114 protein-coding genes, 1 tRNA gene and 1 pseudogene (2 of these 116 running past the window's edge) are annotated in these 111,260 nt (G+C 72.1%); 67 read left to right on the top strand and 49 right to left on the bottom strand.

Translation table 11 applies throughout. The features are described 5' to 3' along the window. On the bottom strand, positions 1-28 hold the 5' end (the start) of the coding sequence (locus tag PSED_RS22190; protein WP_013676482.1) for an FMN-dependent NADH-azoreductase. It extends 599 nt beyond the left edge of the window; 28 of the gene's 627 nt are visible here — the first part of the coding sequence; its start codon is at positions 26-28; the stop codon falls past the left edge of the window. Positions 29-121: 93 nt separating this feature from the next. On the opposite strand from PSED_RS22190, the gene PSED_RS22185 reads away from it, so the two are divergent. Continuing rightward, positions 122-583 (top strand): MarR family winged helix-turn-helix transcriptional regulator, encoded by a 462-nt coding sequence (locus PSED_RS22185; protein WP_202946304.1) that lies wholly within the window; start codon positions 122-124, stop codon positions 581-583. Between the two features lie 148 nt (positions 584-731). Here PSED_RS22185 and icmF read toward each other — a convergent pair whose 3' ends face one another. After that, a complete protein-coding gene (gene icmF, locus PSED_RS22180; RefSeq protein ID WP_013676480.1) occupies positions 732-3,977 on the bottom strand; it encodes a fused isobutyryl-CoA mutase/GTPase IcmF in 3,246 nt (1,081 codons plus the stop codon). A 111-nt stretch (positions 3,978-4,088) separates the two neighbouring features. After that, positions 4,089-4,367, bottom strand: a complete 279-nt coding sequence (locus tag PSED_RS22175; RefSeq protein WP_013676479.1) for a hypothetical protein — start codon at positions 4,365-4,367, stop codon at positions 4,089-4,091. A 146-nt stretch (positions 4,368-4,513) separates the two neighbouring features. Here PSED_RS22175 and PSED_RS22170 point away from each other — a divergent pair, with 146 nt between their 5' ends. Then, positions 4,514-5,299: a maleylpyruvate isomerase family mycothiol-dependent enzyme gene (locus PSED_RS22170; protein WP_013676478.1), complete on the top strand. Its 786-nt coding sequence runs from the start codon at positions 4,514-4,516 to the stop codon at positions 5,297-5,299. Between the two features lie 21 nt (positions 5,300-5,320). Here the strand turns inward: PSED_RS22170 and PSED_RS22165 are convergent, their stop codons facing one another. Then, positions 5,321-6,757, bottom strand: a complete 1,437-nt coding sequence (locus tag PSED_RS22165) for an MFS transporter (RefSeq protein WP_013676477.1) — start codon at positions 6,755-6,757, stop codon at positions 5,321-5,323. Positions 6,758-6,867: 110 nt separating this feature from the next. Here PSED_RS22165 and PSED_RS22160 point away from each other — a divergent pair, with 110 nt between their 5' ends. Further along, a complete protein-coding gene (locus PSED_RS22160; RefSeq protein ID WP_013676476.1) occupies positions 6,868-7,581 on the top strand; it encodes a TetR/AcrR family transcriptional regulator in 714 nt (237 codons plus the stop codon). Between the two features lie 49 nt (positions 7,582-7,630). On the opposite strand, the gene PSED_RS22155 is transcribed toward PSED_RS22160, so the two are convergent. The 3 genes from PSED_RS22155 to PSED_RS22145 are packed head-to-tail and all read right to left on the bottom strand — an operon-like array spanning position 7,631 to position 11,016. Beyond that, a complete protein-coding gene (locus PSED_RS22155) occupies positions 7,631-8,203 on the bottom strand; it encodes a GNAT family N-acetyltransferase (protein ID WP_013676475.1) in 573 nt (190 codons plus the stop codon). Beyond that, positions 8,200-9,978 (bottom strand): alkaline phosphatase D family protein, encoded by a 1,779-nt coding sequence (locus PSED_RS22150; protein ID WP_013676474.1) that lies wholly within the window; start codon positions 9,976-9,978, stop codon positions 8,200-8,202. The genes PSED_RS22155 and PSED_RS22150 overlap by 4 nt, the downstream gene beginning before the upstream one ends. Positions 9,979-9,987: 9 nt before the next feature. After that, entirely contained in the window at positions 9,988-11,016 is a 1,029-nt protein-coding gene (locus PSED_RS22145) for an ROK family protein (protein ID WP_013676473.1), read from the bottom strand. Positions 11,017-11,099: 83 nt separating this feature from the next. Between PSED_RS22145 and PSED_RS35710 the strand changes: the two are divergent. The 12 genes and pseudogenes from PSED_RS35710 to PSED_RS22085 all read left to right on the top strand — a co-directional run. Continuing rightward, a pseudogene (locus PSED_RS35710) lies at positions 11,100-11,540 on the top strand (hypothetical protein); the annotation flags it as partial. Between the two features lie 996 nt (positions 11,541-12,536). Next, positions 12,537-12,911, top strand: coding sequence for a hypothetical protein (locus tag PSED_RS22135; protein WP_013676471.1), 375 nt, complete (start codon positions 12,537-12,539; stop codon positions 12,909-12,911). Positions 12,912-12,950: 39 nt separating this feature from the next. Continuing rightward, a complete protein-coding gene (locus PSED_RS22130) occupies positions 12,951-14,138 on the top strand; it encodes a Tm-1-like ATP-binding domain-containing protein (RefSeq protein WP_013676470.1) in 1,188 nt (395 codons plus the stop codon). Then, on the top strand, positions 14,135-15,007 hold the full coding sequence (locus PSED_RS22125) for a phosphoenolpyruvate hydrolase family protein (protein WP_013676469.1): 873 nt from the start codon (positions 14,135-14,137) through the stop codon (positions 15,005-15,007). The genes PSED_RS22130 and PSED_RS22125 overlap by 4 nt, the downstream gene beginning before the upstream one ends. Then, positions 15,008-15,448 carry an SRPBCC family protein gene (locus PSED_RS22120; protein ID WP_013676468.1) on the top strand — a complete coding sequence of 147 codons (441 nt, stop codon included), beginning with the start codon at positions 15,008-15,010 and terminating at the stop codon, positions 15,446-15,448. It begins immediately after the preceding gene. 20 nt (positions 15,449-15,468) lie between these two features. After that, a complete protein-coding gene (locus PSED_RS22115; protein WP_013676467.1) occupies positions 15,469-15,909 on the top strand; it encodes a DUF5709 domain-containing protein in 441 nt (146 codons plus the stop codon). Further along, positions 15,909-16,295, top strand: coding sequence for an MmcQ/YjbR family DNA-binding protein (locus PSED_RS22110; RefSeq protein WP_013676466.1), 387 nt, complete (start codon positions 15,909-15,911; stop codon positions 16,293-16,295). The genes PSED_RS22115 and PSED_RS22110 overlap by 1 nt, the downstream gene beginning before the upstream one ends. Further along, the gene (locus PSED_RS22105; RefSeq protein WP_013676465.1) at positions 16,292-16,996 is read left to right on the top strand and encodes an alpha/beta hydrolase; all 705 of its coding nucleotides are present in this window, start codon (positions 16,292-16,294) and stop codon (positions 16,994-16,996) included. The genes PSED_RS22110 and PSED_RS22105 overlap by 4 nt, the downstream gene beginning before the upstream one ends. 13 nt (positions 16,997-17,009) lie before the next feature. Further along, positions 17,010-17,084, top strand: a tRNA-Ile gene (locus tag PSED_RS22100). A 91-nt stretch (positions 17,085-17,175) separates the two neighbouring features. Then, entirely contained in the window at positions 17,176-18,951 is a 1,776-nt protein-coding gene (locus PSED_RS22095; RefSeq protein WP_013676464.1) for a tyrosine-type recombinase/integrase, read from the top strand. 51 nt (positions 18,952-19,002) lie between these two features. Then, positions 19,003-19,506, top strand: a complete 504-nt coding sequence (locus PSED_RS22090; RefSeq protein ID WP_086002779.1) for a GntR family transcriptional regulator — start codon at positions 19,003-19,005, stop codon at positions 19,504-19,506. A gap of 37 nt (positions 19,507-19,543) precedes the next feature. Further along, positions 19,544-20,119 (top strand): NUDIX hydrolase, encoded by a 576-nt coding sequence (locus tag PSED_RS22085; RefSeq protein WP_013676462.1) that lies wholly within the window; start codon positions 19,544-19,546, stop codon positions 20,117-20,119. On the opposite strand, the gene PSED_RS22080 is transcribed toward PSED_RS22085, so the two are convergent. Further along, on the bottom strand, positions 20,105-21,220 hold the full coding sequence (locus PSED_RS22080; protein WP_013676461.1) for an NsdA family TPR-like regulatory protein: 1,116 nt from the start codon (positions 21,218-21,220) through the stop codon (positions 20,105-20,107). The genes PSED_RS22085 and PSED_RS22080 overlap by 15 nt on opposite strands. 221 nt (positions 21,221-21,441) lie before the next feature. On the opposite strand from PSED_RS22080, the gene PSED_RS22075 reads away from it, so the two are divergent. The 10 genes from PSED_RS22075 to mobF all read left to right on the top strand — a co-directional run bounded on the left by PSED_RS22075 (position 21,442) and on the right by mobF (position 31,837). After that, positions 21,442-21,705, top strand: coding sequence for a helix-turn-helix domain-containing protein (locus tag PSED_RS22075; protein ID WP_013676460.1), 264 nt, complete (start codon positions 21,442-21,444; stop codon positions 21,703-21,705). After that, complete coding sequence (locus PSED_RS22070) at positions 21,702-21,938, top strand: hypothetical protein (protein WP_013676459.1); 237 nt, start codon at positions 21,702-21,704, stop codon at positions 21,936-21,938. The genes PSED_RS22075 and PSED_RS22070 overlap by 4 nt, the downstream gene beginning before the upstream one ends. Next, entirely contained in the window at positions 21,935-22,477 is a 543-nt protein-coding gene (locus tag PSED_RS35705) for a WhiB family transcriptional regulator (RefSeq protein ID WP_083845255.1), read from the top strand. Before PSED_RS22070 ends, PSED_RS35705 begins: the two co-directional genes overlap by 4 nt. Then, on the top strand, positions 22,478-22,906 hold the full coding sequence (locus PSED_RS22060) for a hypothetical protein (RefSeq protein WP_013676458.1): 429 nt from the start codon (positions 22,478-22,480) through the stop codon (positions 22,904-22,906). After that, positions 22,903-23,265, top strand: a complete 363-nt coding sequence (locus PSED_RS22055) for a hypothetical protein (RefSeq protein WP_013676457.1) — start codon at positions 22,903-22,905, stop codon at positions 23,263-23,265. Before PSED_RS22060 ends, PSED_RS22055 begins: the two co-directional genes overlap by 4 nt. Next, positions 23,262-25,136, top strand: a complete 1,875-nt coding sequence (locus tag PSED_RS22050) for a type IV secretory system conjugative DNA transfer family protein (protein ID WP_013676456.1) — start codon at positions 23,262-23,264, stop codon at positions 25,134-25,136. Before PSED_RS22055 ends, PSED_RS22050 begins: the two co-directional genes overlap by 4 nt. A 105-nt stretch (positions 25,137-25,241) precedes the next feature. Next, positions 25,242-25,910 carry a hypothetical protein gene (locus PSED_RS22045; protein ID WP_013676455.1) on the top strand — a complete coding sequence of 223 codons (669 nt, stop codon included), beginning with the start codon at positions 25,242-25,244 and terminating at the stop codon, positions 25,908-25,910. Continuing rightward, positions 25,907-26,305 (top strand): hypothetical protein, encoded by a 399-nt coding sequence (locus tag PSED_RS22040; RefSeq protein ID WP_013676454.1) that lies wholly within the window; start codon positions 25,907-25,909, stop codon positions 26,303-26,305. Before PSED_RS22045 ends, PSED_RS22040 begins: the two co-directional genes overlap by 4 nt. Next, positions 26,302-27,222: a hypothetical protein gene (locus PSED_RS22035; RefSeq protein WP_013676453.1), complete on the top strand. Its 921-nt coding sequence runs from the start codon at positions 26,302-26,304 to the stop codon at positions 27,220-27,222. The genes PSED_RS22040 and PSED_RS22035 overlap by 4 nt, the downstream gene beginning before the upstream one ends. A 211-nt stretch (positions 27,223-27,433) precedes the next feature. Further along, complete coding sequence (mobF, locus tag PSED_RS22030) at positions 27,434-31,837, top strand: MobF family relaxase (RefSeq protein ID WP_233899106.1); 4,404 nt, start codon at positions 27,434-27,436, stop codon at positions 31,835-31,837. 11 nt (positions 31,838-31,848) lie between these two features. On the opposite strand, the gene PSED_RS22025 is transcribed toward mobF, so the two are convergent. Both PSED_RS22025 and PSED_RS22020 read right to left on the bottom strand, forming a co-directional pair. Then, the gene (locus PSED_RS22025; RefSeq protein WP_013676451.1) at positions 31,849-32,370 is read right to left on the bottom strand and encodes a hypothetical protein; all 522 of its coding nucleotides are present in this window, start codon (positions 32,368-32,370) and stop codon (positions 31,849-31,851) included. Positions 32,371-32,436: 66 nt separating this feature from the next. Then, positions 32,437-33,372 carry a cation diffusion facilitator family transporter gene (locus tag PSED_RS22020; protein WP_013676450.1) on the bottom strand — a complete coding sequence of 312 codons (936 nt, stop codon included), beginning with the start codon at positions 33,370-33,372 and terminating at the stop codon, positions 32,437-32,439. A 121-nt stretch (positions 33,373-33,493) separates the two neighbouring features. On the opposite strand from PSED_RS22020, the gene PSED_RS22015 reads away from it, so the two are divergent. The 3 genes from PSED_RS22015 to PSED_RS22005 are packed head-to-tail and all read left to right on the top strand — an operon-like array spanning position 33,494 to position 37,359. After that, a complete protein-coding gene (locus PSED_RS22015; protein ID WP_013676449.1) occupies positions 33,494-33,874 on the top strand; it encodes an ArsR/SmtB family transcription factor in 381 nt (126 codons plus the stop codon). After that, complete coding sequence (locus PSED_RS22010) at positions 33,867-36,077, top strand: heavy metal translocating P-type ATPase (RefSeq protein WP_013676448.1); 2,211 nt, start codon at positions 33,867-33,869, stop codon at positions 36,075-36,077. The genes PSED_RS22015 and PSED_RS22010 overlap by 8 nt, the downstream gene beginning before the upstream one ends. After that, complete coding sequence (locus PSED_RS22005) at positions 36,070-37,359, top strand: Nramp family divalent metal transporter (protein ID WP_013676447.1); 1,290 nt, start codon at positions 36,070-36,072, stop codon at positions 37,357-37,359. Before PSED_RS22010 ends, PSED_RS22005 begins: the two co-directional genes overlap by 8 nt. A 167-nt stretch (positions 37,360-37,526) precedes the next feature. On the opposite strand, the gene PSED_RS22000 is transcribed toward PSED_RS22005, so the two are convergent. Further along, a complete protein-coding gene (locus tag PSED_RS22000) occupies positions 37,527-37,832 on the bottom strand; it encodes a hypothetical protein (protein WP_013676446.1) in 306 nt (101 codons plus the stop codon). 232 nt (positions 37,833-38,064) lie between these two features. On the opposite strand from PSED_RS22000, the gene PSED_RS21995 reads away from it, so the two are divergent. The 3 genes from PSED_RS21995 to PSED_RS21985 all read left to right on the top strand — a co-directional run bounded on the left by PSED_RS21995 (position 38,065) and on the right by PSED_RS21985 (position 40,248). Then, positions 38,065-38,658: a hypothetical protein gene (locus PSED_RS21995; protein ID WP_013676445.1), complete on the top strand. Its 594-nt coding sequence runs from the start codon at positions 38,065-38,067 to the stop codon at positions 38,656-38,658. 172 nt (positions 38,659-38,830) lie between these two features. Beyond that, the gene (locus tag PSED_RS21990; RefSeq protein WP_233899104.1) at positions 38,831-39,865 is read left to right on the top strand and encodes a class I SAM-dependent methyltransferase; all 1,035 of its coding nucleotides are present in this window, start codon (positions 38,831-38,833) and stop codon (positions 39,863-39,865) included. Continuing rightward, positions 39,865-40,248, top strand: a complete 384-nt coding sequence (locus PSED_RS21985) for a histone-like nucleoid-structuring protein Lsr2 (RefSeq protein ID WP_013676443.1) — start codon at positions 39,865-39,867, stop codon at positions 40,246-40,248. Before PSED_RS21990 ends, PSED_RS21985 begins: the two co-directional genes overlap by 1 nt. Here the strand turns inward: PSED_RS21985 and PSED_RS21980 are convergent. The 5 genes from PSED_RS21980 to PSED_RS21960 form a co-directional block, all read right to left on the bottom strand. Continuing rightward, the gene (locus PSED_RS21980; RefSeq protein ID WP_013676442.1) at positions 40,226-40,792 is read right to left on the bottom strand and encodes a copper resistance CopC family protein; all 567 of its coding nucleotides are present in this window, start codon (positions 40,790-40,792) and stop codon (positions 40,226-40,228) included. The genes PSED_RS21985 and PSED_RS21980 overlap by 23 nt on opposite strands. Then, complete coding sequence (locus tag PSED_RS21975) at positions 40,789-41,763, bottom strand: cytochrome c oxidase assembly protein (RefSeq protein WP_013676441.1); 975 nt, start codon at positions 41,761-41,763, stop codon at positions 40,789-40,791. Before PSED_RS21975 ends, PSED_RS21980 begins: the two co-directional genes overlap by 4 nt. After that, positions 41,760-41,981, bottom strand: a complete 222-nt coding sequence (locus PSED_RS21970; RefSeq protein WP_013676440.1) for a hypothetical protein — start codon at positions 41,979-41,981, stop codon at positions 41,760-41,762. The genes PSED_RS21975 and PSED_RS21970 overlap by 4 nt, the downstream gene beginning before the upstream one ends. Positions 41,982-42,116: 135 nt before the next feature. Then, positions 42,117-42,476, bottom strand: a complete 360-nt coding sequence (locus PSED_RS21965) for a hypothetical protein (protein ID WP_013676439.1) — start codon at positions 42,474-42,476, stop codon at positions 42,117-42,119. Between the two features lie 84 nt (positions 42,477-42,560). Next, positions 42,561-43,331 (bottom strand): M23 family metallopeptidase, encoded by a 771-nt coding sequence (locus tag PSED_RS21960; protein WP_013676438.1) that lies wholly within the window; start codon positions 43,329-43,331, stop codon positions 42,561-42,563. Positions 43,332-43,532: 201 nt separating this feature from the next. Here PSED_RS21960 and PSED_RS21955 point away from each other — a divergent pair, with 201 nt between their 5' ends. The 8 genes from PSED_RS21955 (at position 43,533) to PSED_RS21920 (ending at position 49,475) form a co-directional block, all read left to right on the top strand. Then, on the top strand, positions 43,533-43,970 hold the full coding sequence (locus tag PSED_RS21955) for a hypothetical protein (RefSeq protein ID WP_013676437.1): 438 nt from the start codon (positions 43,533-43,535) through the stop codon (positions 43,968-43,970). Between the two features lie 147 nt (positions 43,971-44,117). Beyond that, a complete protein-coding gene (locus PSED_RS21950; protein ID WP_013676436.1) occupies positions 44,118-44,648 on the top strand; it encodes a L,D-transpeptidase in 531 nt (176 codons plus the stop codon). Then, on the top strand, positions 44,645-45,349 hold the full coding sequence (locus tag PSED_RS21945) for a DsbA family protein (RefSeq protein WP_013676435.1): 705 nt from the start codon (positions 44,645-44,647) through the stop codon (positions 45,347-45,349). Before PSED_RS21950 ends, PSED_RS21945 begins: the two co-directional genes overlap by 4 nt. Next, complete coding sequence (locus tag PSED_RS21940) at positions 45,349-45,972, top strand: vitamin K epoxide reductase family protein (protein WP_013676434.1); 624 nt, start codon at positions 45,349-45,351, stop codon at positions 45,970-45,972. The genes PSED_RS21945 and PSED_RS21940 overlap by 1 nt, the downstream gene beginning before the upstream one ends. A gap of 8 nt (positions 45,973-45,980) precedes the next feature. Further along, positions 45,981-46,586 carry a TlpA disulfide reductase family protein gene (locus PSED_RS21935; protein ID WP_013676433.1) on the top strand — a complete coding sequence of 202 codons (606 nt, stop codon included), beginning with the start codon at positions 45,981-45,983 and terminating at the stop codon, positions 46,584-46,586. Then, positions 46,586-48,871 (top strand): heavy metal translocating P-type ATPase, encoded by a 2,286-nt coding sequence (locus PSED_RS21930; protein WP_013676432.1) that lies wholly within the window; start codon positions 46,586-46,588, stop codon positions 48,869-48,871. Before PSED_RS21935 ends, PSED_RS21930 begins: the two co-directional genes overlap by 1 nt. After that, entirely contained in the window at positions 48,868-49,065 is a 198-nt protein-coding gene (locus tag PSED_RS21925; protein ID WP_013676431.1) for a hypothetical protein, read from the top strand. The genes PSED_RS21930 and PSED_RS21925 overlap by 4 nt, the downstream gene beginning before the upstream one ends. Beyond that, positions 49,062-49,475, top strand: coding sequence for a hypothetical protein (locus tag PSED_RS21920; RefSeq protein ID WP_013676430.1), 414 nt, complete (start codon positions 49,062-49,064; stop codon positions 49,473-49,475). The genes PSED_RS21925 and PSED_RS21920 overlap by 4 nt, the downstream gene beginning before the upstream one ends. A gap of 167 nt (positions 49,476-49,642) precedes the next feature. Here PSED_RS21920 and PSED_RS21915 read toward each other — a convergent pair whose 3' ends face one another. After that, the gene (locus PSED_RS21915) at positions 49,643-49,954 is read right to left on the bottom strand and encodes a hypothetical protein (protein WP_013676429.1); all 312 of its coding nucleotides are present in this window, start codon (positions 49,952-49,954) and stop codon (positions 49,643-49,645) included. Between the two features lie 335 nt (positions 49,955-50,289). Between PSED_RS21915 and PSED_RS21910 the strand changes: the two genes are divergently transcribed. Then, positions 50,290-51,618 (top strand): MFS transporter, encoded by a 1,329-nt coding sequence (locus tag PSED_RS21910; RefSeq protein ID WP_013676428.1) that lies wholly within the window; start codon positions 50,290-50,292, stop codon positions 51,616-51,618. 78 nt (positions 51,619-51,696) lie between these two features. After that, positions 51,697-52,359 (top strand): class I SAM-dependent methyltransferase, encoded by a 663-nt coding sequence (locus PSED_RS21905; RefSeq protein WP_013676427.1) that lies wholly within the window; start codon positions 51,697-51,699, stop codon positions 52,357-52,359. A 6-nt stretch (positions 52,360-52,365) separates the two neighbouring features. Here the strand turns inward: PSED_RS21905 and PSED_RS21900 are convergent, their stop codons facing one another. Continuing rightward, a complete protein-coding gene (locus PSED_RS21900) occupies positions 52,366-53,031 on the bottom strand; it encodes an ArsR/SmtB family transcription factor (protein WP_013676426.1) in 666 nt (221 codons plus the stop codon). Between the two features lie 73 nt (positions 53,032-53,104). Here PSED_RS21900 and PSED_RS21895 point away from each other — a divergent pair, with 73 nt between their 5' ends. The 3 genes from PSED_RS21895 to PSED_RS21885 are packed head-to-tail and all read left to right on the top strand — an operon-like array spanning position 53,105 to position 56,609. After that, a complete protein-coding gene (locus PSED_RS21895) occupies positions 53,105-54,502 on the top strand; it encodes an MBL fold metallo-hydrolase (RefSeq protein ID WP_013676425.1) in 1,398 nt (465 codons plus the stop codon). Then, positions 54,499-55,797 (top strand): MFS transporter, encoded by a 1,299-nt coding sequence (locus PSED_RS21890; protein ID WP_013676424.1) that lies wholly within the window; start codon positions 54,499-54,501, stop codon positions 55,795-55,797. The genes PSED_RS21895 and PSED_RS21890 overlap by 4 nt, the downstream gene beginning before the upstream one ends. An 8-nt stretch (positions 55,798-55,805) precedes the next feature. Further along, positions 55,806-56,609 (top strand): phosphorylase family protein, encoded by an 804-nt coding sequence (locus PSED_RS21885; RefSeq protein WP_013676423.1) that lies wholly within the window; start codon positions 55,806-55,808, stop codon positions 56,607-56,609. 9 nt (positions 56,610-56,618) lie between these two features. On the opposite strand, the gene PSED_RS21880 is transcribed toward PSED_RS21885, so the two are convergent. After that, entirely contained in the window at positions 56,619-57,656 is a 1,038-nt protein-coding gene (locus PSED_RS21880; protein WP_041759951.1) for a phosphotransferase, read from the bottom strand. A 40-nt stretch (positions 57,657-57,696) separates the two neighbouring features. Between PSED_RS21880 and PSED_RS21875 the strand changes: the two genes are divergently transcribed. Continuing rightward, positions 57,697-58,434, top strand: coding sequence for a MerR family transcriptional regulator (locus tag PSED_RS21875; protein ID WP_049803472.1), 738 nt, complete (start codon positions 57,697-57,699; stop codon positions 58,432-58,434). Positions 58,435-58,438: 4 nt separating this feature from the next. Here PSED_RS21875 and PSED_RS21870 read toward each other — a convergent pair whose 3' ends face one another. The 4 genes from PSED_RS21870 to PSED_RS21855 all read right to left on the bottom strand — a co-directional run bounded on the left by PSED_RS21870 (position 58,439) and on the right by PSED_RS21855 (position 60,581). Next, the gene (locus tag PSED_RS21870) at positions 58,439-58,969 is read right to left on the bottom strand and encodes a DoxX family protein (RefSeq protein WP_049803471.1); all 531 of its coding nucleotides are present in this window, start codon (positions 58,967-58,969) and stop codon (positions 58,439-58,441) included. A 147-nt stretch (positions 58,970-59,116) separates the two neighbouring features. Beyond that, the gene (locus tag PSED_RS21865) at positions 59,117-59,743 is read right to left on the bottom strand and encodes a maleylpyruvate isomerase family mycothiol-dependent enzyme (RefSeq protein WP_013676420.1); all 627 of its coding nucleotides are present in this window, start codon (positions 59,741-59,743) and stop codon (positions 59,117-59,119) included. Beyond that, on the bottom strand, positions 59,740-60,222 hold the full coding sequence (locus PSED_RS21860) for an SRPBCC family protein (RefSeq protein ID WP_013676419.1): 483 nt from the start codon (positions 60,220-60,222) through the stop codon (positions 59,740-59,742). Before PSED_RS21860 ends, PSED_RS21865 begins: the two co-directional genes overlap by 4 nt. Beyond that, positions 60,219-60,581 carry an ArsR/SmtB family transcription factor gene (locus PSED_RS21855; protein WP_013676418.1) on the bottom strand — a complete coding sequence of 121 codons (363 nt, stop codon included), beginning with the start codon at positions 60,579-60,581 and terminating at the stop codon, positions 60,219-60,221. Before PSED_RS21855 ends, PSED_RS21860 begins: the two co-directional genes overlap by 4 nt. Before the next feature lie 430 nt (positions 60,582-61,011). Here PSED_RS21855 and PSED_RS21850 point away from each other — a divergent pair, with 430 nt between their 5' ends. Further along, entirely contained in the window at positions 61,012-61,965 is a 954-nt protein-coding gene (locus PSED_RS21850) for an arsenic resistance protein (RefSeq protein ID WP_041761994.1), read from the top strand. A gap of 12 nt (positions 61,966-61,977) precedes the next feature. Here the strand turns inward: PSED_RS21850 and PSED_RS21845 are convergent, their stop codons facing one another. Beyond that, a complete protein-coding gene (locus tag PSED_RS21845; RefSeq protein ID WP_013676416.1) occupies positions 61,978-62,400 on the bottom strand; it encodes a TOBE domain-containing protein in 423 nt (140 codons plus the stop codon). Between the two features lie 115 nt (positions 62,401-62,515). On the opposite strand from PSED_RS21845, the gene PSED_RS21840 reads away from it, so the two are divergent. The 3 genes from PSED_RS21840 (at position 62,516) to PSED_RS21830 (ending at position 64,821) form a co-directional block, all read left to right on the top strand. Next, positions 62,516-63,301: a TSUP family transporter gene (locus tag PSED_RS21840; protein WP_233899102.1), complete on the top strand. Its 786-nt coding sequence runs from the start codon at positions 62,516-62,518 to the stop codon at positions 63,299-63,301. A 476-nt stretch (positions 63,302-63,777) separates the two neighbouring features. Next, positions 63,778-64,383, top strand: a complete 606-nt coding sequence (locus tag PSED_RS21835) for a hypothetical protein (RefSeq protein ID WP_013676414.1) — start codon at positions 63,778-63,780, stop codon at positions 64,381-64,383. A gap of 90 nt (positions 64,384-64,473) precedes the next feature. Next, positions 64,474-64,821 (top strand): hypothetical protein, encoded by a 348-nt coding sequence (locus PSED_RS21830; protein WP_013676413.1) that lies wholly within the window; start codon positions 64,474-64,476, stop codon positions 64,819-64,821. Between the two features lie 143 nt (positions 64,822-64,964). Here the strand turns inward: PSED_RS21830 and PSED_RS21825 are convergent, their stop codons facing one another. The 4 genes from PSED_RS21825 to PSED_RS21810 form a co-directional block, all read right to left on the bottom strand. After that, positions 64,965-65,144, bottom strand: a complete 180-nt coding sequence (locus PSED_RS21825) for a hypothetical protein (RefSeq protein WP_013676412.1) — start codon at positions 65,142-65,144, stop codon at positions 64,965-64,967. Further along, complete coding sequence (locus tag PSED_RS21820) at positions 65,141-65,446, bottom strand: hypothetical protein (RefSeq protein ID WP_013676411.1); 306 nt, start codon at positions 65,444-65,446, stop codon at positions 65,141-65,143. Before PSED_RS21820 ends, PSED_RS21825 begins: the two co-directional genes overlap by 4 nt. Positions 65,447-65,871: 425 nt before the next feature. Beyond that, positions 65,872-66,768, bottom strand: coding sequence for an arginase family protein (locus PSED_RS21815; RefSeq protein WP_013676410.1), 897 nt, complete (start codon positions 66,766-66,768; stop codon positions 65,872-65,874). Positions 66,769-66,909: 141 nt separating this feature from the next. Continuing rightward, positions 66,910-68,181 (bottom strand): IS110 family RNA-guided transposase, encoded by a 1,272-nt coding sequence (locus tag PSED_RS21810; protein WP_233899100.1) that lies wholly within the window; start codon positions 68,179-68,181, stop codon positions 66,910-66,912. Positions 68,182-68,599: 418 nt separating this feature from the next. Between PSED_RS21810 and PSED_RS21805 the strand changes: the two genes are divergently transcribed. From PSED_RS21805 to PSED_RS21795, 3 genes are all read left to right on the top strand, one after another. After that, positions 68,600-69,082 (top strand): ParB/RepB/Spo0J family partition protein, encoded by a 483-nt coding sequence (locus PSED_RS21805; protein ID WP_041759947.1) that lies wholly within the window; start codon positions 68,600-68,602, stop codon positions 69,080-69,082. Positions 69,083-69,137: 55 nt separating this feature from the next. After that, entirely contained in the window at positions 69,138-69,437 is a 300-nt protein-coding gene (locus PSED_RS21800) for a hypothetical protein (protein WP_143770566.1), read from the top strand. Between the two features lie 102 nt (positions 69,438-69,539). Then, a complete protein-coding gene (locus PSED_RS21795) occupies positions 69,540-70,034 on the top strand; it encodes a hypothetical protein (RefSeq protein WP_041759945.1) in 495 nt (164 codons plus the stop codon). 1,127 nt (positions 70,035-71,161) lie between these two features. Here PSED_RS21795 and PSED_RS21790 read toward each other — a convergent pair. From PSED_RS21790 to PSED_RS21765, 6 genes are all read right to left on the bottom strand, one after another. Next, positions 71,162-71,545 (bottom strand): ubiquitination-like system serine protease family protein, encoded by a 384-nt coding sequence (locus tag PSED_RS21790; protein WP_013676408.1) that lies wholly within the window; start codon positions 71,543-71,545, stop codon positions 71,162-71,164. A gap of 1 nt (position 71,546) precedes the next feature. Continuing rightward, positions 71,547-72,854, bottom strand: coding sequence for a ThiF family adenylyltransferase (locus tag PSED_RS21785; protein ID WP_013676407.1), 1,308 nt, complete (start codon positions 72,852-72,854; stop codon positions 71,547-71,549). Continuing rightward, positions 72,829-73,125 (bottom strand): multiubiquitin domain-containing protein, encoded by a 297-nt coding sequence (locus PSED_RS21780; RefSeq protein WP_013676406.1) that lies wholly within the window; start codon positions 73,123-73,125, stop codon positions 72,829-72,831. Before PSED_RS21780 ends, PSED_RS21785 begins: the two co-directional genes overlap by 26 nt. A gap of 106 nt (positions 73,126-73,231) precedes the next feature. Continuing rightward, a complete protein-coding gene (locus PSED_RS21775; protein ID WP_013676405.1) occupies positions 73,232-74,224 on the bottom strand; it encodes an ImmA/IrrE family metallo-endopeptidase in 993 nt (330 codons plus the stop codon). Between the two features lie 53 nt (positions 74,225-74,277). Then, positions 74,278-75,168, bottom strand: coding sequence for a hypothetical protein (locus PSED_RS21770; RefSeq protein WP_013676404.1), 891 nt, complete (start codon positions 75,166-75,168; stop codon positions 74,278-74,280). Then, on the bottom strand, positions 75,165-76,169 hold the full coding sequence (locus tag PSED_RS21765) for a hypothetical protein (protein WP_013676403.1): 1,005 nt from the start codon (positions 76,167-76,169) through the stop codon (positions 75,165-75,167). Before PSED_RS21765 ends, PSED_RS21770 begins: the two co-directional genes overlap by 4 nt. Positions 76,170-76,795: 626 nt before the next feature. On the opposite strand from PSED_RS21765, the gene PSED_RS21760 reads away from it, so the two are divergent. Continuing rightward, positions 76,796-78,364 (top strand): HD domain-containing phosphohydrolase, encoded by a 1,569-nt coding sequence (locus PSED_RS21760; RefSeq protein WP_013676402.1) that lies wholly within the window; start codon positions 76,796-76,798, stop codon positions 78,362-78,364. Positions 78,365-78,434: 70 nt separating this feature from the next. Next, complete coding sequence (locus PSED_RS21755) at positions 78,435-79,295, top strand: alpha/beta fold hydrolase (protein WP_013676401.1); 861 nt, start codon at positions 78,435-78,437, stop codon at positions 79,293-79,295. 50 nt (positions 79,296-79,345) lie between these two features. On the opposite strand, the gene PSED_RS21750 is transcribed toward PSED_RS21755, so the two are convergent. The 3 genes from PSED_RS21750 to PSED_RS21740 form a co-directional block, all read right to left on the bottom strand. After that, a complete protein-coding gene (locus PSED_RS21750; protein ID WP_013676400.1) occupies positions 79,346-79,618 on the bottom strand; it encodes a GlsB/YeaQ/YmgE family stress response membrane protein in 273 nt (90 codons plus the stop codon). Between the two features lie 179 nt (positions 79,619-79,797). Further along, entirely contained in the window at positions 79,798-81,513 is a 1,716-nt protein-coding gene (locus PSED_RS21745; RefSeq protein ID WP_041759943.1) for an MOSC domain-containing protein, read from the bottom strand. Beyond that, positions 81,498-81,725 (bottom strand): hypothetical protein, encoded by a 228-nt coding sequence (locus PSED_RS21740; protein WP_013676398.1) that lies wholly within the window; start codon positions 81,723-81,725, stop codon positions 81,498-81,500. The genes PSED_RS21745 and PSED_RS21740 overlap by 16 nt, the downstream gene beginning before the upstream one ends. Before the next feature lie 194 nt (positions 81,726-81,919). Between PSED_RS21740 and PSED_RS21735 the strand changes: the two genes are divergently transcribed. The 5 genes from PSED_RS21735 (at position 81,920) to PSED_RS21715 (ending at position 87,998) form a co-directional block, all read left to right on the top strand. After that, complete coding sequence (locus PSED_RS21735; RefSeq protein WP_165965784.1) at positions 81,920-82,366, top strand: VOC family protein; 447 nt, start codon at positions 81,920-81,922, stop codon at positions 82,364-82,366. Next, entirely contained in the window at positions 82,366-82,563 is a 198-nt protein-coding gene (locus PSED_RS21730; protein WP_041759941.1) for a hypothetical protein, read from the top strand. Before PSED_RS21735 ends, PSED_RS21730 begins: the two co-directional genes overlap by 1 nt. Further along, positions 82,560-83,942, top strand: coding sequence for a dihydrolipoyl dehydrogenase family protein (locus tag PSED_RS21725; protein WP_013676397.1), 1,383 nt, complete (start codon positions 82,560-82,562; stop codon positions 83,940-83,942). The genes PSED_RS21730 and PSED_RS21725 overlap by 4 nt, the downstream gene beginning before the upstream one ends. Positions 83,943-84,289: 347 nt before the next feature. After that, positions 84,290-85,045, top strand: a complete 756-nt coding sequence (locus PSED_RS21720; protein ID WP_013676395.1) for an SDR family oxidoreductase — start codon at positions 84,290-84,292, stop codon at positions 85,043-85,045. Between the two features lie 136 nt (positions 85,046-85,181). After that, positions 85,182-87,998 (top strand): ATP-binding protein, encoded by a 2,817-nt coding sequence (locus tag PSED_RS21715; RefSeq protein ID WP_013676394.1) that lies wholly within the window; start codon positions 85,182-85,184, stop codon positions 87,996-87,998. A 186-nt stretch (positions 87,999-88,184) separates the two neighbouring features. Here PSED_RS21715 and PSED_RS21710 read toward each other — a convergent pair whose 3' ends face one another. The 4 genes from PSED_RS21710 to PSED_RS21695 all read right to left on the bottom strand — a co-directional run bounded on the left by PSED_RS21710 (position 88,185) and on the right by PSED_RS21695 (position 93,581). Continuing rightward, positions 88,185-88,733, bottom strand: coding sequence for a DUF6790 family protein (locus PSED_RS21710; RefSeq protein ID WP_013676393.1), 549 nt, complete (start codon positions 88,731-88,733; stop codon positions 88,185-88,187). A gap of 27 nt (positions 88,734-88,760) precedes the next feature. After that, complete coding sequence (locus tag PSED_RS21705; RefSeq protein ID WP_013676392.1) at positions 88,761-90,215, bottom strand: carotenoid oxygenase family protein; 1,455 nt, start codon at positions 90,213-90,215, stop codon at positions 88,761-88,763. Further along, entirely contained in the window at positions 90,212-90,814 is a 603-nt protein-coding gene (locus PSED_RS21700; RefSeq protein WP_013676391.1) for a DUF3159 domain-containing protein, read from the bottom strand. Before PSED_RS21700 ends, PSED_RS21705 begins: the two co-directional genes overlap by 4 nt. 100 nt (positions 90,815-90,914) lie before the next feature. Beyond that, positions 90,915-93,581 carry a helix-turn-helix transcriptional regulator gene (locus PSED_RS21695; RefSeq protein ID WP_013676390.1) on the bottom strand — a complete coding sequence of 889 codons (2,667 nt, stop codon included), beginning with the start codon at positions 93,579-93,581 and terminating at the stop codon, positions 90,915-90,917. 495 nt (positions 93,582-94,076) lie between these two features. Between PSED_RS21695 and PSED_RS21690 the strand changes: the two genes are divergently transcribed. Next, positions 94,077-94,532: an ATP-binding protein gene (locus PSED_RS21690; protein WP_013676389.1), complete on the top strand. Its 456-nt coding sequence runs from the start codon at positions 94,077-94,079 to the stop codon at positions 94,530-94,532. A 45-nt stretch (positions 94,533-94,577) separates the two neighbouring features. Here PSED_RS21690 and PSED_RS21685 read toward each other — a convergent pair whose 3' ends face one another. After that, complete coding sequence (locus PSED_RS21685) at positions 94,578-94,913, bottom strand: hypothetical protein (protein ID WP_041759940.1); 336 nt, start codon at positions 94,911-94,913, stop codon at positions 94,578-94,580. A 246-nt stretch (positions 94,914-95,159) separates the two neighbouring features. Further along, positions 95,160-95,768, bottom strand: coding sequence for a TetR/AcrR family transcriptional regulator (locus PSED_RS21680; protein WP_013676388.1), 609 nt, complete (start codon positions 95,766-95,768; stop codon positions 95,160-95,162). Between the two features lie 106 nt (positions 95,769-95,874). Between PSED_RS21680 and PSED_RS21675 the strand changes: the two genes are divergently transcribed. The 4 genes from PSED_RS21675 to PSED_RS21660 are packed head-to-tail and all read left to right on the top strand — an operon-like array spanning position 95,875 to position 99,277. Further along, a complete protein-coding gene (locus PSED_RS21675) occupies positions 95,875-96,807 on the top strand; it encodes a ketopantoate reductase family protein (RefSeq protein ID WP_013676387.1) in 933 nt (310 codons plus the stop codon). Positions 96,808-96,812: 5 nt separating this feature from the next. Continuing rightward, positions 96,813-97,919, top strand: a complete 1,107-nt coding sequence (locus PSED_RS21670; RefSeq protein ID WP_041761976.1) for an enolase C-terminal domain-like protein — start codon at positions 96,813-96,815, stop codon at positions 97,917-97,919. 16 nt (positions 97,920-97,935) lie between these two features. Then, the gene (locus PSED_RS21665) at positions 97,936-98,877 is read left to right on the top strand and encodes an alpha/beta fold hydrolase (protein WP_013676385.1); all 942 of its coding nucleotides are present in this window, start codon (positions 97,936-97,938) and stop codon (positions 98,875-98,877) included. Between the two features lies 1 nt (position 98,878). After that, positions 98,879-99,277: a hypothetical protein gene (locus tag PSED_RS21660; RefSeq protein ID WP_013676384.1), complete on the top strand. Its 399-nt coding sequence runs from the start codon at positions 98,879-98,881 to the stop codon at positions 99,275-99,277. Positions 99,278-99,497: 220 nt separating this feature from the next. Here the strand turns inward: PSED_RS21660 and PSED_RS21655 are convergent, their stop codons facing one another. Further along, on the bottom strand, positions 99,498-101,339 hold the full coding sequence (locus tag PSED_RS21655; protein ID WP_013676383.1) for a phospholipase C: 1,842 nt from the start codon (positions 101,337-101,339) through the stop codon (positions 99,498-99,500). A gap of 195 nt (positions 101,340-101,534) precedes the next feature. Then, positions 101,535-101,837 (bottom strand): hypothetical protein, encoded by a 303-nt coding sequence (locus PSED_RS21650; RefSeq protein ID WP_013676382.1) that lies wholly within the window; start codon positions 101,835-101,837, stop codon positions 101,535-101,537. Positions 101,838-102,055: 218 nt separating this feature from the next. Here PSED_RS21650 and PSED_RS21645 point away from each other — a divergent pair, with 218 nt between their 5' ends. Both PSED_RS21645 and PSED_RS21640 read left to right on the top strand, forming a co-directional pair. Further along, a complete protein-coding gene (locus PSED_RS21645; protein WP_202946303.1) occupies positions 102,056-102,304 on the top strand; it encodes a hypothetical protein in 249 nt (82 codons plus the stop codon). 457 nt (positions 102,305-102,761) lie between these two features. Continuing rightward, on the top strand, positions 102,762-103,655 hold the full coding sequence (locus PSED_RS21640) for an IS982 family transposase (protein WP_013676380.1): 894 nt from the start codon (positions 102,762-102,764) through the stop codon (positions 103,653-103,655). A 20-nt stretch (positions 103,656-103,675) separates the two neighbouring features. On the opposite strand, the gene narI is transcribed toward PSED_RS21640, so the two are convergent. The 4 genes from narI to PSED_RS21620 are packed head-to-tail and all read right to left on the bottom strand — an operon-like array spanning position 103,676 to position 110,497. Beyond that, positions 103,676-104,410: a respiratory nitrate reductase subunit gamma gene (narI, locus tag PSED_RS21635; protein ID WP_013676379.1), complete on the bottom strand. Its 735-nt coding sequence runs from the start codon at positions 104,408-104,410 to the stop codon at positions 103,676-103,678. Further along, a complete protein-coding gene (gene narJ / locus PSED_RS21630) occupies positions 104,407-105,051 on the bottom strand; it encodes a nitrate reductase molybdenum cofactor assembly chaperone (RefSeq protein WP_013676378.1) in 645 nt (214 codons plus the stop codon). Before narJ ends, narI begins: the two co-directional genes overlap by 4 nt. Continuing rightward, positions 105,048-106,790, bottom strand: coding sequence for a nitrate reductase subunit beta (gene narH / locus PSED_RS21625; RefSeq protein WP_013676377.1), 1,743 nt, complete (start codon positions 106,788-106,790; stop codon positions 105,048-105,050). Before narH ends, narJ begins: the two co-directional genes overlap by 4 nt. 2 nt (positions 106,791-106,792) lie before the next feature. Beyond that, complete coding sequence (locus PSED_RS21620; RefSeq protein ID WP_013676376.1) at positions 106,793-110,497, bottom strand: nitrate reductase subunit alpha; 3,705 nt, start codon at positions 110,495-110,497, stop codon at positions 106,793-106,795. Positions 110,498-110,697: 200 nt separating this feature from the next. Here PSED_RS21620 and PSED_RS21615 point away from each other — a divergent pair, with 200 nt between their 5' ends. Beyond that, on the top strand, positions 110,698-111,260 hold the start of the coding sequence (locus PSED_RS21615; RefSeq protein WP_013676375.1) for an MFS transporter. The gene runs 664 nt beyond the window's last position; the window shows 563 of its 1,227 coding nt (coding positions 1-563); it begins with the start codon at positions 110,698-110,700; its stop codon lies off the right edge, out of view.

The following is a 111,260-nucleotide window of genomic DNA, read 5'->3' as shown; positions in this document are numbered from 1 at the left end:
AGGCGGAGACGTGCAGCAGGCGGGTCATGGGGACTCCTCGGTTAGTGGCGTGCAGTAGTAGTGCGTGCGCACGCACATATAACCATGGTGCGTGCGCACGCACAAGGTCTATGCTCACGGCGTGACCGAGGACTCCGGGGTGGCCGCCTGGGCCGCGCTGCTGCGCACCCACGCCGCCGTCGTGCGTGCACTGGAGCACGAGCTGGAACAGACCCAGAACATGCCGCTGGCCTGGTACGACGTGCTGCTGGAACTCAACTCCGCGCCCGACCGGCGGCTGCGGATGGCCGAGCTGGGGGAGCGGGCGGTGTTGTCGCGGTCGCGGGTCAGCCGCATCGTCGACGAGCTGGCCCGGGCCGGGCTGGCCGCCCGCGAGCCCGATCCGAACGACCGGCGCGGCAGCTGGGCCGTCATCACCGACGCCGGGCGCGCCCGGCTGCGGGCCGCGGCCCCGGGTTACCTCGACGGGATCGCCCGCCACTTCGCCGACCACCTGACCGCGCAGGAGCGCGCCGCCATCACGACGGGCCTCACCCGCGTCCTCGATGCCGCCGCGGGGAGCGATGCGGCAGCGCGACGCTGACCGCCCGAGCGCACCCCCACGGTCCTGGCTCGGCGCGCTGGCAGCGGTGAGGTTGCGCGCAACGCACCGCGCGCAACCTCACGGTCGCCTCAGTGGCGCGGGACGACGGTGAGGTTTCGCCCGGTCGGTGGGCCGAGGCGCGGACGGCTCACATGTTGCGCCGGTACTGCCCGCCGACCTCGAAGAACGCCTCGGTGAGCTGGCCGAGCGAGCAGACCCGGGCGGCCTTCATCAGCTCGTCGAAGACGTTGCCCTCACCGGTCGCGACGTCCTGCAGCGCCCGCAGCGCGGCGGGGGCGCTGCCGGCGTGCCGGGACTGGAAGTCGGCGAGCCGGTCGAGCTGGCTCTGCTTCTCCGCCTCCGTGCCGCGGGCCAGCTCGATCTCGGTGGGCGGCTCGTCGGACTCGGGCTTGAGGAAGGTGTTCACGCCGATGATCGGCAGCGTGCCGTCGTGCTTGCGGTGCTCGTAGAGCATCGACTCGTCCTGGATCTTGCCGCGCTGGTAGCCGGTCTCCATGGCGCCGAGCACCCCGCCGCGGGCGGCGATGGCGTCGAACTCCCGCAGGACGGCCTCCTCGACGAGGTCGGTCAGCTCGTCGACGATGAACGACCCCTGCAGGGGGTTCTCGTTCATCGACAGGCCCCACTCGCGGTTGATGATCAGCTGGATCGCCATCGCGCGGCGCACCGACTCCTCCGTCGGCGTCGTCACGGCCTCGTCGTAGGCGTTGGTGTGCAACGAGTTCGCGTTGTCGTAGAGCGCGCACAGGGCCTGCAGCGTCGTGCGGATGTCGTTGAAGTTCATCTCCTGGGCGTGCAGGGACCGGCCCGAGGTCTGCACGTGGTACTTGAGCTTCTGTGAGCGCTCGTTGGCGCCGTAGCGCTCGCGCATCGCGACCGCCCAGATGCGCCGCGCCACCCGGCCGATCACCGTGTACTCGGCGTCCATCCCGTTGGAGAAGAAGAACGACAGGTTGGGCGCGAAGTCGTCGATGTCCATGCCGCGCGCCAGGTAGCTCTCGACGAACGTGAAGCCGTTGGCGAGGGTGAACGCGAGCTGGCTGATGGGGTTCGCCCCGGCCTCGGCGATGTGGTAGCCGGAGATCGAGACGGAGTAGAAGTTCCGGACCTTGTGCCGGATGAACCACTCCTGGATGTCGGCCATCATCCGCAGCGAGAACTCGGTGGAGAAGATGCAGGTGTTCTGGCCCTGGTCCTCCTTGAGGATGTCGGCCTGCACCGTGCCGCGGACGTTGGCGTAGGCGAACGCGGCGAGCTGCTCGCGCTCCGCCTCGTCGGGCTCGCGGCCCTCCTCCTCGCGGAACTTCTCGATCTGCTGGTCGACGGCGGTGTTGAGGAAGAACGCCAGGATCGTCGGCGCGGGGCCGTTGATCGTCATCGACACCGAGGTCGTCGGCGAGCAGAGGTCGAAGCCGTCGTAGAGGACCTTCATGTCCTCGAGCGTCGCGATCGAGACGCCCGACGTGCCGACCTTGCCGTAGATGTCGGGCCGGGTCGCGGGGTCGCGCCCGTAGAGGGTCACCGAGTCGAACGCCGTCGACAGCCGCTTGGCCTCGGAGTCCTGCGACAGGTACTTGAACCGGCGGTTGGTGCGGAACGCGTCGCCCTCGCCCGCGAACATCCGCGCCGGGTCCTCGCCCTCGCGCTTGAACGCGAACACGCCGGCGGTGAACGGGAACCGGCCGGGCAGGTTCTCCTTGCGCAGGAACCGCAGCCGCTCGCCCGCGTCGGTGTAGGGCGGCAGCGCGACGCGCCGGACCTTGTTGCCCGACAGGGTCTCGCGGGTCAGCTGGGTGCGCAGCTCGCGGTCGCGGACCTTCACGACGAGCTCGTCGCCCGAGTAGTCCTCGATCATCTGGTCCCAGCCCGCGAGCAGCTCCGCGGACTCGGCGGACACCGTCTTGCCGACGGTCTCGAGCAGGCCGTCGATGGCGGCGACGTCGGCGTCGGCGCTCTCCAGCTCGGCGCGGGCGGCCTTCAGGTGCTCGTGACGGCGGACCGCGGCGGTCTGCTCCCCGGTCTCGTCGTGGTAGCCGCGGACGGTGTCGGCGATGTCGGCGAGGTAGCGCACCTTGTCGGGCGGGATGACCGCGGCGTGCAGCTGCGAGACCTTCCCCTCGACGGCGGGCAGCCTGCCTTCGCCGACGGTCAGCCCGTCGCCGCGCAGCAGCTCGACGAGGTGCCGGTAGAGCGCGGTGACCCCGGTGTCGTTGAACGTCGCGGCGCTGGTGCCGTAGACCGGCATGTCCTCCCAGCTCGCGCCGAACTCCTCGCGGTTGCGCACGAGCTGGCGGCCCACGTCGCGGCGCGCGTCCTCCGCGCCCTGCCGCTCGAACTTGTTGATGGCCACGACGTCGGCGAAGTCGAGCATGTCGATCTTCTCCAGCTGTGACGCGGCGCCGAACTCCGGCGTCATCACGTACAGCGAGCGGTCGACGAACGGCACGATCCCCGCGTCGCCCTGCCCGATGCCCGGGGTCTCGACGATCACGAGGTCGAACCCGGCGGCCTTCAGCACGGCGATGACGTCGTCGAGGCGCTCGGGCAGGTTGCCGTCGCCGGCGCTGGAACCACCCCGCGTGGCGAGCGAGCGGAAGAACACCTGCTCGCCGGTGAGGCTGTTCATCCGGATGCGGTCACCGAGCAGCGCGCCGCCACCCTTGCGCCGCGTCGGGTCGACGGCCAGCACCGCGATGCGGAGCTTGTCCTCCTGGTCGACGCGGAAGCGGCGGACGAGCTCGTCGGTCAGGCTCGACTTGCCGGAGCCGCCGGTGCCGGTGATGCCCAGGACCGGGACCGGCCGGTCGGTGGCACGCACCCGGTCGAGCACGTCGGCGGGCAGGGCCCCGCTCTCCGCGAGGGTCAGCGCGCGGGCGAGCGTGGCGTGCTCACCGGCGAAGACGCCGTCGTAGGAGGTCGGTGGCGTCGCGGTCAGGTCGACGTCGCACTCGCGGATCATCAGGTTGATCATCCCGGGCAGGCCCATCCGCTGGCCGTCCTCGGGGGAGAAGATGCGCGAGACGCCGCGCGAGTGCAGCAGCTCGATCTCGTCGTGGACGATGACGCCGCCCCCGCCGCCGTAGACCTTGACGTGGCCGGCGCCGCGCTCGCGCAGCAGCTCGACGAGGTAGCTGAAGTACTCGACGTGTCCGCCCTGGTACGAGCTGATGGCGACGCCCTGCACGTCCTCCTGGATCGCGGCGGCGACGACCTCGTCGACGGACCTGTTGTGTCCGAGGTGGATCACCTCCGCACCCTGCCGCTGCAGGATGCGCCGCATGATGTTGATGGCCGCGTCGTGGCCGTCGAACAGGCTCGCGGCCGTCACGAAGCGGACCGGGTTGGTGGGGACGTGGAGAGCGTCCGACGTCATTGAAGGTCCTCCCGATGCCTGTCACCGACCGATTTAGTTTGACATCCTAGTATCGGACGTACAACAGAGCGGGAGCGACGTCACGCCGCCCCCGCGGGACGCGGTCGGCGCTCAGGCGGCGCGGCGCTCGGGAACGGGGAGGACGTCGACGGGCTCCGGGGCCGGCCGGTCGATCGGCTCCGCGGCGGTGACGGACTCGCTCCGGTGCACCAGCTTCGGCAGCGTCGCCGCCGCGATGTCGACCAGGGCGAGGGTCAGACCGGAGCCGATGATCGGGACGAGGCCCGCCCCGGGGAAAGCGGCGGCCAGCAGGAAGGCCACCGGGGGCCACCACAGTAGGGCCCGGAACACGCCGGGCGGCGTCCAGTCCTGAGCCCTGCGGTCAGCCATGGCTTCGATCTACCCCGGACGACGGGCGATCATGCACGCCCTGACCGGTTCGGGTCGAGCGGTCGTCCGCGTCGCGGTGGGCATCTCGCGCCGACTCCGTCGCAATGGCGCGATTCCGGCGCCCCGAGCCGCTAGCGTCGCGACCCATGACCGGTATCGACGCCCTCGGTGTCACGCCTGCTGAGATCGTCCCCGTTCTCTTCGCCGAGAACGTGCTCTTCGCCGACCTCGTGCGCGACGCAGATCCCGAGCTGCCCGTGCCCACGTGCCCGGGCTGGACGATGCGCACCCTCGGCACCCACGTCGCCCGCGGTGACCGGTGGGCGGCCGCGATCGTCGCGACGCGCGCGACCGAACCCGTCGACCCGCGCACCGTCGCCGACGGCCGGGCGCCCAAGCCCGTCGACGAGTTCGGTGCGTGGATGCGCGGCGGGGTCGCCGCACTCGCCGAGGCGGTCGACAGCGTCGGCCCCGACACCCCGGTCTGGACGTTCACCGGGCCGAAGCCGGCGGCGTGGTGGTTGCGCCGCCGGCTGCACGAGCAGACCGTCCACCGGGCCGACGCCGCGCTGGCCACGGGCGGGAGCTTCGACATCGACCCCGCGATCGCCGCCGACGGCCTGTCGGAGTGGCTCGACCTGCTCGTCGCCCGCACCCAGCGGGAGGAGCCGGTGCTCGGCGAGGGCCGGACGATCCACCTGCACTCCCACGACGCCGACGGTCTCGGGTCGGCCGGCGAGTGGGTGATCCGGCCGCACGGCACCGCGATCTCCTGGGAGCACGGGCACGAGAAGGCGACCGTCGCGGTGCGGGGTTCTGTCGCCGACCTGTTCATCGCGATGCTGGGCCGTATCGACCCCTCCGATCCGCGGCTCGAGGTGCTCGGCGAGCGGACGGTGTTCGAGTCGTTCCTGGCGGCGACCCCGTTCTGAGCCCGCGGCGGGCGCCGACCGCTATGCCGGCTGTTCCTCGCGGGCCCGTCTCGGCAGGAGGGCGGCGAGCGCGGCGACCGCGAGGACCATCCCGGCGGTCACCCAGAGCACGACGTCGAACGCCGTCGCCATGCCCTGGGCGCCTGTTCCCGAGAAGAACACCGTGCCCAGGACGGCGACGCCGATCGCCGAGCCCAGCTGCTGGTCGGCGTTGAGCACGCCCGAGGCCGAGCCGACCATCGGCAGCGTCACGCCTGCCAGGACGATGTCGAAGAACGGCGCGATGAACAGGCCCATCCCGACGCCGCTCACGAGCAGTGCCGGGGCGAGCTCCCAGCCCGCCGTCCGCGGCGCGACGTGCGAGGTCAGCACGATCCCGGCGATGCCGAGCGCCATGACGACGGCGCCCGCCTGCAGGACCGGTCGACCGTAGCGGCGGCCCAGCCACGCGCCGGAGAGCGTCGCGCCGACCGCGACGCCCAGCGCCCACGGTGCCAGCGTGAGGCCGGCACGCAGCGGGCTGAACCCGAGCCCGAGCTGTAGGTGCAGGCCCAGTACCAGGAAGAGCCCCGCCATCCCGCCGAAGAACACCAGGCCGACCAGCATGCCGCCGGAGAACGCGCGGGAGGCGAACAGCGCGGGTTCGACGAGCGGTGACCGGCCGGCTCGCGCGCGGCGGACCTGGTGCCACGCGAAGACGCCGAGCACCGGGACGGCCGCGGCCATCATCGCGAACGTCCAGCCCGGCCAGCCCAGCTCGCGGCCCTGGACCAGCGGGAAGACCAGGAGGAGCAGCCCGGTCGTCACCAGGATGGTGCCGACGGGGTCCGGCCTGGCGGTGCGTTCGCCGCGCGACTCCGGCAGCACCCGCAGTGCGAGGGCGAGGCAGGCCAGCCCGATCGGCACGTTGACCAGGAAGACGGTGCGCCAGCCCGCCCCGCCCGGGTCCCACGCGATCAGCGCGCCGGCGAGGATCGGGCCGCCGACCGCCGACAGGCCCATCGCCGGGCCGAAGGCGCCGAACGCGGCACCGAGCTCCCGTGGCGGGAAGGCGGACTTGATGATGCCGAAGCCCTGCGGGATGAGGATCGCGCCGGACAGGCCCTGCAGGACCCGGCAGGTGATCAGGATCCCGGGCGTCGGGGCGAGCCCGCACAGCGCCGAGAACAGGACGAAGCCGACGAGTCCGACGAGGAAGATCCGCCTGCGGCCGTAGAGGTCGCCGAGCCGGCCGCCGGTGACGAGCCCGACGGCGTAGGCGAGCGTGTAGCCCGCGGCGATCCACTGGATGGTCGTGTCGTCGCCGCCGAGCTCGTGCTGGATCGACGGGGCCGCGATACCGACGACCGTCGCGTCGAGCAGGTCCATGATCTCGGCGACCAGGACGGCCACGAGAGCGAGCCGGCGGAGCGGATGTCCCGTCGTGACGGGCGGCGGCGACGTGGTCGGGATGGTCATGGAGGCCTCGCTTCGAACGGTGTTCGTTGACGAACAGCGTTTTACTCGCGAACACTGTTCGAGTCAAGAACACTGTTCGTCGATCCGCGTGGGCGGCTACGCTGCCCGCCATGAGCACGGCCCCCGTAGTGCCCGAGCCGCCCTGGCGCACCCCGCGCAAGGACCCCGCGGTCCGCCGGTCCCTCAGCCGGGAGGCGATCGTCCGGGCCGCGCTGACGGTGCTGAAGACCGAGGGCATCGACGCGGTGAGCATGCGGCGTGTCGCCACCGAGCTCGGGACGGGCGCGGCGTCGCTCTACGCGCACGTCGCGAACAAGGACGAGCTGCTCGCGCTGGTGTTCGACGAGGTCGCGGGCGAGGTCACGCTTCCGGAGCCGGACGGCGCACGGTGGCAGGAGCAGGTCACCGAGCTGTGGACGGAGTCGCGCGCCGTGATGGCCCGCAACGGCGACATCGCCCGCGTGGCGATCGGTGCCGTGCCGCTCGGGCCGAACTCGCTGCGGCTGGCCGAGACGACGACGGCGATCCTGCGGGCCGGCGGGGTGCCGCCGCGCCCGGCGGCGTGGGCGGTCGACGTGATCGGGATGTTCGTCGCGGCGTCGGCCATCGAGTCCGCGCAGCACGAACGGGCCGGGGTCGACCAGGAGGCGTACTACAGCCAGGTCGCGTCGTACTTCCGGAGCCTGCCCGCCGAGCTGTTCCCCGTGCTCGCGTCCCTCGCGCGCGAGCTGACCAGCGGCGACGCCGACGAGCGCTTCGCGTTCGGGCTGCGGCTGCTGGTCGGCGGTCTCGCAGCCGAGGCGGACGCCGCGACGCGGTCGTGAGTGGCGTAGCGCCCGGAGGCACAGCACCGGCCAGGGCCGGTGACGCCACTCAGAGGCTCAGGAAGTCCTCGCGGAGCAGGTCCATCAGCAGGCCGTCGTGCCAGGTGCCGTCGGCGCCGCGCTCGTACCGGCGCATGATCCCGACCCGCCGGAACCCGACGCGCTCGTAGCTGCGGATCGCCCGCTCGTTCGTCGCGGCGGGGTCGATGACGATGCGGTGGTGGTCGCGGCGGGTGAACAGGTGGCGGACGAGCGTGCGCAGGGCGTCGGCGCCCAGGCCCTTGCCGTGGGCGTCGGGGTGCAGCGCGATGTCGACGCCCGCGTGCCGGTAGTCGGGGTCGTCCTCCTCGTGGAAGATCACCAGCCCGATGACCTCGCCCGCCAGCTCGACGGCGTAGCCGTGCGGCCCGAGCAGCTCACGGCGCACGCGTTCCAGGTCGTAGCCGCCCCACCAGCGGGCGACCTCGGGGTGCTGGAGGATCTCGATGAACGCGGCCACGTGCCGGGCGCTGGTCGGGCGCAGGACGACGACCTGGCCGGCCAGTGCGTCGGTGCCAGCCACGTCGGGGGCGGGCGCACCCCGCAGCGGGGCGGCGGTGCTGGGAGAGTGTCCTGCCGTCATCGGGTGCGAGCTCCTCGGCCTGGGTCCGTCGGATCTGGGTCCGCCGGGTCTGGGTGTGTCGGGTCTGGGCGTGCCGGGTCCACCTGTGTCGGAGCCGGGCGTGTCGGCTCGGAGTGTCCCTGTTCGGGCTCGGCGGACCGCGGCGCGGTGAGGGTGTGCCGGGCCGCCTCGCGCAGCGAGGCCGCGCCGGTCGGCTGCTCGAAGACGACGTCGGCGCGGCGGCCGTCGACGTCCAGCCAGGCGATGGTGTTGCCGAAGTAGGGTCCGCCGAGCTTGTCCCAGGTCACCGGCGGCGGCGGGGTGCCCTTGCGGGTCGCCCACGCGCGTGCGGCCCGGGTGGCGGCGCCGCTCCAGCCGAGCCGGAAGCCCGCGCGGACGTAGGGCGGGACGTGGTTGTGCACCGGGGAACAGGTCAGCTGGTGCACGGCCGTGCCCTCCTCGGCGTCCTCGACCTGCGCGCGGGCGGCGTAGCTGTGGTGCACGTCGCCGGAGAGCACGGAGATCGACACGGGCGCGGCGTCGCCGGCCCGTGGGCGCGTCGCGGCCGCGACCAGCCGTGCCAGGCGGTCGAACGAGTCCCGGAACGCCTGCCAGTGCTCGAGGTCCGCGGCCTGCCGGATCCGCTCGCCGAGCCGGCCGCGCAGCCCCGGACGGGCGGCGGCGGCCTCGTTGACCGACTCCAGGTCGCCGATCGCCGGCGGCAGCAGCCACGGGACGGACGTCGCCAGCAGCAGATGGTCGACCTCGCCCGGGTCGAGCGTGCGCTCCTCGACCCAGCCGAACTCACGGTCGCCGAGCATGAGGTGCCTGCCGTCGTCGAGCACCCTGCCGTTGCGGGAGTCGAGGACGACCAGGCGCGTGCGCCCCAGCTGCCAGCGGTAGGAGAACCGCAGGCCCTTGGAGCCGTCGACCTCCCGGTCGGCGCGGTCGGCGAGGTCGGCCAGCAGCGGCCAGGTGTCGCCGTCGTGCCCGCTGACCGCCGCCCAGTCGGGGTCCGCGGCGAGCTCGTCCGGGGAGAGGTTGCCGAGATGCTGGTAGACCCAGTACGACGACAACGCCGCCCGGATCCGCTCGGCCCACCACGGCTTCTCGGCCATCTGGGCGCGCCAGGCGGCGGAGGTGTTCCAGTCGTCGCGGACGTCGTGGTCGTCGAAGATCATCGCGGTGGGGACCGTCGACATGATCCAGCGGATCTCGGGGTCGGCCCAGGAGTCGCGGTAGAGCCCGACGTACTCGGAGAAGTCGACGATCTCGTCGTCGGGCCAGTCGGGGTGCTCCGCGCGACGGCCGGCGATCCGGCGCACGGTCTGCGGGGTCAGCTCGTCGGCGTAGACCTGGTCGCCGAGCAGCAGCAGGGCGTCGGGCCACTGGGACGACGGGAGCCGTGCCATCCGCGCGGCGTAGGCGTCGAGCGCGTCGATGCCGTAGGTGGCGGCGTCCCGCGGGTCGGCGAGCTTCACGTACCGGCAGGAGCCGAACAGGATGCGGTGCCGCCCGGCCGATCGCGGTCCGCGGGTCGCGATGCTGCTCGGCGGGAAGGGCGAGGACGCGGGCGGCCAGACGTGCTCGCCGTCGAGCAGCACGTCGTACTCGGTGCGGGTGTCCGGCGGGAGCCCGGTGACGACGACCAGCGCGTAGTGGTGCCCCGCCACCTCGAACGTGCGTGCGGTGCTGCCCAGGACCTCGACCTGCGCGGGGACGTCGGTCTGGACCCACACCGTCGCGGAGGACTCGTCGACGTGGCGCAGCACGGGACCCAGGACCAGTGACGGCACGACGTCAACCTAACGGGTGGCGCGCTCCGGCGGGACGGCGTGGACCCTGCGGTCCTCCGCGTGCTCGAGCCCGAGCAGCCCCGCGCCGACGACGCCGGCGTCGGTGCCGAAGGTGCCCACCCGCACCGGGACGACGGGCCGCGCCTCCGTGGCGTAGGCGTGCTCGCGGTAGGCGGCGCGGGCGGGGTCGAGCAGCAGGTCGCCGGTCGCGACCAGGCCGCCGCCGATGACGACGGCCTCGATCTCGAAGATGTTGGCCAGCGACGCGATCCCGATCCCGAGCCAGCGCCCCAGCCGGGTGAACAGGTCCAGCGCGGTCGGGTCACCCAGCTCCGTGGCGCGTGTGACGGTGTGCCCGGTGACGACGCCGTCCTCCTCCTCGCGGCCGAGCCGGGCGATCACGCCGGCCGGCTCGGCCGCCGCGGCCTCGCGACCCATCCGGGTCAGCGCCGTGCCCGACGCGACGGCCTCCAGGCAGCCGCGGTTGCCGCAGCCGCAGCGGGGACCGTCGGGTGCGACGATGATGTGCCCCAGCTCGCCGCCGCGCCCGGACGGTCCGCGGTAGATGACCCCGCCCAGGACGAGCCCACCTCCGACGCCGGTGCCGACGGTCAGGAACACCATCTCGGAGTAGCGGTCCCGGCCGAGGCGGGCCTCGGCGAGCGCGGCGACGTTGGCGTCGTTGTCGACGGTCGCGGGCAGCCCGGTGGCCTCCTCCAGCTCGGCCCGGACCTGCCAGTCGCGGTAGGAGTTGTTGGGCGCCCACCGGATCAGCCCGGCCGGCCACTCGACGATCCCGGCCGCTCCCACCCCGACGGCGACGACCTCCGGGTGCTGCGCGTGCAGCTGCTGGGTGATGCCGAGCAGGATCTTCGTCATCGTCGTGCCGTCGGACGTCTCGGGGGTGCGTTCGGAGACCTCGGCGAGCAGGGTCCCGTCGTCGGCGACGACGGCGCCGCGGATGTTGGTCCCCCCGATGTCGAGGCCGATCGCGCGGCGCCCGGACGGAGCGCGGTGTCCACTCGTCACACCGCGCATCATCGCCTACTTCGGATGTGTTTGCGTCCGCGGCGGGTGGGGAAGGTGCGGGCATGCCGGTCCTGCGACGTGTAGCCCGACCCATGCTCGCCGCCGTGTTCATCAACGGTGGCATCGCCGCACTGCGCGCGCCCGAGGGCCACGCGCAGGCGGCACAACCCGTTCTCGATGCGGCCGCCCCCGCCCTCGACCCGGTGCTGGACAAGGCCGTCGAGGTCACGCCGATCGACCGCCGGCCCGACGCCGAGATGCTCGTGAAGGTGGATGCGGTCGTGAAGATCGCCGCCGGATCGCTGCTCGCGCTCGGCAAGGCGCCACGCCTCGCGTCGGCGGCGCTCGCCGCGAGCGTGGTCCCGACGACGCTCGCCGCACACCGCTTCTGGGAGGTCGAGGACCCGCAGGAGCGCCAGGCGCAGCAGATCCACTTCCTCAAGAACGTCGGCCTGCTCGGCGGACTGCTCATCGCGGCCGCCGACACCCACGGCAAGCCGTCGGTCGCGTGGCGGGGCAGGCGGGCGGCCCACCTCGCCGCGACCGCCGCCGGGGAGCGGGTCGACGCCGTCACCGGTGTGGCGCACGACGTCTCCGACCGTGTCTCCGGCGTCGCGCACGACGCGGGCGGCGCCGTCGCGAGCGTCGCCGCCGGGCTGGCAGGTCTCGTGCCGAGCGCCGCGTCGGCCCGGTCGGGCCACCCGTCGGCCCACCCGTCGGCCCAGTTGTCGGCACGGACGTCGGCGCTGGCGGAGAAGGCCGCGGAGGCCGGTGCGGCGCTGGCCGAGAGGGCCACGGCCGTGAGCGCGGTCGTCGCCGATCGGGCGCCGGAGGTCGGCGCCGCCGTCGCCGAGCGGGCGACCAAGGCGGGTGCCGTGCTCGCGGAACGGGCACCCGAGGTCGGGGCGGTGCTGGCCGAGCGGGCCACGAAGGTCGGCGCCACGCTGGCCGACCGCGCCCCCGACGTCCGCGACACCGTCCTGGCCCGCGCCGCCGAGCTCAGTGACGACCTCGCCAGGCACTCCGCCGAGGCGAGCAGGCGGGCCGCCCGGTTGCAGCGCCGTGCCGACAAGCACGGTGCGCGGCTGCAGGAGCTCGTCGACAAGCGGGGGGCGAAGTGGCAGCAGCTGCTCGCCGAGCGCGGTGACGAGCTGGGCAAGCGTGGCAAGAAGTGGCGCAAGGCAGCCGAGAAGCGCCGGGCGGCGTGGGAGAAGGAGGCACTGAAGGCGGCGGCCAAGGCGCGCAAGAAGGCCCCCGGCTACGTCGACCAGCTCGCGGTCCTCGCCACGGAGGCCGCCGAGCAGGCGTCGAAGCTGCGCGGCGACCTCGCCTCGCGCGCGGCCGAACTCGGGGCCGCGGCCGCGAAGGCCGCCGACGGCGCCGCCGAGGACACCCGCAAGCGGCTGGCCAAGGTCGGCTGACCCGGGACGACGCACGGGGCCCGGACACCCCACGGTGTCCGGGCCCCTCCGTGCCCGCCCCTGGGGGCGTCGACCATGGTGTACGCCGATGGACGATGATGTACGTCCATGAGCGGCGAGACCTGGACCAGCGACCAGTGTGCGCAGGCGTGGGGCGTGAAGACCTCGACCTGGCTGGCCTACGTCTCCCGGGGCCAGGCACCGCGGCCGCTCGACACGGACGGCCGGCGCAAGTTGTGGGACGCCGACGAGGTCCGCTCGTGGCCTCGGCCGGGGGTGGGCCGCAGCCGGGCCGGTGCCGGCCCGGAGGCCGAGGCCCTGCTCGCGGAGATGGCCGAGGTCGCCGACGCCATCGACGAGCTGCGCGCCCGGCAGCGCGAGCTGCTCTGCGCCGGCCGCCGGCAGGGCCTGGAGATCCGGTCGATGGCCCGGGCGTCGCGCATCTCGCCGCAGACCGCCTACGGCTGGCTCGACGGCTGTTAGCACTCGCAAGATCGCGGGCCGTCGGCTAGAACGGACGGTGTGAGCCGCGCCTACGTCGTCGGGACGTACGACACCAAGGCAGCCGAGCTGTCCTACGTGGCCGCGTCGTTGCGCGCCGCCGGTGTGCGGACGCGGACCGTCGACGTGTCCACGTCGGGAACGGGCGGAGGCGGCGCCGATGTCGGCCCCGCCGACGTCGCCGCGCACCACCCCGACGGCGCGGGGGCCGTGTTCACCGGCGATCGGGGCACCGCGGTCGGCGCCATGTCCGTTGCGCTGCAGGCGTTCCTGACCTCGCGCGACGACCTCGGCGGGGTGCTCGGGCTCGGCGGCTCGGGCGGGACCGCCCTGATCACCCCGGCCATGCGGGCGCTGCCCGTCGGCGTCCCGAAGGTGATGGTCTCGACCGTGGCCTCCGGGGACGTCGCGCCCTACGTCGGTGCTGCCGACATCGCGATGCTGCACTCGGTCACCGACGTCGCCGGCCTCAACCGGATCTCCCGGCAGGTCCTCGGCAACGCCGCCCACATGCTCGCCGGCGCGCTGCTCAACGACGTGCCCGCGGCGGCGGACCGCCCGGCCGTCGGCATCACGATGTTCGGCGTCACGACGCCCTGCGTCACGCAGGTGCTCGACCGGCTCGGCGACGACGTCGACCCGCTCGTCTTCCACGCCACCGGCACCGGCGGGAAGGCGATGGAGAAGCTCGTCGACGACCGGCTCATCGGCTCGGTCCTCGACCTCACGACCACCGAGATCGCCGACCTGCTCGTCGGCGGCGTCATGGCGGCGGGCCACGACCGGCTCGACGCGATCGCCCGGACCGGGGTGCCCTACGTCGGCTCCTGCGGCGCGCTCGACATGGTCAACTTCGGCGCGCCCGAGACGGTTCCGCAGTCCTTCGCCGGCCGGACCTTCTACGAGCACAACGCCCAGGTCACGCTCATGCGCACGACCCCGGAGGAGAACCGGGGGTTCGGCTCCTTCCTCGCCCGCAAGCTCGACGCGCTCACCGGGCCGGCGGTCTTCCTGATCCCCGAGGGCGGGGTCTCCGCGCTCGACGCGCCGGGCCAGGCGTTCCACGACCCGGTCGCGGACGCCGCGCTGTTCGAGACGATCGAGTCGTCGGTGGCGCGGTCCGGCGTCGTGCGCAGGGTGTCGCACCACGTCAACGACCCCGAGTTCGCCGACGCGGTGATCGCCGCGTGGCAGGAGGTCTCCGGATGAAGCGGCATCGTCGCCAGGACCTCGTCGAGCGGTTCCAGGACATGGCGCGGCGCGGTGAGCCCATCGTCGGCGGGGGAGCGGGCACCGGGCTGTCGGCCAAGTGCGAGGAGGCCGGCGGGATCGACCTCATCGTCATCTACAACTCCGGCCGCTACCGGATGGCCGGCCGCGGCTCGCTGGCCGGGCTGCTCGCCTACGGCAACGCCAACGACATCGTCGTCGAGATGGCCGCCGAGGTGCTGCCCGTCGTCAAGGAGACGCCGGTGCTCGCGGGCGTCAACGGCACCGACCCGTTCATGATCACCGACCGGTTCCTCCGCGAGCTCGACGACCTCGGCTTCGCCGGCATCCAGAACTTCCCGACGGTCGGGCTCATCGACGGGACCTTCCGCGCCAACCTCGAGGAGACCGGTATGGGCTACGGTCTCGAGGTCGACCTCGTCGCCGCCGCCCGCAACGCCGACATGCTCACCACGCCCTACGTCTTCTCCGCCGCCGACGCCCGCGCCATGACCCGCGCCGGCGCCGACATCGTGGTGTGCCACATGGGGTTGACCACCGGAGGCGCCATCGGCGCCGAGACCGCCAAGACCCTCGACGACTGCGTCGCCCTGATCGACGAATGGTCCGCCGCCGCCCTCGACGAGCGTGACGACGTGCTCGTCCTGTGCCACGGCGGCCCCATCTCGATGCCCGACGACGCCGCGTACGTCCTGTCGCGCACCGCGGCGTGCCACGGGTTCTACGGCGCCTCGTCGATGGAGCGGCTGCCGACCGAGCAGGCCCTCACCGAACAGACCCGCAGGTTCAAGGCCGTTCTCGAGTCAGCACCCGACCCAGCACCCAACCCAGCATCCAAGGAGAGTTAGATGCCGCGTCCCTACGCCAGTGGAGTCGTCCCCGCCTCGGCCGACGAGGTCTGGAGCCTCATCCGCGACTTCAACGGCATCGCCGACTGGCACCCGGGGATCCAGAGCAGCGAGCTGACCGCCGGCTCGTCGGGCGCGGAGGTCGGGGCCGTCCGCAAGCTCGGGCTCGGTGGCGACGCGCAGGTCTCCGAGCGGCTCCTCACGCTGGACGACGCCGACCGGAGCTACACCTACGAGTTCACCGACCCGGGCCCGTTCGCGGTGCGCCGCTACGTCTCCACGATCCGGGTCGCGCCGGTCACCGACACCGGGCACGCGTTCGTCGAATGGTGGGCCGACTTCGACGCCGACGCCGCCGACGAGGCCGAGCTCGGCAAGACCTACGCCCGCGGCGTGTACGGCGGCGGAATCTCGGCACTGCAGGAGCGCTTCCGCGGCTGAGTTCTGCCAGGCTGTCCGCCATGGGTGACCAGGACGACGACCTCGACCAGTACGCGCAGCTGGATCCGGAGGACACGCTCGAGGACCGCGGCGTCGCCGACCCGCTCGACGAGGGCTACTCGCCGCCCGAGCGGCCCTGGGCCGTCGACGACTTCGGCACCACCGCCCAGGAGGAGGCCGAGGGCGAGGACCTCGACCACCGCCTGGCCCGCGAGCTGCCCGACCCCGCGTTCCTCGACGACGGGTCCGACGACGGCGACGGCCTCGGCGACACGTCCGACACCGACGGCGAGCTGCTCGCCACCGACGAGGTCGGCCGCCGCCGGGCCGGCCGGCTCGTCGAGCGCGACGAGGACCCGCTGGTGACCGACGACGAGAGCTGGGCCGTCGACGCCGGGATCGACGGGGCCGCCGCGTCCGCCGAGGAGGCGGCCGTCCACGTCATCGACGACGACCGCTGATGGCCACCTGGGACGACGTCCGGCGCGTCGCGACGGCGCTGCCGGAGGTCACCGAGGACGCGGGGGAGAAGCTGTCGTGGCTGGTCCGGAAGAAGGCGTTCGCGTGGGAGCGACCGCTGCGGCGCGGCGACCTCGAGGCGCTCGGTGACGCCGCCCCCACCGGCCCGGTGCTGTGTGCCCGCACCGCGGACGTCGGCGTCAAGGAGGCCCTGGTCGCCGACGACCCGGCCGTCTACTTCACCACCCCGCACTTCAACGGCTACCCCGCCGTCCTCGTCCGGCTCGACCTGATCGCCCTCGACGAGCTCGCGGAGCTCCTCGAGGAGGCCTGGCTCGCCCAGGCACCCAAGCGCGTCGCCGCCGCCTACCTGGAGTCCCGCCCATGAGTGCCACCCTCGTCCTCGTCCACGGCGCCTGGCACGGCCCCTGGGCCTGGGACGTCCTGCGCACCGAGCTGCCCGACGTCGAGACGATCGCCGTCGACCTGCCCTCCTCGGGCCCCGACCCGAAGTCGCTGGGGACCCTCGACGACGACGTCGCGGTGGTCCGCGCCGCGGTGGCGGCCGCCGGCGGCCCGGTCGTCGTGGTCGGGCACTCCTACGGCGGAGTCCCGATCACCGAGGGTCTCGACGGAGCCGACGGCGTCGCGCGGCTGGTCTACCTCACCGCGATGATGATGGACGTCGGGCACACGGTCGTCGGGAGCCTGCGTGGGCAGTGGCCGCACTGGTGGGACGTCCACGAGGACGAGGGCTACCTCGACGCGCGCCACCCCGAGGAGTTCCTCTACGGCGACGTCGACCCCGCCATCGCCGAGGCGGCCGTCGCCAAGCTGGGGCACCAGTCGCTCGCGGCCTACACCGCAACCCTCACGGCCGCCGCGTGGCGCACGCTGCCCAGCACCTACGTCGTGTGCGACAACGACGCCGCTCTCGCGCCCCGGGCGCAGGAGAGAATGGCCGAGCGGGCGCAGCGCGTCGTCCATCTGCCCGCCGCGCACTCCCCGTTCCTCTCCCACGCCGAGGACCTCGCGGCGCTGCTGCGCGAGGAACTGGCCGCGGCGTCGGGGCGAGCGGTGGGCCGCTAACCTGAGCTCCTGCGGGGCGGTAGCTCAGTTGGTCAGAGCAGCGGACTCATAATCCGTCAGGTCGTGGGTTCGAGCCCCACCTGCCCCACTAGTTTGACCAGGCGAAACGCGCCGGCTGCCACACGGCGGCCGACGCTCGTGGAGTCAAACGTGGAGTGAGTCGTTGTTAGCGTCCTCCCATGGCACCCACGGGACGACGCAGGCGGAAGCGCGCGAAGGGTGGCATCGAGCAGCTCCCGAGCGGGTCGTTCCGGGTCTACGTGTACGCAGGCTGGGACCCGGTCACGAAGCGCCGGCACTACCTCAAGGAGGTCGTGCCGGCCGGGCCCAGCGCAGCGGCCGAGGCTGAGCGGGTCCTTCGGCGGCTCGGCAACCAGGTCGACGAGCGGCGGCATCCGCGGACCGCGGCCACTGTCGACGAGCTGCTCGAGAAGCACTTCGATCGCGCCGTGCTCGAGCGCTCGACGTTGGACACCTACCGCGGCTATGCGGAAAAGCACATCAGCCCGCTCATTGGCCAGGTCCAGGTCGGCGCGCTGGACGGTGACGTCTTCGACGCGTTCTACCGCGAGCTTCGTCGGTGCCGTGAGCACTGCCGAACGAAGTTCATCGAGCACCGAACCGCCAAGGTGCACGAATGTGACGACCGATGCCGACCGCACTCCTGCAGCCCTCTCGGCGTGTCGACGATCCGCCAGATTCATTTCATTCTCAGCGGGGCCTTGAAGCGCGCCGTCCGCTGGCGCTGGATAGCGGTCAACCCGATCGGGCAGGCAGAGCCACCGCCCGCTCCGGTACCTGCACCGAAGCCGCCAACCGCTCAGGAAGCGGCACGAATTCTGATAGCCGCGTGGGGGGACGCTGAGTGGGGGACGCTCGTCTGGCTTGTGATGGTGACAGGAGTCCGTCGCGGCGAGCTTTGCGGACTTCGTTGGCGCAACCTCGATCTCGATGCCGGCGTGCTCGTCCTCGACCGAAGTATCGGTCAGCGGGGGAGCGACATGTGGGAGAAGGACACCAAGACTCACCAGCAACGCCGGATCGCGCTCGATCCCGAAACCGTCGACGTGATGCGGGTTCATCGCGAGCGTTGTGAGAGTCGAGCCGGCGAGTTCGGGCTTCGGCTCGGCCGTGACGCATTCGTGTTCTCTCTGGCGCCTGACGGTAGTCGGCACTACCAGCCGAACTCCGTGAGCCAGCGGTACGCGAAGCTCGTCAAACGGCTCGAGATCCACACATCGATCCACAAGCTGCGTCACTTCTCCGCGACCGAGCTCATCGCGGCCGGCGTCGATATCAGGACGGTCGCGGGCCGCCTCGGACACAGTGGTGGCGGGACGACGACGCTGCGGACCTATGCGGCATTCGTGTCCGAAAGCGATCAGCGCGCTGCGACGAGCCTGTCTGCACGGCTCCCGATGCGACCGGCCGACGTCGTGCTGCCCCCGTTGTCCGGAGACGAGTCGGATGCTCCCTATCGGCGGGTGGCGGAGGCAATCCGGTCTGCAGTCAAGGGCGATGGTTTGACGGATGGCCAGTTCCTTCCGAGTGTGAAGGCCATCGCTGCGAGATACGTCGTGTCGGTGGGCACGGCCCACAGGGCGCTCGATCTGCTGCGTGGAGAGGGGCTTCTCCGTTCAGGCGGCCGCGGATTTCAGGTGGCCGGGACCCCCGTTCCAGCGCCGGCAGTCGGCCCCGTCCCGGAACCTACGTCTGCGCACGCTCCCCAGATGCACGAGGTCGAGCTCCGCCGGAAGGGCCGAGGTGTCGCCCGCTTCAGCACCGAGGTCGATCCGGGGGACTCACAGGACCTCTTGGACCTCCTGATCGATGCCGTCTGCCGCTCAGGTGGAGAAGAATCGGACTATCTCGAGTACGACATCGTCGTACATCTGCCGGGCCGGCCCGACGAGGCCGTCACCTACGTCCCGCGGCGCCGGCGGAGGGCCAGCTGAACAGTGCGGTCGTTGCGCCTTTGACACGTCGGTGGCGGATGAACCGCTTGGGTGAGAGTGGGAAGTAGGCTGCTGCCGTTCCCCCGCTCGGCACCCGAGGAGGCCGCGCTCTTGGCTCCCCGTGGCGCCTTCCGGCAGATCGCCGACGAGCTGCGTCGTCTGATCGAGAGCGGCGAGCTGGCCCCCGGCGCCATGGTCCCCTCCGAGAACGTCCTCGCAGAGCGGTTCGGCGTCGCCCGCGGGACCGTTCGGTCGGCGCTCGCGGTGCTGCTCGACGATGGGCTTCTCGAGGTCCTCCCGGGCCAAGGCCGTCGTGTCGTCGGCGCTGGAGCCGGGCCATCGTCAGTGACCGCATATGGGCGTATCGCGGCCGAGCTGCTGCGTCGGATCGAGTCCGGCGAGTTCGCGACGAGCGACGCCCTCCCGAGCGAAGCTGCGCTGATGGCCGAGTTCGACGTCTCACGAAACACAGTGCGGCGTGCGATCCAGGTCCTCGTCGACGAGGGCGCGGTCGTTGTGCGCCAAGGGGCTGGCGCATTCGTGGCAGCCCGCTGAGCCGAGGCCGCTGCCGCGTCCAGATACGGTTCACCGCATGACAAGGCCGGAAGACGATGCGCAGCGCTGGACCGTTCACAGCGAGCGGCCTGTCTACGAGAACGAGTGGGTGACGGTCGGGCTCGCGGACATCTCAATGCCGTCCGGGGAACGGTTCGAGCACCACACCGTGATGCTGCCGCCGGCAGCCATGACGGTCGTGCTCGACGACGCCGCTGAGCACGTGCTGCTCGCGTGGCGCCATCGATTCGTTCCCGACGTGTGGAACTGGGAGCTGCCCGGCGGTCTACTTGAGGAGAACGAGTCGCCGGCGGAGACCGCCGCGCGCGAGGTGGAAGAGGAGACCGGCTACCGCACCAGGTCGATCGAGCACCTGGTGACGTTCGAGCCCATGATCGGCATGGTGCGCAACGCCCACCACGTCTTCCTGTCCCGGGGCGCGGAGCGAGTGGGGGAAGCCGTCGAGGTCAACGAGGGCCGGTTCGAATGGGTCCCCCTGGCGCAGGTCCCGGAGCTGATTGCCAAGGGGCGCATCGTGAACTCCGGATCTCTCGTCGGGTTGCTGCACGTTCTGGCCCTCGACGGGCGCGACTCCGGCTCACAGACCGAGTAGCCCCGCGATCCGCCTCCGCTGGCGCGCGGAACCGGTCTGTCCCGCGAGCTCGGAAGCGAGCTGTGCTTGCTTCCGAGCCTCTGCGATGTCCGATCGCGCTGTGAACGCGAGCGCGAGATCGACGCGCAAGCTCACCTCGGCGCGTCCGTAGTTCCCCTCGCCCATCTTCGCGAGGGCCGCGCTCAGCTCAGCGATCGCCGACTCCTCGCCCAGTCGCGCGAGGCAGTGCCCGCGCCATCGCGCCAGGTGCCCGTCATCAAGCATCAGGTACGGCAGCGAGGCGTCGACCTGATCGGGGAGGAGCGCGTCGGCAGCGTCGAGTGCACGTATCGCAGCGTCGCGATCGCCCAGCGCAGCAGAAGCTTCGCCTTCCGCCGCATAGAGCCAGGCGCGCAAGCTCGGCGGAATCGGTGCGTGGGATCGGCCGGCCGACGCGATCAGTGCTTGGGCGTCCGCAGGTCGGTCACCGTCGAGAAGGACATAGGCCTGCTGCGCACGGGCATACGCGAGCGCCGAACCGTCGCCGCTCTCGCGTGCAGCGGACACCGCGGTCTCATGGAGGCGCCACGCCTCATCGAGGTTTCCCATGTCGAGGGCCTGCCAGCCGGCGAGTGCGGCGGCCTGGCTGAGTTCCGCGGCCGCTTCGTCGCGAATATCTCCCGGCAATGCGTATCGAACAATCTGCTCGACGTTGTCGACATGTGCACGCGCCTGCCGGAAGATCGCGGCGCCGCCGAGGCGTCGATCGAGGAGCCGGATGTTCTGGGTCTGCCCCCGCAACAGGCCGACGAGTGAGGCGTCGAGCCTGCTGAAGTGCGGCATCGTTCCTTCATCGGGAACGACAGGGTCGGGCGACCGGGGGAGGACCGGTTCTGTGAGCCCGAGCTCGATCGCGGATCGTCCGTACACCTCGCAGAGCAGGTCACTATAGAAGCCGCCGACCGCGCCTCCCTGGTTCTCCCAGATGGCCACCCGGCGGCCGAGGCTCTCGTCCTTCGGGAGCGTCTCGCCCCGCCGCCCGGCCGCTGCGCGGAGCTCATGCAGCAGCCGTGCCTTCTTCCATCCTCGGTCGGCGCGGGCCTGCGCCAGTCGGCTCAGCATGCATCCCCCGTTCGCCGTAATGATCACGATGGCGTCTTGAGCTGCGGGAATCAACCCTGACCTGGATCTCGCGTCATCTCGCGTCACCCCGCGTCATCTGCCGTGGACTCCCACCTCGCCAGCACTCTTGAGGAACGCGAGATCACGGGCGTTGACAGAGCCCGCACTCGTACCTACCTTGTTCAGTACATGTACCAAACATGTATAGAAATGGAGTGACGATGTCAGACTCGATGGGAGCGAGCCGCGACGCTGCCGGTCCGCCGACGTTCTACAGCGTCGGACAGGTCGCGCGGATGCTCGGCATGTCGGCCATGACCGTCTACCGAGCGATCAACGCGGGCGACTTCCCGGCAGTTCGGATCAGGGGGCGGCTCATCGTTCCCGCGCGGGCGGTCGACGAGATGGTGGACGCCGCGATCGCAACGCAGAGCGTCGTCGACGCTGCCGGTTGGGTTCCGGACCCTCAGGCGGTGCAGCGATGAGCAGCGTCGGAGTGCTGATCCTCTTCGCGATCGTCGGGGCCGTCATCTGCGCGAAGTGCCGGGTACCCGCCGGAGCGGTCGTGTTCGCACTGGTCGCACTGGTTCTCTTCGTTGCCACCCCCGCCGGTCAGGGCCTTCCTGGAGCGGTCTCCTCATTCCTCTCCACCGTGGATCAGTCCACGACGCCCGCGCTGAGGCACAGCGCACCGACCAGCTCGGAGGCCGTCGGATGAGCGCTCGACGACACGATTTCAACGACTGGCGACTGGTAGCCGCCTGTCGCGAGGTCGACCCGGACCTGTTCTTCCCCGCTGTGGACAGCGGCCTGCTGTTCGAGGAGCAGGCTGTCGTGGCAAAGGAAGTCTGCAGGGTCTGTCCGGTCCGGAAGCGGTGCCTGGAGTTCGCGTTGCAGGCACTCCCCGAGGGCATCGCCGGCGGCACCACTCCAGACGAACGCGTTGCGCTGCGTCGGAGCCGAGGCATCGACCTGGATGTCGACAGGATCGAGTCGATTCCTCCGGCTGGGTTGCGGGAGCGAGCCGCCGCCGGCCGCCGTGCCGCTGCCGGCGGGGCGACCGCGACCGAGCTGATGCATCGGTTCGGAGTCGTACGCGGAACCGCTCATCGCTGGCACGCCGAAGCGCACCGTCCCGCCGTCGCTGAGGCGGTTACGGGGGAGGGGAGTCCGGCTGCAACCGGAGCTCCCCTCCGAATCTCCACAGCATGCGAGGCCCTGGCAGGCAACACAACACCGGAAGGACACCGATCCTAGATGCGAACCAACGACATCCACCACGACACCGACACCCGCCCGGAGGCGGTGCGCGAGGCGACTGCGGGAGCGAAGGCGTGGCGCGCTGCGGTCCACGCGCAGCGCTCGGCCGAGCCGAACCACGCTGACTTCTACGCGATGGCCGCCGACGTCGTCGACACCCTCGCCGCGCTGGGCGGGCTGGCCGAGGTGCTGGCCTGGCAGGTCGCGCACTACGGCGACACGCGCCCGGTCTACGACGACTCGAGGGCGTTCGACCCGCGCGAGCGCCTCGACCTCGCCGCGCTGGACCTGTGCGAGCTCGCCGCCCGGATGCGCGAGGCCGACCGGGTCGTCAACACGTTCTGGTCGAGGATCGGGCACATCGGCGTTGACTCGCCCGTCGACGAACGGGGCACGTCGAGCGAGGTTGTCGAGGTGTCGCGATGAGCGCGCCGACGTCGGGAAGTGCTGCGGTCGACGGCCTGCGGCGGTGGGCGAGGGGGCCGGGCCCGCATGTGGCCGCGGCCGTGAGTCTGCTGATCGGGCACGGCACGTGGCCGGCGCGGGCGGAGTTCCGTGACGCGTGCATCGAGCGCGACATCGACGGGTTGTGCTGGATCGACTGGACCAAGGCCCGGGCGGCGTTCGTCGCGGGTGTCTTCGCGAAGGCGTCGACGAGCGAGATCGCGGTGCTCGACCTCGTGATCGCGTTGGGGGAGGACCGGTTCCGGTTCTCACGCATGGGTCCGGCCAATGCTCGTGCGATCGCCGAGGCTGTTGCGGCTGCGCTGCTGGTGATTCGATGAACCTCTGGACGGTCCTTCTCCCGCTCGCCGCCGTCGGCGGGTCGGTGCTGGCGGCGAGGCGGGGGGCGAAGGTCCTCAGCGCCGGCCTCGGCCTCATCGCGCTGCTCCCGCTCACCGCCCTTGTGGCGGTCGTCGGGCTGCCACTGTTGCTGATCGTCGCCGCCGCGGGCGGCGTGTGGGTGTGGCATCGGTGGACCCGCTCGTCGGCGACGGTGAACCGGTGGGGCTCCCGCTCGCGGCGGAAGTCCGGGGTCGCGTCGAGCTTCGACATCCTTCGGTTCGCCGGGTCGGCGGCGATGCGCCGCCGTGCCGGCGGGGTGCGCCCGTCGCTGGCGGGGATGGATCGTCGGGATCGGTGGCGGCTGCCGGTGCCGGAGGTGGCGGTGCGGTTGTGCCGCAGCGGGTTGTTGTGGGTGTGGTCCTCGGTCGAGGACGTCACGCTGATCTTCGGCGGCCCCCGGACCGGGAAGTCGGGGTGGTTGGCCGCGCAGATCCTCGACGCCCCCGGCGCCGCTCTCGTCGCCTCCACCCGCGGGGACCTCTTCGAGCTCACCGCCGGCCAGCGCGCGGGGCGGGGGCCGGTGTGGGTGTTCAACGCCGTCGGCCTCGCCGGTCTCCCGTCCACGGTGACCTTCGACCCGGTCTCCGGGTGCGCGGATCCGGTGACGGTGGGGGAGCGCGCGACGGACATGCTCGCCGCCACCACCCGCGCCGGCGCGTCGGGTGATCGGGAGTTCTGGGACGCCCAAGGCCGCCGCGTCCTCGCAGCGCTGCTGCACGCCGCGGCACTCGGTGGCCGGTCGATGCGCGACGTCCTCGGCTGGCTGGCCGATCCGGGAGCGGCGTCGCGGGAGCTGACGGTGTTGCTGCGTCGCAGCCCGGAGCCGGCGTTCGAGCTCGACCTGGGCCAGTTCCTGGGCACGAACGACCGCACCCGGTCCTCGATCACCTCGACGATCATGCCCGCGCTCGGCTGGCTCACCTCGCCTGCTGCGAGCGCGGCGGCCGGGCTCGGTGAGCAGAAGCCGTGGGCCCGTCCGCTCGACGTCGACGAGCTCCTGGCCACCAACGGCACCGTCTACCTCCTGGGTGGGGAGGAAGCTCAGGTCGCCCCGCTGGTCTGCGCCCTCACCGGACACATCGCCCGCCAGGCCCGCCGCACCGCCGCCACCCGCCCAGGCGGACGGCTCGACCCGCCACTCAGGCTGGCGCTCGACGAGGCCGCTCTGATCTGCCCGGTCCCTCTCGAGTCCTGGACCGCTGACATGGGCGGGCGCGGGGTCAACATCATCTGCGCGTTCCAGTCCCGCGCCCAGCTCCTGGCCCGCTACGGCCAGCATGACGCGGCGACGATCCTGAACAACGCGGGTGCGGTGATGGTGTTCGGCGGCACCCGCGACCGCGACGACCTGCAGTTCTGGTCCACCCTGACCGGAGACCGGGACGAGCCCGCCGACACCGTCGACCCGGCCCGCCACACCACCGCCCACGGCACCCGGAAGACCGCGGTGCTCTCCCCGGCGCAGATCGCGAACCTTCCGGCGGGGCGGGTGTTGGTGATCCGTCGGGGGATCGCGCCGGTGATCGGGCGGGCGCAGATGATCTGGCAGCGCCCCGAGCAGCGCTGGGCGCAGTTCTCCGATGACCACCCCGACCTCGCCGAGCGCCTCGCCCGCTGGGCTGGGTGGTGGCAGGGGATGCCGGACCGGATCGGGCGACGTCTGCGGCGCCGCCGCCTCCCGGCGCGCCCGGTCCGCGGCGTGCTCACCGTCGGCCCGGCCGAGTCGACGCCGCAGCGCCCCCGGCTGGTGGTCCTCGACGCCCTGCCCGTCGAGCCCGACGAGGACGGCGACCAGCGCCCCACCGGCTGACCCGCCGACCGCACTCGCATTTCTGTTCGCGCGCCGCCGGCCGGACTCGCCCTGCGCTGGGGCGGGTCTGGCCCGGCGCGCCACCACGCCTCTCTGGAGCATCCGATGACCCCGAATCCGCCGCCGATCCCCAGCCCGAGCTCGGGTGAGGAGGGCTGGTCGGGCCCGGTCGCCGGGCTGGCTCGCCTCGTCGACGGCCTGCGCCGCGACGTCGACCCCCTCACCTCACTCCCTACACGGGTGGAGGAGTTGGCTGAGGTCTTGGCCCGGCTTTCCGGGACCGTCGCCTCGATCGCCAACCGCCGCAACGCCGGCCCTGCCCCGTCCTGGCTGCTCGCCCCCGAGGACCCCGAGAACACCACGACTCTGCTCGACCAACTCGGCGGCTGGTTGCAGGCGATCTATCTCCGCTACCCCGACGGTGCTGCGGCGTTGTCGGACTGCTGGCTGTGGCATCCCGACGTCGTCGAAGAACTGGTCTGGCTGATGCACGCCTGGTCGGCCGCCTACCAAGGCCCCGCCGCCTCGGTCGCCCTCGCGGGGGACTGGCACGACCGGCAACGCCCCGGTGTGGTGCGCCGTATCCGTCAAGCCGTCGGGTCCTGCTCACGCGATCGGCACCGCGACAGGCCCGGTCGCCCGCCACTGCACGCCGGGTGCCCCGACCTGCCCGGGGCCGATCAACTCGCCGACATCGCGGGCTGGTGGGCCACCGCCCGCGACACGACCCCGCCCGAACCCGCACACACCGCCGCGGAAGGAGCCTGGACATGACCACCACCAACGCCACCCGCGCCGCGGCCTCCGCGCCGAGCTGGTTGTGCGAGCGCGACGTCGAGGTCGTGGCCGAATTCCTGGACCCGTGGATCGTCGCCGCGAGCGCCGAGGGCGTCGAGGTGCCGCTGCTCGGGACCGCGGAATGGGCCGACGCCGATACCGAGGCCAAGCTCGCCGCTGTCGCGGTGTTCGTGATCGGCTGCCTGGTCGAGCGCGACCCGCTCGTCATCGCCGGCCGTCTCGCCGCCGAAGTCGCCGTCCTCCGCACCTCACGGATGGCCGCGGCTCGGCAGGCCTCGCATGCGATCTCCGCGGCGGGGGACTGGTCCGCTGTTGCTCGGCGGCTGATCCAGCGCGGCGACACCAGCCGGGAACGGCAGCCGCCCCGATGACCGACAACAGGGGGAGCCGGTGGGTGTTGTGGCTGCCCGGGCTCATCGTCGCCCTGGGCGCCGCCGCGGCGACGGCGCACGGTCTCTACGAGGTCGCCGTCGCAGCGCGAGTGCCGACGTCGATCGCCTGGATCTACCCGCTCATCACCGACGGTCTCGCTGTGGTCGCCTACACAGCCACCGCCCGCCTGGAGGGTTCGGCGCGCGGCTACGCCTGGTCGGTTGTCGTGTTGTCGGCCGGGTTGTCAGGGCTGGCGCAGGCGGTATTCCTGGCCAGCGACGTCAACCCCAGCGCGGTTGCGGGGTTGGCGGTGCCGAGCGCGTTGCGGTTCGGGATCGGGGCGTGGCCGGCCATCGCCGCGGCGCTCGCCGCGCACCTGCTGCACCTGCTCGCCGCCGACCATCCCACCGACAACGGAGGCCGTTCAACGGGGGAGCGTTCAGCTGTTCACGCCGACGCCCACCGTTCAGACTCGAGCGTTCAGTCCGTTCAATCCGAGGCGTTCAGCCGTTCAGAGCGTTCAACTGGGCGTTCAATCGAGCGTTCAGAGCCCCTCACCGCGCCCCTCCCGATCGTCGCCGACGCCCCGTCGACGGCCGAATCGTTCAACGGCGCCGACGGGGTGGTCACCCCGTTCGTCGGCCGGACCGGACGCCTTGAACGTGGCCCCGCCAGGGGGCCGGAAGCACCCGCCCGCGACCGCGCTCTCGCGGCCGCAGCGCGCCTCGCGGCCCGCTCCGGAGAGCTCCCGACCGTCTCCGAGGTCGAGGCCGAAGCCGGTGTCTCCCGCGGCACCGCTGCCACCGCGCTCAAGACGCTCCGCGAGGACCAGCAGGCCGCCCACGCGCGGCCTGCGGCCGCCCCGGACGCCACCGGCACCCCGCTCCCCGACAGCCACGAGGACACCCAGCCATGACCACCAACGCCAACCAGCACCCATCAGCAGCTCAGCTCACGACCACGACCAGCACGACCCAGCAGCACACCAGCAAGACCGACAAAGCCACCGAAACAGACTCAACCCCTACAAGATCAAAGCCATCACACCTTTGCATCACGATCCGACGGGGAGGGCCGGCCTCCGGCCGACCCGACGGGGCGCTCCGCGCTGCCGCATCGGCCCATGCGTGGATCGGCTGGTCGTGGGGGTGGTGCGGGTGCTGAGGATCAACAACGGCTACAGCCCCGACTACCTGCTCAAGCAGGTTGCCGCAGGGCGGGAGAACTACTACACCGGCGCCGTCACCGAGGGAGAGCCTCCGGGCCGTTGGTGGGGGGCCGGGGCGGAGAAGCTGGGTCTGCGGGGGCTGGTCGAGGCCCAGGACATGAAGGCGGTCTACGAGCGGTTCCTCGACCCCCGCCACGAGGCGTTCAACGACCCCTCTCGGTGGGACGAGGTGAGCACGCTCGGGCACACGGGACGGCGCTACCAGTCAGAGGACGAGTTGTACGCCGCGGCGGTTGAACGCGAGCCGAACGCGTCGGCTGAACGCCGCGTTGAACTCCGTACAGAAGCGGGCAAGGCGGCGCGGCGGAACGTGGCGTTCTACGACATGACGTTCAGCGTCGCCAAGTCCATCACGCTGGTCCACACCGCGTTCGAGGCAAAGGAGACCGCCGCCCGCGCAGCGGGGGACGAGACCGCAGCGGAGGCGTGGGGGCAGTTCCGGTCGGCGGTGGAGGACGCGATCTGGGCCGGGAACAACGCCGGCCTGGCCTATATGGCGGAGAAGGCCGGCTACACCCGCCTCGGGCATCACGGGGGTGCGGCGGGCCGGCACGCGGATGCGCATGACTGGGTGGTGGCGTCGTTCTTTCAGCATGACTCGCGGGATCACGACCCGCAGCTGCACATTCACAACACGATCCTCAACCGCGTCGAAGGCCCCGACGGAGCGTGGCGGACCGTCGACGGGCGCAGCCTGCACCGTTGGCGCCCCGCCGGGGCCGCGGTTGCCGAACGCACCACCGAGGAACGCCTCACGAGCGCTCTCGGTCTGCTCATCGCCACGCGCCCCGACGGGAAAGCCCGTGAGGTCGTCGGTGTCTCGCAGGAGGCGATGGCTCTCGTCTCCTCCCGGCGTCGCGCGGTCACGGCCAAGGCCGCGGATCTGATCGCGGGCTTCGAGGCGAGGCACGGGCGGGCGCCGACGAGCTACGAGAGGGAGCGGATCGCCCAGCACGCGACCCTCATCACCCGGCGGGCCAAATCCCACACGGGGGAGACCCGCGACCAGCTCCTGGACCGGATCGACGCCCGGATCCGCGGCGAGGTCACGGGCGGGCTCGTCGGGGTCGCCGAATCAGCCCTGGGCGCGCGCGCCGACGGCGGTCCGGCGGTGGAGGCGTGGTCGCCGGCGGCGGTCGTCGAGCTGGCGCTGGCGGACGTGCAGTCCCGCAAGGCCGCGTGGACCCGGGCGGACCTCACGGCAGCGATCAACGCAGCGCTACCCGACCATCTCGGCGTGACCGCGGGCGCTGACATCGGCCGACTGCTCGACGAGCTCACGGCGGCGGCACTGTCCGCTGCGACACCGCTGGACACTGCACGGGCCGCGGACGACGCGTTACCTGCGCAGCTGCGGCTGGCCAACGGCGAGTCGGCCTACCAGCAGCCCGGGGCGCAGCTCTACGCCACGCCCGACCACGTCCGCACCGAGCGGTTCCTCGTCGCCGCCACGGCCGACACCTCGGCTGCGGTCGTGTCTCGCGCACATGCCCGGGCCTTTCTGGTTGGTCTCGCCGAGTCCGGAATCGCCCTGGGCCCCGACCAGGTCGCCGCGGTCGAGGGCGTGCTGACCTCGGGCGCACGGATCGAGTCGCTGGTTGGTCCGGCCGGGACCGGGAAGAGCTTCGTCGTGGGTGCGATCGCGCGAGCCTGGGAGTCCGCACCCACCGCCGCCGAGACCCCGGCGCGGCGGGTGTTCGGCTTGGCGACCAGCCAGGTCGCCACCGACGTCCTCGCCGGCGAGGGCCTGACCGCGCGCAATGTCACCCGCTGGCTTGCATGCCAGGACCGGCTCGCCACGCCACCGGCCGAGGGCACGGTCCGCGACGACGACCGCGGCTGGGCCCTGCACGCGGGGGACCTGGTGGTCGTCGACGAGTCCGCGATGACCGACACCGCCTCCCTGGCAGCCATCCACGACCACGTAGATCGGGCCGGTGGGAAGCTGCTGCTGGTCGGTGACCACAAGCAGCTTGCCGCGGTCGGCGCCGGCGGCGGCATGGACCTGCTCGCGAACTCCGGTGCTCGCTACGAGCTCGCCGATGCCCGCCGCTTCACCGACGACTGGGAACGGGCCGCGTCCCTGCAACTGCGTGCCGGCGACGAGCGCGTGCTCCGCACGTACTTCGAACACGGCCGCCTACTGGATTCCGGCACTCTCGAACAGGCCGAGACCTCGGCGACCCGCGCCTGGCTGGCCGACACCCTCGCCGGGCGCCGCAGCCTGCTCATCGTCGACACCAACGAGCAGGCCGGGGGCCTGTCCGCGCAGCTGCGCGCCGAGCTCGTCCGGCTCGGAAAGGTCACCGAAGACGGGGTGCCGCTCGGCCTGCAGGGCGTCCAGGCCGGGGTCGGAGACCTCGTTGAGGCCCGCCGCAACGGCTGGCACCTCGCCGGCCTCGAGGGCAACCGGCGCGGCCCCATCAACCGCGAGACCTACCGCGTCACCGCAACCCGATCCGACGGTAGCCTCGAGGTGGCCGTGATCACCGGGCACGGACCCGACGGCGAACAGCACGGCGACCGCATCGTCCTGCCCGCCGCCTATGTGCAGCAGCACCTGGCGCTCGGCTACGCCTCGACCGTGCACGCAGCCCAAGGCGCGACGGTCGACACCAGCCACACCGTCGTCACCACCCGCACCGGCCCGGCCGCGCTCTACGTCGGCATGTCCCGAGGCCGCCACACCAACACCGCCCACATCGCCACCACAACCACGATCGACGACCCCGCCCAGGGCCGACCCGACCAGAACCTGCACCGCCACCCCGTGGCGATGCTCGCAGGCCTGCTCGACCCCGACGACCAGCACACCAGCCGCTCGGCGCTCACCACCGCCGCGGACTCCGCAGCCGACAACGGAAGTCTGCGTGCCGCGGTCGAGTTGCTCGCCGACGCCTCGCAGCTCGCCGCGACCGACCGCACCGCTCGGTGGCTCGATCAACTCGCCGCCGACGGCGCCCTGACCGGGTCTCAGCGGCTGCAGATCGCTGCCGAGGACGGGGCCGCGACCCTGACCCGCATCCTGCGGCGCGTCGAGCTTGCCGGCCACGACCCGCGCATAGTCCTCGCTGCAGCGATCGAGGACCGACCACTGGCCGGGGCGCGGAACCTGTCCAACGTCATCCACACCCGCATCACCGACCGCGGCCTTCGGCTCGACCCCGTCGGGGAAACCTGGACCTCCCGAGTCCCGAGACTCGACGATCAGGCGTGGCAGACCTACCTCGACCGTCTCGCGTCGACGGCCGACGACCGCTCTGACGCGCTCGGGATGGCCATCGTCGCCGATCCGCCCGCCTGGGCTGTCGAGGCTTTCGGGCCGCTACCGTCAGAACCCACGCGGCAGGATGCCTGGCGGCAGGCAGCGACCGCGGTGGCGGCGCATCGCGACCTCACCGACCCAGCTGGTGCGCTGGACGTTCTTGGACGGGCGCCACGCGCTGGTCAGATCGAGCACTACGCCGCCTACCGCGCGGCGTGGCGAGCCCTCGGCCGTCCCGAAGTCAGCAGGGAGGCCGCGGAACTGTCCGATGGCCAACTAAGGATGCGGGTACGCGCGTGGGAGCGCGAGCAGTCTTTCGCCCCGCCGTTCGTCGGCAACGAACTCGCTGCCACTCGACAAGCTGCCGAGAACCACCGACGCGACACAAGCCTGCGTCTCGCCGAGGCCGACGCTGCGCCCCTCCCAGACCAGGCCCGACTGCGGCGTGAGGCTGCGGAAGCGGCGGCGCTCGCTGAGGCCCTCGACGGCCGCGTCGGCCAGCTCGAGCACGTCGACGACGCCCGCGCGCGTTGGCTGGCCCACACCGCCGGAAGTTGCGCAGCAGCCGACGAGGCCGCAGCTGTCCTGGCAGACCGTCGCGCCGATATCGAGTCGGAACCACTGGTCACGGCCGAGGAGTGGCTTGCGGCAGCTCGCGACGCCGACATGCGCGAAGACCAGTACCGAGGAATCACCGATGCGGACATCGACCGCGGCGACGAGCGCCGGCACGTGCCCCTCCCGCACGTCCACGACCGGCAGATGCCCGAAACCGCGCTCGACGATCTACGCGACGTCGCCGCCCGCGAACCTCGCCAGGCTCGCGACGACCTCGTTCGCGTCCCGAGCGCTGAGGACGTCACGGTCTCCCTTGACCGCGCCGCGAGGGCGCTGGCCGAAATCCAAGCCCGCGAGATTGCCGACCACCAGGCCGACGCCGACCTCCGCGCGGCTCAACTCGCTCACTGGCACACCGACGACCACGCCTCGGAGGCCAGCGTGGACCTTGACGAGTCACACGCGGCCGATGTCGGGTGAGGAGCAGATCGTCACCGGACTGCTGTCCCTGCAGCGACTCGGTGCAGCTGGGTGCGGTACCGCTCGCGGTCCAGCGACGAGATCCGTTCGGCACCGCCGTTCAGCGTCGGACACATCGCCCTGGGGTCGATGAGCTCCCCGGTCACCCAGCCCAGCGCCACTGCGACGCCCCGCGCATAGTGCCGCTCCCAGGTGCTACCGGTCCGCTCCTCCCACTCCTGTCGACTCATCCGATCTGGCCGGGCGATGCCTCGCGTAGCCCACCAGGAGGGAGCCGGATACAACTCGGCATCGGCAACCGAGCCGGCCACCGACATCGCTGCCCAGGCTGCCAGCTCGGTCGGAGCCTCTCGGCGAAAAGGGCCAGTCGTGTCGGGGCCCTCCTCAGCTCCGAGCCACGCCAAGCTCACCCAGGACCCCAGCGCCTGCGGCGCCCTCGTCTCGTCGAAGATCACAAGCAGGATCGACTCGGCGTCGGCGACGGCCGGCAGTGGGTGCCCGACCCAGTCCGGGAGTCTGCGCAGCCTCGACATGGACGCAGTGTGCGGCCGGGCACCGACAGTTCACCGCCGGTCGCGACGCCAGGAGCGGGACTCACGTCAGCGGGTGGCTGGTTCTCTGCTCCCGACGTCGGCGACCGAGTCGTCGGTGTGTGACATGGGTTCGACCTGGACGGTGCTGCGGGTGACGCCGACGTCGGCCAGGACCGCGCGCGCCTCGTCGAGGACCGGGTGGATCCGGTCGTCGGAGTCGACGAGGACGTGCGCGCTCGCGGCTTCCATCCCGGACGTGATCGTCCAGATGTGGAGCTGGTGGACGTCGGCGACGCCGTCGATCGCGCGCAGGCGGCGGGCGACCGCGTCGACGTCGACACCCGGAGGCGCCGCCTCCATGAGGATCCGCAGCGCGTGCCGCATGAGGACGTAGGTGCGGGGGAGGATGAAGAGCCCGATCCCGGCGGCGATCAGGGTGTCGGCGTACATCCAGCCGGTGAGCCAGACGACGAGCGCGGCGACGATGACACCGATCGAGCCGACCATGTCGGCGAGCACCTCGAGGTAGGCGCCATTGACGTTGAGGCTGTCCTGCGCGCCGCGGGCGAGCAGTCGCATGCTCACGACGTTGACGGCGAGGCCGAACACGGCAGCGATCAGCACCGGCACGCCGGCGACCTCGGTGGGGTCGGCGATGCGCCGGATCGCCTCGACGAACACGTACGCCGCGGCCCCGAGCAGCAGCAGGCCGTTGATCACTGCGGCGAGGACCTCGAGCCGGTAGTTGCCGTAGGTGCGCTGCGACGCCGCGGGGCGGTTCGCCAGGACGACCGCCGCCAGCGCCAGCCCCAGACCGAGCACGTCGGTGCCCATGTGTGCGGCGTCGGAGAGCAGGGCCAGGGAGCCGCTGGTCACGCCCACGACGACCTGCACGACCATGTAGGCCGCGGTCAGCCCGAGCGCCAGCCCGAGGCGCCGGACGTAGCCTGCGCCGGCCGTCGCGCCCGGGGTTCCGTGCCCGTGCCCGTGTCCGTGGCCCATCACCGGCTCCGTCGTTCAAACACATGCGTCAACATGCATGAATCGTAGCGGCGCGACAGGCGTCGAGTCCAGCGGCGAAGCGGTATCGACTCGACATATCAACGAACGTTAGTGTGTTCGCATGGTGAACGACGACGCCTGCGAGCTGCTGTGCCTCGACCTGCCGCACGCGGAACGGATCCGGGCCGCGGTGCCGGGGGTGGACGACGTGGAGTCCGCGGCCGGTCACGCGCGGGCTATGGGTGAGCCGACGCGGCTGCGGATCGCGATGGCGCTGCTGGTCGGCGACGAGCTGTGCGTGTGCGACATGGCGTGGGTCGTCGGCGCGTCACAGGCCCTGGTCTCGCACCATCTGCGTCAGCTGCGGACGGCAGGTCTCGTCGCGTCCCGCAAGGACGGCCGGATGGTCATGTACCGGCTGACCGACCGGGGCCGGCTGCTCGTGTCGGTGCTGCTCGACGTCGAGGACCCGCGGCTGGTCGGGAAGGCCGACCGTGTCTGACGTCTGCTGCGCCCCCGAGCAGGACCTCGACCAAGGACCCGGGCACCTCTGGCAGGTGCGTGAGCTGCAGTTCGCGGCGGCGGCCGCGGTGCTGCTCGGGGCCGCGTGGCTCGTCGACCTCGGTGGCGGGCCGCGTCCGCTGGTCCTGGGAGTCGAGCTGGTCGCGGCGGCCGTCGCGGCCTGGACGTTCGTCCCCGGCGCGCTGCGCAACCTTCGGCACGGACGGATCGGCGTCGGCACCCTGATGACGATCGCCGCGGTCGGTGCGGTCGCGCTCGGCCAGGTGCCCGAGGCCGCGCTGCTGGGCATCCTGTTCTCGATCGCCGAGGGCCTGGAGCACTACGCGATCACCCGCACCCGGCGCAGCCTGCGGGCGCTGCTCGGGCTCGTCCCGCCAACGGCGTCGGTGATCCGGGAGGGGCGAGAGGTCGTCGTCGCGCCCGACGAGCTCGTCGTCGGGGATCTGCTCGTGCTGCGTCCCGGCGAGCGCGCGGCGACCGACGGCGTGGTCCGCACCGGGCGGACCAGCCTGGACACCTCGGCCATCACCGGTGAGTCGGTGCCGCGGGAGGCCGGGCCCGGCGACGAGCTGTTCGCCGGGACGATCAACGGCGGTGGCGCGGTCGAGGTGGAGGTCACCGCACTCGCGTCGGACAGCTCGCTGGCGCGGATCGTGCACGTCGTCGAGGAGGCGCAGGAACGCAAGGGCGCCGGGCAACGGCTGGCCGACCGTGTCGCGCGGCCGCTGGTGCCCGCGATCATGGTGCTGGCCGCGCTCGTCGCGGGGGTCGGGTCGCTGCTGGGCGATCCGGGGGTGTGGCTGGAGCGGGCGCTGGTCGTGCTGGTCGCCGCGTCGCCGTGCGCGCTGGCCATCTCCGTGCCGCTGACGGTCGTGGCCGCGGTCGGGGCGTCGAGCCGGCACGGCGCGCTGGTCAAGGGTGGCGCGGCGTTGGAGGAGCTCGGCCGCGTCCGGGCCGTCGCGCTGGACAAGACGGGCACGCTCACCCGCAACCGGCCGCAGGTCGTCGATGTGCTGGCGGTGCCGGGCGTCGGCAAGGACGAGGTCGTGGCGCTCGCCGCCGCGCTGGAGGTCCGCAGCGAGCACCCGCTCGCGCGGGCGATCCTCGACGCCGCGGCTGGGTGGAACGTGGGTCCTGTCGTCGCTGACGACGTCGTCGCCGTTCCCGGTCACGGCATCACCGGTCGCCGAGACGGCAGTGAGCTGCGGCTGGGTAAGCCGGGGTGGATCGAGGCCGGGCCGCTGACCGAGCAGGTCGAACAGCTCCAGGCCCAGGGTGCGACCGTCGTCCTGGTCGAGCGGGATGCAGAGCTCGTCGGGGCTGTTGCGGTCCGCGACGAGCTGCGCCCGGAGGCCGCGGAGGCCGTGACGCGGATCCGGGAGCTGGGGATCGATGTGGCCATGCTGACCGGGGACAACCGGCGCACGGCGGAGATGCTCGCCCGGCAGGCGGGGATCAGCATCGTTCATGCCGAGCTGCGTCCGGAGGACAAGGCGGACCTGTTGTCGACGGTCGCGGCCGGTCGGGGGATCGCGATGGTGGGCGACGGCGTCAACGACGCCCCCGCGCTCGCCACCGCCGACGTCGGGATCGCCATGGGCGCCATGGGGACCGACGTCGCGATCGAGACCGCCGACGTCGCGCTGATGGGGGAGGACCTGCGGCACCTGCCGCAGAATCTCGCGCACGCGCGCCGGGCGCGGACGATCATGCTGCAGAACGTCGGCTTCTCGCTGCTGATCATCGGGTCGCTGATCCCGTTGGCCGCGTTCGGTGTGCTGGGGTTGACCGTGGTCGTCGTGGTGCACGAGGCCGCCGAGGTCCTGGTCATCCTCAACGCAATCCGTGCCGCCCGGATGCGCGCGCTACCGGGGTTGACGGCCGCGCCGGTCGTGGCGGCGCGTCACCACGTGTCGGTGGCCGCGGCGCCGGTCGTCGACGACTGCTGTGCCCCCGCGCCGCGCGCGTCCGCCACCCCGACTGGTTCCGGGGCCGCGACCTGCGGTGACGGCTGCTCGTGCTGCGTCGACCCGCAGCCGGAGATCCCCCGGAGCGCCGCGGTACCGCTCACCCTCGACGTCGTCGCGCGCGGCCCGGCGCGGCCCGCCGACAGCGCCGACGACTGCGCTTGCTGCGACGACACGTCGACTTCCGACCAGTCCGGACAGGTGCGACGTGGCTGACCAGGAGGCGGCGACCGGGGTGGTCGCCGGCCGGCCGCTCGCCGAGGGCGACCCGTTGCGCGGGCTCGGGTGGCGTGGGCGGCTGATGGTCGCCGGCCCGGCGTTCGTCGCCGCGATCGCCTACATCGACCCCGGCAACTTCGCGACGAACTTCGCTGCGGGCAGCCGCTACGGCTACCTGCTGCTGTGGGTCGTGATCGCGGCGAACGTCCTGGCGATGCTGATCCAGAACCTGTCGGCGAAGCTGGGCCTCGCCACAGGACGCAACCTGGCCGAGCTCTGCCGGGAGCGGTTCCGACGTCCGGTCAGCTGGGGGATGTGGGTGCAGGCGGAGATCGTCGCCATCGCGACCGATCTCGCCGAGGTCATCGGCGGTGCCGTCGCGCTGTACCTGCTGTTCGGCATCCCGCTGTTCACCGGCGGTCTGATCACCGGGGTGGTCGCGTTCGGGCTGCTCGCCCTGCAGAGCCGCGGACACCGCCCGTTCGAACGAGCCGTCCTGCTGCTGTTCATGATCGTGCTCGTCGGGCTGCTCTACACGCTGGGGCGCACCGGAGTTCCGGGCGAAGCGGTCACCGGCCTCGTGCCACGCTTCGACGGCACCGACAGCCTGCTGCTCGCGACGGGCATGCTCGGCGCGACCGTCATGCCGCACGTCATCTACCTGCACTCGGCGCTCACCCAGCGTCGGCTGCGCGCCTCCGGGGTGGAGCAGCAGCGATTCATCCTGCGCACCACCCGGCTCGACGTCTTCGTCGGCATGGGCACCGCCGGCATCGTGAACGCCTCGATGCTGCTGATCGCCGCGGTCGCGTTCGCGGGCACGGCCATCCCCGACACCGACACCGACACCATCGAGGGGGTCTTCACCGCGTTGGGCACCACGGTCGACGGCTGGGCGGCGACGGCCTTCGCGGTGGCGCTGCTCGCGTCGGGGTTCGCGTCGTCAGGGGTCGGCACCTACGCGGGCCAGGTCGTCATGCAGGGCTTCATCCGGCGCCGCATCCCCATCATGCTGCGCCGCGCGCTCACGCTCGCCCCGGCGCTGCTCGTCCTGGGGCTCGGCGTCAACCCGACCGAGGCGCTCGTCTGGTCCCAGGTGGTGCTGTCGTTCGGAATCCCGTTCGCGCTGATCCCGCTGGTGCTGTTCACACGGCGCCGCGACCTCATGGGCTCGTTCGTCAACAACCGCTGGACGACGGTCGCCGCCGTGGCCGTCGCCGCGGTGATCGTGGTGCTCAACGCGTTCCTGCTCGTGCAGCTGCTGATCGTCGGGAGCTGAGCCCGGACACGAGTGTGCGCCCGGGCAGGCCCAGCCCGGGCGCACACTCTTCGGCCGCGTTCGCCGTGGCGCGACGACGAGAGCCCCCCACGAGCCGTCGTCGTCCGCGGTGCCGGCCGATCGGGGTGGGACGCCCCCCACGGGCGTCGCCCCGCGATCGTTGCGGGTCAGTTGTTGTAGTTGTTGTGGTCGTACTGGTTGTCGTGGCAGCCGTACTTGTCGTTCTTGTCGTCCCACTTGTTGTAGTCGTCGTTCCACTTGTCGTCGTAGTGGTCGTTCTTGGAGTCGTGGCAGCCGTACTTGTCGTTGTCCCAGTTGTTGTCGTTCCACTTGTCGTGGTCGTTGTTCTTGTCGTGCTTGCCGCCGTAGCCGCCCCACTTGTCGTTGTCGTGGTGCTTGCCGCCGTAGCCGCCGTCGTTCCACTTGTCGTTGTCGTGGTCGCGGTTCTTGGAGGGGCAGGTGCTCTTGAACATTGGAGGGGCTCCGTTTTCGGGTCGTTTCGGGTTGTGTGGCTCCTGTCGGCGCTTCCGGTGTTTCGGTCGCTCCGTCGTGTGAGGAATATTTTGCCCGTTTCGTGTGCTGGTGGGCATGGGTTGTTCCCCCGGGTTGGCCGGGGTGAACACCCGGGGTGAGGTAGGGAGAACCCCTCCCAGGTTTTGCCTGCGACTTACCAAGAGATTGCCGTCGACCCGGCACGCTGGTGAGGTGAAGGAGCAGCGGTCGCGCGGAACGGCACTCGCCGGCGCGGTCGTCGCTGCGGCGGCGTTGTGGGGGGTCAGCCATCTTCTGACCCACCGCCTTCTGGCTGCAGGCCTCGTCACGCCCGCCGTCGGCGGGGGATACGGCGGCCCCCTGGGGCCGCTCGTCGTCGCCACCCTCGGGCTCGTCGTGCTGTCGACGGTCGTCATCGCAGCCTCTGCCCGCCACCCCGGCGGGCCACGACGCGAGCCGGGCCTGGCGACGGTCGTCGCCCCTGCGGTCTTCGCAGGCCTCGAGACGCTCACCCACCTCGATGCGCACCACGGCGCGCCGCCCGTCGGGTTGGTGCTGGCCGGGGCCCTCGTTCACACGGGCGTCGTCGCCGTCGCCCGCGTGCTGTGGGACGCCGTGATCACTCGCGCCCACCGGATGCTGGCCGGGCCGGGCCGCGCGGTCGTCGTCGACACCGAGGCGCGACCGCGGCGTGCGCGATCCGCAGCGACGTGCCGCAGGTTCCCGCGGGCGTGGTCGGGGCGGGCTCCGCCCCGTCGGCAGATGGTCCCCGTGCCCGTTTCACTCCGCGAGCCCGTGCCCACCTGACGCGGCGGCCCTCGGCCGCTCCGGTGCGGGCTCGCGAGACCTGGAGCCCACCATGCCGACGACCCACCCCTCGTCATCGACCCAGCCCCCGTCACCGACCGAGTCCCTGCCGTCGACCTCACCCGCACCGCCGGCCCGGCGCCGCCGGACGAGGCGCCCGCTCGTCGCCGCGGTGCGACTGCGCCTCTGGCAGGCCATGCACGACGCCGCCCCGCAGGGTGAGCAGGGCGTCTACCTCGACCCGGCGGACCTGCCGCCGGTCGACACCGTCGACTGGGGTGAGCGCCAGCGCGACGCCTACGCCTCGCCCGAGATGGAGACCTTCCGGGCTGCCCTGAGGCTGGGCGAGCTGTCGGTCCGCGACTCGATCCTCGACGATCTCGCCACGTTTCACGCGATCTCGGCCGATGAGGCCCGCGACACCTGTCTGGGATGGGAGCAGCTCAGCGTCGAGGAGTGGACGCGCAGCGGGGCGTCGGACAGCGACGTCGGGCGCGTCGCCTTCTACCGCACGACCCAGTCGTGGAGCTTCGATCTGAGCTGGTGGGCCTACCTGCAGGCCGAGGGTCGCGCGGACGCCTCGAACGTCATGGCGTTGCGCTTCGCCCAGCAGCACGCCCCCGGCCGTCGCCATCTCGACTTCGGCTCGGGCATCGGCATCACCAGCCAGCTGTTCGCCCGCTCGGGCTGGACGAGTACGTCAGCCGACCTGTCGTCGACGCTGCTCGACTTCGCCCGCCACCGCCACACCCGTCGCGACGAGACCATCACCCACCTGGACCTGCACGACCGCGGCCTACCTGCCGGCGCATACGACGTCGTCACGGCGATCGACACCCTCGCGCACGTCCCCGACGTCTACGAGACGTGTCGGCAGTTGCATGCGGCGCTCGGCCCGGACGGGGTCCTGGTGGCGAACTTCGACATCCGCGCACCCGCCGCGGGGACCGCCTGGCACCTCTACACCGACGCTCTGCGCCCGCTGTTCGAGCTGAGGCGGGCCGGGTTCGTTCCCATCGGTCCGGTGGGCTACGGCCTGACCGGCTACCGGAAGGTCCGGGCTCACGGCGTGCGGCATGCAGCCCGGACCGTGCGGGCCTGGGCGGTGCTGGTCAGTCCCGCACGGCGGCTGGTGCGGACGGTGAGCCAGCCGGCGCTGCGTGAGCTCGCCCGTGCCGTGCGGCGACGCCGGTACGTGGACGCCTGATGGTCCGCGACACCATTACGAGGACGGTCGATGATCTCGACGGCACCGCCGCCGACGAGACGGTGCTGTTCTCCCTGGACGGCGACGAGTACGAGATCGACCTGAGCGTGACGAACGCGAGCGCGCTGCGGCTCCTGCTCGCGCGCTACGTGGCGGCGGGTCGCCAACTCGAGCGCGAGGCCTCGACGCAGCGGCCCAGCGCGGCACGGCGTCGACGGACCAGCGCGATCCGGCAGTGGGCCCTGGAGCAAGGGCTCCAGGTCACCGCCCGCGGCCGGTTCCCGGACAGGGTCGCCGTCCTCTACGCACAGCGTCACTCCACTCCGGACCACTCCTCTCCGGGTCACAACGCCGAGCCCGTCAGCGAGCCACCCGCCGGATGATGACCCCGGCGGCGGCCAAGAGCAGCAGGACGGCGCCGAGGAGCCAGGGCCACACCGGCATTCCGCGGTCCTGGCTCTCGGCGGCGGGCGTGAGTGGCGCTGCCTGGGCCGTCGTCGGCGCAGCCGCCGCCGACGGCGTCGTCGTCACCTCCGAACTCGTCGTGACCTGGTAGGTCAGCCCGCCCGTGATCGGGTGGCCGTCCTGGGACGTCACCCGGTAGGCGACTGTGTAGGTGCCTGCGGGGACAGCCGTCTGCAGCGGCACGACGACGGTCGAGCCCTCGACGCGCGTCGCTCCGGCTTCCCAGCGGCGACCGTCGGGAGTGGTGACGGCCGTCGACACGAACTGGGGGTCCAGCGCGGCGCTGAACTGCAGGCGCGCGGTGTCGGGTGCGGTGGTGAGCGTGGCGCCCTGCGCGGGGGTCGCGCTGCGCAGCTCGTCGTGCGCGAGCGCCGGTGTCGCCGTGCCGAACACGGTCGCCGCGGCAAGGACGAGAACCGCCGACGTGCGACGGAGCCAGGCGTGGCGGTGGGTGGAGGTCATCGGGGATCAAGCTCCTTCTGATCAGTGGTGTCGGTCGCGGGAGTCGTCTCGGAGGTGAGCCACCAGGGCGGGGTCGTCGCGGCGTCGCCGTGGAGCCGGTCGAGGTGGCGGTCGATGCGGCGCTGCTCGCGCTTCTCGCTGCGGTTCCACTGACTGAACAGCCCGCCGAGCAGGAAGAGCACGACGACGTCGCCGAAGATCCACAGCAGTCCGCCGCCGGCCTTCTGGTCGGCGAGCGCGTCGTTGCCCCAGCGTGCGGCGACGTCGAGGAAGAACCCGGGGGCCAACAGGCTGTCGCGCAACATGATCGGGATGCCCAGGACGATGTGCGCCGGACCGAGCCCCACGACGAGCAGCAGCCGCATCACGAACGGCAGCGGGTTGGGCAGCGGGTCCACGCCCAGCAAGGGCCAGTACAGCAGCGCGCCGACGAGGACGAAGTGGACGTGCGTCAGGTCGTGCACGACGTCGTCGGTCAGCCCGATGTCGAACAGTGAGCTGTAGATCAGGACGAACGGCGTCACGACGAACAGGGCGTACGCGACCAGCGGATGGGTCACGACGGCGATGTAGCGGCTGTGCAACAGGCGCAGGAGCGTCCGACGGGGCCGGCCCGTCGTCGCGCGCAGCGCGAGAGTCACCGGCGCGGCCAGCCCCAGCGGTGCGGGCGCGATCATCTGCAGCACCATGTGCTGCACCGCGCTCATCGCGAACGACGCCCGGTCGTAGACGCCGATCGCCGACGCCGCCGACAGTCCGATCATGGCGAGGCCGACGAACCACAACACGATGCGCCCGCGCTGCCATGGAATCCCCTTGCGCCGCAGCGTCGCGACGCCGACGAGGTACGCGGCCCCGGCGACCGTGAGCACGGCCAGCTGCCACCAGGGCAGCGTCCACGTCGAGAAGGCGTTGTCCCACCCGAGTGGAGCTGCCGGGATGTCGGCGGCCGCCACGAGAGCGGTGATCATGTCGAGGTCTCGTCGCGCCCGGCGGCGTCGTCTGTGGGCGAGGTGGTGCCGGACATGGCTTCGTCTTCGGGTTCGGCGGCCGCGGGCGTCGTGTGCTGCGCCCACACGATCAGCAGGGAGAGCACCACGATGGTCCCGACGACGATGATCAGGGGCCACGGGGTGATGCCGGCGGAACTGCCGTCGGCCGACGCAGCGATGAGGACAGGGGGTGTCACGGTGGCGGGCTCGTTTCCGTGCGCGGCAGGTCGTGACCTGGGGTCGGTGCCACGCGGAGAAGGCGCCGGAGGGCGCGGGAACGGGACGCTGACGGGCCGCCGCGACGCGGGTCGGGACGGCTCCGGTCGAGCGGCCTAGTTCCGGTCGACGCCGATCTCGACGAGCAGGTCCCTGCCATGGGGGCCCGCTGCGGGGATTCCGAGCGCGACGGCGACGGCCGGCCCGCACGCAGCGGCATCCCGGACGACGGCGTCGCTCGGGACGGCGTCCGGTGTCACCTCGACCTGCGCGGTCGCCGCGATCGCGGTGAACGGTTCGCAGTGCAGGTCGTGCACGACATGGTGTCCGCCGACGATCCCGGCCGGCGTCGATGCAGCGGCCTCGGTGCCCAGCATCCCGACGCACGCGACGAGCAGCGCCACGACGATCGCGACGACCCACCGACCGCGACGGGGGAGGGTGGGGGAGGCGGCCGTGGCCACGAGCGTGTCCATTCGCCCGCCTCCGTTCGTGATCGTGGGCTTGCTTCTACGCCGGATAGAACGCCGGGATCACGGTAATGGTCCCGACCGTCCGCTTCACCCGAGGGTGCCCCAGCCGTCGGTCGCGAGGCCACGCCGGGTGAGCCAGGTCGCCGGGTCGAGGCGGCTCCCGTCTGCGGACCAGATCTCCAGGTGCAGGTGCGGTCCGGTCGACTGGCCCCGGTTGCCCATCAACGCGATCCGGTCGCCGGCGCGGACCTGGCGGCCGACCGTCACCAGGCTGCGGTCGATGTGGCCGTAGACGCTGAGACTGCCGTCGGGATGGCGGATCCGCACCCACAGCCCGAATCCGGAGGCCGGCCCCGAGTCGACGACGACACCGTCGCTGACCGCGAACACGGGCGTCCCGATCGCGTTGGCGATGTCGAGCCCGTAGTGCGTCGTGCCCCACCGAGGCCCGGCGGCCGATGTCAGTCGCCCCGTGGTCGGGAGCGCGAAAACCCGGCCCGACGACGTCACCGCGACCCCGGGCGAGCCCTGCGCCGCCGCCGCCTCGCGCAGGGCCGCGACTCGGGCGACCCGGTCGGCGATCCGCGTCGCCTTCGTCAATGACTCCACCTCGACCGGCTCGTGTGCCTCGACCGCGGCGACGGCGCGGACCGGTGTCGTCCCCGTCGCCGGATGTCGTTCCTGGCTGTCCGTCATGGCGACCGGCGCCCAGCGCGCGGCGACGTCGCCGCCGTCGTCCGAGGTCGGGAGTCCGCCGACGAGAGCCGACGCGACGGGCAGCGCAACGGAGGCGGCACCCACGGCGAGCGCGCCGAGGTGCTGCCGGGGTCCGAGTCGGGTGCGGCGGTGTCGTCCCATCCGTCTTCCGGTCGAGGTCGGTCCACGGGGAGCGTGCGAGTGGGACCGGTTCCGGCGGATAGTACGAAACGGGCACCGTGGGATCACGAGTGGGTCACGGAACCATGCGAGGGGCGTCGGGGGCGTTCCCGGCTTCTCGGTAGCATGCGCCGGACGGGATCGAAGTGGATGTTTCCCCCACGAGACACGAGGGAGGGTGACGTGGCCGTTCGCCGCAACGTCACCCTCGCCATGCTGTTGCTGCTGGTGGTCACCCTTCTGACTCACATGGCGTCGCAGGACTCGGCGACCGTCGGTGCCGTCGGGGTCACTCCCACCGCAGGTGCCGCGGTGTCCGCTCCGCTGTCGCTGCACGCCGCGGCGTTCGCCGATCCGGAGCACGGGGACCGGCTGGCCGCGGACCCTGCAGGAGCCGTCCCTCCCTCGTGCCCGGACGACCGTCGGTCGGTCCACGAGTCGCCGGGCACCCTCTCCTCGCGGTTCTCCGCGGGCACGGTTGTGGTCGTCGAGCCGGCCCTCGTGTCGGTGTCCGCCAGGTGCGCCGACATGTCGGTCCCGGATGAGGCGGACCGGTCCGAGCCCGTCGCCGCCGTCAGCGGCGTCGCGCTGTGCACCGAGCTCTGCGTCAGTCGGCGCTGATCGTCCCCACCCCGACCGACCCCGCCTGATCCCGCGCTGCAACGCGCCGGCACCCGTGCGGACGGTCGTGGTTCCGCAGCTCGCGCCCTGCGCCGCGGCCGTGATGTGCCGATCGGCGCACTCCCATGACATGAATCGAGCCCCACCATGGCCGACCACCACTGGTCCTCGCGTAACTCCGACCCGTCCCCGCGTCGTCGTCGCGCCCCGTTCGTCGTGGCCGCCTCGGTCGCGCTCCTCGCCGGTCTCGCCGGCGTCGCCGTCGCCGGGGTCCCGTCGGGTCGCACGCCCTACGTCCCCCCGGCCGGGGGCACGCCCGCGGGCGTCGTCGCAGGTACCCCGTGCACGACGTCGGCCCGCGCCTGCGTCGACCTGACGACGCACAACGCCTGGCTGATCCGCGACGGCGTCGTCACCCGTGCGGTGACCTTCGTCGACGGCGATGTCGCCACCCCGACGCCCACCGGCACCTTCAAGGTCGAGTGGAAGGCCGAGAAGTACACGAGCCGCGAGTACGGGTCCCCGATGCCCTACTCGGTCTTCTTCGCCCCCGGTGGCATCGCCTTCCATCAGGGCGGGCAGAAGACCCCGTCGGCCGGCTGCGTGAAGCTGACGATGGCCGACGCCAAGGCCTTCTTCGCCGACCTCCAGGTCGGGGACGAGGTGCAGGTCCGATGACGCGCAACGCGAAAGTGTCGGTCGGGATCGTCGTCGCCGTCGCGCTCGTCGCCGCCCTGGTGTGGGCGTTGCTGCCCGACCGTTCCCCGGCCGAGACCGTGACGGCGACGCAGGCCGCTCCACCCACGGCGACCGTCGACCGGGCGCAGGCCGCAGCCATTGCCGCGCGGCCCGACAGCAGGCGCCTGTCCGACGGCGGTGGGGGACGCGTCACGTTCGTCGAGTTCCTGGACTTCGAGTGCGAGGCCTGCGGTGCGCTGTTCCCCACCGTCGAGCAGCTGCGCCGGGACTACGGCGACCGGGTCACGTTCGTCGTCCGCTACTTCCCGCTGCCCAACCACACGAACGCCGAGCGCGCCGCCCGCGCCGTCGAGGCCGCCGCCCAGCAGGGCCGGTTCGAGCAGATGTACACCGTCATGTTCGAGCGGCAGACGGAGTGGGGCGAGCAGCAGGAACCCAAGGACGACGTCTTCCGCGGCTACGCCGCGGAGCTCGGCCTGGACATGCCCGCCTGGGACCGCGCCTACGCCGCGCCGACGACCCTGGACCGGGTGCGGGCCGACGTCGCGGACGGGACGACGCTCGGGGTCGCGGGCACACCGTCCTTCTTCCTCGACGGCAACCGCCTGCGCCCGCAGACGGTGCAGGACCTGCGATCGGCGATCGACGCCGCGCTCGCCGGCGGGGGAGCGGCGTCGTGATGCTCCGGGTGGAGCCCGGGGAAGGCAGGTCGGCCGCCCACCAGCCCGCCGACCTGTTCCCCCGGCTGCTCCCGGCCGTGCTCCTGATCGGCGGCGCGATCGGGCTCGTCGCATCGATCGTGCTCACCGTCGAACGGACCAGGGCGGTCTCCGACGCAGACTACGTTCCGAGCTGCGACCTCGGGGCCGTCGTGAGCTGCGGGTCGGTGATGCGGTCCGCACAGGCGTCGATGTTCGGCTTCCCCAACTCGATGATCGGGATCGCCGGGTTCGCCATCGTCCTGACGACGGGGGCCGTCCTGGCCGCCGGCGCGCGGCCACGGCCGTGGTTCTGGATGGGGCTGCAGGCCGGGGCGGGCTTCGGGGCTGCGTTCGTACACGTCCTGATCTTCGTCACGCTCTACCGGATCGGCGCCGTCTGCCCGTACTGCATGGTCGTGTGGGTCGTGACCATGACGATCTTCTGGTACGTGACGCTGCGGAACCTGCACCACTCCTGGTCGCGCCCCGGCGGTAGCAACGTCGTCGCGGTCCTGATCCGCTACCACTCCGTACCGGTCGTGCTGTGGGTCGTCACGGTCGCCGTCCTGGTCGTCACACGGTTCTGGGCGCAGCTGCGGTGAGGCGCCTCGTGCTGCTCGCATCCGCCCTGGTGGCCGCGCTGGTGACGGGCGGGTGTTCGTTCACGCCACCGCGCGACGGCGCGGCCGCGCCACCGTCGGAATTCACGTTCGTCGCCCCCGGTGGCAGGACGCGCCTGACCTACGACCCGCCCGAGACGAGAGGAACCGTCCGCGGACTTGCAGGCGAGGACCTCGCCGACGCGAGCCGGCGCCTCGCCCTCGACGACTTCGCCGGCCGGGTCGTCGTGCTCAACATCTGGGGCTCCTGGTGCGGGCCGTGCCGCGACGAGGTGCCCGACCTGCAGGAGGTGTACCGGTCGACCCGTGACGACGGCGTTACCGTCCTCGGGGTCGCCGTGCGCGACGACCGCGACGCCGCCCGCGACTTCCTGCGCAGCCGCGACGTCGAGTACCCGTCGATCTTCGACCCGCCTGCACGGAGCCTGGCCGCGCTGCGCGGGTTCCCGCCCAACGTCGTGCCGTCGACGCTCGTCCTCGACCGCGGGCACCGCGTCGCGGCCGTCTTCCTCGGCACCGTCCGCATCAGCGAGCTCCTGCCGGTGGTCGAGCGGATCGCCGCCGAGCCTGCACCCATCCCGACAGGAGGCCCTTGATGACTGCGGCGCTCGACACCGGCCGAGCCGACCGCCGGACGTACACGGTCCAGATCGGCGGAATGACCTGCGCCGCCTGCGCCGACCGGGTCGCCCGAACCCTCGGGCGGATCGACGGCGTCGCCGCGACGGTCAACTACGCCACGGAACGCGCCAGCGTGGTCTGCCCACCGGACACCGACCCCCGCTCGCTGATCGAGGCGGTCGAACGCGCCGGCTACCAGGCCAGGCGCGTCGACCACCTGCCCGACGCCGCGGCCGACGCGGACGGTGACAGCGAGCGGGCCGTCCGCGACCTGCGCCGCCGGCTGATGGTCGCGGCCGTGCTCGCGGTACCGCTGGCCGACCTCTCGCTGGCCCTGTCGCTGTTCCCCGAACTGCGGTTCCCGGGCTGGACCTGGGTCTGCCTCCTACTCGCCACACCGTTGGTCGGCTGGTGCGCCTGGCCCTTCCACCGTGCCGCGTGGCGCGGGCTGGCGCATCGCACCTCGACGATGGACACCCTCGTCTCCCTCGGCGTGATCACGGCGACGGGCTGGTCGCTGGCGATGATGGTCCGCGACGGTCCCGTCGAGCCGGGGCTCGGCGCGGGCTGGTCGGTCCTCACCCGGTCCGATGGCGCGCTCTACCTCGACGTCGTCGCCGTCGTGGTCACGTTCTTGCTGGCCGGGCGCTATTTCGAGGCACGGTCGAAGCGTCGGGCCGCCTCGACGATGCGGACCCTGCTCGCCGCCGACGTCCGTGACGTCGAGGTGGTGCGCGGCGACGTCGTCGAGCGCATGCCTCCCGAGCGGCTCGTGGTCGGGGACGTCGTCGTCGTGCGGCCGGGCCAGGCGATCCCGGCCGACGGCGAGGTGCTGTCCGGGACGGCGTCGGTCGACACGAGCGTCGTCACCGGTGAGTCGACCCCGCGCGATGTGGAACCCGGCGCCGCCGTCGTGGGTGGCACCCGCAACCTCGACGGGCTGCTGCACGTGCGGGCCACCCGCGTCGGTGCCGACGGTCGGCTGGCGAGGATGGCCCGCCTCGTCGAACGTGCGCAGGAGGACAAGGCGCGCGTCCAGCGGCTGGCCGACCGGGTGTGCGCGGTGTTCGTGCCGACGATCCTGCTGGTCGCAGTGGCGACCACCGTCGGATGGCTCGTGCTCGACGGCTCCGCCGCCGCGGCCGTCACCGCCGGGATCGCGGTGCTGATCGTGGCCTGTCCGTGCGCGCTCGGGCTGGCCACGCCGATGGCGGTCCTGACCAGCACCGGCCGCGGCGCGGAGCTGGGGCTGTTCATCAAGGGCGCCCGCGCCCTCGAGTCCACGCGCGCCGTCGACACCGTCCTGTTCGACAAGACCGGCACCCTCACCGAGGGCCGGATGCACGTCTCGGCGGTCGTCCCGGTCGACGGTGTCCCGGCCGAAGAGCTGCTGCGACTGGCCGCCTCCGTCGAGCAGGGTTCGGAGCACCCGATCGGCGCCGGGATCGTCGCCGCGGCGAGCAGCACGGCCGATGTCGACGACTTCACCGCGCTCCCGGGTCGCGGCGTCACCGGGACCGTCGACGGGCGATGCGTCGCGGTAGGAACGGCGAGGATGCTCGCCGACACCGCGGTCGAGCTGCCCGCCGAGCTCGTGCGACGCGGCGCAGCGCTCGAGGCGACCTGCGCCACCGTCGTCGGGGTGGTGGCCGACGACCGGCTGCTGGGGCTCGTCGCGCTCACCGACGAGCCGCGGCCCAGCGCGCCGACCGCCATCTCCACCCTGCGCGCGATCGGTCTCGTCCCGCGCATGTTGACCGGCGACAACCTGCGGACCGCTGTGGCCGTGGCCGCTCGGGTCGGGCTCGACCCGGCCACCGAGGTCACGGCCGACGCCTCGCCCGAGGACAAGGTCGCCGCGGTCCGCGCGCTGCAGGCCGCCGGCCACACCGTCGCCCTCGTCGGGGACGGCATCAACGACGCCGCCGCCCTCGCGGCCGCGGATCTCGGGATCGCCGTCGGGCGGGGGACCGACGCTGCGATCGACGCTGCGGACATCGTCCTCGGCCGCGACGACCTGACCGCGGTGGCCGCGGCGGTCGAGCTCGCCCGCCGCACGCATCGCACCATCCGCTGGAACCTGGTGTGGGCCTTCGGCTACAACGCCGCCGCCGTGCCGCTGGCGGCCGTGGGGCTGCTGACCCCGCTCGTCGCGGGCGCGGCGATGGTGCTCTCGTCGGTCTTCGTCGTGTCCCACAGCCTTGCGCTGCAGCGGTTCCGGCCACCGAGGGCGCGCCCGGCGACGGAGGCTGTCGGATGACCGTCGCGTTGGGGCTCGTCGTCTTCCTCGGCATCCCGCTGCTGGTGTGTGCCCTGATCGTCGCGACCGTCGTCTGGTTCGGACGCCGTCGGCACCGGAGAGCAGGTACCCGGCCGCCGCGTGACCACGAGGAGCTGACCGAACCGATCCTCGGTCGCCCTGACCCCGAACCGCATGGTCGGGACCGGGCGTGACGGGGAGATTGCGGCCGGCCTCGCGCGCCGCGCTCGCGACCCTCGTCGCGGTGTCGGTGGTCAGCGGCTGCGGCGCCGAACCAGCCGGCCCGCCGCAGGAAGAGGCAAGGTCCCCGCTCGGGAGGACCGCGGCGGAGAGCCTCACTGTGCGGGTCGAGTTGGCGACCCGTGACCCCGCGATCGCCGAGGTCCGGCGGGAGACCGTTCTGCTCGGGTCCGACGTCGAGGTCGTCGCGGCACCGGGTCCGCCGGGCCGGATGCACGTCCGTGGCTTCGAGACGACCTCCACGCCGCTGGAGCCCGGGGTGCTGCGCTTCCGGGCCGACACCGCGGGGGCTCTCGTCGTCGAGGACGAGGAGACCGGGCTCGCTCTCCTGCTCATCGAGGTCGTGCCGCCCGTGGACGGCTGACGGCTGCGGAGCCGCACACACACGAGTGTGCGCCCGGGCAGGCCCAGCCCGGGCGCACACTGTGTCGGACGACCGCTTCCGGTCGGTGCCGAGCTCCCCACGAGCTCCGCGCCGTCGGCGGCCTCGGGTCCGGACGCCCCCACGGCACCCGGCCCGGCTCGTTGCGGTCAGTTGTTGTAGCTGTTGTGGTCGTACTGGTTGTCGTGGCAGCCGTACTTGTCGTTCTTGTCGTCCCACTTGTTGTAGTCGTCGTTCCACTTGTCGTCGTTGTCGTAGTGGTCGTTCTTGGAGTCGTGGCAGCCGTACTTGTCGTTGTCCCAGTTGTTGTCGTTCCACTTGTCGTGGTCGTTGTTCTTGTCGTGCTTGCCGCCGTAGCCGCCCCACTTGTCGTTGTCGTGGTGCTTGCCGCCGTAGCCGCCGTCGTTCCACTTGTCGTTGTCGTGGTCGCGGTTCTTGGAGGGGCAGGTGCTCTTGAACATTGGAGGGGCTCCGTTTTCGGGTCGTTTCGGGTTGTGTGGCTCCTGTCGGCGCTTCCGGTGTTTCGGTCGCTCCGTCGTGTGAGGAATATTTTGCCCGTTTCGTGTGCTGGTGGGCATGGGTTGTTCCCCCGGCTTGGTCGGGGTGGGCACCCGAGCTCGGGTGGGGAGAACCCCCGCCGGGCAGGTGTGCGCTTCGTGGGCGACAGCGCCGTGGCGGCAGTTGCCCCGATCCGTCGACTGCAATTCGAGTGCAATAGCGTGATTGTCGCATTCGAATTCGTGTTCTATCGTCTCGAACCGTCCGGCCGGGAGACGAGAAAGTCGATACGAGAAGAATGCGCGCGCTGCTTCGAAATCGGGTCTATCGGCGGCTGTTCGTCGCGCAGGTCGTCGCCCTCGTCGGCACCGGGCTCGCGACGGTCGCGATCGGGCTGCTCGCCTACGACCTCGCGGGGCCCCGCGCGGGAGAGGTGCTCGGCACCGCGCTCACCATCAAGATGGTGGCCTACGTCTGTGTGTCGCCGCTGGTCGGCGCGTACGCCGACCGCGTCCCGCGACGCGTGCTCATGGTCGGGGCCGACCTGGTCCGCGTCGCGGTCGTGTTGATGCTGCCCCTGGTGGACGCGGCCTGGCAGGTGTACGCGCTGATCGCGGTGCTGCAGGCCGCATCCGCGACGTTCACCCCGACCTTCCAGTCCGTCCTGCCCGACATCCTCCCGGACGAGGGCGACTACACGACCGCATTGTCGGCGTCGCAGGTCGCGTCGTCGCTGGAGAACATCGTCAGTCCGCTCCTGGCCGCCGCGCTGCTGCTCGTCGTCGAGTTCAGTTCTCTCTTCCTCGGAACAGCGCTCGGTTTCGTCGCGTCGGCGCTGCTCGTCGTCGGGGCTCGTGTTCCCGCCGCCCGGCGCAGCGAACGGGTGCGCCTCGGCGACCGGGTGTCCGCGGGTCTGCGCGTGTTCGCCGCGACGCCGCGGCTGCGCGCGGTGCTCGCGCTCGACATGGTGGTCGCGGCGTCCGGCGCGATCACGATCGTGAGCACGGTCAACGTCGTGCGAGACCTCCTCGGGGCGGCCGAGGCGCGGGTTCCGCTGCTGCTCGCCGTCTCCGGCGCGGGAACGGTGGCCGCGGCGTTCTGCGCCCCGTTGCTCCTGCGGTGGGGGACCGAACGGCGTGTCCTGCTCCTCGGAGCGCTGACCACCACGGTCGCGGTCGCCGGTGCGGTCACGATGTCGCGGTTCCCGTCCTGGCCGGCGGCCGTCGGCGTGTGGGCCCTCATCGGTTTCGGCGGCGGACTGGTCATGCTCCCGATCGGGCGGGTCGTGCGGTCGTCGGCCTCGGAGGAGGACCGGCCCGCGGTCTTCGCCGCGCAGTTCTCGCTGTCCCACGCCTGCTGGCTCGTCGCCTATCCGCTGGCAGGGTGGGTCGGGGCGGCAGCGGGGTTCACCGTCGCGTGGACGGTCCTCTCGGCGCTCGTGATCGTCGCGGCGGTGGTGGCCGTACGGTTGTGGCCGACGGGTCTGTCGCCGGTCGTGCGTCACCGCCACGACGCCGAGCCGGCACACGACCACTCCGCGCACCCCGAGTGGGACGGCACCTCGTGGGTGCACACCCACCACGTCGTCATCGACGCCCACCACCGGCGCTGGCCCCAGCCGGCGTAAGCCGCGCGGCGCGAACGTCGGGGTCCCTGGTAGACCGTCGGGGCGCGGTCGTCGAGGTCGCGGGAGACGGAGGACGCGGTGGGTGACGACGGAGGTGTCGAGTCCACCGACCGGGCGCGGCGGTTCTTCAGTCGCTTCTACGCGTCGATGAGCGCCCGGATGGACGACGAGGGCATGGGCGAGCTCCGGGCCGAGCTCTTGGGTCCGCTGTCCGGGGCGGTGGTCGAGATCGGCGCCGGGAACGGACGTAACTTCGCGCGCTACCCCGCTGCGGTCGAGGCGGTGACGGCTGTCGAGCCCGAGCCTCGTCTGCGTCGGCTGGCCACGGACGCGGCGGTCACGTCCGCGGTCACAGTCACCGTCGTACCGGGGGTCGCCGAGCGGCTGCCGCTGCCGGACGGCTGTGCCGACGCCGTGGTGCTCTGCCTGGTGATGTGCTCCCTGCCGGATCGTGCTGCAGCACTCGCCGAGGTCCGGCGCGTGCTGCGGCCCGGTGGAGTCGCGCGGTTCCTGCAACACACGATCGCGGAGACCCCCGGCCTGCGCGCGGTGCAACGGCTCGCCGACGCGACCGTCTGGCCGCTGCTGACGGGTGGCTGCCACACCGCCACCGACCCGGTCGACCTGCTGCGAGAGGCCGGGTTCGCGATCGAGGAGTGCCGGCGGCTGCGGTTCCCGGACGCCCGGTTCACCCAGCCCTCGACACCCCACGTCCTGGGAACGGCGAGGGCGCCGGCCTGACGTGGCTCAGCGATCGTGGACGTCGACCGGATGGCCCGCGAGCTGCCACTCCAGGAAGCCGTCGACGAGCCGGACCGCCCGTCGTCCGCGCGCGGCGAGCAAGCGCACGGCGTCGTGGGAGAACACGCACAGCGCACCCCGGCAGTACGCGACGACCTCCTGGTCGGCCGGGATCTCCTCGAGACGGCCGGCGAGCTCGTCGAGCGGGATCGACACCGCTCCCGGGATGTGCGCGGCCGCGTACTCCGGGGCCGGGCGCACATCGAGCACGATCGCCGTGCCCGCGGAGACACGGCGGAGCAGTTCGGCGCGGTCGATCTCCTCGGTGTCCTCGGGCCCGAGGTAGGCCGCGGCCGCCGGGCGCACGTCGGCGACGCGTCGGGCGGCGACCTCACGTAGCGCCAGCCAGAGCGCGGCGACGTCGTCACCGGCGAGGGCGTACTCGATCGTCGTGCCGTGGCGGGTCGTGGTGACGAGTCCCGCGCGCTTGAGGGCCTGCAGATGAGACGAGGCGGTGGTGAGCTCGAGCCGGGCCACGGCCGCGAGGTCGGCGACGCTGCGGGGGCCCTGGGCGAGCAGGTCCAGCAGTTCCAGGCGTTTCCCGCTGCCGAGCGCCTTACCCACCCGGGCGAGCTGCTCGAACAGTTCGGTCTTCGCGGCGCCGTCACCCATGCATCCTCCAAAAATCTATGGAATACCGTAGCATCAGCGCCCGGTCGTGGGGTCGCGCGTGAGGAGGCCACAGGTGGAGTCAGCGGTCCAGGTCCATGCCATCGTCGACGAGGGTCTGGGCAACTCCTGTTACCTGCTCGACCTCGGCGACGGGTCCGCGCTCGTCGTCGACCCACCGCGCGACCTACGAGCCGTGCTCGCCCGCGCACGCGACGAGAACCTGCGCATCCGTTTCGCCGCAGACACCCACCTGCACGCCGACTTCCTCTCCGGCGCCGTCCAGCTCGCCCACGACCAGGGGGCGACGGTGCTGGCGTCCGCGGCCGGCCGACGCGCCTTCGCCCATCGCGGCCTGCGCGACGGTGACCAGGTCGAGCTCGGTGGCCTGACCGTGACGGCACTGGCCACCACCGGGCACACCGACGAGCACCTGTCGTTCCTGGTCTCCGACGCTGACCGCCCGGTGGGCGTGTTCACCGGCGGATCGCTCATCGTCGGGTCGGCCGCGCGGCCCGATCTGCTCGGCCCGGACCGCACCGACGAGCTCGCCCGCGCCCAGTACGCGTCGTTGCGCCGCCTCGCCGCACTGCCGGGACCGACCGCCGTGTGGCCGACCCACGGTGCGGGCTCGTTCTGCTCCGCGCCGCCCGGCGCCGAACGCACCTCCACGATCGCCCACGAGCTCGTCACCAACCCGTTGTTGGCCGCGCCTGACGAGCAGACGTTCGTCGACGCCCTGCTCGGTTCGTTGGGCAGTCATCCCGGTTACTTCCACCTGCTGGGCGAACGCAACCGGCAGGGCCCGGCGGTCCTCGACAGCAGCGCCACGGGCCCGCTCGCGCCGCTGCCGGCGTCGCTGGTCGCGGGCCTGCGGTCGTCGGGTGCGGTGGTCGTGGACGTGCGCCCGGTCGCCGCGTACGCGTCGGGGCACCTGCCGGGGTCGGTGTCGATCGCGCTGCGCGACCAGTTCGCGTCGTGGCTGGGGTGGGTGGTACCCGCCGGCGCCAAGATCGTCGTCGTGCGCGAGGGCGACCAGGACGTGGCCGACGTCGTGTGGAAGGCGCTCGAGATCGGTGTGGAGACGATCGTCGGCGAGCTCGACGGCGGGGTCGACGCCTGGGCCGCCGCGGGTCACCCGCTCGCCCGGACCCGACTCGTCGACGCGGCGGACGTCGACACCGCTGGTCACATCGTGGACGTGCGGCAGACGGTCGAGTACACGGCCGGGCACGTGCCCGCCGCGCAGCACGTGGAGCTCGGGTCGGTCGCCGCCCTCGTTGGCGACATGGCTCAGTCGGCGACCGTCGTGATGTGCGGGCACGGCGAGCGGGCGGCCACCGCGGCCAGCCTGCTCGAACGTGCCGGACAGCGCGACGTCGGCATCGTCGTCGGTGGCCCGTGGGACTGGGCGCAGGCCCACGGCCGTCCCCTCGCGACGGGTACGGACCGACCGACCGCAGCGGCGACGTGACCGGGCCCGACGGGACGCCCAAGGTGGCCACGGCCTCGGTTCGGCTCGGACTGCGGGAGAACGTCGTCCAGTTCTCGCTGCTGGCCGTGGTCAACCTGTTCGTGGGCGGGATGGTCGGCCTGGAACGGACCGTCACCCCGCTCGTCGGCGCCGAGGTGTTCGGCCTCGGCGACCTGACGATCGCGCTGTTCGTCGTGGCGTTCGGGCTGACCAAGGCCGTCACGAACCTGGTCGGGGGCGCCGTCGTCGGACGGTTCACCCGCAGGCGCGTGCTGGTCGTCGGCTGGCTCGTCGGGCTGCCGGTGCCGTTCATGCTGGCCTTCGCCACGAGCTGGTGGTGGGTGGTGGCAGCCAACGTCCTGCTCGGCGTCAACCAGGGGCTGACCTGGTCCATGACGGTCAACATGAAGATCGACCTCGTCGGCCCGTCGCGCCGGGGCCTCGCCCTGGGGATCAACGAGACCGCGGGCTACCTCGGCGTCGCGCTCACCGCGCTGGCCACCGGCTACCTCGCGACGTCCTACGGGCTGCAGCCCATTCCGGAGCTGCTCGGCGCCTGCTACGTCGTCGCCGGCCTGGCGCTCGCGGTGACCGTCGTGCGCGACACCGGGGCGCATGCGCGGCTCGAGGCCGCGCAGCACCGCCCGGCCGCCGCGTCGCAGGAGCCGTCGCCCGGACTGGCCCACATGTTCGCCCAGGTCAGCTGGCGTGACCGGAGCCTCGCCTCGATCAGCCAGGCCGGATTGGTCAACAACCTCAACGACGGGCTCACCTGGGTCCTGCTGCCCGTGCTGCTCGTGCGGTCCGGCGTCGCGCTCGACGGCGTGGGCATCATCAAGGCGCTCTACCCGTTCATGTGGGCCGTCGGCATGCTCGGCACCGGGCATCTCGCCGACCGGATCGGCCGCAAGGTCCCGGTCGTCGTCGGGATGGCCGTGCAGGCGGTGGGGCTCGTCGTCATCGTGGCCGGCCTCTCGCACGCGTTCGTCGCCGGACTCGTCGGCTCCTTCCTGCTCGGCATCGGAACCGCGCTGGTCTACCCGGCGCTGCTCGCCGCGATCAGCGACGCGGTGCACCCGACCGCCCGCGCCGCCGCGCTGGGCGGATACCGGTTCTGGCGCGACACCGGGTACGCGATCGGGGCGCTGGTCGGTGGGGTCACCGCGGCGCTCGCGTCGTTGCAGGCGGCGGTGCTCGTCGCCGCCGTGCTCACCGCCGCGTCCGGGCTGTGGAGTCTGGTGGCGATGCACGACCCGCACCGCGACCGGCGACGACCGACGTCGGACATGATCTGATCGACGACATGCACGCCGACCAGGAGCCGACGCTCCCGCTGCTCGACGGCAAGGACTACGCGCAGCCGACCGTGTTCGAGCCGGGCAACCTGCTCCGCGAGGCACGCCGCCAGCGCGGCTTGCCCGACGTGGCGGTGCCGGCGGTGTGCCTGCTCGACCCGGACGGGGACATCGCGCGCCACCTCGCCGCCGGCGCGGGCCGTCAGCACCCCGGCTGGGCGTGCTACCACACCGAGATGTGGACGACGGTCGTCGACGGGGTCGAGATCGGCGTCGTGGGGATGGCCGTCGGGGCGCCGTTCGCGGTGCTCGTGGCCGAGCAGCTCGCTGCGTCCGGCGCGGAGCTCGTGGTGAGCGTGACCTCGGCGGGCCAGCTCGCCCCGCTGCCCCGCACGCCCTGCTTCGTTCTGATCGACCGCGCGCTGCGCGACGAGGGAACGAGCACGCACTACCTGCCGCCCGCCATGTGGAGCCGGCTCGCCGAACCCCTGCGCAGAGGCCTCGCCGGAATGCGGGTGGCGGCCGCGCAGCCGGTCGTCACCGGCGCCGCGTGGACGACCGACGCCCCCTATCGGGAGACGGCCACCGCGATCGCGCGGGCCGAGGCCGCCGGTGCGGTGTGCGTCGAGATGGAGGCGGCCGCGCTCTACGCCTACGCCGAGGCGTCAGGTCGGGCCGTCGTCTGCCTCGCGCACGTCACCAACACGATGGCCACCGCCGGGGACGACTTCGAGAAGGGCCAGGACAACGGGGTGCACGACGCGCTCGCCGTCGTCCGGGCCGTCGTCGCCGCGCTGGCCGGAGGCGAATGACCGTCCTCCTCAGCGAGCGTCGACCGCAGTCGCCGTGATCCGTGCCAGGCGGGCCGCGATCGCCGGCCCGGACAGCAGCCACGGATGTCCTCGGTGCTCGTCGAGCGCGCCCGCTCGCGACCACGACGCGACCTGCACCAGGGCACGCAGGCAGACCAGCGCCGTGTGCCAGCGCAGAGACTGCGGCGAGACCGGCCCGGCCGCCCGTTCGTAGCGACGTCGGAACCGGTGTGCGAGCAATGCCCCGACCCCGCGCAGTGCGGCGCGGACCGGAGCCGCGGCGGTGATCGGCGGCTCGGCCAGCAGCAGGCTGGTGAACGCGACGTCGTAGGCCGCGGGGGCGAGCACCGCCGCCGACCAGTCGAGGACCGTGACGCGCCCATCGTCGGCCACCAGCACGTTGAACGGGTGCAGGTCGCCATGGCAGATGACGTCCGGCTCGGGCGCGGGCGGATGCGCACGCAACCACTGCGCAACGGCTACCAGGTCGGCTCGTCCACACGCCCGGGCCGACTCGGCCAACCCGGCCAGCAGCCCGGGGATGTCGACGACCGGCGTGCCGGCAGCCACCAGCCGCGCCCGCACAGGGGCCGTGTCGAGCCGGTGCAGCACCGCCATCGTCGAGGCCAGTACGTCGGGAAGCCGTCGCAGCAAGCGGGGGAGTGCCGCGACCGTCGTCGAGCCACCCAGACCGGCGAGCAGCGGGGCGCCGTCGGCCAGGTCCATCACCATGAAGGCGCGCCCCAGCCCGGCGTCGGGGCCGCCCGCGAGGCGGACCGCGGGTGTCGGGAAGCCCTGTGCGGCGACCGCGCCCTGAACGGCGGTCTCCTTCGCGGCCACGACGGGATCGGGCATCACCCGCACGACCAGCTCGGCGGGCCAGCCATCGGGCGCGTCGTCGACGCGGAACGCGAGCAGCTCTGCCCAGAATCCGCCGGTGAGCACGCGCGGGGGCGCGGCGAACGACAGATGCGGGTTCGCCGTGTGCTCGCGCAGCACGACGAGCACGTCGGCAGCGAGCCGATCGACCGCGACCGCGTCAATCACGGCATTCACTGTAACGGTAGATACCGTTACAGTCGACCGGGTGAGTTCCGATTCGCTGCCGCTCCAGAACGAGATGTCGGTCGACGAGCTGGCCCGGCGGGCGGGTGTGCCGGTGCGGACCATCCGTGAGTACCAGACGCTCGGGCTGCTGCCCGGGCCCCGGCGTCGAGGCCGGGTCGGGGTGTACGGGGCATCGCACCTGACACGTCTGCACCTGATCGCCCGCCTGCAACGACGCGGCTACTCGCTCGCCGGGATCGGTGACCTGATCGACTCGTGGCGCTCCGGCGCCGACATCGGCGAGGTGCTCGGGCTCGACCCCGACCAGCTCGTGCACGTCGACGAGCCGGGCGCGCCGGCCACGGCAGACCAGCTCGGACTGCTGCTGCCCGAGCTGGTGCCGGAGCGGATCACCGATCTCGTCGACGCCGGGGTCGTGGAGCCCTGCGAGCCGCACGGCTACTGCGTCCCCAGCCCGTCGCTGCTGCAGCTGTTGCGGAGCTGTCTCGACGCCGGCTACCCGCCCGAGCAGGCGCTGCGACTGGCGCGTGCGGTCACGGCCGGTGCGGACGCGGTCGCCGCCGTCGCGACCGCAATGCTGACCCGGGCACCGGCCGGGGTCGCCCGGGAGCAGGTCGTCGATCTCGCGCGCAGGGGACGTGGCCTGCTCGCGCACGCGACCGGCCGGATGACCGTCCACCGCATCGGACGACTGCTCGACGAGATGACCGGCGACGGGGACACCGCGCCTGTCCTGCGCCGGCGCGGCGAGGGTTAGCGACTCAGGTCGGCCAGCGGTTGTTCAGCCGTGGCGCCAGGCGACGGTCGAGACCGCCGACCCGGCCGGCGGGGACGATCGCGAGCAGAACCAGCGGGAACAGGTCCTCGGCCGGGTACTCCCACAGGTATCCGCCCGCCGGCCACAGCATGATCCAGATCGGTGCGATGAGCAGCAGCCCGCCGACCGCGGCGAGCCGGGTGAGCACCCCGAAGACCAGGCCCAGCCCCACCGCCAGCTCCGCGACGGTCAGGAACGTCCCGAAGAAGCCCCAGTGAGCGAGCACGACGTCACGGTAGAAAGCGCCGAGCGCGGGGATATGGGTCTTGGTCGTGGCGTCGTTCGCGATGAACTGCGCGGAGCCCTTCGTGATCAGGTTGAAGGAGAAGAAGCCCCAGTCGACCTGTCCGACGTTGGTGAGCTTCGCGAGCCCGTTGGACAGCCACACCAGGCCGGTGAAGATGCGCAGCGCGGTGAATGCGCGGGCCATCGTCGTCGTCGGCGCGGTGGCAACACGTTCGGTCTGGACGGTCATCGGCACGACCTGTCTTCGGCGGCGCAAGCGAACGGGTTCGAAGCCTAGGCACGCTGCCGCCGTCCCGCCCGACTTGCCGGCCGGGCGTTCCCGAACGGTAATGCCGGCGTCCGACGGACCGCCACGAACCAGACGATTGACTCCGGCTCAGGCACTGATCCGTTCGGCCAGCATCGTTCGGCCCGGGCCGGTGAGCTCGTCGGCGACGGGTCGACCGGCCATGGCCATCAGCAGCGACTCGCCGGGGCCCTCGACGACGGGCCCGTCACCGCATCGCCAGTCGAGGTCGGTGGCCTGCAGGGTCAGCCCACGGACACGTGCCTTCGCCTTGATCGGTGGCGCGGTCCGGGCGTAGTCCAGGGCCACCCGGAGTCGGTCGTTCGGGATCTCCCGCGGGCGCCCGAGGGGGCGCCGGATGTCCTGGTGGTGGATCGTGCCGTCGGTCAGCGCGATCCGGGCACCGAAGCCGGCGGTCAACCCGCGCGGCGTGAGGTGGGTCCGGACGAGCGCGAGCAGCTCGTCAGGGCTGCGGTCACCCAGCTGGTCGACGCCGATGTCGTTGGCGGCGCCCGAGCCCTTGGCGAGGCGCCCGACAAGAGCGAGCGGGCGCAGGTCGTCGTAGCTGAACATGTGGGCGACGACATCGCGGACCCGCCAGCGGGTGCACAGGGTGGGTGCGTCCCACTCCTCGGGCGTCAGCGTCGCGAGGAACGCGGCGAGGTCTTCGCGTTCGGCGCGGGCCATGGCCTTGGTGTCGGGTTTGGTGGCGGTCACGCGTGGTCCTTGACCGAGGTGGCGTAGCCCTCGAGCAGTAGCGCCCATCCGCCGCCGCCGTTGATGGCGCCGCGGATCGCGTCGCCGCCGTCGAGGCGTTCGAAGAGCCGGTGTTCGACGTCGACGATGCTCTGGTGGTCGCCGTCGGACCGGAAGCGGGCTTCGATCTCGCTGGCCTTGGTCGGGTCGGGGTCGTACTGCCAGGTGCCGTTGATCTGCCAGGTGAACACGATCCGGTGTGGCGGTTCCCAGACGAGGACGCGGCCCCAGTCGCACTCGCTGTCGTCGACGCCGCGTTCGTACCAGCGTCCGCCGACTCGGGGCTCGAGGATCACTTCGGCGATGTCGGCGGCGCCGATGTGGAACTGGTGGGGCCACCAGGTGTTGATGTCGCCGGTGAACACCGCGAACGCGTGCTCGACCGGTACGGCCAGCGACACGGACCCGGTGATCGGGGGAAGGGGCGCAACGTCGTTCATCGTTCCTCCGGCTCGTCGTTCAGGTGGTCGTTCGGGTCGGGTTCCAGGCCGGGCGTGGATGCCTCGGCCTGCTTCTGAAAACCCGTGAGGGCGTCCTGCCACACGCCGTCGAGCCAGGTACGTAGGGCGGTGACCCCGTCGGGGCGGAGCTGGTAGATCCGCCGCGTTCCCTCGGCTCGGCTGACGACCAGGCCACCGTCCTTGAGGACCTTCAGGTGCTGCGACACCGCGGGGCGGCTGATCGGCAGCAGGTCGGTGAGTTCCTGGACCGAGCACGGGTGGCGGGCGAGGAGCTCGAAGATCGCGCGTCTGCTCGGGTCACCGAGGAGGCCGAGCGCACCCTCTCCGTTCGTCTCCACGAACGGTAAGCTAACACTAACGGAACCGGGTCGCCAGATGCGAAGGCCGTCTGCCTGCTGACGAGTCCGGTGAGCCGGCGCTCGCGGCGCGGGGTTGTGCCTATCGGCTGAAGGACTGATGGAGGAGCCACCTGCGACGGCGGCCTTGCGGCCCTTGGCTTTACACGGCCGCACTCACGGTCAAGGGCGCTCGGCTGCGCTCCGCGTCGCTACGCGACAGCCTCTGGCTGCGACGTGTGGACCAGCTGCTAGTGCCCGACCTGTGGACGTCCCGGAGGGCGGCTGCGCGGTCTATAGGCAGGTCAGGTCACCCGCGAGATGAATGCGACCTGACAATGGCCTGGACACCCGCATTACGCGAACAGCCTCGGAAGGAGTCCGCAGGGTGCCTGATGGGGATGAGTCGGACGGGTCGGGTGTGGCCGGCTGGATGGACGATCACCAGATCGCGATCTACATCGGGGCCATCGTCGTTGGCGTCGTGGTGGGGCTGCTCGCCCCGGCCGCGGGACCGGGGCTCGAGGTTGCGATCAACCCCGTGCTCGGTGTCCTGCTCTATGTGACGTTCCTGCAGGTCCCCGCGTCGGAGCTGGTGCGGTCGTTGCGGGCGGGACGGTTCCTGGGCGCCGTGATGGTCGTGAACTTCGTCGTCGTCCCGCTGGTCGTGGCGGCGATGTTCGGGTTCCTCCCGGCCGACCAGGCTGTGCGGGTCGGGTTCCTGCTGGTGCTGCTGGCACCGTGCGTGGACTACGTGATCGTGTTCTCCGGCCTGGCGGGCGGCAGCAACGATCGTCTACTCGCCGCGACCCCATTGCTGTTGCTGGCCCAGATGGTGCTGCTACCACTGTTCCTGGTGCTGTTCCTCGGCCGGCAGCTGGGCGAGGTCGTTGAAGCCGGCCCATTCCTCGAAGCGTTCCTCGTCCTTATCGTCGTTCCGCTCGCGCTGGCTTGGTCGACGCAGGCCTGGGCAGCGAGACAGCCGACTGGCGCGCGTGTCGCGGCAGGGTTGAGCGCGGCGATGGTGCCGCTGATGGTCGCCACCCTCTTCGCCGTGGTCGCCTCGCAGGTGGCCAAGGTCGGCGGAGAGCTGTCGGTGGTCGCGCGAGTGGCACCGTTCTACGTGGTGTTCCTGCTCGTCATGGCCCTGCTCGGCACGCTGGTGGCCCGGCTGTTCAGGCTCGGGGTGCGGGACGGGCGGGCCGTCGTGTTCACCGGCGCCACGCGAAACTCGCTCGTCGTCCTGCCGCTGGCCCTGGCGCTGCCGGACGCGCTCGCCGCCGCACCCGTCGTGATCGTCACTCAGACCCTCGTCGAGGTCGTCGGCATGATCGTCTATGTGCGGCTGGTGCCCCGATTGGTCCGAGGCCACGACCGGCCGGGCTGACCGGGTGGCGCGTCAGAAACTCGCTGGCCGTTCGCGGATCGGCGAGACCTCGACGGTGATGTCGGTCGACTTGACCACGGCGACCGCGAGCTTCCCGGGCTCGAGCCCGAGATCCTCGACGGCCTCGGTGCTCAGCAGCGATACGACCCGGTGCCGTCCGCACTGCATCTCGACCTGTGACATCACCGGGCCGCTGACAACCGCGACGACGATCCCGACCATCCTGTTGCGCGCCGAGGACGCCACCGGGACAGGGTCGTCCGGCAGCGTACGGCGATCCTGCATGTACGCGGCGAGAGCGGCGCCGTCGACGACGACGACATGCTGGGTGTCGTCTTGGACACCAGGCAACAGGCCGTCATCCACGCGGCGGCGGACGGTGTCGCGGCTGACTCCGAGAAGGTCCGCGGCCTGCGCAAGTCGGAACTGCGGCATGGCGCGATCCTAGGAGACCCATCCTCGGACCGGCAGCCGCCCCTTCGCCGAAAATGCCTGGTCACGCCGATGGTGGCGACGTGACAACCCCACGAACACCGTGCACGATCCGGGCGTGATCGACTTGCCGACGGCGCTGGGTGCGCTCGCCGCCGGGTTGCTCGTTGCGCTGGTGACCACCCCGGTCGGCGTGTCCGGCGCGGTGTTCCTGCTTCCCGTGCAACTCGACCTGCTCGGCATTCCCAGCCCGGCGGTGACCCCGACGAACCTGCTGTTCAACGTGGTCGCCACACCCGGTGCGCTACTGCGTCATCACCGCACCGGTGGGCTCCGATCGCCGCTCGTGCCCCAATTGCTCGTCGGCACCGTCCCGGGGGTCGTGGTCGGTGCCGTGGTCCGGGTGCTCGCTGCACCGGGCGTCGAGGTGTTCCGCGTGCTGGCCGCCGCACTGCTGCTGCCGCTGGGACTGTGGTTGGTCGTGCGCCGGCCGGTGGCGGAGGACCGTCGCAGCCCGGCGCCGCGACGGGCCACACTCACTCTGCTCGGGCTGGGCGTCGGCGTGATCGGTGGGGTGTACGGGATCGGCGGTGGATCGCTGCTCGGCCCGATCCTCGTCGGGATGGGCCTGCCGATCGCCGCCGTCGCACCGGCCGCACTGGCGTCGACATTCGTCACCTCGCTCGCCGGCGTCGCTACATACGGGGTGTTGTCGCTGGTCAGCGACGGCCCGGTGGCGCCGGTGTGGAGCGTCGGACTGCTGTGCGGCGTCGGCGGAGTCGTGGGCGGCTACGTCGGCGCCCGGCTCCAGCACCGGCTCCCCGACGCCGGTCTGCGGGTCATGCTGGGGCTCCTGGCGGTCGGGCTGGCCGTCGCCTACGTCGTACAGGTTGCGACGGCGTAGCCGACGGCGAAGAGGTCCTCAGCGACGCCGAGTATCGGCGCGGGCCCGCCAACGAGCATGCGCATGTCCCGGCGGGAGGAAGTCCTGCCGGGACGTGTTCGGTGAACCCTCGCGTCATTCGTCCTGATCACCGCCGTGGCGTACTGGTCGGCCGACTGGCCCTGCGCGCCGGGCGGCGCAGGCTGGTCCGCGACACTCGGCCGAGCGCTACGTCGAGATTTCCGCTCATGGTCGCGCGGCCGTGAACTGATGGTGGAGCCGCCTGCGGCGGCGGCCTGGCGGCCCTTGGCTTTGCACGGCCTCACTCACGGTCAAGGGCGCTACGCGTCGCCTTCGGCGACAGCCTGCGGCTGCCCGTGGACCGCGAGCCTCGACGGCCGTGCGGGAGCGCCTTACGGCGGCGGGGAACACAGCGCCCCGCCACCCCAAGGGGACGGGCCACCAGGCCACACCCCCTGAATGCCGGGAGGCCCGCCATGACCGCTACCACCAGCACCGACTCCACCAGCCCCGACGCCACCACTGGCCGCACGGGCCGCAGCCGTGACGGGAGCCTGCCCGCCGACGTGCCGCAGCCAGAGCCGGTCCGGCCCGGTGCGTGTGCGGTGATGGGGGTGGTGGTCCGGGTGGCCGGGACGGTCCCGGTCCGCCTGGACTTCTCCCACGCCGGCACCCGGGAGCAGCAGCTCGGCCTGTCGCTGGGCACGGTGCTGGTCTACCTGCGGGCCGGGATCACCGCCCGCGCGGTCGCGGACGGATGGGCGAACACGGCGGTGCTCGCGCGCGGCCTGGCGATGGGGGTGGTGGGGAAGCGGCCGATGCCGGTCGGGCCGTCGTCGGTGGCGGCGATGGTGCGCATGGGCGGCGTGCCGCGCGTGACGGCCGCGTGGTTCGACGCGGTGGCGGGGACGACGCGTCCGGCGATGCTGCGGATCCAGACCGGTCCGGTGACCTGGGAGGTGTGCGACTCGGCCGCCTACCGGTCGCTGCTGGCCGGGTGGCGGCAGGCGGCGCAGCTCCTCGGCGACGACGACGCCGTCGACGGGATCGACAGCACGCAGGGCGAGGCCGTTCTCAGCTGAGCCGCGGGGTTGTGGAGGGCTGTTGCGGGTTGTGGACAACCCGCAACTGCCGCACCCGTCCCGGTGGTGGGCGGGGTGAGGATGACCGGCATGGACGACGACAGCGCGAACCGCCTCGACCCAGCCGACCCGGGCCGGGCTGACGCCGTCGGCCGGCCGGGAGCCGGGGTGTGGTCGGTCGGGGTACTTGCGACCGGCGCGGAGAACACCGTGACGGTGCGCGGTGGGGCGGAGTCGACCGTCGCCGCGGCATGGGCCACGGCGACGGCCGCGCTGGTGCGGGCCGTCGAGCAGTGGGGCCGGCAGGAATACCGGCTCACGGTCGCCGGGACACCGGTAATGGTGATGCCCGGCCTCACGGCCGCCGGGAGGGTCGACGTCGAGGACCTAGCCGAGAGCCTCGCCCAACTCCGCGACGCGGACATGCTGGAGCGCTGACGAATACCCCGCGCCTCGTCGGCCAGGCCCCGGAGCCACCCGGTCCCGGGCTGTTCGGTGTTGCGCGGCGGTCTGGCTGCCGAGGGCGGGACATGCGGCGCGCCTGCGCGGGCGCTGCCTCTCGGCTGCTGGTCCGGTCGGGTTCAGCTGCCGGTGACGAGGAGCCGGGTGCCCGGGGGTGCGGGCTGGTCGAGCTCGCACACCACGTCGCCGTCGAGGAGCAGCAGACCACGCTCGACGTAGGTGAGGAGCCGTGTTTCGGGGATGCCGGCTGCTGTGGCGCGGTCGCGGACGGTCGGGGTGTCGGGCTGGTCGTCGCTCACGACTGGTCCAACGCGCGGCGGGCGCGGCCGTCGGCGCGGTCACCCGGAAGGGGCTCGAGCAGGTGCTCACACGCGCGCAGGGCGTCACCGAGCAGCACGCGCGGCATGTCCTCGACGTTGACGGCGACGTTGACGGCGACGGTGTCGAACACGGCGGCCATGGAGAACGCGGCGTAGGCCCAGCGGGGTGCGCCGTCGTGCTGGTCGCCGGCGCCGAGGCGGCGCAGTTCGCGGGCCCCGGCGTTGATCCGGTCGACGATCGCGGCCAGTTGTTCGTAGCGCTTGCGCTCGTGTTCTCGCACGACCTGATGGTCACGCGCGCTGCCGTGATCGAACAAGTGTTCGATTGTGTGATAAGCCGTGGATCGCCGAGCGGCTGGCCACCGGGGGATCGGGGAAGAGCGTGCGCACGGTGTGGGGACGAGGCGGGGGTGTGGCCGGAGGACGTTGTTGATTGCGGCAGCTGGTCGTGCGCGGGCCGGCCTGCCGGCGGGGTCGATGCTCTGCGCGGGTCTGGTGCGCTCAAGGCCGCGCGGGCCGAGATGTCTGGTGGTCACGCCTTCGGCGTGCGGCCCGGTGCCCCTGAGCTTGTCACGGCCGCTCTCCCCATCAAGGGCGCTGCGCTGCGCTCCGCGTCGCTATCGCGACAGACCTTCGGTCTGCCCTTGACAACCCCATGTCAACCTCTCGGCCTCAGAGAACTCCGGTGTCGCATGTCGGTTTTGTGTTAGCGGCCGAGCAGCGGGAAGCCGTTCAGAAGCCGTTGCAGGTGCATGACCTGGCGGGGGAAGAACTCGGCGATGGTGAGGCCGACGACGTCTGCTGCGCGGTCGATGTCGGCGACCACTCGTCTGGCCTGGGCGCTGGTGAGGCCGTCGGGTTCGGCACCCAGACCGAGGACGATCTCGTTGCTGTCGATGGTGTCAACGTCGAAGTGGATGGCGACCCGCGAGCAGCCGGTGTCGGCGAGCCACTCAAGTAGCGGGGTGCTGGTCGTGCGCAGGTCGGCGGGGCTGAAGGTGCGGATGCCCCAGTCGGCGATGTTTGGGAAGTCGTCGTCGGTCCAGGCGTGCAGACCGACGAGCGCCACGTGGTCGGCTGAGACGGTCGAGGGCAGCAAGGCGGCGATATCGGGGTCGCCGTGCCCGATCAGGGTGGACACGGCCATGGCGTGGTAGCCGGGGTAGGCGCTGGCACCGGTGCCGATGTCGGGGTGAGAGTCGATCCAGAGGATCGCCAGGTCGTCGCGGTAGCGGTGGGCCAGGACGGAGAACGGGGCGACGCTGACCGCGCACTCGCCGCCCAGCGTCGTGATCCGTGCCGGGTCGTGTTCGGTGATCACCTGCAGCGCCGCGGCAAGCTGCTCGACGACCACGGCCTTGGCCTCGACGCCGTCGAGTTCGGTGAGGCCGTCGTCGGTCATGGTCACCGGTGCGGTGACGGTCGGGCCGTCGTGTGGGGGCAGGACGGCTGCGAGCACGGCGGAGCCGACCGCGTAGCCGCGGCGGGCGATGTCGAAGGGGAACTCCGCGGCGAGCTCGACGACACTCGAGGTGCCGGCGCCTTGCCATTGTGGCCAGACCAGGCGCAGCGACACCTGCGCAGGGTCGGTGCTCGCGCTCATGGTGGCTGATCCTCTCGTGACGAGATGGGTCGTTCCTGTCGCCGGAGTGTCCTACCGTCCTCGCCGGTGTCCAGGCCAGGCCCTTCGGGTGGCCTTCGGCCAGCCTGGACACCGTCTGCGGGCGGCTGGAGCGGGCCGCGATCAGCAAGCGACGCCAGTGCTGGTCGCGGTGGGGTGCCGTGGTGGTGGTGCTGTCGGGGACGGGGCAGTCGTCGGTGACTGGGTTCGGCGGGATCGGGCGTTGACGGCGGCTGCGTGGTGATCGGGGTTGTAGGGGGTGTGGTTGTGCCAGCAGCGCCAGATGATCCGGAGCCAGGCGCGGGCGAGGACGCGGACGGCGTGGGCGTGGTTGTGCCCGCGGCCCCGAGCTCGGGCGTAGACGTCTTGTGCCCAGGGGTGCGCGGCGCGGCTGGCGTCGGCGAAGTCGACGATGGCCTGGCGGAGGCGGTGGTTGCAGCCGCGGCGGAACGCGACGTAGTGCGCGCGCCCGGACGCGCGGGTGGAGGGGGAGATGCCGGCTGCGGCGGCGAGGGCGTCGTCGGTGGGGTAGCGGCCGCGGGCGTCGCCGATCTCGGCGAGCATGGTCGCGGCGCGCACCGTCCCGGAGCGGGGCAGGCTGGTGAACACCGCGGCGTCAGCGTGCGCAGCGAGCGCGGTCTCGATATGGGCCTCAATCACGGCGATCCGTTCACGCAGGTTGGTAAGCAGCGCGACCAGCTCCAGCGTGATGACCTGGGCGGCGTCCGTGGCGGGGCCGTCGGGATGCCCGGCCGGGGCCTGGGTGAGGTGGTCGAACAGCTGGCCGGGGGTGCGGGTGGTTGGGCGGGTGTAGTGCGCTGCCTTGAGCCACGCGGCGAGGCGTTTCTCCGAGAGCCAGCGGGCGTGGCGCGGTGTGGGGAAGCGGGTCAGGAACGCCAGCGAGATCTTGCCGTCGAGCTCGCAGAACAGCCCGACCGTGCCGGGGTGGGCGAGCTGCAGGTGCGCGCGGAGCTGGTTGTGCGCGGCCACCCGGGCTTTGATCAGGTCTGCTCGGGTACGGATGAGCATCCGCAGTCCGACGGTCGCGTCGGTGTCGACGGTGAGCGGGGTGAGCCGGCGACGGTCGGTGCGCAGGACGTCGGCGAGCAGGTAGGCGTCGAAGCGGTCGTCTTTGTTGCGTGTGGTGGTGTAGCGCGATCGCAGGGCGGTGACGTGTTGCGGGACGATCAGGAACACGGTCAGCCCGGCCTCGAGGAGTGCGGCGACGACGGGGCCGTCACCGCGTTCGATCGCGACGCCGGCGACCTGGTGCTGGTGCAGGGCGGTGACGAGCTTGCGCAGGCCGGCGGCGGTGTGACGGACGGTGAGGCGTTCGAGTGCGGCACCGGTGTCGTCAATGACGCAGACGGCGTGTTCGGACCACGACCAGTCCACACCGGCCCATCTGGTGGGCGTGTCGGCGCGTGTGTGGGTGTTGTCGCTGGTGTCTGTTGGTGCTGGCTCCTGCATCGTCGGTGTCACTCCGTCCTGGCCGGGGAGCGGGTCCCGGTGGGCGCGGCTGCCGGTCAGTCACTGAGGCGCTCGTGGCGCACAACCCCATCGCCGTCAGCACGCCCCGTCCCGTCGGTCTCGCGTTGTCTAGGCGGACCTCGAAGGCCTGGCGAGCCTGGGCGATGACCTGACGGTCCGGGATGCGCACCGGACCCCGACGGGTCCGGCCGGTTCAGCTTGCTCCAGTGACGGCGAGCCTCGGCGGCCGCGCCTGGGCGCTCGCGCGGTGGAGGGGCACGCCCCACCACCCCGACGGGACGGGGCACCGGGCCTACGTCCCCCGAAACAGGGAGCGCCCACGATGAGCAAGACCACCACCGACACCGCGGCCACCGGGATGGAGCTAGTCCACGTCGACCCCGCAACGCTGATCTTCGCCGCCAACGTCCGCGTCGACGCCCGCCTCGACGCCGGGTTCGTGAACAGCATCCGCGAGCAAGGGGTGCTGCAGTCGATCGTCGCCCACCGCACCGGCGAGGGTGGGCTGGTGGTGCGGTTCGGGCACCGCCGCACCCTCGCCGCGATCGAAGCCGGCCGTGCGAGCGTGCCCGTCTACGTCCTCACCCACACCGCCGAGGGCACGGAAGGAGCAGACAAGGCGGGGGACGTGATGCGGGTGGTCGAGCAGTTGGCCGAGAATCACCACCGGGCCGGGCTGACGGCGGCCGAGGACGCGGCGGCGTTCCACCAACTGGAGGCGTTCGGGCTGTCGCCTGCGCAGATCGTGAAGCGCACCCACCGGTCCAAGGCCGACGTGACCGCCGGGTTGGCGGTGGCGGTGTGAGTTGGCGTCGAAGGCGTCGGCGCGGTGGGAGTTCTTGACGTTGGAGCAGAGCGCGGTGCTGGCAGAGTTCGCCGACAACACCGACGCCGTTGAAGACCTGGTCACCGCGGCGAAGGCCGGCGGGTTCGCCCAGGTCACCCAACGCCTGCGCGACGACCGCGACGAGGCTGCGGCGTTCGAGGCGGTGGCGGCGGAGCTGGTCGCGGCCGGAACGACCGTGATCGAGCGACAGGCGTTCTCCTACCCCGGGGCTCGGCTAGACAACGTCGGGATCGACCCCGCCGACCACACTGGCTGCCCCGGCCACGCCGCGTTCCTGATCTCCCGCTGGGCCCGCCCCGACGCCACTGAGTAGCCGCGGCCCGGATGGGCCGCGGTCTACGTCTGCGTCGACGCCGAGGTCAACGGCCACCAGTCCGACTCCCGGCAGGCGCGGGCGGAGGGGAAGCGGCGGACGATGAGCGAGGAGGAGAAGGCCGAACGGCAGCGGGTGATCGAGGGCAACAAGGACTGGCGCGCCGCGACCGTCGTGCGGCGGGAGTGGCTCGCGACGTTCGCGCAGCGCAAGACCCCACCAAAGGGTGTTGAGCGGTTCGTCCTCACCTGCCTGCTTGCCGGGGACCACGAGATCCGCACGGCGATGGAGCAGGAGCATCCGCTCCTGCGTGCCTCACTCGGCGTGCCCGAAGGTGAGGGCCAGGTGTGGGAGCGCGGTGGCAGGGAGGTCGCGGCGTTGATCGAGCAGATGGCGACCGCGACCGCGAAGCGGCAGATGGTCGTGCTGGCTGCGTTGTTGCTGGCGGCGTGGGAGGACCGTACCTCGGTCCAGACCTGGCGCCACGCCACCCCGGGCGTGCGCCGTTATCTGCGGGCGATGATCGAGTGGGGCTACGACGCCGGACCGCTGGAACGAAGCGTCATCGCAACGTGTGAAACCGAAGCAGTGGGGTGACGGAGGAACCGGTGGCCCCGCCTTTGCGGTAGGCCACCGCCCCTCTGGGAGTGCTGGGTTCGAAGGGCCGGTCGGTGGGGCGATTGCTCGTCAATACCGCTGGGCGCGGACCGCTGCGACCTGCAGTGCTGCTGTGCCGTGGACAGCCGCCACTGGGTCCCTAATGGCGTCGGCCGTCAACGCCGAGGACTCAACGCGGGGAGTGGACGGACCTGCCCACTGTTCCGCTCGATAAAGAAGCGCTGGAGCGGCCACGTCAGGCTTGGCACCCACCAATCAAGTTGCTCCGAGACGGCCTCACCGGGATCGGTTGTCGGAGTTCCGTCGGACCCGACCGGGGTGCTGAATAATTTAAGAGGTTGCCAATTTACATCGTCAACAAGAACGCCGAGTAGGCCGCCGCTTAGCACCTGCACAGCGGGCGTGTGGAGGCGCCATTCCTGCTCGTGTGTCCAATCCGACCGACTCCCTTCAGAGGTGTCGTATCGAACGATCCATTCTTGCGCCGGCGTCCCCAGCGCCTCCGCAGCCTGTTCTGGTCGCGCGTACCAAACGGGTCCGCCGCCTTTCGCAAAGATTTCCTGCTTCGAGTAGATGAGCCCCCACGCTGGAAACCCGCGTTGTATGACGAGCCACGCTAGGTGGCTGGGTGAGGCTTCGGAGAAGCTCACGGCGGGGCGTGTAGCGCCGAATGGAACACCGGCACGGATGTGCATCTCCCACAGGATGTTAGTCAGGCGCTCCTGAGGATGCATGGATGCGACGTCGGGCGCGAGTCCTGGGTTCGGCAAGGTTCCTGGCGGGCGTCCACAGAAATGAATGAGCATCGCGCTCTGCGCTGGACCGGGGGAGTTCACCGGCCCGATAGCCGATGCTGCCGGCGTGGCTGGAGGATTGGCCGTCACTGTTTGCCTACTGCCACCTGAAGATCAGCCATCGTTCGATTGTAGCTGTGCAAACCGGATGAGCCGCGCGTACCACGCAGTGCTCGATGCAACGCCCTCCGTTGCGTGTCTCGACTTGGCTGCGTCGGTCCGAGCGGAAACACTGGCGTGGCTGTAACAAACATCCTGCACTGAGCCGTTGGGTAGGGCGTTGAGCAGGCGCAGCCGGCCGTTTTCCCCCGGTCACGGTGGTGTGCGAGGCGAGAGAGCATCGCCGGAAAGCGGTGTACGGGTTTGCTGTAGGCGCTTGCGGAGGGCGTCGGCGGCGCGGCCTCGATCGATCTCCTTGTTAGTCCAGCGCCGTGCCCAAACAATCTTGTTGCGACGGATGAGGTAATGCGACTGGCATGGAAGGCTCCAGTTGCCGACGGATGGGTTAATCGTGACTGTCTCGCCGTCCCAGGTGATCTTCCAGTCGCGGGGTGCGATGCCCAGGACGACCTCATAGCCGCATCCACACGCGCACAGGTGCAGGGTCGTAGCGTATTCGATCGACACGTACAGCACCCCGGACTCGGGGTGCTCGGGGATCGTGTCGATGAACCGAGGCGCGAGGTGGGTGATCACGTCACGCTCCGGCTGCGTCGGTGGAGGCGTGTTGATCGGTGCCGTCGGCCGCGAACATGTCGTTGCCCTCGTGGAACTCGGCAACCGATCGGTGGCCCGTGGTGGTGGGGTCGTTGGCGGGCGGTGAGGTGCTCGGGACGGCGTTGACGATGGTGTTGCCGTCGGGGAGGTAAACCGAGCTGACCTCGTGTTCGAGGTCGGTGTAGACGCCGCGGGCTCGCTTCCAGCGCAGGATCGCGAGGACGGCGTTGAGCGCGTTGAGTTCGGCGGTCTGAATGTTCTGCGCGTAGACGGCGTCGTCAGCGCTGCCGACCAGCGGCATGTGGCGGCGGGCCTCCTCGCGGATCTCGGGGGTGCTCAGTGTGGTGCGCAGCTGGCCGAGCACCTGGGCGTGCTCCTCGTCGAGGAGCAAGCCCATGCCGACGTCGATGAAGTCGCAACCGGCGAGTTCGAGGAGATCGACGACGTCACGGCGGGAGTCGCCGGTATCGACACAGATGAAAACCATGTCCATCTGCGAGAGGAGTTCGGTGTGCTGTGCGCCGAGTCGCTCGGGGTGGGCGACCACGCCCGTTCGCATCCCAGCCCAGCGTCGTGCGTACACCTCGACCTTGAACGCGCCGCCGACGAGTTCCTCCTCAGGCGTCGGCCCGGGGGAGCGGAACGCGTTGTGCTGCAGGTACCGGTCGTCGTCGAAGATGTGGATCTCGTCGACCGGGCATCGGGCGAGGAGGTCGAGGACCCAGCTCCCGGTGCCGCCGACTCCGACGACGGCGACCTTGCGACCGGTGATCTTGGCAGTGACCATCCCGAGGCCCGCCCGGGCAGTGGCCGTGTCGGCGTAGAGGAACGGCCCCGTGTTCTCCGGGTCGCGCCGGACCGGGTATGTCCGGGCGGTGACCGTCGGGTCGAGCTTCAGCGCCGCCGCCATGATCATCTCGGCGTAGGTGGTCATCTTGTGGTGATAGTCGACGTAGCCCTCGGAGGGCTTGCTGGAGAAGCTCGCCCCGACCCGGATGGTCGGGGTGAGCTCCTGCGGGCCGGCGTGGGCGATCTCCTGGAGAATCGTCCCGTCGGCGTGGCACGGGTGCTCGCCGATCCAGCTGGCGACGTGCGTGCTCGGAGTGACCGTCACCCCGCCGCCGCTGAGGTCGAGCGTGCTGACCAGCGTTCCGAAGCTGACTGCCGCTCCGGCCGTGACGTAGGGGATGTGGTGGATGAGGAGGTAGCCCTCGCGGAGCTCGACGTCGTAGCCGTCGTCGAGAAGCCGCTGCAGGTCGGGGCTAGGACTTGTCGGTCGCGGAGACAACGAACACCATCCCGTCCTTGATCTTGACGGTCTCGCCGGTGAGCAGCGAGCCCTCGGGCTTGTTGCCGTGCCCGCGGCGGAAGGAGATGGTGAACATGACGTTCTCGCCGGTCGGGGCGGAGGGGTACGCCATCGCGACCAGCTGCTCGAAGGTGAGCTCCTTGTCGGTCACGGTGCGCTCCCGCGCGTTGATCACGATGGTCATCTCGCGGGGGTGGTTCCCGCGGGCGGTGTTGTCGGACGTGTTGTGCTGCTCGGGCTGGGCGCTCATGCGCGTGGCCCCTTCCGTGTCGGTCGCGCGGCCCCGGGGCCGAAGAGTGCGTGGTGCCCTCTCACATAGGACTGACGTAGGAAGTGCCGGAACGTCCGGGCCAGGATCAGATGCAGTCCCGGCAGGGGGTGCTCGGGTTGGCGAAATCGGCGAAGCGGGACTTGGCGAGGGTGAGGTGACAGCCGGGACAGGTCCGTTCCGCGTTGCTGGGGCAAGCGCAGTGCCGGCGCGGGCAGCGCGGGGTGGCGCAACGGGCGCACACGTCGTCGGTGACGGTGAACTCAGACAGGCAGTGGTCGCAGGTGGCCCACTTGCTGGGGCCGGTGTAGCTCCCGGTGCCGGGGCGGGGAGGCGCGAAGGGCTTCCAGCTGGCGTTGTCGGGCATGAGCACCGCGACGATGTGCCCGTCGACCCACGTGGCCTGGCCGTAGAGCAGATGAGAGTCGCCGGTGGAGTAGGAGATGACGGTGGCATCGTGCTCGACGGTCCGTCCGGGCAGGGCGAGCGCGCGGGCGATCAGCGGCGTGCTTGACTGGTCGCTGAAGCGGGCGGGCGGGATCAATCCGGTGCTAGCGGCCAAGTCAACGGTCCCGTTCCCGCGATAGAGCACGATGGCGCCGCCGCCGGCCAGCAGCTCAGCCGCGCGGACACAGCAGGCGGCCCGTGACGCGTTGCTGCGCGCGTAGAACTCCGCAACGGTCGTCGAGTCCGGCCCCCGCGAAGGAACGAGCGGGGCCACGACAGCATCGGGCAGCAGCACCCGGCTGGCGAAGATCTGACACGCCGCCTCCTCGAGGTCCTCCTCGGCGGCGTGGTCCGCCAGCCGCGCGCCGAGGTCGAGGTTCGTGCGCTGCAGGTGATGACCGAACTCATGGAGTGCGGTGAAGGCGCGCCGCCTGAGCGAGAGTGACATGGTGACCACCAGCGCCGGCGGGGTTTCGTTGCCTCGATACCCGCCGGCGACAGTGCACCCGCTCCCTATGTCGCTCTCCGGAACCAGGCGCAGTGCAACGTCGGGGTACTGATCAAGTGCGGCCACGGCATCGACGAACAGAGCGGTCAGGAGCTCCGGGGCGGTGTCCTCGAGAAGCGCGATCATTCTGCCGGCCTGCGCAGCCGCATACGGACGAAGCAGCACCGCCGAACGTCTACTCATGCCTCACCCGCGACCAGGAGAGCGATTCGCTGAGCCCAGTCGGGGTCCTTGGTGCTTTCGCGAGCTGCGAGCGCATATGCGTCGGCCGCCAGGCTGACACGGGCGCTGACCTCGTCCTGCCCGGTCCGGGCAGCGCGCCGACGAGCGGCATCGCGCCAGCGGGGGTGCTCGACCTCAAGGGCCAGCACTGGGTCCACCCCTTCCGAGGACGGCAAGGAGCCGGACCTCCTGCCAAGGGCGGTTTCGAGCACATGGGCTTGTTCACCGCTGAGTGTCCGCCGCCCCCGCCGTAGCTCCATGGCCTCGTTCTGATTGATGCCGAGATTCTTGATCAGCAGCTCAAGCTGCTCCTTCCCACCTCCGGGCAGCACTAGGGAAAGCGCTTGTGGATCGGCAGTGCGCCTGGGAACGGCCGGGGCGGCTTGAAGCCGGGCCAGATCGTCGCGAAGCTCGGCCACAAGCTCACTGCCTGGGTCAAACGGATCCTCATCGACGACCGCGCTGGCCGAGCCGGCGCGCATTTCATTGGTCAGGGCAGTGGTTGCCGCGGACATTTCCACCATGATATCGAGAACACGATGATGCAAAACTCCTCTCGCTGTCGGCCACAACGTCAGTGAGCGGAATACCGCGGTGCTGACGCGCTGATGCTCGATTCTCGAATCAGATGGCGGCGCCTCGCCAACAGTTGCGACGACGACGTCGCCGTAGCCGTCAATGAAATCCCCAACGATCAGCACCAGAAGGGAAGTTCCATCAATTCCCGCTCGCCAAATCTGCCCGACAGAGACGTCAGGCCGATTTTCGGCAGCCAGTGCCTCCCGCAGGTTTTTCGGCGCTTGGTACCTGCTGAGCGCAGCGTGCAGGCGGTCGTCGCGAGGACTCACGAGTGCTGCGCTCCGTTCGCGTCGGTGATGGCAGACAGTTCTGACGTCGCATCATGCACATCGTCCGGCGAAACATCCTCCTGGGCCAGCCTTACCAGCTCCGCGGCGACGGCCGCGATGTCGATGTCCTCGCCGGAGAGCGCTGCGAGGACCTCCCGGACTCTTGAGATGTGGGTGTAGGCGACGCTGCGACCGACATCCAGGAGTTGCTCGACCCGAGGACGGTCATCAAGGTGAAGCAGGATGCGGCGTTCGCGGTCGCTGAGCTGGGCATACACCTCCGCTGCACGGGCTGCCGCGCCGCGCTCCTCATCGATATCGAACTCCCGTGGCGCAATCATGCGGTCCCGCAGCGTGTCATCGTCCTCGAGTGGGACGTGCGAGATGACGACCACACCAAAACGGCGCAGGAAGACGTGGGTCAGCACGCCGATCTCGAGGCCAGCGGGGCCTGCGCATCTCAGCACCGCGATCAGAACTCGAACGAGATCCGGTCCGCTGGCCATCGGGGCACGCCGGTTCTTGTCGCGCCAGCGCACCGGCTTGACGTTCGCCACGGCCATCGCCGCCGTGTACAAGGAGTCCGCGTCATCACGGCCGGCTTCCGTGCCCGCGAGGTCTGCCAGAGCCCACCGCGCGGGACGATCGGAGAGCCGAACGAACTCCCCGTTGCCTCCGAGGAGCTCCTCCAGGCGAACCCGAACCGCCCCGGTGTCGGTCTTGCGAGCCTGGTCGATCAACCAGTTCCTCATGATGCGACTGGTCACCTTCAGCAAGACTTCCTCGTCGGTGCCCGCCGCGATGAGCGCGTCGGTGAGGTCCTCCAAGCGCTCGCGCAGGAACTCATGGAGCAGGTCCTGTGTGCTGTCCTCGTCCCATCCGCCCGGCGGTTCCAGCACGAAGAGTGGCTTGATCGCGCTGCGCCACCGCTCCGACACCATCGCCATGGTGGCGACACCGCCGAGGTGCCCGAGTTCGCGGAGCTCGTCGGCGACGGTCACGAGAGCTCCCCATCGACCACGAGAAGCGAGAGGGTGCTTGCGGGGTCACCAGAGATCGAACTCCCGATCGTTGCGAGCCTGCCTGCAGCCGGGTCTTTCACACGTTCAAGTGTCCGGCATCACCGTCCGTAGTAGCCGGGCTACATGGCGCCTCGCGCCGAGCGGCGGTCAGATGACGACGAGGTGACGGTTGACGGCCCTGCGGTGCGCGGTGCGGCCGCCTCGCGCAGGCTGGCGTGGGCGCCCACTCGACCGGTCGCTACAGCGTGAACCTTGGCAGTCAGCTTCTCGTCGATGCCGGTGTGTCGACTGGCCACAGAGCAACGGGCAGTGGCGTCGTCGGGAGCGATGGCGCGCCTGAATCCTGGGTTCTCGCCACGTCCCGATTGGCGAGGCGAAGCGACGCGCCGTGGTGCCGGTCGTGGTGCGAGCTTCCGTCTACAGGTGTGGCTGCGGCGGTCGGAGACGGCCGTAGGGAGGGTGTAGTTGCTGGTAGATGCCCTGGTCGAGGGCTAGCGCTTCCCTCATAATCCGTCAGGTCGTGGGTTCGAGCCCCACCCGCCCCACTCCTTCGGGGTGCGCGCTCTCTGCGCCCGGGTGCCGCGACCGGCCCCTAGACTCGGGCCGTGACTGCGGCGCCGGGCCGGGTTCGCCTCGCCGAACTCGTGGCGACCATCTCGCTGGGCACCGATCTCGGGCTGGGCCAGCCGATGGAGCACGTCATCCGGCAGACGATCATCGCGCTGCGGCTCGCCGATCTGCTGGACCTGCCCGAACCGGAACGGGTCGTCGTCTACTACTCGGGGCTGCTGGCCTGGGTCGGCTGCCACACCGACGCCTACGAACAGGCCAAGTGGTTCGGCGACGACATCGCGATGAAGCGCGAGGCCATGTTCTCCGGTGACGGCGCGGCGGACCTGGCGCGTCTGCTGGTGCGGCGGCTCGGCAGCGGCGGGTCCGTCCCGGACCGGGTGCGGACCACGGTCACCTTCCCGGTGGTCGGGCTGCGGTGGTTCTCCTCGATCCTGGAGAGCCACTGGAAGGCCACCGACCTGCTGGCCGAGCAGCTCGGTCTCGGCGACGACGTACGCCGCAGCCTCGTCGAGAGCTACGAGCGCTGGGACGGCCGCGGCGCGGCCGGGCTTCGTGGCGAGCAGATCCGGCTCGCCTCCCGGCTGGTGTATCTGGCCGACGTCGTCGCCGCGTTCGAGCGGCTGGGCGGCGCCGACGCCGCGGTGCGGATGGCGCGCGAACGCGCCGGCGGCCAGTTCGACCCCGACCTCGTGGACCTGCTGTGCGCCCACTGCCGCGACGTGCTCGCCGGCCTGGATCAGGAGAGTCACTGGGCGCAGATCCTCGACCGCGAGCCCGGCCTGGCCCGGACCCTCGGCGAGGCCGAGCTCGACGACGCGCTGGCCGCGATCGGCGACTTCGCCGACCTCAAGTCGCCGTACTTCATCGGCCACGCCCGCACGGTCGCCCAACTCGCCGGCGACGCCGCCGCCGGCCTGGGTCTCGTTCCCGACGAGGCCACCCGGGTGCGCCGCGCCGCACTGGTGCACGACCTGGGGCGCCTCGGTGTCTCCAACGGCATCTGGGACAAGCGATCGCCGCTGACCCTCGCTGAGCAGGAGCGGATCCGGACCCACCCCTACCTCACCGAGCGGATGCTCGCCTTCTCCCCGCGTCTGGCGGAGCTGGGCGCCATCGCCGTGCTCCACCACGAGCGCCTGGACGGCACCGGTTACCCGCGGGGCCTGTCCGGGGGCGCGATCCCGGTCACGGGCCGGATCCTGGCCGCGGCGGACCGCTACGCGACCGCGACCGAGGAGCGCCCGCACCGACCCGCGACCGACCCCGACGCCGCCGCCACCGGGCTGCGCGACGACGTGCGCCGCGGCGCGCTCGACGCCGACGCCGTCGAGGCGGTGCTCAGTGCGGCCGGACACCGCGTCCGACGACGGCGCGCCTGGCCGGCCGGACTGACCACCCGCGAGGTCGAGGTCCTGCGCCTGCTCGCTCGCGGACTCAGCAACCGCGACATCGCCGGGCGGCTGGTGCTCTCGCCCAAGACCGTCGGCGCCCACGTCGAGCACATCTATGCCAAGACCGGCGCCAACAACCGGGCCACGGCAGGGCTGTTCGCCATGCGTCACGGCCTGATGTCCGACTTCGAACCGGCCGAGCGAAGTTAGGGCGTTCACCCGATCCGGCGGCCGTCGAGCGGAACCTAGCGTGGCTGCTTCCCGTCCGAAGGAGCCGGCCATGACCACCACCAGCGCGGCGTCACGCACCGCTACCGTCCGTGCCAACGGGATCGACATCCACTATCTGGAAGCCGGCTCGCCCGACTCGAGCGACCTCGTCCTGCTCCATGGCGGCCTGGTCAGCACCAACCCGCTCTGGGACGAGACCCCCCTCTCCTACGGCACCCACCTGGCCGCGCTGATCGACCGGTTCCACGTGATCGCACCCGACCAGCGCGGCTGCGGCCGCACCCGCCACACCGGAGACGAGCGGGTGTCGATGAGTCTTCTCGCCGACGACGTGGCCGCGCTCATCGGCGCGCTCGGGCTGGACCGTCCCGCCGTCGCCGGGTTCAGCATGGGCGGCATGATCGCCACGATCATGGCGATCCGGCATCCCGGCCTCGCCGGAGCGGTGGTCAACGACGCCGGGTGCGACATCTTCGACCCGGGGTCGAAGTCCTTCCCGATGCTCCGAGAGGTTTTCGGCGGAGGCCTCGACGCCACCGAGGCCGACCCCGACGCGGTCGAAGCAGCCTTCGACGCCGACCCTGCCATGCGTGGGTTCCTGTCGCTGATCAAGGCCGACCACGACTCCGCCGGCGGACCCGGCTACTGGAAGATCATGTTGCAGCACTTCTTCCAGGCCGCCCGACACTGGCCCGGCTACGGTGTCGACGACTTCGCCGGGATCGACGTGCCGAGTCTCGTCCTCGTCGGCGACCGTGACGAGCTCTCGCCGGTGGAGGACTGCGTCCGCGCCTACCGACATCTGCCCCGGGGGCAGCTCTGCGTGCTCCCGGACACCGAGCACGTCATCACGGCGGCCAAGGTCGCCGCGATCGTGGACTTCCTCGGGCGGACCACCTCGTGGAGCTGACTGCGCGGACCGCTCGACGGGTCATCGTGACCGAGCTGCTCCGACACCGCCTACCGTCGTGCGGCGTGCTTGCGCCCGCGCCACCACTGCCAGCCGAGCGTGACGAGGACCGCCCCGGCCAGCGAGCCGATGATCCCGCTCGGCCGCAACGCGAGGCCGTCGCCCGAGACCAGGCTGACGACGAGGCCGCCGACGAACGACCCGACGAGTCCGGCGACGAGCGCCAGGCCCCAGTCGACCCCTCTTCTGCCGGACCGGCCGACGATGAGCTGCGCGGCAGCGCCGACGAGCATTCCGAAGAGGATGATGCCGAGCAGCAGCATGGGGCGAATCCTAGCGTCGCAGCCAGGCGTTCAGCTGCGAAAAGCCGCCGCCACGCGCGGGGCTGGGCCGGGCAGGCCGCCGACGCCGCGCCGGATCGTGCAAAGGCCTGTGCGGTGCGTCGCGGGACTGCTCACGCTCGACCGGGGCGACGTGGCGAGCACACACCTCGCCGGCGCATCTAGATGTCCAGCACGACGTCCGTCCGCGGGCGAGCGCAGCAGAGGAGCACCTGGCCCGTGGGTGGGGGATCGAGGGGGTCGGGGGAGTAGTCGATCTCGCCGGACAGCAGGCCGGTGATGCAGGTGTGGCAGACGCCGGCCCGGCAGCTCCACCGGGTCGGCACGTCACAGGCGTCCGCGAGGTCGAGGACGCTGTGGAGGCCGGGCTCGAAAGGCACCGAGAGGCCGCTGCGGGCGAAGGTGACGAGCGGCCCGGTCCCCGGCGTCCCCGTGGGCGGGTGCGGTGCGGGTCGGGCCCGCTCGACGACCCCGGGGTTGACCGGGGGCAGCGCGCCGAACCGCTCGGTCCGGATGTTCCCGGCAGCCAGTCCCACCGCGATGAGTGCGGCACGCACGTCGGTCATGAATGAGTCGGGTCCGCAGAGGTAGGCCTCGGCATCGACGGGGAGACGGAGCGCGGCCAGCGCGTCCTGGGTGAGGCGACCCGCGTGGACGCCGGGCACCTGGTCAGGGGCGCCGGTGCTGTAGAAGATGTGTTCGCGGGCTCGTGGCAGCGCGGCCAGCAGGGTGTGCGCCTCCGCGGCCAACGGTTGTTCGTCCGGGCTGTGTGCGCCGTGGATCCACCAGACCTCCCGCGGGTTCGGGCTCTCGATGAGTGAATGCAGCATCGCGAGCACCGGCGTGACCCCGATACCTGCCGACAGGAGCAGGACGGGCGTGGTGTCGTCGTCGAGCGTGAAGTCGCCGCGGGGCGCGGCCGCGTCGAGCATCGCGCCAGGCCGGACTGCCGTCGTCAGGTAGCCGCTGGCGAGGCCGTCCGGCTCGTGCTTCACGCTGATCCGGTAGGTGCCGATCCCAGGGGCGGCGGACAGCGAATAGCTCCGGACGGGCGACCCGGCCGTCGGGACCCTGAGCGTGAGGAACTGTCCGGGACGGGCCGGTGGCAGGGGGGTGCCGTCGGGGGAGGCCAGGCGCAGCGAGGTCACGGTCGGGCTCTCGGGGCGTACGTCGGTGACCCGCAGCTGCCGGAACCCGGGCCAGGCCGGGCGCGGCGGCGGGTCGGGCTCGGCGAGCATGTCGAGGAAGGAGCCTCGCCAGCCGGGGCTCAGCGCGGGCGTGTCCGCAGCGAGCCGGAGCGTGGCGCGGTCGCGGCCGGGTAGGTAGAGCAGCGCATCCGTGTCGGCGACGCTCACCGTTCCGGTCCTGGTGCGCAGGATCCTGTCCCCGGCTCGGATGCGGCCCTCGGTGAGGACGCGCATGTAGAAGCCGGGGCGGTGGTGGGCGACCAGCAGCGCCGGGAGATCGGGCTCGTCGAGTCGCATACCGAGGCGATAGCAGGTCACCCGCGGCTGCGTGACCTCGAACTCGGCCTCGCCGATCCGGTACCGGTCGCCGATCCGGACCGCGCTGTCGGGTAGGCCGTCGACGGTGAGGTTCTCGCCGAAGCAGCCGGGTTCGAGGTCGTGTCGTCCGAGGTGCTCCGCCCAGTGGGCGAGGGCCTGGGTCTGGTAGACGAGCACGGCGCGCTGTTCGCCGCCGTGGCCCGCGAGATCGCCCTGGCCGTCCCCGTCGATGTTGAGCCGGTGAACCATCGCGGGGCCGTCGACGGGTTCCTTCCAGATTCCGGTGCGGACGGTCTCGTCCCGCCAACGCACCTCCTTCGGCAGGCCGACGTTCACCGAGATCAACGTCGCGAGCGTCACCGCTTGTCCCATCCGTGGAAGGGTGCCAGGTCGCCGGCGTCCCGGCGCTCGCACAGACGGGGGCTGCCGGGGTCCCAGCCCTGCCGGGTCGCGGCGAACACGGACCTCGGCTCGCGCCGGGGGTCGACGACCGAGGGCTGCACGCTGAGCCTGCGCGCCGTTTCGGTGTGGTCGGGCAGTGCGTGGTCCGGGAAGGTTCCGCAGGCCCGGATGTCGATGCGCATCAGACGCTCCTCGTCGTCGGATGGTCCCCGCAGGAGCCGGGCCGGACCAGCCCGAGGCCCACTGGTCGCCCCGTCGCCAGGCACTGGTCCAGGGTTTCTCACGGGGTCGGCGGCGCCGGGACCGCGGCAGGGTGCTCGTTGCCGGCGCGATCGGCGTGCCGGCACCGTCGCGGACGAGGAGCACCGGCGTGGACATGCGAGTCGAGGTCGTCGCACTGCCCGTCTCGGATACCGAGCGGGCCAAGCAGTTCTACAAGTCACTGGGGTGGCGGGAGGATGCGGATTTCGTCGCGGACGACGACTTCCGGATCGTTCAGCTGACCCCGCCCGGCTCGGCGGCGTCGATCCAGTTCGGGGTCGGCGTCACTGCGGCGCCGCCCGGTTCGATGCGCGGCCTGTACCTCGTCGTCGACGACGTCGAGGCCGCCCGGACCGAGCTTGCGCAACGTGGTGCCGAGGTCAGCGAGGTCTTCCACGAGTCTCGGCTCGGAGCGCGGTTCCGACCCGTCGGTGCACCCGGCCGCGAACCCGGAGCGAGCCCCGGGCGGGAGACCTACGCGTCGTTCGTGACTTTCGACGACCCGGACGGGAACGGCTGGATCGTGCAGGAGATCACGAGCCGGCTGCCGGGCCGCGGCTGATGGACACGACCGTCCTGGCCGGGCTCCTGCGCGAGGCCGAGGAGCAGCACGGCCGTTACGAACCGACGGCCCCACCGCATCACTGGTCCGACTGGTACGCGGTCTTCATCCGTGCCCGCGAGCTGGGACGGGCGCCCGAGGAGGCCTATCGGGACGCGTCGGCGGCCCTGGCGGCAGCGCTCGGGGAGACCCGGTGACCGGCACGGACCACGACGTCGTCGTCCTCGGTGGTGGGGCGCCCGGTGAGCACTGTGCCGCGGCGCTCGCGGCGGGCGGCCTGCGGGTCGCCGTCGTCGAGCGCGAGCTGCTCGGTGGGGAGTGCTCCTACTGGGGTTGCATCCCGTCCAAGACCCTGTTGCGCCCGGGCGAGGTGCTGGCGGCCGCCCGCACCGTGCCTGGTGCCCGAGAGGCGATGAGCGGGACCGTCGACGTGGCGTCGGCACTGGCCTGGCGCGACTTCATGGTCTCCGGCTACGACGATGCCGGGCAGGTCCGATGGGCGCGCGACGCCGGGATCGAGGTGCTCCGGGGGGTCGGCCGGATCGCCGGCCCGGGCGCGGTCGTCGTCGGGGGCACGACCCACACCGCGGAGCACGTGGTCATCGCCACCGGTTCCGATCCGGCGATCCCGCCCGTCCCCGGTCTGCGCGAGCTGCCCGGGCTGTGGACCGACCGCGAGGTCACCGGGCTCACCGAGGTCCCCGACCGGCTCCTCGTGCTCGGCGGAGGCCCCATCGGCGTCGAGATGGCCCAGGCGGTCGGGCGGCTCGGGGCCGCGGTGACGATCGTCGAGCGAGGTGACCACCTGTTGCCGCGGGAGCCGCGCCCCCTCGGCGAGGGTGTCGCCGACGCCCTGCGGGCCGACGGCGTCGAGCTCCGACTCGGAGCCGCGCCCACGGCCGCCCGTCGGGACGGCGCCGAGTGCGTGCTCGCGTTCGCGGACGGGTCCGAGGTCCGGGGCGAGCGTCTCCTCGTCGCGACCGGGAGGCGACCACGGGTCGCGGACATCGGACTCGAGACGGTCGGGGTGCCCGTCGATCCCCGCGGGATCACGGTCGACGCGCGAATGGCGGTCGGGCCGGGCCTGTGGGCGATCGGAGACGTGACCGGGCTGTGGCAGCTGACCCACGTGGGCGAGTACCAGGGCCGGATCGCGGCGTCCAACATCCTGGGTCACCCCCGCGAGGCGCACTACGAGGCCGTCCCGAGGGTGATCTTCTGCGATCCGCAGGCCGCCTCGGTCGGCGAGGCCGATGGGCCCTTCACGACGACCGTCGGACTCGCCGGGATCCCGCGAACGTCCACCTACACGCGCGAGTACGACAACCGGCCGGGATTCCTGACGCTGGTCTCGGACGGCGTCCGGGTCACCGGCGCCCACGCCCTGGGGCCGGAGGCGGGAGAGTGGCTCCAGCAGGTGACCCTGGCGATCCGCGGACGCACTCCGCTGCCGGTCCTGCTCGACGTCATCCAGCCGTTCCCGACCTTCTCCGAAGCGGTCTTCCAGGCGCTTCGTGGGCTGGATGTGCAGATCAGCGAGGTCGGGCGAACCGTCGGTACGGCGGCAGGGAGCTGACGGATGGAGTGGTTGCTGCCCTGTTGGTGGTCCCCGCCCGCGGATCCGACGGCGTCATGGGGAACCGACGGTCCGCCCGCGGCGAACCGGGGCATCGGCTCCGACGATCTCGACGTCGCCGCGGCCCTCTACGAGGTGCTCGTGGAACTCGCACCCTGCTCGGTGTGCGGCGCGCCCCTCGGTCCGGCGGTCCACGTGGAACGGTGCCGCAGGTTCCTCACCGTCCGGATCGTCGTCACCACATGCTGCCGCGGCCCCCGGCGGCACCGCCACGAGGCGACCGTTGTCGAACGAACCGGAGGCCTGCTGACCGGGCGTCTCCGTCCCCGCCTGAATGGGAGGAAGTCATGACCGCACTCAGCAACGACGCGACGACGCGGCGCGAGCCCGGCCTGGTCGGGCAGACCGTCGTCGTCATCGGAGGGAGCTCGGGGATCGGGCTCTCGACGGCCCGGGCCGCCCGCGCCGAGGGCGCCGACGTCGTGCTCACCGCGCGGGACCCGGACCGGCTCCACCGTGCCGCCGACGATCTCGGCGCCCGCCGGTACGCGGCGTTCGACGCTCACGATCCGGACCGGCTCCGGACCTTCTTCGACGGTCTTCCGACACAGGTCGACCACGTCATGGTCACGGCCGGGAGCCCGTACTACGCGCCGCTGGCCGAGATGGACATCTCCGACGCGGCCCGCCACGTCGGCGACCACGTCCGCCTCGTCCTCGAGGTCGCCCGGCAGTCCGCCCGGACGGTCCGTCCCGGCGGCACGCTGCTGCTGATGGGTGGGACCGGTGGCCGACGACCCGCAGCCGGTCTCGCCGTCACCGCGCTGCTGACCGTCGGGCTGCCCGCCCTCGTCGCTGCTCTCGCCGTCGAGCTGGCGCCGGTCCGGGTCAACCTCGTCGCGGCCGGCTTCGTGGACACACCCCTCTCGGCGTCGCTGCTCGGCGACGAGCTCGACGCGCGCCGGGCGCAGCTCCGGGCGTCCCTGCCCATCCGCCGGGTCGTCACCGGCGACGACGTCGCCGCGCTCGCCGTGCACCTCATGGTGAACTCCGCGCTCACCGGAGCGGTGTACGACGTCGACGGAGGCCAGCAGCTCCGCTGATCGGCCGCGGATGTTGCCCCTCTCGCCTATAGGCGCATTTCGCGTGCGGCTATAAGCTGGCTGCCCTTCGACGCGACCGGCGGCAGGCCGGCCCGGTCCGTCGCCGAGAGCACCGGCACCCGGCAGAGGGCGGACGATGGCGCGGCAACGACGGAAGGGCGTCGGCCCGTGGCCGGACGGTGCACTGCTCGGCCGGCGGGAGGAGATCGCCACCCTGGACCGGTCGGTCGCCGCCGCGCGAGAGGGCGACAGCCGCGTACTCGTGGTCGCCGGCGCGGCCGGGGTCGGGAAGTCCGCGCTCCTCGAGCACGTGGCGCGGTCCGCGGACGACATGCGTGTGCTGCGGGCCGCCGGTGTGGAGTCGGAGATGGAGCTGGCGTTCGCCGCCCTGCACCAGCTGTGCATGCCCCTGCTGGACCGCCTGCAACGGCTCCCGGGCCCGCAGTGTGCAGCCCTCCAGACGGTGTTCGGGGTCCGTGCGGGGCCGGCGCCGGATCGTTTCCTCGTGGGCCTGGCGGTGCTGAGCCTGATGTCCGACGCCGCGGAGGAACGTCCCGTGCTGTGCGTGGTCGACGACGCGCAGTGGCTGGACCGGGCCTCGGCACAGGTGCTCGGCTTCGTCGCACGACGGCTGCTGGCGGAGCGGATCGTGGTCCTCTTCGGGACCCGCAGACCTGGGCACGAGCTGCGCGGACTGCCGGAGGTCGAGATCACCGGTTTGTCCGCCCCCGACTCCCGCGCCCTTCTGGAGTCCGCAAGTCCCGCACCACTGGACGAGCACGTTCGGGACCGGATCGTCGCGGAGAGCGACGGCAACCCACTGGCCCTCCTCGAGCTTCCGCGCGGGCTGACGGTGAACCAGATGGCGGGCGGGTTCGGCCTGCTGCAGGCGGGTGCCCTCCCCGGGCACATCGAGGAGAGCTTCCTGTCCCGGGTCGAGTCGCTGCCCGCCGACTCCCGACGGTTGCTGCTGGTCGCCGCGGCCGAACCGACCGGAGATCCCACCCTCGTGCGGCGAGCCGTGGAGCTCCTCGGGATGACGCAGGCGCGGGCGATGGCGAACGGCACCGACGGCCTGCTGACCGTCGACGCCCGGGTCACGTTCCGCCACCCGCTCGTCCGGTCGGCGGTGTACCGGGCCGCGGACCCGGCCGACCGCCGAGCGGTCCACTCGGCACTGGCGGCGGTGACCGACGCACGGACCGATCCCGACCGCCGCGCGTGGCATCTCGCATCGGCCGCGATCGAACCCGACGACGCCGTGGCCGCAGAGCTCGAGCATTCGGCCGACCGGGCCCAGGCCCGGGGTGGCCTCACGGCCGCGGCCGCCTTCCTGCAGCGTGCCGTCGAACTGACGGCGGACCCGGCGCGCCGCACCGACCGCGCCCTGTCCGCCGCCCGGGCGAGCGTGGCGGCGGGGGCCTTCGGGCCGGCGCTGGAGCTGCTCGCCCTGGCCGAGACCGCCGAACTCGACGAGTTCGGTCGGGCTCGCATCGACCTCCTGCGGGCGGAGGCTGCGTTCGCGCAGCGGCACGGCAGTGACGCCCCACCACTGCTCCTGCGCGCCGCTCGGACCCTGGAGCCGCTCGACGCCCGGCTCGCGAGGGACACCTACCTCGACGCGTGGAGCGCGGCCCTGTTCGCCGGCAGCTCGGCCACGGCGGGGGACCTGCACGAGGTCTCCGCCGCAGCTGCCGCCGCGCCGCGTCCGGAGGGGCCGGTGAGGGCGGGCGACCTGCTCCTCGACGCGCTGGCGCTGCTGTTCACCGACGGGCGAGACACCGCGGTCCCGATGCTCGAGCGCGCCGCGAGCGCGTTCGCCGCGGACGAAGTCACCGGCGAGGAGGTCCTTCGCTGGGGATGGTTGGCCACGGCGGCGGCTGCGAGCGCGTGGGACTTCGAGTTGTGTCTGGCCACCGCGCTGCGCCAGGTGGACGTCGCGCGCCAAGCCGGGGCCCTGGCGGTCCTCGCCGTCGGCGTCAACGTGCTCGAGCAGGTTGCGGCGCTCGCCGGCGACTTCGGTACGGCGACGTCGCTCGAGGCGGAGGCGGACGCGGTCCGAGAGGCGACGGGCACGCACGTCGCCCACTACGGCGCTCTCGTGCTTGCCGCGCTGCGCGGCCGGGAGAGCGAGGCACTGCCGCTGGTCGACGCGACCATCGCCGAGGCGACCGCCGAGGGCGAGGGCACCGCCGTCCAGTACGCCCGCTGGGCGCGGTCGGTCGTGCTGAACGCACTCGGCCGCTACGATGAGGCGCTCGACGCGGCCCGGGCGGCCGCGGACGACATGCCCGAGCTGTTCGTCTCGGCATGGGCCCTGGCCGAGCTCGTCGAGGCGGCCTCGCGCAGTGGGGACGAGCGCGGGACGGCCGAGGCGCTGGAGCGGCTGCGGGCCCATGTCCGGGGTTCGCAGGGCCCGTGGGGGCTCGGCGTCGAGGCCCGCTCGCGTGGCCTGGCCGGGGATGGTGGGGACGCGTTCCGCGAGGCCGTCGAGTACTTCCGCGGAACCCGCCTCCGACCGGACCTCGCTCGCACCCATCTGGTGTACGGGGAATGGCTCCGCCGGCGGGGCCGCCGGTCGGAGGCCCGCACGCAGCTGCGCATCGCGCACGATCTGTTCGTCTCGATCGGTATGGAGGCGTTCGCGGCACGGACCCGGCGCGAGCTGCGCGCCGTGGGGGCAGCCGTCCCGGGACGCGGTGCGGTGCCGGCCGGCGACGAGCTGACCGCTCAGGAACGGCAGATCGCACTGATGGTGCGCGAGGGCATGACGAACCCCGAGATCGCCGCACGGCTGTTCCTCAGCCCTCGGACCGTCGAGTGGCACCTGCGCAGGGTCTTCGGCAAACTCTCGATCAGCTCGCGGCGCCAGCTCCGTAGCGCGCTGGCGCCCGACGGGATCGTGACGTTGCCGGCGCGACCGCGCGGGGCAGCCGAGCCGAGCATGGGGTGATCGGGTGCGATCCGACAGGTGGACCACGCCTGCGAGGCATGCCGCGCCCGGCGCACGGTGGCCAGGGCTGCCACCACCGCAGGTCCCGGGCGTCGACGGGCAGCGCCGCCCGGCCGCACGCAGGCGGCCGGGCGGCGGCGCGTCGACACGTCTCGTCGCGAGCCGCGGCACCTCGCCGCGACGAGCTCAGGGGCTGCTCGGTGCCGACGGGACGGCCTGCCCGGTCGGCGCCTGCGCCGGCCGGTCGGGCCGGCGCCGCACCCGGTGCAGCGCGACGAGCAGGATCGCGAGTACGAGCGGGACCCCGAAGACGATGGGGACGATCGGTCCCCAGTTGTACGGAGCGGTGTTGCCGTGCGCGGCGTACTGGTAGATGTGGTCGATCCCGCAGCCCCAGAAGTACACGAGGTAGCCGAGGACGGTGGCGGTCCAGAACCCGCCCCGTAGCCAGTAACAGGCGATGCCGAGGACTCCGTAGGAGAGGTTGGCGACGCCGACCTCCGTCTGGAACGGGTTGCCCGCGGGGAAGCCGATCTGGGCGGCGGTTGCCGGCCCGAAGAGCAGGTGGGAGCCGGCGGTGACGATCTCGCCGACCCCGAGCGCCACGACCAGGCCCCAGAGCAGGGCGATCGTCAGGGTTCGTTCCGGTGTGCGGTGGCGGGTCAGGCCGATGTGGACGAGCGCACCGATGAGCGCGATCGCCGGGATGAAGACGGGTCCGTAGGACGGGTTCACGAAAGTCTCCTGGTCCGGACGAGAAGGTCAGCGGTTGGACGGCAGCCAGACGCCGTGCAGGCCGAGCGGAACACGGACGGGGATGCGGACCCGCGCGACCGGGCCCGCGGCCGGGTCGTCGGCGGGCAGCACGAGGAACCAGCTGACGTCCTCGCGCCGGTCCACGGCGAGCGTGGCCCACCAGCCGTGGCCTGGATCGGGGTCGCCGGGGCGGGGGAGGTGCACGGGCTCGCCCAGCGCCAGCTCGGGTGCGCGCCAGTGCGCGTCGTGGCCACCGGCGAGGTCGGTGACGACGAGGGTGTCGGCGAGCTGCGGGTCGTCGGGTCGGGTGGCGATCGTCGCGACCCGGTCGTGGCGGCGGCCGAGGACGCGGTCGTCGATGCGCGGGAACTCGACCCGCCGGTCGTGCGCGGGGGTCCGGACGACCGTGCCGCGGCCGAGGTCGAGCCGGGCGCGAACGAGCATGGCGTGTTGCTCGTCGGCAGGGTCGTCGGTACCGGGTCGGTCCCACTGCACGTAGTCGACGACGACGGCACCGTCGGGCCCGGGGCCCGCGCCGCCGGCACCGCCGGGCGCCGGTCCGTCGTCGAAGGCGTTGGCCAGGTGCCAGCACCAGAACGCGTCGGTCGCGAGCCAGCGGGTCGGCGAGCCGTCGCGGGGCACGAGCGCGATCCGGGTGCCGTCCTCGGGACGCCAGGTGAGCAGGCTGCCGCCGGACATCGCCGCGGCGATGTCGAAGTAGTACGGCGCGACGACGAGCACGACGAACCGGTCGGTGATCGCCATGTCGTGGATCATCGTCGGCCGTTCGACGCCGTCGACGACGGTTGGCGTCCGCCGGATCGTCCCGTCCGGTCCGACGACCGACCAGGTCAGGAACGGTGCCTCGATGCCGTAGCAGAAGACGAGCAGTTCGCCGGTCCGCGGGTCGATCTTGGGATGCGCGGTGATCCCGGCGGGCAGGGCCCCGCCGAACGTCTCACGACCCAGGGTCGCCAGCTCCGGCGAGAGCGCGAAGGGCGGCGCCGCCTCCGCGAGTGCGAGCGTCCGGCCGGCGTGCCGGACGACGTTGATGTCGGGCAGGTCCTTGCGGGTGCCCGCGAGCCCGGCCCCGACCTCCGTGGCGTCGGGCCGGTACATCGTCATCAGCCCGCTCCACAGGGCGTGCCCGGCTCGTTCCTCGGCCCGGAGCGCGGGCGTCTCGACGAAACGGTTGGAGTAGCTGACCCGGCCGTCGTCGATGCGGACGGCGTGGATCATCCCGTCACCGTCGAGCGGGTAGGTGTAGGAGCCGATCGGGGTGAAGCGCGGGTTGGGTCCGTTGCGCAGGTAGGTCCCGTCGAGCTCGGGCGGCAGCTCGCCGACGACCTCGAGCGGGCCGATGTCGCGCTCGGCCGTCGTCGGCGCGAACAGGCCGGAGAGCTCGGGGACGAGCGAGACGTCGACGGGGACCGGGTGCGCCCCGGTGGGTAGCAGCGTCACGACGCACGCCCCGACGTCGTCCCGGCGGCCGTGTCGTGCGATGCGGGCGGTCCGTCGTCGTGACCGGTGTAGGCCTGGGTGAACTTCGCCGCCGCGACGATCACGACCGCGGGCACGACCCACTCCAGCACGTCGACCGCGACCGACCAGCGGACGGCGACGAACCCGGCGACGGCGACCACGACGAACGCCGCACCCCAGACCAGGCTGATGACACGGTTGATCCGCCGGAACTCGCGCGTCCCCCAGAGCTCTCGCGGCACCTCGCGGCGGGCGTAGTACGCGGTGAACGGCCGCCCGATCAGGACGCCCCCGATCGCGACCACGGCGAGCAGCCCCATCGAGATGGCCTGCGCGTAGTTCTCGAGGGTCTCCAGCGCCGACCGCTCGACGACGAGCGCGAGGACCGACAGGACGGCGAAGAACACCAGGCCCGCCACGTCGAGTGCGGAGACGCCCTCGTGCTTGCGGAGCGACGGGACGACGAGCCCGATCGAGATGACGAGCGCGACCAGCGACGCCCACTGCCAGGTGCTGGGCGAGGACACCACCCAGAACACGATCCAGGGCGCGAAGCCCGCTGCGATGCTGTTGCGCACGGTCCCTCCTCGGCCGTCCGGCCCCGGCGAGCCGCCGGGATCACCGGGACCGACGGTGCCCGCGGGCGACCGCGCAAGCACTGGGAGAAACACCCAGGCCTCAGGCGAAGGTGCGGCCCCGCAGCTGGCGCCGGGAGGAGATGCCGAGCTTCGCGAACACGTTGCCGAGGTGGAAGTCCACGGCCTTCGGGGTGACCCAGAGGACCTCGGCGGCCTCCCGGCTGGTCAGGCCCCGGGCGACGAGGTCGGCGACCTGGCGTTCGCGCGGGGTGAGCGGCGGCGCCCCGGCGTCGCCGTGGTCGGCCTCCGCCGGCGTGGACGCGGCGCGGATCCGGTCCAGCCACGGCGTCGCGGCGATCTCGGTGAACACGGCGGCCGCGGCTCGCAGCTGCTCGGGGCCGTCGGGGACGTGCGGGAGCCCGCCCAGCAGCACACGGATCTCGGCGAGCTCCACCGGGCACTCGTCGGCGACCTCGTCGGGGTGGCGCTCGGCCGTCGCCACGGCAGCGCGCAGCGTGATCTCGGCGGCGGCGGTGTCGCCGGTGGCCAACGCCAGCCTGGCCTGGACCTGGTGGCGGGCGAGCCGGAACCACAGTGGTGCACCGGTGCGCGGCCAGGATCGCAGCGCGGCGCGGGCTCCGGCGAGGTCCCCGCTCCCGACGAGCGCCTCGGCATGCAGCGGCCGCCACGGTGCGAACGGCGCCGACGACATCCCGCCGGCCGCCGCGGTCGCCGGCACCCGGCGCAGCGCTCGCGCCATCCCGTCGGCGTCCCCGAGGGCCCGGCACAGTGTCGCCTCTGCCAGGGCGAGTGCGTGGGCGCCCTGAGGGTTGAACGTCCGTTCCAACGACGCGCGCGCCGCGGCGCAGTGCTCCGCGGCGCGGTCGCGCTGCCCGCGGGCGGCCGGTACCAGTGCGGCAACCGCGTGGGCGGTCGACTCCGCCCAACCCCGGTCACCGTCGACGAACCAGGTGAGCGCGATGTCGGCCTGTGCCTCGGCGAGGTCCCAACGCCCGGTGCGGTAGAGAACCTCGACGAGGTGGCAGTGCGCGCGGTGCGTGCTCGACGAGGGTGCGCCGCGCCGCGAGCGGGCGATTCCCTCCTCCAGCCGGGAACGCGCGGCCGCGATCCGCCCTGCCGCGAGGTGCAGGGTCCCCTCCGTGATCGCAGGGTCCGCCCCGAGCGCGTGGTCGACGTGCCCGGCCAGCACGTCGAGCCCGGCGTCTGGCCCCTCGCTCAGCGCGCGACCGAGAGCGTGCAGGACCAGCGCCTGCTCGGCGCGGACCGGGCGGCGGGTCAGCTCCGGCACCCGCGCCGCGGCCGCCGCTGCCGCGACACCCCGGCCCCGGAAGATGTGTTCCAACGCCAGCCGCACCCCGGCGAGCGCACGGACCTCGGGATCGCCGTCGGCGGCCTCCAGGGCGCTCTCCAGGTGGGCGTGCGCGGCAGGGTCCGCATCCCGGCTGAGCAGGAATCCCAGCGCGACGTCGCGCTCGGGGCACGGCCGGGCGGCCCGGACCGCGGGAGCGCGGGCGAGGAGCCGGTCGGTGTCGTAGGCGTCGACCAGCAGGACGCACGCGGCGAGCAGCCGACGTTCGGCCAGCTCGGCCGTCGGGCTGAGATCGGCGGCGTCGAGCAACCGGGTCGCGGCCGCACGGACGTCGGTCGGCTCGGACCGCGCGGCGGCCTCCAGGTCGTCGGCGAGACCGGGGTCGGGGCGGCCCTCGGCGGCCGCAACGCGATGGGCCAGCTCGGCCGTGCCCCCGACGGCTGCGGCGAGGTCGAGATGAATCTCCCTGCGCCACAAGGGATCCAGGCGGTCGTACACCGATGCTCGCACCAGCGGATGGCGCACTCGCATCGTGGACCGAGCGCCGAGAGCGAGGACGTCGACCAGGCCGGCCGCCGTCAGCTCCCGCGCGGCCGCGTCGACGTCGACGTCCGCGAGCTCGGTCAGGCGCGCCAGCAGGCTGCGCCCGGCGGGACGGGCGAGCACCACGAGACAGGCCAGGACCCGGTGGGCGTCGTCGGACAGCCGCGCGGTCCGGCTCGCGATCTCGTCGGCGAGCGCGCGCGGCGCGGGCAAGGGCGAGTCGCCGCGCAGCACGTCGTCGGGCAGCTCGCGCAGCAACGTCGTCAGGTGCAGCGGGTTGCCCTCGGTCTCGGCGTGCAGCCGCGACGTGACCGCGCGGCTCCACCGGCCGGGCCGCAGCCGGAACACGAGCTCCCGCACACCGTCGGGATCGAGCCCGCCGAGCCGCAGCGTCGCGGCGTCAGGGCCGTCGGCGAACAACGACGTCCACACCCGGCCGAGCCCGTCGCCCCGGGCGGTGGCGACGACGAGGACGCGGTCGGCGTGCAGCCTCCGTACGGTGCGGGCCAGGCCGATCGCCGACTCCTCGTCGACATCGTGCAGGTCGTGCAGCACGATGACGACCGGCCCCTCCTCCTGACGTGCCCCGAGCCGCTCGAGCAGGCTCGTCGGGTCCCGGGCGCGGTCGGCACCCAGCTCTGCCGCCACCAGCTCCTGGAACGCACCGGGTCGTCGGTCCCCGTCCGCCTCGACCCGTACGACGACGGCGTCGGGCAGACCGGCGACGAACGCGTCGACCAGCGCCGTCTTGCCGACACCCGCGTCGCCGCCCACGAGTACCCGCGCGGCGTGACCCGCGGCCGCCCGATCGAACCAGCGCGACAGCACCGCCAACTGCGCGTCGCGGCCCACGAGGGAACCCGGCCCCGCCTCCGGCCCCCCGTCGAGCACCATCGCCCGCCTCCCTCGTGCCCCCTACTCCACCATCCGGACGAGCCGATCTCAACCGGTCGGACCACCCGACGTGGTCGACGCCTGACGCCGAGGACTTCGGCCCCGTACGGAGATCCGTTACCGGCGCCGACGGGCGCGGCTCGGCGACCGACCGGGGACCGCGTGGTTGCCTCGACGCGAGGTCCTCGGCCCGACGTCTCCCGGCCTGGTGCGGCACGCGCAAGTCCTGCCTGCTGCCTGCGCGGGGCGGCGTCGCCCGGCGGTGCGGCCCCGTTTCAGCAGGTCAGGAGGACGGAGGGATTGGTGCGGTGCGGGGTGACTGCTAGTGTGAACCGCCCGTTCAGGTGACAGGTCGGGTTCGGGCGCACTGGAGCGACGATCGGCCCTCGCCGACGGGTTTGCCGGGGTCGTGGCGCAGTCACGCCGTGGTGGGGGAACCGGGAAGTGGTCCGACGACCGACCGACGACGAGGCGCCCGGTGGACGGCCGTGCTCGATGACGCTGCGGGCCGAGGAGTGGGCCGGGGGAGTGGCCCGGACGGAAGTGTCGGCCTGGTTGGAGATCGTGGGCTGGCCACTGGTGCAGGCGGTCGGGATCGTCGCGGCCGTGGGCGAGGCCGTCGACAACGTCGCCCTGCACGCGTACCCGCCGGTGGAGGGCGTGGCTGCCGGAACGGTGGCCGGGCTGTGGGGGGCGGTGTCGGTGGAGGCGGTGGTGCTGGCCGCCGCCGGGACCCGGCGGGTGCGGGTGGTGGTGCGTGACTGGGGGTCGTGGAACTCGCTGGGCGTGCTGCAGGCCGACGGCCTCGGTCTGCAGCTGATCAACGACCTGATGGACGAGGTGACGATCCGCCCCGGCATCCCGGAGCACGGACACGGCGCCAGGCCCGGCGACGGCGCCGGCACCGAGGTCACCATGATCAGCTACGCGGTGTCCCGTCGCCCGGGATGAGTCCCCGCCGTCGCCGCTCCACGGGCGGCACCCGCCCGGGCGTGGTCAGGCGGCCGGCCGCAGGGCGGCGAAGAAGAACGCGGTCTGGGCCGCGATGAACTCGTCGAGCGACATCTGGGACCGGACCCCGCCGCGGTTCAACGCCCACAGGTGGCCGAGCCACAGGATGCTACGGGCGCACAACCGGGGGTCGACCTGGGCGAACTGGCCGGACTCCGTGCCGTTGAGCAGGATCTTGACGCGCGTTGCCTCGAGCTCCTCCTCCCACCGACCGGATGTACGCGCGCACGTCGTCGAGCCGGGCGCGGTCGGGCACGAGGTGGCGGCGGCGTCGTCGTCGCGACCGGCGCGGACGTGGGCGGCGTCCGGGTCGGCGACCACGTCACGACGTGCGTCGCCGGATACTGCGGGACCTGCCGGAACTGACAGCGCGGGCGGCCGTGGCTCTGCGTCGGCAAGGACGCGCTGCGGCGCGGGCCCGACGCGGAACCGCGGCTGTCGCTCGACGGGACGCCGGTGTTCGCACTCGGCGCCATCGGCGGGTTCGTCGAGCGGGCTGGTCTCCGAACGGCGGTCGTCCGATCGACGAGGCGGTGCCCGTCGGTAGCCGTATCGCCGCCGTGGAAGCTATGTCGCAGACGACGCCGTCGCCGGCTCGGCGACGAGGCCGGCGAGGGCGGAGTCGGCGACCGCGCGCAGCCGCTCCCGGCCGGGCCGGCTCTTCGCCAGAACGTTCATCCCCTGGACGACGGCGACCAGGAGGTCGGCCGAGGCCGCGCCGGCACCGGGGCGCAGTTCGCCCGCGGCGGCCGCGCGCGTCAGGGCGGCCTCGAAGGCCGCGCGCAGGTTCGCGAGGTGCAGGCCGACCATGCCGGAGAGCTCCGGGTCCCGGGCCGCGAACTCGACGAGCGAGTTGGTGATCAGGCAACCCCAGCGCCGGTCGCCGTCGACCATGGCGTCGATCAGGTGGTCGAAGTAGTCGCGCAGGCCCTGCACGCCGCTCGCGGGCGCGGTGATGCGCCGGACGGCATCGGCCGACACCGTCTCGGTGTAGCGGCGCAGAGCAGCGGTGAAGAGGTCGCGCTTGGGGCCGAACGCGGCGTAGACGCTGCCCGGCTGGAGCTGCATCGCCTCGCAGAGCGTGTGCATCGACGACGCCTCGAACCCGTGCTCCCAGAACGTGCGCAACGCGGCGTCGAGCGCCTCGTCGACGTCGAACTGCCGCCTCCTTCCCACGAGTCCGATTCTAGTACACGTCGCCGCCCTCGAGAGGCGTCGGACGGGTTGTACTGCATGCTCTTACATGAAATATTTGGCGGAGCATTCATGAAAGGGGCGCTGCATGCGGATCGCCGTGATGGGCACCGGCGGGGTCGGCGGGTACTTCGGGGCCCGGTTGGCCGAGGGCGGCCACGACGTCGCGTTCGTCGCTCGCGGACGACACCTGCAGGCGTTGCGCGAGAACGGGTTGCGGGTCCTCAGCCCGCTCGGCGACCTCACCCTGCCGGACGTCACCGTCACCGACGACCCGGCCGAGCTCGACCCGGTCGACCTGGTGTTGTTCGCGGTCAAGCTGTGGGACACCGAGCAGGCCGCGGCACAGGTCGCGCCCCTGGTCGGGGAGCGGACGGCCGTCGTGTCGTTCCAGAACGGCGTGGCCAAGGACGAGATCCTGCGCCGGGTCCTCGGCGACCGGCACGTCATGGGCGGGGTCTGCTACATCGCCGCCTCGATCGCCGAGCCCGGCGTGATCCGGCACGCCAACACGCTGCAGCGGCTCGTCTTCGGGGAGTACGACGGGACGGCCTCGGCCCGGACCGCTGCGCTGCACGACGCATGTGTCGACAGCGGTATCGACGTCGAGGTCAGCGACCGCATCGAGCAGACGATCTGGGAGAAGTTCGTCTTCCTCGTCGGGCTCTCGGGCACCACGAGCCTGGCGCGCACGCCGATCGGACCGATCCGGGACGAGCCCCGGGCGCGGGCCTTCCTGCGCGACGTCATGGACGAGGTCGTCCGGGTCGGTCGCGCGCAGGGTGTCGCGCTCCCGGAGGACTACGCCGACGACCGGCTCGCCTTCGTCGACACCATCCCGGCGACCATGAGCTCCTCGATGCACCACGACCTCGAGCACGGGAACCGCCTCGAGCTCGCCTGGCTCAGCGGCGACGTCGTCGCCCGCGCCGCCGACCTCGGTGTGGCCGCGCCCGCGAACCGCGCGATCGCCGACATCCTGTCGGTGCACGCGGCCGGCGCCGCCGGACGAGCGGGGTGACGGGGATGGCCGAGCCGGCGCTCACGGTGCGGGGGCTCGACGCGCGGCTCGTGCGGGTGCCGATGCGACGGCCGTTGCACACGAGCGGCGGCCAGGTCACCGAGGCTCCGCTGATGCTGCTCGACATGCACACCGAGCAGGGCGTCACGGGTCGCGCGTACCTGTTCTGCTACCTCGACGGGGTCGGCCACGCGGCCGTCGCGGTCGCTGCGTCCGTGCAGGACCTGCTCGTCGGGTCGTCGGCGGACCCCGCGACGGTCGGGCGGACGCTGGCGGCGCGGATGCGGCTCGTCGGGGTCCGCGGCGTGGTCGCCGGTGTCCTGGCGACGATCGACGTCGCCTGCTGGGACGCCGTGGCGGTCGCGGCCGGCATGCCGCTCGTGCGGCTGCTCGGTGCCGAGCCCCGGCCCGTTCCCGCCTACAACAGCAACGGGCTCGGACTGGTCGCGCCCGCCACGGCCGCGCAGGAGGCGGTCGAGCTCGCGGCGGAGGGCTTCGGAGCGGTCAAGATGCGATTGGGCCGCCCGGACCCGGACGAGGACCTCGCCGCGGTCCGCGCGGTCCGCCGGGCGCTCGGCGAGGGGACCCCGGGCGGCGTCGCGGTGATGGCCGACTTCAACCAGGCGCTGACCAGGGTGGAGGCCGACCGGCGCTGCCGGGCGCTCGACGACGAAGGGCTCGCCTGGATCGAGGAGCCGATCCGGCACGACGACCACCGGGGTGCCGCGGAGCTGGCCGCCGCGCTGCGCACACCCGTGCAGCTCGGCGAGAACTTCACGGGACCGCGCGCGATGGCGGCGGCGATCGAGGTCGGGGCGAGCGATCTCGTCATGCCCGACCTGGACCGCATCGGTGGCGTCACCGGCTGGCTGGACGCTGCCGCGCTGGCCGACGTCGCCGGCCTCCCGATGTCCAGCCATCTCTACCCGGAGGCGTCGGCCCACCTGCTGGCGGCGACGCCCACCTGCCACTGGCTGGAGTACGTCGACTGGGCCGACCCGATCCTGCTCGAGCCACTGACCGTCACCGACGGTGCGGTGTCGCCCCCCGACCGACCCGGGACCGGTGTCCGATGGGACGAGGACGCCGTGGCCCGCCTGCGCATCGGCTGAGTACGGAGACCGCCCTGTGATCGTCACCCTGGACCAGCTACCGGACGCCGTCCGCGCCGAGTACCCCTACGCGTCGCGGTTCGTGAGCGTCAACGGCATGCGGATGCACCACGTCGACGAGGGCCCCCGGGACGCCCCACCCGTCGTGCTGTTGCACGGCAACCCGACCTGGGGCTACCTGTGGCGCGACACGATGCGCCCGCTGATCGAGGCCGGGTTCCGCGTCGTCGTCCCGGACCAGATCGGGTTCGGCCTGTCGGAGAAGCCGTCGCTGCACGGAACGCACACGTTGGCCAACCACACCGCGAACGTCGTCGCGCTCCTCGACGCGCTCGACCTGCGCGGCGTGGTGCTCGGGCTGCACGACTGGGGCGGCCCCACCGGACTCGGCGCCGCGGTCAGCCGGCCCGACCGCATCGCGGCGATCGCGGTGATGTCGACGTGGGCCTGGACGGCCTCGCCCGCCGAGTTCCATCAGCGGGTCCTGCCCTGGCGGACGCTGCACGCGCCGCTGCTCGGGCCGTACCTGATGGGCAGGCGGGCGGCGATGCCCGGCCGCGGGATGTACCTGTCGGTCGTCGACAGGGCGCGCTTCGCCGACGGCGCCCAGCACGTCTACGAGGCGATCCTGTCCGACCCGGCCGACCGGGACCTCACCTGGACCTGGCCCCGGTCCATCCCGATCGGCCTGCCGAGCGACATCGAGACGGAGCACTTCCGGTGGCTCGAGGCCGAGGTGCGCGCCCTCCACCGGCCGTCGACGGTCATCTGGGGACGGGAGGACGACGTGTTCGAGCCCGGGGTCTTCGCCGCGCACTGGCACGAGATCTGGCCGCACGCGGAGGGAACCCATCTCGTCACCGGGAGGCACTTCCTCCAGGAGGACTCGGGCGCCGAGATCGGAGCGCTGCTCGTCGACTTCGCGGACCGCGCCGTGCGCTCCGCCGGGGGGAGCTGAGATGGCCACCGTGGAGGTCGTCACCACCCGGCCGCCCCGCACGCGCGCCGTCCCGCTGCTGGCCGAACCCGACCTCGGGCACTACCCGGGGTTCCGGTCGTTCCTCTCGACGACGTTCGGGCTCGACGAGGATCCGCTCGGTGCCCCCGGTCTGCTGGCCGTGGACGGGCGGGTCTACGAGCTCGTCTTCGTCGGTCGCTCCGGTCGGCCGTTCCCGTCCGGGGTCGAGGTCAACGCCCTCGTCGAGGGTCTCGAACCCCTCGACGAGCAGGCCGCCGACACCGACCTGTGGGCCATCCTGCGCTGGCTCGTCGCGGGTGTCGGGGGCGAGTGGACCGACGATGCGCTGTCGACGACCGGCCGGATCTATCGGATACCCGCGGCAGGCGAACGGCCCTGAGCGAGCCGGGGCGACGACCGCAGGGCGTCGACGTCAGGGCGACCGCAACCCCACCGTCGTCGGGCGGCAGGACGACAGTGGGGTTGCGCTCCTGCGGGCGGCGACTCGCTGCGCGATCTCGCCTCTACCGACCAGCGCGACCTCCTGCGGACGGGAGCGGGGCGCCCCTCCGTGGAGGTGCGCCCCGCTGGATGGTCGTCGCCGTCGGCCCTGCGTGCGATCAGTGGCCGAGTGGCTGCCCGGTGGCCGGGTCGAGCAGGAACGCGCCGTTGTTCGGGGCCTCCCCGCCGCCTCGGCCCTTGCCGTGGGCCGGCGTGAAGTCGAACAGCCCCGAGAGGCTGCCCGCCACGGCGTCGGTGCTGCCGGGGATCCGCGGGAGGTCCCAGTTGTCCTCGGCGAAGCGAATGATCGAGGACTGGTCGGTGAGGGTGTGGTCGACGACGTTGGATCGGGCCCACGGCGAGATCACCAGCAGCGGCAGCCGGGGGCCGTAGCCGCAACGGCCCTGTTGCCCCGCGACCGGGGTCCCGTTGCCGCAGCGGCCGGGACCGGTGAGCGCGTCCGCGATGGATGTCGACGGGTTGTGCACGCCGCTGTCGGCGTGGTCGTACCACCCGTCGGAGTCGTCGTAGGCGATGACGACGGCCGTGCTCGACCAGGCCGGCGTCTTCTGCAGGGCATTGATCTCGTCGACGACGAATCGCTGCTCGTCGATCGGGTCGGAGTACGCGGCGTGGCCGTCCTGGTAGCCGGGCGCCTTCAGGAAGCTGACCGCGGGCAGGGAGGAGGCGGGGAGGTCGCCCCTCCCGATCGCGGCGACGAGCTGGTCGAAGTCGCTGGTGTCGTACTGGTGGTTCGGGGTGTCGAACTGCGGCGTGCCGCCGACCGAGTGCTGGGTGTCGGTGCCGATGGTCTTCAACGCCGAGAGCGGAACGGTCCCGTCGGCTCCGGTGGGCAGCGTCAGGTGGTGGGGGTTCGCGGTGGAGGCGTAGTACTGGAACGGCTCGTGGTGGGGGATGTAGTCGTCCTTGTAGCCGTACTGGCCGGTCCCGGTGGCCAGCGGCGCCGTGAGCGCAGGACCGACGGGGTGCACGGCGTTGCAGATGCCCTGGTCGGAGGAGTGCGGCACGGTCGTGTTCAGGCCGGCACCGGCGAACTCGTCCGGGACGAACGTCGCCGTCGGCTGCCCCTGCTTGCCCACTGCCTTCGCCGCGTCGGCGAAGGTCGTCGTCGGCCGGAAGCCACCCTCGAACCAGCCCCAGGACAGTCCGGCGTCGTCGAGCTCGTCGCCGATGTTGCGTCCGGTCATCGCGATGGCGTCGCGGGTCGAGCAGTCGTCCCAGTAGGGCTGGGCGTCACTGGTCAACGAGTAGCCGCCGCTGCCGTCGGGGGTGAGGTCTGCGTTCGGCGCCGAGGCGGTCGCGACGGACGGGTTCATCGACGTGTGCGCCATGTCGACCCCGCCGGTGCTGCCCGCGACGACGTTCAACGCGCCGGGTGACGACGGGCCGAACGTCGTGCCGTAGGAGTCGTCGCTCATGGCGTAGTGCTGGGCGTAGTTCCACATCGCCGTGACGGTGTTGCCGTCGTAGTAGTTCATGACGTCGCCTGCGACGCAGGGCGTGCCCGTCGGGCTCGTGCCCTTCCCGGTGCCGACGGTCTGCGGGAAGCGGTCCATCCGTCCGCCGTCGAAGGCCTTCTGCTCGTCGGTGTAGTTGTGGTCCTGATCGCAGGTCAGGACGTCGCCGACCGCAGTGGGGTCGTAGCGGCGGGGGTTGGTGCCGTTCGGGTTCGTCGTCAGCAGTGCCGGGGTGAGCCCGTTGACCGTGGGGGTGCCGGCCGCGGCCGTGAACGGCCTGCCGGAGGTGTTCGTCGCGTTCGGGTACGTGCCGAAGTAGTGGTCGAACGACACGTTCTCCTGGTAGATGACGACCACGTGCTGGATCGGCGTCGCCGCCGCGGGTCGCGGTGCGGCCGAGGCGGTGCCGGTCGCGAGGGTGGCGACTGCGAGCGCCGCGGTGGCGCCCACGGCGAGCGCGGCTCTCGCCAGGTGTTTCGACATCGACGAGCCTTCCTGAGGGGGAAGGCACAGTGCACCCCGAATCGGTGTCACCCGTCGGCATTAGGAGTGAAGCCCGGGTGAGCGGCGGGTGACTTCCTGGCAACGCCCGGGAGGATTCCGGCCACCTCGAGGCGTCTGTCCCCGATGCGCGTCGTGCTTCGTTCGGGCGGTCGCACGTCCGAGCGCCGTCCGCGGTCAGTGCGCGAGCCGGACCGCCCGCGCGGCGGCGCCCCGACGGGCGACGAGCCGGCTCGACGTCGGCCGGCCCGCTCGGTGACAGTCGGTGATGGTGTCGAGCAAGCGGTGCAGGGTCGTGGCGACGAGCCCGCTGGGAAGGTGGTCGACAGCGGTGCGGGCCGCGTCGACCGCATCGATCACCGTACGTGACTCGGGGTCGCGGCAGAGGGTGCGGACGGCGGCGTCGACGGCGTGTGCGGCGAGGTGTACGTCGGCGACGGCGAGGGGCGCCGCAGTCGATGGTCCGGAATCCAGGTGCACGGTCCACCTGTCCTTGACAGTGAGTGTGCGGGCCGCCCGGCCGGCTGTCGCGTTGCCGGGCGGCCCGCCCCGGCGTAGGGGACTACTTCTTCTTCTTGCCCTTCTTGCCCTTCTTCTTCTTGGCCATCGCGCACCTCCCGGACCCGTCGTTGTAATCTCGGTTCCATCCCGGTCAAGGTAGCATTGACCGCGGCTCGGTCAAGGGGAAGTTGACAGGGTTGACCAAGAAGAAAGTGTTTGCGCAGCTCAAAGACACTGTGGAGCAGATCGAGTCGTCGACCTCGGAGATCGATCGGCTGGCTGCGGGGCGCACATTGCGACTACTCGCCGACCAGCTCGAGCGCGACCTCGTCACGGAGGCCCGGGCGGCGGGAGTTCGCTGGGCCGACATCGGCGAGCTCTACGGAACGTCCAAGCAGAGCGTGCAACAACGGTTCCGCGCCCGCCCGACGACTACCGCGGACTGAGCCGGTCCCCGGGCGGTCCGGTGGCGCGTCCGTGGGGGCACCGCCGACCGTGGCAGCGTCGGGACGGACCACGCGACCCGGGACGTGCGGCCGCGGGCCGTTTACGGTCTGTCACCTGACTGCGCGGGGTCGCCCGTGTGTCCGGGGTGCCGTTCCGGACCGGCGGACACCGGCAGCGAGTTGCCGTCGGTGACACTCCGTGGACTTCGGCCGACTCGGCACCGTCATCGGCGGATGTCGCCACGAGCAGGTGCGGGCAGCCATCGCGCCGGACTGCCGCGGCGACGGACGCGGCCGTCGGAGACGAAGACCAACCTTGTCGGGGGTCGCCGACCCGACTGCGGCCGGGCCGCCGATCCCACGTCGCCGACAGTGCCGGGCGGCATGGCACCTAGACGAGTAAGTCCTAACGGCGTGCCGGCCCGGGACGTGACAGGAGGGTGTTGAAGATCAGTTTGTGACGACCGACCTCAACACCCTCCTGACCGCACTCTACGTCAAGATCGACGACTGGCTGGGCAAACGCACCCGCCCGGGCAGGCCACCGAAGCTCTCCGACGCCGAGCTGCTCACCCTGGCCGTGGCGCAGGTGCTGCTGGGAGTCCGCTCCGAGGCCCGTTGGCTACGGTTCGTGCCCCGGGCGCTACCAGCCGCGTTCCCGTACCTGCCGGGCCAGTCCGGCTACAACAAGCGGCTGCGCTCGGCGGTGTCACTGATCAAGCGGGTCATCCGCGAGCTGGCCAGCGACACCGACCTGTGGGCCGACCCCGTCTGGGTCGTGGACTCCACCCCGGTCGAGTGCGCCCGTTCCCGGCCCACCGCGAAACGCTCGAACCTGGCCGGGTGGGCCGGCTACAGCTACTGCCCGTCGCACTCGCGGTGGTTCTGGGGGCTGCGCCTGCACCTGGTCTGCACCCCGGCCGGACTGCCGATCACCTGGGCATTGGCCGACCCGAAGCTCGACGAACGCCAGGTCCTGATGGCCGTGCTCGACCACGACCCCACCCTCACCACCGACCGGCCCGGCCTGACCATCATCGCCGACAAGGGCTACGTCTCCCGCGAACTCGACACCTACCTGGCCGAGCGTGGCGTGGTGCTGCTGCGGCCCTCCTACCGCAACCGCACCCCACGCCCGGGCGAACACCTGCTCAAACCGATCCGCCAGCTCATCGAGTCGGTCAACGACACCCTCAAGGGCCAACTCGATCTCGAGCTGCACGGCGGACGCAGCATCGACGGCGTCAGCGCCCGGATCGGGCAGCGCCTGCTCGCCCTGACCCCCGCGATCTGGCACAACCGCGCCACCGGACAGCCCATCACCCGATCCTTGATCGCCTACGACCACTGACCGGGTTCGGACTTACTCGTCTAGCGGCTGCCGACGTCCTCCCAGCCCCGGCGCCGGGGCCTGGCGGCCGGACCGGTGGCGCGGGAGCGGTAGACGATGTACGGCCTGAAGAGGTAGTTGAGCGGCGCGGTGAAGGCGTGCACGAGCCGGGTGAAGGGCCAGATGGCGAAGAGGGCCATGCCGATCAGGGTGTGGATGTGGAACGCGAGACCCGCGTCGGCCATCCTCGCGACGTCCGGCTGGAGGACGAACAGCGACCGGAACCACGGCGAGACCGTCTCCCGGTAGTCGTGCTCGTCGCCGCCCATGGCGCCGAGCAGGGTGGTGGCCAGCCCGGCGACGAGTGCGGCGACCAGCACCACGTACATCGACTTGTCGTTGCGGGTCGTCGCCGAGAACACCGGCCCGGTCGTCCGGCGCCGGTAGACCAGGATCCCGACGCCGACGAGGGTGCAGAAGCCGGCGACGCCGCCCAGGGTGAGGGCCTGGACGTGGTACGCGGTGGGGGAGAGCCCGACCGCACTGGTCCAGCTCCGCGGGATCAGCAGGCCGATGACGTGCCCGATGACGACCACGAGCAGCCCGAAGTGGAACAGGGGGCTCCCGATCCGCAGCAGTCGCGACTCGTACAGCTCCGAGGAGCGGGTGGTCCAGCCGAACTTGTCGTACCGGTAGCGCCAGATCGTGCCGACGACGAGCACGGCGACCACGACGTAGGGCAGCACACCCCAGAGCAGCACGTCCGACGCACTCACCGGCCACCTCCACCGGGGTTCGCCGCGAACGGGGCGAGGTCGAGCCCGACCTGTTCGCGGGGCGGACCGTCGCGCCCGAGCCGCCGGGCGGCCGCGACGTCCGTGGGGGAGGGTCCGGGCAGCAGCGCGCAGACGGCCTCGACCGGCGCCGCATAGGGGGAGGACGCGTCGAGCAGGGCGAGCCGGAGCAGCTCCAGGCCGGCCCGGTTCTGCTGGAGCAGGGCCAGGCCGTCTCCGAGATCGGCGGTGGCGGCGTACTCGCAGACGACGGACAGGTGGTCCGGCAGCTCGTCGCCGCGCAGGTCCAGCCCGGCCGCGCGGTACCGGGCCTTGAGCGCGGCGAGTGCACCGCCGCGGCGGCGGGTCTCCCCGTCGCTCCACCACGTCAGGTACAGGCAGCAGCGACGACGGCGGTCGAAGGTCGCGACGTAGTGCTCGGCCAGCGCGGTGGGCGGGGTCCGGTCGGCGGCTCCGAGGAACGAGGTCAGCCGCTCGCGCGGCGGTCCGGCGGAGAGCCCGTGGACGGCCCTGCGCACGAGCGGCAGCGTCGCGAGGACGGTCTCGTCCGGGTACTGCAGGCAGACCGACGCCGCCTGCAGGACGACCGCGGACTCCCGCGCGCGGAGCGCCCCGGCGTTCATCGGCGGTCCTCGGGTGCCGCAGTCCCGGCGGACCCATCCGGTGCCGACCCGCGCGCGGTGACGTCGCCGGGCTCGCCGGGCGCCTCGCGCGGCGGCGGGAACAACCCTGGCGGGCGGCCCTTGCCGTCCCAGTTGAGCAGGTTGACACGCGCCCCGCGCACGCCGGGATCGGCGACGTCCTCGCTCGTCTGGCGCACGCGCAGCGCGTGGAAGGTCTCGACCGACACCGGGACGGAACGGCCCGAGGCCTCGCCGAACGGGCCGAGGCCACCCATCCCCGGGCCGCCGTCGACGTCGAGGCTGCACCCGAGCTCCTCGAGCTGGTGGGCCTCGCCCTCGTAGGCGGTCGGGATGACGTAGCGCTCGTCGTACTTCGCGATCGCGAGGAGCCGGTACATCTCGATGATCTGCTCGGCGTCCATGCCGACGGCGGCCGGGATGGACTCGTCGATCTCCCGGCCGAGGGTGACGTCGCGCATGAACGAGCGCATGGCGGCGAGCTTGCGCAGGACCTCGGTGACGGGGGCGGGGTCCCCGGCGGTGAACAGCTCCGCGAGGTACTCGACGGGGATGCGGAGGGCGTCGATCGCGCCGAACAGGTTCGGCGCGGACTCGCCGTCGTGCCCGGTTTCGACGAGCCTGTCGACGACCGGGGAGAGCGGCGGGATGTACCAGACCATGGGCATGGTGCGGAACTCCGGGTGCAGCGGCAGCGCGACCCGGTACTCCTTGGCCAGCCGGTACACCGGCGAGCGCCGGGCGTGCTCGAGCCAGTCCTCGGCGATGCCCTCGCGCCGGGCGGCGGCGATCACCTCGGGGTCGTCGGGGTCGAGGAGGAGGTCGAGCTGGGCGGCGTAGAGGTCGTGTTCGTCGGGGACGGACGCGGCGGCGGTGACCCGGTCGGCGTCGTAGAGGAACAGCCCGAGGTAGCGCAGCCGGCCCACGCAGGTCTCCGAGCACACCGTCGGCAGCCCCACCTCGACGCGGGGGTAGCAGAAGGTGCACTTCTCGGCCTTGCCGGTGCGGTGGTTGAAGTAGACCTTCTTGTAGGGGCAGCCCGTGACGCACATCCGCCAGCCGCGGCACCGGTCCTGGTCGACGAGCACGATGCCGTCCTCGGTGCGCTTGTACATCGCGCCGGACGGGCAGGAGGCCACACAGGACGGGTTGAGGCAGTGCTCGCAGATCCGTGGCAGGAAGAACATGAAGGCGCGCTCGTAGTCGAACCGGACCTTCTCCTCGGACTCGCTGCGCAGGCGTTGGACGATCGGGTCGAGCGGTCCGTGCTCGGGTGCCCCGCCGAGGTCGTCGTCCCAGTTCGCGCTCCACTCCACGGCGAGGGGCTCGCCCGAGAGCAGCGACTTCGGTTGCGCGACAGGGAAGTCGTCGCCCAACGGGGCGTCGGTGAGGGTCTCGTAGTCGTAGGTCCAGGGCTCGTAGTAGTCGCGGATGTTGGGCAGCACCGGGTTCGCGAAGATCGTGAGCAGCTTGCGGAACCGGCCACCGGCCCTGAGCTGCAGCCGCCCGCGGCGGTTGCGGACCCAGCCGCCGCGCCAGCGCTCCTGGTCCTGGTAGCGGCGCGGATAGCCCTGCCCGGGCCTGGTCTCGACGTTGTTGAACCACACGTACTCGACGCCGCTGCGGTTGGTCCAGGCCTGTTTGCACGTGACGGAGCAGGTGTGGCACCCGATGCACTTGTCGAGGTTCATGACCATGCCCATCTGGGCCATCACACGCATCGTCAGTACTCCACGTTCTGGCCGGCGCGGCGCCGGATCACGGTGACCTCGTCGCGCTGGTTGCCGGTCGGGCCGAGGTAGTTGAAGGCGAACGAGAGCTGGGCGTAGCCGCCGATCAGGTGCGTCGGCTTGACGAGGATGCGGGTCAGCGAGTTGTGGATGCCGCCGCGGCGGCCGGTGGCCTCGGACCTCGGCACGTTCACCACGCGTTCCTGGGCGTGGTAGACGAACACGGTGCCGGCGGGCATGCGGTGGCTGACGACGGCGCGCAGCACCATGATCCCGTTGCGGTTCACGGCCTCGACCCAGTCGTTGTCGCGCACGCGGATCGCCGCCGCGTCCTGCTCGCTCATCCACACCACGGGACCGCCGCGCGAGAGCGAGAGCATGAACAGGTTGTCCTGGTACTCGGAGTGGATGGACCACTTGGAGTGCGGGGTGAGGTAGCGGACGGTCACCTCGGCGCCGTCCGCGGCCACGTCGCCCGGCCGGTTCTCGCCGAACAGCCGTGACATGTCCAGCGGTGCGCGGTAGACGGGCAGCGTCTCGCCCATCTCGCGCATCCAGTCGTGGTCGAGCAGGAAGTGCATCCGCCCGGTCAGCGTGTGCCAGGGCTTGGCCCGCTCGACGTTGACCGTGAACGGCGCGTACCGCCGGCCGCCGGTCTCGCTGCCCGACCACTCCGGGCTCGTGATCACCGGGACGGGACGGGCCTGCGTGTCGGCGAAGCGGATCCGCTTCTCCTCGCTGCCCTCGGCGAGGTCCGCCAGCCGGGTGCCGGTGCGCCGCTCCAGCTCCCGGAAGCCCTGCACGGCGAGCCGGCCGTTCGTGGTGGCGGACAGGGCGAGGATCGCCTCGGCCAGCTTGGCGTCGGTGTCGATCGCGGGGCGGCCGTCGGCGACGCCGCCGAGCATGACGCCGTTCGTCGCGGCGAGGTGTGCGACCTCCTCGTCGGGCCGGTAGGTCACGGCCTTCGTCGTCACCCCGAGCCGCTCGACCAGCGGCCCGAGTGCGGCCATCTTCTCGGCGACCGCGGGGTAGTCCCGTTCGACGACCACGAAGTTCGGCATGGTGCGGCCCGGCACGGCCTCGCACTCGCCGGCCCGCCAGTCCAGCACCCGCCCGCCCGGCTGCGCGGTCTCGCCGGGGGTGTCGTGCTGCAGCGGCACCGCGACGACGTCGCGGCGCACGCCGAGGTGGGTGCGGGCGAGCTCGGAGAAGCGCCGGGCGATGGCGTGGAAGGCGTCGAAGTCGGTGCGGGACTGGAAGGGCGGGTCGATCGCCGGGGTGAAGGCGTGCACGAAGGGGTGCATGTCCGTGGTGTTCAGGTCGTGCTTCTCGTACCAGGTGGCCGCCGGGAGCACGACGTCGGAGAGCAGCGTGGAGCTGGTCATCCGGAAGTCCAGGGACAGGAGCAGGTCGAGCTTGCCCTCCGGCGGCCGTTCGCCGCGCCAGACGACGTCGCGCGGACGCCGGTCCGGGCCCGCCTGCTCGGCGTTCAGGTTGTGGTGCGTGCCGAGCAGGTGCCGGAGGAAGTACTCGTCGCCCTTGGCCGAGGACCCGAGCAGGTTCGCCCGCCACAGCGTCAGGCAGCGCGGCCAGTTCTCGGGAGCGTCGGGGTCCTCGATCGCGAACCGCAGGGTCCCGTCCTGCAGCCGGCGCGCCACGTGGTCGGCGACGTTCCCGTCGCCGGCGTCGTCGGCGACGTCGAGCGGGTTGCGGTCGAACTGGGGGTAGGACGGCATCCAGCCCAGCCGGGCGGACAGGGCGACGGTGTCCATCGTGTGCAGGCCGGCGAGCTTCCCCTCGGCCAGCGGCGAGGCGAGCGCGTCGGCCCGGTAGCCGTCGTAACGCCACTGGTCGGTGTGGGTGTACCAGTACGCCGTGCCGATCATCTGCCGTGGCGGGCGCTGCCAGTCGGTGGCCATCGCCGTCGTGGCCCAGCCGGTGACGGGACGGCACTTCTCCTGGCCCACGTAGTGCGCCCAGCCGCCCCCGTTGCGGCCCATCGACCCGGTGAGCATCAGCAGTGCGAGCACCGCCCGGTAGGTGGCGTCGCCGTGGAACCACTGGCAGATCCCCGCCCCCATGATGATCATGGTTCGGCCGTGGGACTCCTCGGCGTTGGCGGCCATCTCGCGGGCGATGCGGGCGACCTGTCCGGCCGGTACGGACGTGATCGCCTCCTGCCAGGCCGGGGTGTACGGCTCGGCGGCGTCGTCGTAGCCCGACGGCCAGACGCCGGGCAGCCCCTCGCGGTGCACCCCGTACTGGGCCAGCATCAGGTCGAAGACCGTGGTGACGAGCCTGCCGGCGACCCGGCGGGTGGGCACCCCACGGCGCAGGACAGCGCCGGTGCCGTCGAGGTCGTCGAAGCGGGGCAACAGGACCTCGGCCGACTGACCGTCGAGCAGGGTGAGCTGCGGGGCGACGTCCCCCAGGTCGAGGTTCCAGCGGCCCGTACCGGAGTCGGTGTAGCGGAAGCCCAGCGATCCGTTGGGCACCACGGGGTCCCCGGTCCGGCCGTCGACCAGCACGGTCTTCCACTCCGCGCCCTCGCCCGTGTCGCCGAGGTCGGCGGCGGTGAGGAACCTGCCCGGGACGTGCGCGCCGTCCCGCTCCTCCAGCGTGACCAGGAACGGCAGGTCGGTGTAGCGGCGGACGTAGTCGACGAAGAACGGCACCCGCCGGTCGACGAAGAACTCCCTGAGCACGACGTGGCCCATCGCCATCGCGAGCGCGCCGTCGGTGCCGGGCTGCGCGGGCAGCCAGGTGTCGGCGAACTTCGTGTTGTCGGCGTAGTCGGGGGAGACCACGACGACCTTCTGGCCCCTGTACCGCGCCTCGGCCATCCAGTGCGCGTCCGGGGTGCGGGTGATCGGCACGTTCGAGCCCCACATCAGCAGGTAGGTGGCGTTCCACCAGTCCCCGGACTCCGGGACGTCGGTCTGGTCGCCGAACACCTGCGGGGACGCGACCGGAAGATCGGCGTACCAGTCGTAGAACGAGGTCATCGCCCCGCCGATCAGTTCGATGAACCGCGAACCGACGGCGTGCGAGACCATCGACATCGCCGGGATCGGGGAGAACCCGGCGACCCGGTCCGGACCGTAGGTCCTGATCGTGTGCACGTGGGCCGCCGCGACGATCTCGACCGCCTCGTCCCAGGAGACCCGCACGTGCCCGCCCTTTCCCCGGGCGGACTGGTAGCGGCGGCGCTTCGCGGGGTCCCCGGTCACCTCGGCCCAGGCCGCGACCGGGTCCCGGAGGCGGGCCCTGGCCTCGCGGAACATCTCGACGAGCACGCCGCGGACGTACGGGTACCGCACCCGGGTCGGCGAGTAGGTGTACCAGGAGAACGCGGCGCCACGAGGGCACCCGCGCGGCTCGTACTCCGGAGAGTCCGGCCCGACCGAGGGGTAGTCGGTCTGCTGGGTCTCCCAGGTGATGATCCCGTCCTTGACGTAGACCTTCCACGAGCACGACCCGGTGCAGTTCACCCCGTGGGTCGACCGCACGACCTTGTCGTGGCTCCACCGGTCCCGGTAGAACACGTCACCCTCGCGCCCGCCCCGCGCGAACACCGCACGCAGGTCGTCCGACGTCGTGCGGCGGGTGAAGAACCGTCCCGCCCTCAGCAGCGCGTCGGCAGCCGGACCGTCCGTGCCGGCTCGCGGCGCGGGCCCCCCATCGGCGTCGAGAGTCATCCGTCCTCCGTCCTCCGTCCTCCGACCGTCTCGGACGTGACCTTGGCAGCATCCGACCCAGGCGCAGCACGGTCAATGGTCCTCACCGAGCGGACCATCGTCCCTGTCGGTCACAGCGGCCCGTGCCGGATGCTCGACCGTCGGGGGAGGCCCATGCCGAAATCGACCGGCGAGTGGGCGACTGGGAATCGGAGACGACCGTGACCGGACCGGCAGCACGCAGACGGACCGAGGCCGCTACCGGCGTGCCGCCCACACCGCGACCGGCGGTGATGCTGGCGCTCGCGACCGTCGGCTTCGCCGTCACGTTCTGGGCCTGGGCGCTGCTGTCCCCGCTCGGGGCCACCCTGCGCGAACAGCTGGACCTCAGCTCGTTCGAGCAGTCGCTGCTGGTCGCCGTCCCCGTCGTCGTCGGGTCGCTCGGGCGGATCCCGGTCGGGGCGCTGAGCGACCGGCTGGGCGCCCGGACGATGTTCCCGATCATGGCGCTGCTGACGGTGCTGCCCGTCCTCTACCTCGGCCATCTCGCCGACTCGCTCGCCGGCTACCTCGTCGGCGGGTTCTTCCTCGGTCTCGGGGGCACGACGTTCGCCGTCGGCGTCCCGTTCGTCAACGCCTGGTACCCGCCCGCCCGGCGCGGGCTCGCGCTCGGGATCTTCGGTGTCGGGATGGGCGGAACGGCGATCTCCTCCTTCACGACGGTGCAGCTCAGCACGTCGGTGGGGCCGAGCTTCCCGTTCGACCTGGTCGCCGTCATCCTCGC

This window comes from Pseudonocardia benzenivorans CB1190, assembly GCF_000196675.2.
Classification (GTDB): domain Bacteria; phylum Actinomycetota; class Actinomycetes; order Mycobacteriales; family Pseudonocardiaceae; genus Pseudonocardia; species Pseudonocardia benzenivorans.
This window is presented reverse-complemented; position numbering and strand designations above follow the sequence as displayed.

Bases quoted from the DNA above. Each gene is read 5' to 3' on its own strand.
- PSED_RS22000 (WP_013676446.1), bottom strand. From the start codon at position 37,832: ATGTTCAAGAGCACCTGCCCCTCCAAGAACCGCGACCACGACAACGAC.
- PSED_RS21940 (WP_013676434.1), top strand. From the start codon at position 45,349: ATGCTCCGGGTGGAGCCCGGGGAAGGCAGGTCGGCCGCCCACCAGCCC.
- PSED_RS22145 (WP_013676473.1), bottom strand. From the start codon at position 11,016: ATGCGCGGTGTGACGAGTGGACACCGCGCTCCGTCCGGGCGCCGCGCG.
- PSED_RS22075 (WP_013676460.1), top strand. From the start codon at position 21,442: ATGTCAGACTCGATGGGAGCGAGCCGCGACGCTGCCGGTCCGCCGACG.
- PSED_RS21960 (WP_013676438.1), bottom strand. From the start codon at position 43,331: ATGGGACGACACCGCCGCACCCGACTCGGACCCCGGCAGCACCTCGGC.
- PSED_RS22015 (WP_013676449.1), top strand. From the start codon at position 33,494: ATGGTGAACGACGACGCCTGCGAGCTGCTGTGCCTCGACCTGCCGCAC.
- PSED_RS22085 (WP_013676462.1), top strand. From the start codon at position 19,544: ATGACAAGGCCGGAAGACGATGCGCAGCGCTGGACCGTTCACAGCGAG.
- PSED_RS22095 (WP_013676464.1), top strand. From the start codon at position 17,176: ATGGCACCCACGGGACGACGCAGGCGGAAGCGCGCGAAGGGTGGCATC.
- PSED_RS21745 (WP_041759943.1), bottom strand. From the start codon at position 81,513: ATGGGACAAGCGGTGACGCTCGCGACGTTGATCTCGGTGAACGTCGGC.
- PSED_RS22060 (WP_013676458.1), top strand. From the start codon at position 22,478: ATGCGAACCAACGACATCCACCACGACACCGACACCCGCCCGGAGGCG.
- PSED_RS22040 (WP_013676454.1), top strand. From the start codon at position 25,907: ATGACCACCACCAACGCCACCCGCGCCGCGGCCTCCGCGCCGAGCTGG.
- PSED_RS21985 (WP_013676443.1), top strand. From the start codon at position 39,865: ATGGTCCGCGACACCATTACGAGGACGGTCGATGATCTCGACGGCACC.
- PSED_RS21715 (WP_013676394.1), top strand. From the start codon at position 85,182: ATGGCGCGGCAACGACGGAAGGGCGTCGGCCCGTGGCCGGACGGTGCA.
- PSED_RS21620 (WP_013676376.1), bottom strand. From the start codon at position 110,497: ATGACTCTCGACGCCGATGGGGGGCCCGCGCCGCGAGCCGGCACGGAC.
- PSED_RS21860 (WP_013676419.1), bottom strand. From the start codon at position 60,222: ATGAACGACGTTGCGCCCCTTCCCCCGATCACCGGGTCCGTGTCGCTG.
- PSED_RS21900 (WP_013676426.1), bottom strand. From the start codon at position 53,031: ATGGGTGACGGCGCCGCGAAGACCGAACTGTTCGAGCAGCTCGCCCGG.
- PSED_RS22115 (WP_013676467.1), top strand. From the start codon at position 15,469: ATGGGTGACCAGGACGACGACCTCGACCAGTACGCGCAGCTGGATCCG.
- PSED_RS21945 (WP_013676435.1), top strand. From the start codon at position 44,645: ATGACGCGCAACGCGAAAGTGTCGGTCGGGATCGTCGTCGCCGTCGCG.
- PSED_RS22110 (WP_013676466.1), top strand. From the start codon at position 15,909: ATGGCCACCTGGGACGACGTCCGGCGCGTCGCGACGGCGCTGCCGGAG.
- PSED_RS21805 (WP_041759947.1), top strand. From the start codon at position 68,600: ATGAGCAAGACCACCACCGACACCGCGGCCACCGGGATGGAGCTAGTC.
- PSED_RS22020 (WP_013676450.1), bottom strand. From the start codon at position 33,372: ATGGGCCACGGACACGGGCACGGGCACGGAACCCCGGGCGCGACGGCC.
- PSED_RS22035 (WP_013676453.1), top strand. From the start codon at position 26,302: ATGACCGACAACAGGGGGAGCCGGTGGGTGTTGTGGCTGCCCGGGCTC.
- PSED_RS21835 (WP_013676414.1), top strand. From the start codon at position 63,778: ATGACCGCTACCACCAGCACCGACTCCACCAGCCCCGACGCCACCACT.
- PSED_RS21965 (WP_013676439.1), bottom strand. From the start codon at position 42,476: ATGGACACGCTCGTGGCCACGGCCGCCTCCCCCACCCTCCCCCGTCGC.
- PSED_RS21740 (WP_013676398.1), bottom strand. From the start codon at position 81,725: ATGCGCATCGACATCCGGGCCTGCGGAACCTTCCCGGACCACGCACTG.
- PSED_RS21950 (WP_013676436.1), top strand. From the start codon at position 44,118: ATGGCCGACCACCACTGGTCCTCGCGTAACTCCGACCCGTCCCCGCGT.
- PSED_RS22135 (WP_013676471.1), top strand. From the start codon at position 12,537: ATGAGCGGCGAGACCTGGACCAGCGACCAGTGTGCGCAGGCGTGGGGC.
- PSED_RS21975 (WP_013676441.1), bottom strand. From the start codon at position 41,763: ATGATCACCGCTCTCGTGGCGGCCGCCGACATCCCGGCAGCTCCACTC.
- PSED_RS21870 (WP_049803471.1), bottom strand. From the start codon at position 58,969: ATGACCGTCCAGACCGAACGTGTTGCCACCGCGCCGACGACGACGATG.
- PSED_RS22025 (WP_013676451.1), bottom strand. From the start codon at position 32,370: ATGTCGAGGCTGCGCAGACTCCCGGACTGGGTCGGGCACCCACTGCCG.
- PSED_RS21695 (WP_013676390.1), bottom strand. From the start codon at position 93,581: ATGGTGCTCGACGGGGGGCCGGAGGCGGGGCCGGGTTCCCTCGTGGGC.
- PSED_RS21980 (WP_013676442.1), bottom strand. From the start codon at position 40,792: ATGACCTCCACCCACCGCCACGCCTGGCTCCGTCGCACGTCGGCGGTT.
- PSED_RS21885 (WP_013676423.1), top strand. From the start codon at position 55,806: ATGCACGCCGACCAGGAGCCGACGCTCCCGCTGCTCGACGGCAAGGAC.
- PSED_RS21910 (WP_013676428.1), top strand. From the start codon at position 50,290: ATGCGCGCGCTGCTTCGAAATCGGGTCTATCGGCGGCTGTTCGTCGCG.
- PSED_RS21775 (WP_013676405.1), bottom strand. From the start codon at position 74,224: ATGATCGCGCTTCTCGAGGACACCGCCCCGGAGCTCCTGACCGCTCTG.
- PSED_RS21755 (WP_013676401.1), top strand. From the start codon at position 78,435: ATGACCACCACCAGCGCGGCGTCACGCACCGCTACCGTCCGTGCCAAC.
- narJ (WP_013676378.1), bottom strand. From the start codon at position 105,051: ATGAACGCCGGGGCGCTCCGCGCGCGGGAGTCCGCGGTCGTCCTGCAG.
- PSED_RS21830 (WP_013676413.1), top strand. From the start codon at position 64,474: ATGGACGACGACAGCGCGAACCGCCTCGACCCAGCCGACCCGGGCCGG.
- PSED_RS21780 (WP_013676406.1), bottom strand. From the start codon at position 73,125: ATGAGCGCCCAGCCCGAGCAGCACAACACGTCCGACAACACCGCCCGC.
- PSED_RS21795 (WP_041759945.1), top strand. From the start codon at position 69,540: ATGAGCGAGGAGGAGAAGGCCGAACGGCAGCGGGTGATCGAGGGCAAC.
- PSED_RS22160 (WP_013676476.1), top strand. From the start codon at position 6,868: ATGAGCACGGCCCCCGTAGTGCCCGAGCCGCCCTGGCGCACCCCGCGC.
- icmF (WP_013676480.1), bottom strand. From the start codon at position 3,977: ATGACGTCGGACGCTCTCCACGTCCCCACCAACCCGGTCCGCTTCGTG.
- PSED_RS22120 (WP_013676468.1), top strand. From the start codon at position 15,008: ATGCCGCGTCCCTACGCCAGTGGAGTCGTCCCCGCCTCGGCCGACGAG.
- PSED_RS22050 (WP_013676456.1), top strand. From the start codon at position 23,262: ATGAACCTCTGGACGGTCCTTCTCCCGCTCGCCGCCGTCGGCGGGTCG.
- PSED_RS21690 (WP_013676389.1), top strand. From the start codon at position 94,077: ATGACGCTGCGGGCCGAGGAGTGGGCCGGGGGAGTGGCCCGGACGGAA.
- PSED_RS22175 (WP_013676479.1), bottom strand. From the start codon at position 4,367: ATGGCTGACCGCAGGGCTCAGGACTGGACGCCGCCCGGCGTGTTCCGG.
- PSED_RS21815 (WP_013676410.1), bottom strand. From the start codon at position 66,768: ATGAGCGCGAGCACCGACCCTGCGCAGGTGTCGCTGCGCCTGGTCTGG.
- PSED_RS21750 (WP_013676400.1), bottom strand. From the start codon at position 79,618: ATGCTGCTGCTCGGCATCATCCTCTTCGGAATGCTCGTCGGCGCTGCC.
- PSED_RS21655 (WP_013676383.1), bottom strand. From the start codon at position 101,339: ATGTCGAAACACCTGGCGAGAGCCGCGCTCGCCGTGGGCGCCACCGCG.
- PSED_RS21925 (WP_013676431.1), top strand. From the start codon at position 48,868: ATGACCGTCGCGTTGGGGCTCGTCGTCTTCCTCGGCATCCCGCTGCTG.
- PSED_RS21735 (WP_165965784.1), top strand. From the start codon at position 81,920: ATGCGAGTCGAGGTCGTCGCACTGCCCGTCTCGGATACCGAGCGGGCC.
- PSED_RS22165 (WP_013676477.1), bottom strand. From the start codon at position 6,757: ATGACCATCCCGACCACGTCGCCGCCGCCCGTCACGACGGGACATCCG.
- PSED_RS21660 (WP_013676384.1), top strand. From the start codon at position 98,879: ATGGCCACCGTGGAGGTCGTCACCACCCGGCCGCCCCGCACGCGCGCC.
- PSED_RS22080 (WP_013676461.1), bottom strand. From the start codon at position 21,220: ATGCTGAGCCGACTGGCGCAGGCCCGCGCCGACCGAGGATGGAAGAAG.
- PSED_RS22045 (WP_013676455.1), top strand. From the start codon at position 25,242: ATGACCCCGAATCCGCCGCCGATCCCCAGCCCGAGCTCGGGTGAGGAG.
- PSED_RS21670 (WP_041761976.1), top strand. From the start codon at position 96,813: ATGGCCGAGCCGGCGCTCACGGTGCGGGGGCTCGACGCGCGGCTCGTG.
- PSED_RS22155 (WP_013676475.1), bottom strand. From the start codon at position 8,203: ATGACGGCAGGACACTCTCCCAGCACCGCCGCCCCGCTGCGGGGTGCG.
- narH (WP_013676377.1), bottom strand. From the start codon at position 106,790: ATGCGTGTGATGGCCCAGATGGGCATGGTCATGAACCTCGACAAGTGC.
- PSED_RS21845 (WP_013676416.1), bottom strand. From the start codon at position 62,400: ATGCCGCAGTTCCGACTTGCGCAGGCCGCGGACCTTCTCGGAGTCAGC.
- PSED_RS22070 (WP_013676459.1), top strand. From the start codon at position 21,702: ATGAGCAGCGTCGGAGTGCTGATCCTCTTCGCGATCGTCGGGGCCGTC.
- PSED_RS21675 (WP_013676387.1), top strand. From the start codon at position 95,875: ATGCGGATCGCCGTGATGGGCACCGGCGGGGTCGGCGGGTACTTCGGG.
- PSED_RS21930 (WP_013676432.1), top strand. From the start codon at position 46,586: ATGACTGCGGCGCTCGACACCGGCCGAGCCGACCGCCGGACGTACACG.
- PSED_RS21730 (WP_041759941.1), top strand. From the start codon at position 82,366: ATGGACACGACCGTCCTGGCCGGGCTCCTGCGCGAGGCCGAGGAGCAG.
- PSED_RS22055 (WP_013676457.1), top strand. From the start codon at position 22,903: ATGAGCGCGCCGACGTCGGGAAGTGCTGCGGTCGACGGCCTGCGGCGG.
- PSED_RS21915 (WP_013676429.1), bottom strand. From the start codon at position 49,954: ATGTTCAAGAGCACCTGCCCCTCCAAGAACCGCGACCACGACAACGAC.
- PSED_RS22170 (WP_013676478.1), top strand. From the start codon at position 4,514: ATGACCGGTATCGACGCCCTCGGTGTCACGCCTGCTGAGATCGTCCCC.
- PSED_RS22105 (WP_013676465.1), top strand. From the start codon at position 16,292: ATGAGTGCCACCCTCGTCCTCGTCCACGGCGCCTGGCACGGCCCCTGG.
- PSED_RS21850 (WP_041761994.1), top strand. From the start codon at position 61,012: ATGGACGATCACCAGATCGCGATCTACATCGGGGCCATCGTCGTTGGC.
- PSED_RS35705 (WP_083845255.1), top strand. From the start codon at position 21,935: ATGAGCGCTCGACGACACGATTTCAACGACTGGCGACTGGTAGCCGCC.
- PSED_RS22125 (WP_013676469.1), top strand. From the start codon at position 14,135: ATGAAGCGGCATCGTCGCCAGGACCTCGTCGAGCGGTTCCAGGACATG.
- PSED_RS21720 (WP_013676395.1), top strand. From the start codon at position 84,290: ATGACCGCACTCAGCAACGACGCGACGACGCGGCGCGAGCCCGGCCTG.